The organism is Streptomyces sp. NPDC107498 (genome assembly GCF_055582805.1).
This window is the reverse complement of the sequence record NZ_JBVJPE010000022.1, coordinates 1-102,607: the sequence shown is the minus strand read 5'-3', so window position 1 is coordinate 102,607 and position 102,607 is coordinate 1. Positions and strand designations below refer to the sequence as shown.

Annotated in this window: 94 protein-coding genes and 2 pseudogenes; 29 read left to right on the top strand and 67 right to left on the bottom strand. The window is 72.9% G+C overall.

Annotation, left to right across the window (positions count from 1 at the left end):
* Positions 1 to 88: 88 nt before the first annotated feature.
* The 3 genes from ACZ66Z_RS30300 to ACZ66Z_RS30290 form a co-directional block, all read right to left on the bottom strand.
* The gene (locus ACZ66Z_RS30300) at positions 89 to 580 is read right to left on the bottom strand and encodes a GNAT family N-acetyltransferase (protein ID WP_469938584.1); all 492 of its coding nucleotides are present in this window, start codon (positions 578 to 580) and stop codon (positions 89 to 91) included.
* 36 nt (positions 581 to 616) lie between these two features.
* A complete protein-coding gene (locus ACZ66Z_RS30295; protein WP_469938582.1) occupies positions 617 to 1,282 on the bottom strand; it encodes a sigma-70 RNA polymerase sigma factor region 4 domain-containing protein in 666 nt (221 codons plus the stop codon).
* Positions 1,283 to 1,420: 138 nt separating this feature from the next.
* Complete coding sequence (locus tag ACZ66Z_RS30290; protein WP_469938580.1) at positions 1,421 to 2,587, bottom strand: glycerophosphodiester phosphodiesterase; 1,167 nt, start codon at positions 2,585 to 2,587, stop codon at positions 1,421 to 1,423.
* 241 nt (positions 2,588 to 2,828) lie between these two features.
* Between ACZ66Z_RS30290 and ACZ66Z_RS30285 the strand changes: the two genes are divergently transcribed.
* A complete protein-coding gene (locus ACZ66Z_RS30285) occupies positions 2,829 to 3,500 on the top strand; it encodes a lysophospholipid acyltransferase family protein (protein WP_469938579.1) in 672 nt (223 codons plus the stop codon).
* Between the two features lie 73 nt (positions 3,501 to 3,573).
* On the opposite strand, the gene ACZ66Z_RS30280 is transcribed toward ACZ66Z_RS30285, so the two are convergent.
* Complete coding sequence (locus ACZ66Z_RS30280; protein WP_469938595.1) at positions 3,574 to 5,115, bottom strand: MFS transporter; 1,542 nt, start codon at positions 5,113 to 5,115, stop codon at positions 3,574 to 3,576.
* Positions 5,115 to 5,666: a TetR/AcrR family transcriptional regulator gene (locus tag ACZ66Z_RS30275; RefSeq protein ID WP_469938578.1), complete on the bottom strand. Its 552-nt coding sequence runs from the start codon at positions 5,664 to 5,666 to the stop codon at positions 5,115 to 5,117. The genes ACZ66Z_RS30280 and ACZ66Z_RS30275 overlap by 1 nt, the downstream gene beginning before the upstream one ends.
* A gap of 81 nt (positions 5,667 to 5,747) precedes the next feature.
* On the opposite strand from ACZ66Z_RS30275, the gene ACZ66Z_RS30270 reads away from it, so the two are divergent.
* Entirely contained in the window at positions 5,748 to 6,122 is a 375-nt protein-coding gene (locus ACZ66Z_RS30270; RefSeq protein WP_469938577.1) for a hypothetical protein, read from the top strand.
* A gap of 11 nt (positions 6,123 to 6,133) precedes the next feature.
* Here ACZ66Z_RS30270 and argH read toward each other — a convergent pair whose 3' ends face one another.
* Positions 6,134 to 7,561 (bottom strand): argininosuccinate lyase, encoded by a 1,428-nt coding sequence (argH, locus tag ACZ66Z_RS30265; protein ID WP_469938575.1) that lies wholly within the window; start codon positions 7,559 to 7,561, stop codon positions 6,134 to 6,136.
* Between the two features lie 106 nt (positions 7,562 to 7,667).
* Between argH and ACZ66Z_RS30260 the strand changes: the two genes are divergently transcribed.
* Both ACZ66Z_RS30260 and ACZ66Z_RS30255 read left to right on the top strand, forming a co-directional pair.
* On the top strand, positions 7,668 to 9,050 hold the full coding sequence (locus tag ACZ66Z_RS30260; RefSeq protein ID WP_469938573.1) for a hypothetical protein: 1,383 nt from the start codon (positions 7,668 to 7,670) through the stop codon (positions 9,048 to 9,050).
* Between the two features lie 11 nt (positions 9,051 to 9,061).
* A pseudogene (locus tag ACZ66Z_RS30255) lies at positions 9,062 to 9,559 on the top strand (hypothetical protein); the annotation flags it as partial.
* A 13-nt stretch (positions 9,560 to 9,572) separates the two neighbouring features.
* On the opposite strand, the gene ACZ66Z_RS30250 reads toward ACZ66Z_RS30255, so the two are convergent.
* Genes ACZ66Z_RS30250 through argC form a run of 5 tightly spaced genes read right to left on the bottom strand, consistent with a single transcriptional unit; the run spans position 9,573 to position 14,400 of the window.
* Complete coding sequence (locus ACZ66Z_RS30250) at positions 9,573 to 10,103, bottom strand: arginine repressor (protein ID WP_073818527.1); 531 nt, start codon at positions 10,101 to 10,103, stop codon at positions 9,573 to 9,575.
* 7 nt (positions 10,104 to 10,110) lie between these two features.
* Positions 10,111 to 11,310 carry an acetylornithine transaminase gene (locus ACZ66Z_RS30245; RefSeq protein ID WP_469938572.1) on the bottom strand — a complete coding sequence of 400 codons (1,200 nt, stop codon included), beginning with the start codon at positions 11,308 to 11,310 and terminating at the stop codon, positions 10,111 to 10,113.
* Positions 11,307 to 12,212 (bottom strand): acetylglutamate kinase, encoded by a 906-nt coding sequence (argB, locus tag ACZ66Z_RS30240; protein ID WP_467122901.1) that lies wholly within the window; start codon positions 12,210 to 12,212, stop codon positions 11,307 to 11,309. Before argB ends, ACZ66Z_RS30245 begins: the two co-directional genes overlap by 4 nt.
* Entirely contained in the window at positions 12,209 to 13,375 is a 1,167-nt protein-coding gene (argJ, locus tag ACZ66Z_RS30235) for a bifunctional glutamate N-acetyltransferase/amino-acid acetyltransferase ArgJ (protein WP_469938571.1), read from the bottom strand. The genes argB and argJ overlap by 4 nt, the downstream gene beginning before the upstream one ends.
* Positions 13,372 to 14,400, bottom strand: a complete 1,029-nt coding sequence (gene argC, locus ACZ66Z_RS30230) for an N-acetyl-gamma-glutamyl-phosphate reductase (RefSeq protein ID WP_469938569.1) — start codon at positions 14,398 to 14,400, stop codon at positions 13,372 to 13,374. The genes argJ and argC overlap by 4 nt, the downstream gene beginning before the upstream one ends.
* A 238-nt stretch (positions 14,401 to 14,638) precedes the next feature.
* On the opposite strand from argC, the gene argG reads away from it, so the two are divergent.
* From argG to ACZ66Z_RS30205, 5 genes are all read left to right on the top strand, one after another.
* A complete protein-coding gene (gene argG / locus ACZ66Z_RS30225) occupies positions 14,639 to 16,093 on the top strand; it encodes an argininosuccinate synthase (RefSeq protein ID WP_469938568.1) in 1,455 nt (484 codons plus the stop codon).
* Between the two features lie 203 nt (positions 16,094 to 16,296).
* Positions 16,297 to 17,628 (top strand): M48 family metallopeptidase, encoded by a 1,332-nt coding sequence (locus ACZ66Z_RS30220; RefSeq protein ID WP_469938567.1) that lies wholly within the window; start codon positions 16,297 to 16,299, stop codon positions 17,626 to 17,628.
* Between the two features lie 87 nt (positions 17,629 to 17,715).
* A complete protein-coding gene (locus ACZ66Z_RS30215) occupies positions 17,716 to 18,633 on the top strand; it encodes a sigma factor-like helix-turn-helix DNA-binding protein (protein WP_469938566.1) in 918 nt (305 codons plus the stop codon).
* Between the two features lie 142 nt (positions 18,634 to 18,775).
* The gene (locus tag ACZ66Z_RS30210; protein ID WP_469938565.1) at positions 18,776 to 20,374 is read left to right on the top strand and encodes an ABC-F family ATP-binding cassette domain-containing protein; all 1,599 of its coding nucleotides are present in this window, start codon (positions 18,776 to 18,778) and stop codon (positions 20,372 to 20,374) included.
* Positions 20,375 to 20,556: 182 nt separating this feature from the next.
* Positions 20,557 to 20,961 carry a VOC family protein gene (locus ACZ66Z_RS30205; protein WP_469938563.1) on the top strand — a complete coding sequence of 135 codons (405 nt, stop codon included), beginning with the start codon at positions 20,557 to 20,559 and terminating at the stop codon, positions 20,959 to 20,961.
* 1 nt (position 20,962) lies between these two features.
* Here ACZ66Z_RS30205 and ACZ66Z_RS30200 read toward each other — a convergent pair whose 3' ends face one another.
* From ACZ66Z_RS30200 to ACZ66Z_RS30185, 4 genes and pseudogenes are all read right to left on the bottom strand, one after another.
* Positions 20,963 to 22,126, bottom strand: a complete 1,164-nt coding sequence (locus tag ACZ66Z_RS30200; RefSeq protein WP_469938562.1) for a methyltransferase — start codon at positions 22,124 to 22,126, stop codon at positions 20,963 to 20,965.
* A gap of 42 nt (positions 22,127 to 22,168) precedes the next feature.
* Positions 22,169 to 22,744, bottom strand: a complete 576-nt coding sequence (locus ACZ66Z_RS30195) for a histidine phosphatase family protein (RefSeq protein ID WP_469938593.1) — start codon at positions 22,742 to 22,744, stop codon at positions 22,169 to 22,171.
* Between the two features lie 129 nt (positions 22,745 to 22,873).
* Positions 22,874 to 23,233: pseudogene (locus ACZ66Z_RS30190) on the bottom strand (GNAT family N-acetyltransferase); the annotation flags it as partial.
* 137 nt (positions 23,234 to 23,370) lie between these two features.
* Positions 23,371 to 24,807, bottom strand: a complete 1,437-nt coding sequence (locus tag ACZ66Z_RS30185) for an aminotransferase-like domain-containing protein (protein ID WP_469938561.1) — start codon at positions 24,805 to 24,807, stop codon at positions 23,371 to 23,373.
* Here ACZ66Z_RS30185 and ACZ66Z_RS30180 point away from each other — a divergent pair.
* Together ACZ66Z_RS30180 and ACZ66Z_RS30175 are read left to right on the top strand one after the other, a co-directional pair.
* Positions 24,806 to 25,798 carry a DMT family transporter gene (locus ACZ66Z_RS30180; protein WP_469938559.1) on the top strand — a complete coding sequence of 331 codons (993 nt, stop codon included), beginning with the start codon at positions 24,806 to 24,808 and terminating at the stop codon, positions 25,796 to 25,798. The two genes, ACZ66Z_RS30185 and ACZ66Z_RS30180, sit on opposite strands and share 2 nt — an antisense overlap.
* A gap of 107 nt (positions 25,799 to 25,905) precedes the next feature.
* The gene (locus ACZ66Z_RS30175; protein WP_121829032.1) at positions 25,906 to 26,109 is read left to right on the top strand and encodes a DUF1918 domain-containing protein; all 204 of its coding nucleotides are present in this window, start codon (positions 25,906 to 25,908) and stop codon (positions 26,107 to 26,109) included.
* Positions 26,110 to 26,113: 4 nt separating this feature from the next.
* On the opposite strand, the gene ACZ66Z_RS30170 is transcribed toward ACZ66Z_RS30175, so the two are convergent.
* Positions 26,114 to 27,424: a glycoside hydrolase family 10-like protein gene (locus tag ACZ66Z_RS30170; RefSeq protein ID WP_469938558.1), complete on the bottom strand. Its 1,311-nt coding sequence runs from the start codon at positions 27,422 to 27,424 to the stop codon at positions 26,114 to 26,116.
* A 173-nt stretch (positions 27,425 to 27,597) separates the two neighbouring features.
* On the opposite strand from ACZ66Z_RS30170, the gene ACZ66Z_RS30165 reads away from it, so the two are divergent.
* Positions 27,598 to 28,458 carry a 3-hydroxybutyryl-CoA dehydrogenase gene (locus ACZ66Z_RS30165; RefSeq protein WP_469938556.1) on the top strand — a complete coding sequence of 287 codons (861 nt, stop codon included), beginning with the start codon at positions 27,598 to 27,600 and terminating at the stop codon, positions 28,456 to 28,458.
* 192 nt (positions 28,459 to 28,650) lie between these two features.
* Here ACZ66Z_RS30165 and ACZ66Z_RS30160 read toward each other — a convergent pair whose 3' ends face one another.
* The 9 genes from ACZ66Z_RS30160 to infC all read right to left on the bottom strand — a co-directional run bounded on the left by ACZ66Z_RS30160 (position 28,651) and on the right by infC (position 38,725).
* Positions 28,651 to 29,181, bottom strand: a complete 531-nt coding sequence (locus tag ACZ66Z_RS30160) for an NUDIX hydrolase (protein ID WP_469938555.1) — start codon at positions 29,179 to 29,181, stop codon at positions 28,651 to 28,653.
* A gap of 63 nt (positions 29,182 to 29,244) precedes the next feature.
* Complete coding sequence (locus ACZ66Z_RS30155; protein WP_469938553.1) at positions 29,245 to 30,585, bottom strand: transcriptional regulator; 1,341 nt, start codon at positions 30,583 to 30,585, stop codon at positions 29,245 to 29,247.
* Positions 30,586 to 31,134: 549 nt separating this feature from the next.
* On the bottom strand, positions 31,135 to 33,666 hold the full coding sequence (gene pheT, locus ACZ66Z_RS30150; RefSeq protein ID WP_469938552.1) for a phenylalanine--tRNA ligase subunit beta: 2,532 nt from the start codon (positions 33,664 to 33,666) through the stop codon (positions 31,135 to 31,137).
* Positions 33,666 to 34,805: a phenylalanine--tRNA ligase subunit alpha gene (gene pheS / locus ACZ66Z_RS30145; protein WP_469938551.1), complete on the bottom strand. Its 1,140-nt coding sequence runs from the start codon at positions 34,803 to 34,805 to the stop codon at positions 33,666 to 33,668. Before pheS ends, pheT begins: the two co-directional genes overlap by 1 nt.
* Before the next feature lie 156 nt (positions 34,806 to 34,961).
* The gene (locus ACZ66Z_RS30140; protein WP_469938550.1) at positions 34,962 to 36,128 is read right to left on the bottom strand and encodes a sensor histidine kinase; all 1,167 of its coding nucleotides are present in this window, start codon (positions 36,126 to 36,128) and stop codon (positions 34,962 to 34,964) included.
* 81 nt (positions 36,129 to 36,209) lie between these two features.
* Positions 36,210 to 37,049 (bottom strand): TrmH family RNA methyltransferase, encoded by an 840-nt coding sequence (locus tag ACZ66Z_RS30135; protein ID WP_469938548.1) that lies wholly within the window; start codon positions 37,047 to 37,049, stop codon positions 36,210 to 36,212.
* A 149-nt stretch (positions 37,050 to 37,198) separates the two neighbouring features.
* On the bottom strand, positions 37,199 to 37,585 hold the full coding sequence (rplT, locus tag ACZ66Z_RS30130; RefSeq protein ID WP_017241732.1) for a 50S ribosomal protein L20: 387 nt from the start codon (positions 37,583 to 37,585) through the stop codon (positions 37,199 to 37,201).
* Between the two features lie 106 nt (positions 37,586 to 37,691).
* Positions 37,692 to 37,886 (bottom strand): 50S ribosomal protein L35, encoded by a 195-nt coding sequence (rpmI, locus tag ACZ66Z_RS30125; protein WP_015032399.1) that lies wholly within the window; start codon positions 37,884 to 37,886, stop codon positions 37,692 to 37,694.
* Positions 37,887 to 38,011: 125 nt separating this feature from the next.
* Positions 38,012 to 38,725: a translation initiation factor IF-3 gene (gene infC, locus ACZ66Z_RS30120; protein WP_469938546.1), complete on the bottom strand. Its 714-nt coding sequence runs from the start codon at positions 38,723 to 38,725 to the stop codon at positions 38,012 to 38,014.
* Between the two features lie 303 nt (positions 38,726 to 39,028).
* On the opposite strand from infC, the gene ACZ66Z_RS30115 reads away from it, so the two are divergent.
* Positions 39,029 to 39,397 carry a DUF1844 domain-containing protein gene (locus tag ACZ66Z_RS30115; protein ID WP_469938544.1) on the top strand — a complete coding sequence of 123 codons (369 nt, stop codon included), beginning with the start codon at positions 39,029 to 39,031 and terminating at the stop codon, positions 39,395 to 39,397.
* A gap of 77 nt (positions 39,398 to 39,474) precedes the next feature.
* Here ACZ66Z_RS30115 and ACZ66Z_RS30110 read toward each other — a convergent pair whose 3' ends face one another.
* Genes ACZ66Z_RS30110 through ACZ66Z_RS30100 form a run of 3 tightly spaced genes read right to left on the bottom strand, consistent with a single transcriptional unit; the run spans position 39,475 to position 42,237 of the window.
* Positions 39,475 to 40,209 (bottom strand): SseB family protein, encoded by a 735-nt coding sequence (locus ACZ66Z_RS30110; protein ID WP_469938543.1) that lies wholly within the window; start codon positions 40,207 to 40,209, stop codon positions 39,475 to 39,477.
* A gap of 34 nt (positions 40,210 to 40,243) precedes the next feature.
* A complete protein-coding gene (gene mycP, locus ACZ66Z_RS30105; RefSeq protein ID WP_469938541.1) occupies positions 40,244 to 41,428 on the bottom strand; it encodes a type VII secretion-associated serine protease mycosin in 1,185 nt (394 codons plus the stop codon).
* Positions 41,425 to 42,237 carry a hypothetical protein gene (locus ACZ66Z_RS30100; protein WP_469938540.1) on the bottom strand — a complete coding sequence of 271 codons (813 nt, stop codon included), beginning with the start codon at positions 42,235 to 42,237 and terminating at the stop codon, positions 41,425 to 41,427. Before ACZ66Z_RS30100 ends, mycP begins: the two co-directional genes overlap by 4 nt.
* A gap of 915 nt (positions 42,238 to 43,152) precedes the next feature.
* Here ACZ66Z_RS30100 and ACZ66Z_RS30095 point away from each other — a divergent pair.
* A complete protein-coding gene (locus tag ACZ66Z_RS30095; RefSeq protein WP_469938539.1) occupies positions 43,153 to 44,355 on the top strand; it encodes an amino acid deaminase/aldolase in 1,203 nt (400 codons plus the stop codon).
* A 31-nt stretch (positions 44,356 to 44,386) separates the two neighbouring features.
* On the opposite strand, the gene ACZ66Z_RS30090 is transcribed toward ACZ66Z_RS30095, so the two are convergent.
* From ACZ66Z_RS30090 to ACZ66Z_RS30075, 4 genes are all read right to left on the bottom strand, one after another.
* Complete coding sequence (locus ACZ66Z_RS30090) at positions 44,387 to 45,637, bottom strand: haloacid dehalogenase-like hydrolase (protein ID WP_469938538.1); 1,251 nt, start codon at positions 45,635 to 45,637, stop codon at positions 44,387 to 44,389.
* 87 nt (positions 45,638 to 45,724) lie between these two features.
* A complete protein-coding gene (locus ACZ66Z_RS30085; protein ID WP_469938537.1) occupies positions 45,725 to 46,510 on the bottom strand; it encodes a 3-oxoacyl-ACP reductase in 786 nt (261 codons plus the stop codon).
* A complete protein-coding gene (locus ACZ66Z_RS30080) occupies positions 46,507 to 47,871 on the bottom strand; it encodes an aldehyde dehydrogenase family protein (RefSeq protein WP_469938535.1) in 1,365 nt (454 codons plus the stop codon). The genes ACZ66Z_RS30085 and ACZ66Z_RS30080 overlap by 4 nt, the downstream gene beginning before the upstream one ends.
* Before the next feature lie 48 nt (positions 47,872 to 47,919).
* Complete coding sequence (locus ACZ66Z_RS30075) at positions 47,920 to 49,284, bottom strand: glutamine synthetase family protein (RefSeq protein ID WP_469938534.1); 1,365 nt, start codon at positions 49,282 to 49,284, stop codon at positions 47,920 to 47,922.
* An 89-nt stretch (positions 49,285 to 49,373) separates the two neighbouring features.
* Between ACZ66Z_RS30075 and ACZ66Z_RS30070 the strand changes: the two genes are divergently transcribed.
* The 3 genes from ACZ66Z_RS30070 (at position 49,374) to ACZ66Z_RS30060 (ending at position 52,366) form a co-directional block, all read left to right on the top strand.
* On the top strand, positions 49,374 to 50,102 hold the full coding sequence (locus ACZ66Z_RS30070; RefSeq protein WP_469938532.1) for a FadR/GntR family transcriptional regulator: 729 nt from the start codon (positions 49,374 to 49,376) through the stop codon (positions 50,100 to 50,102).
* Between the two features lie 118 nt (positions 50,103 to 50,220).
* A complete protein-coding gene (gene eat / locus ACZ66Z_RS30065; RefSeq protein ID WP_469938530.1) occupies positions 50,221 to 51,654 on the top strand; it encodes an ethanolamine permease in 1,434 nt (477 codons plus the stop codon).
* A 28-nt stretch (positions 51,655 to 51,682) separates the two neighbouring features.
* Entirely contained in the window at positions 51,683 to 52,366 is a 684-nt protein-coding gene (locus tag ACZ66Z_RS30060; protein ID WP_469938529.1) for a gamma-glutamyl-gamma-aminobutyrate hydrolase family protein, read from the top strand.
* A gap of 93 nt (positions 52,367 to 52,459) precedes the next feature.
* Here ACZ66Z_RS30060 and ACZ66Z_RS30055 read toward each other — a convergent pair whose 3' ends face one another.
* Complete coding sequence (locus ACZ66Z_RS30055; protein ID WP_469938528.1) at positions 52,460 to 53,899, bottom strand: purine-cytosine permease family protein; 1,440 nt, start codon at positions 53,897 to 53,899, stop codon at positions 52,460 to 52,462.
* Between the two features lie 69 nt (positions 53,900 to 53,968).
* Between ACZ66Z_RS30055 and ACZ66Z_RS30050 the strand changes: the two genes are divergently transcribed.
* Together ACZ66Z_RS30050 and ACZ66Z_RS30045 are read left to right on the top strand one after the other, a co-directional pair.
* Entirely contained in the window at positions 53,969 to 54,628 is a 660-nt protein-coding gene (locus tag ACZ66Z_RS30050) for a TetR/AcrR family transcriptional regulator (RefSeq protein ID WP_469938527.1), read from the top strand.
* Positions 54,629 to 54,874: 246 nt separating this feature from the next.
* The gene (locus ACZ66Z_RS30045) at positions 54,875 to 56,503 is read left to right on the top strand and encodes an amidohydrolase (protein ID WP_469938525.1); all 1,629 of its coding nucleotides are present in this window, start codon (positions 54,875 to 54,877) and stop codon (positions 56,501 to 56,503) included.
* Positions 56,504 to 56,709: 206 nt separating this feature from the next.
* Here ACZ66Z_RS30045 and ACZ66Z_RS30040 read toward each other — a convergent pair whose 3' ends face one another.
* The 4 genes from ACZ66Z_RS30040 to ACZ66Z_RS30025 form a co-directional block, all read right to left on the bottom strand.
* Positions 56,710 to 58,179, bottom strand: a complete 1,470-nt coding sequence (locus tag ACZ66Z_RS30040) for a SulP family inorganic anion transporter (protein ID WP_469938524.1) — start codon at positions 58,177 to 58,179, stop codon at positions 56,710 to 56,712.
* Positions 58,180 to 58,189: 10 nt separating this feature from the next.
* On the bottom strand, positions 58,190 to 58,432 hold the full coding sequence (locus ACZ66Z_RS30035) for a hypothetical protein (RefSeq protein WP_469938523.1): 243 nt from the start codon (positions 58,430 to 58,432) through the stop codon (positions 58,190 to 58,192).
* An 82-nt stretch (positions 58,433 to 58,514) separates the two neighbouring features.
* Complete coding sequence (locus ACZ66Z_RS30030; protein WP_469938522.1) at positions 58,515 to 58,895, bottom strand: hypothetical protein; 381 nt, start codon at positions 58,893 to 58,895, stop codon at positions 58,515 to 58,517.
* 235 nt (positions 58,896 to 59,130) lie between these two features.
* The gene (locus tag ACZ66Z_RS30025; RefSeq protein ID WP_469938520.1) at positions 59,131 to 60,072 is read right to left on the bottom strand and encodes a LysR family transcriptional regulator; all 942 of its coding nucleotides are present in this window, start codon (positions 60,070 to 60,072) and stop codon (positions 59,131 to 59,133) included.
* Between the two features lie 70 nt (positions 60,073 to 60,142).
* On the opposite strand from ACZ66Z_RS30025, the gene ACZ66Z_RS30020 reads away from it, so the two are divergent.
* Positions 60,143 to 61,303 (top strand): TDT family transporter, encoded by a 1,161-nt coding sequence (locus tag ACZ66Z_RS30020; protein WP_469938518.1) that lies wholly within the window; start codon positions 60,143 to 60,145, stop codon positions 61,301 to 61,303.
* Here the strand turns inward: ACZ66Z_RS30020 and ACZ66Z_RS30015 are convergent.
* The 4 genes from ACZ66Z_RS30015 to ACZ66Z_RS30000 form a co-directional block, all read right to left on the bottom strand.
* Positions 61,230 to 61,943, bottom strand: coding sequence for a helical backbone metal receptor (locus ACZ66Z_RS30015; RefSeq protein WP_469938517.1), 714 nt, complete (start codon positions 61,941 to 61,943; stop codon positions 61,230 to 61,232). The two genes, ACZ66Z_RS30020 and ACZ66Z_RS30015, sit on opposite strands and share 74 nt — an antisense overlap.
* A 13-nt stretch (positions 61,944 to 61,956) precedes the next feature.
* A complete protein-coding gene (locus ACZ66Z_RS30010) occupies positions 61,957 to 62,508 on the bottom strand; it encodes a helix-turn-helix domain-containing protein (RefSeq protein ID WP_469938516.1) in 552 nt (183 codons plus the stop codon).
* Positions 62,509 to 62,648: 140 nt separating this feature from the next.
* Positions 62,649 to 64,457, bottom strand: coding sequence for an ABC transporter permease/substrate binding protein (locus ACZ66Z_RS30005; RefSeq protein ID WP_469938515.1), 1,809 nt, complete (start codon positions 64,455 to 64,457; stop codon positions 62,649 to 62,651).
* Entirely contained in the window at positions 64,450 to 65,523 is a 1,074-nt protein-coding gene (locus ACZ66Z_RS30000; protein WP_469938514.1) for a quaternary amine ABC transporter ATP-binding protein, read from the bottom strand. The genes ACZ66Z_RS30005 and ACZ66Z_RS30000 overlap by 8 nt, the downstream gene beginning before the upstream one ends.
* Positions 65,524 to 65,800: 277 nt before the next feature.
* Between ACZ66Z_RS30000 and ACZ66Z_RS29995 the strand changes: the two genes are divergently transcribed.
* Together ACZ66Z_RS29995 and ACZ66Z_RS29990 are read left to right on the top strand one after the other, a co-directional pair.
* Entirely contained in the window at positions 65,801 to 66,706 is a 906-nt protein-coding gene (locus ACZ66Z_RS29995; protein ID WP_469938592.1) for a 5'-3' exonuclease, read from the top strand.
* Between the two features lie 123 nt (positions 66,707 to 66,829).
* Positions 66,830 to 67,666, top strand: a complete 837-nt coding sequence (locus tag ACZ66Z_RS29990) for a siderophore-interacting protein (RefSeq protein ID WP_469938513.1) — start codon at positions 66,830 to 66,832, stop codon at positions 67,664 to 67,666.
* A 40-nt stretch (positions 67,667 to 67,706) separates the two neighbouring features.
* On the opposite strand, the gene ACZ66Z_RS29985 is transcribed toward ACZ66Z_RS29990, so the two are convergent.
* Entirely contained in the window at positions 67,707 to 68,429 is a 723-nt protein-coding gene (locus tag ACZ66Z_RS29985; RefSeq protein WP_469938512.1) for a MerR family transcriptional regulator, read from the bottom strand.
* Between the two features lie 196 nt (positions 68,430 to 68,625).
* Between ACZ66Z_RS29985 and ACZ66Z_RS29980 the strand changes: the two genes are divergently transcribed.
* The 3 genes from ACZ66Z_RS29980 to ACZ66Z_RS29970 are packed head-to-tail and all read left to right on the top strand — an operon-like array spanning position 68,626 to position 70,967.
* Positions 68,626 to 69,549 (top strand): hypothetical protein, encoded by a 924-nt coding sequence (locus tag ACZ66Z_RS29980; RefSeq protein ID WP_469938590.1) that lies wholly within the window; start codon positions 68,626 to 68,628, stop codon positions 69,547 to 69,549.
* Complete coding sequence (locus tag ACZ66Z_RS29975) at positions 69,546 to 69,995, top strand: ABA4-like family protein (RefSeq protein WP_469938510.1); 450 nt, start codon at positions 69,546 to 69,548, stop codon at positions 69,993 to 69,995. Before ACZ66Z_RS29980 ends, ACZ66Z_RS29975 begins: the two co-directional genes overlap by 4 nt.
* Positions 69,996 to 70,037: 42 nt before the next feature.
* Positions 70,038 to 70,967 (top strand): ADP-ribosylglycohydrolase family protein, encoded by a 930-nt coding sequence (locus ACZ66Z_RS29970; RefSeq protein WP_469938509.1) that lies wholly within the window; start codon positions 70,038 to 70,040, stop codon positions 70,965 to 70,967.
* A 104-nt stretch (positions 70,968 to 71,071) separates the two neighbouring features.
* Here ACZ66Z_RS29970 and ACZ66Z_RS29965 read toward each other — a convergent pair whose 3' ends face one another.
* From ACZ66Z_RS29965 to ACZ66Z_RS29905, 13 genes are all read right to left on the bottom strand, one after another.
* Positions 71,072 to 72,379, bottom strand: a complete 1,308-nt coding sequence (locus tag ACZ66Z_RS29965) for a cytochrome P450 (RefSeq protein ID WP_469938508.1) — start codon at positions 72,377 to 72,379, stop codon at positions 71,072 to 71,074.
* 350 nt (positions 72,380 to 72,729) lie between these two features.
* Positions 72,730 to 75,558, bottom strand: a complete 2,829-nt coding sequence (locus ACZ66Z_RS29960; RefSeq protein WP_469938507.1) for a DEAD/DEAH box helicase — start codon at positions 75,556 to 75,558, stop codon at positions 72,730 to 72,732.
* Positions 75,559 to 75,602: 44 nt separating this feature from the next.
* Positions 75,603 to 76,547, bottom strand: a complete 945-nt coding sequence (locus ACZ66Z_RS29955) for a diacylglycerol kinase (protein ID WP_469938505.1) — start codon at positions 76,545 to 76,547, stop codon at positions 75,603 to 75,605.
* A 41-nt stretch (positions 76,548 to 76,588) separates the two neighbouring features.
* The gene (tatC, locus tag ACZ66Z_RS29950; RefSeq protein ID WP_469938588.1) at positions 76,589 to 77,491 is read right to left on the bottom strand and encodes a twin-arginine translocase subunit TatC; all 903 of its coding nucleotides are present in this window, start codon (positions 77,489 to 77,491) and stop codon (positions 76,589 to 76,591) included.
* Between the two features lie 104 nt (positions 77,492 to 77,595).
* Entirely contained in the window at positions 77,596 to 77,877 is a 282-nt protein-coding gene (gene tatA / locus ACZ66Z_RS29945) for a Sec-independent protein translocase subunit TatA (RefSeq protein WP_469938504.1), read from the bottom strand.
* 184 nt (positions 77,878 to 78,061) lie between these two features.
* Complete coding sequence (locus ACZ66Z_RS29940; RefSeq protein ID WP_469938503.1) at positions 78,062 to 78,259, bottom strand: hypothetical protein; 198 nt, start codon at positions 78,257 to 78,259, stop codon at positions 78,062 to 78,064.
* Between the two features lie 35 nt (positions 78,260 to 78,294).
* Positions 78,295 to 78,549, bottom strand: a complete 255-nt coding sequence (locus ACZ66Z_RS29935; protein WP_469938501.1) for a hypothetical protein — start codon at positions 78,547 to 78,549, stop codon at positions 78,295 to 78,297.
* A gap of 82 nt (positions 78,550 to 78,631) precedes the next feature.
* The gene (locus tag ACZ66Z_RS29930) at positions 78,632 to 79,585 is read right to left on the bottom strand and encodes a helix-turn-helix transcriptional regulator (RefSeq protein ID WP_469938500.1); all 954 of its coding nucleotides are present in this window, start codon (positions 79,583 to 79,585) and stop codon (positions 78,632 to 78,634) included.
* A gap of 16 nt (positions 79,586 to 79,601) precedes the next feature.
* Complete coding sequence (locus ACZ66Z_RS29925) at positions 79,602 to 80,558, bottom strand: helix-turn-helix transcriptional regulator (RefSeq protein ID WP_469938498.1); 957 nt, start codon at positions 80,556 to 80,558, stop codon at positions 79,602 to 79,604.
* A gap of 125 nt (positions 80,559 to 80,683) precedes the next feature.
* Positions 80,684 to 81,061 (bottom strand): FKBP-type peptidyl-prolyl cis-trans isomerase, encoded by a 378-nt coding sequence (locus ACZ66Z_RS29920; RefSeq protein WP_469938496.1) that lies wholly within the window; start codon positions 81,059 to 81,061, stop codon positions 80,684 to 80,686.
* Positions 81,062 to 81,119: 58 nt separating this feature from the next.
* Positions 81,120 to 82,058 carry an FKBP-type peptidyl-prolyl cis-trans isomerase gene (locus tag ACZ66Z_RS29915; RefSeq protein WP_469938495.1) on the bottom strand — a complete coding sequence of 313 codons (939 nt, stop codon included), beginning with the start codon at positions 82,056 to 82,058 and terminating at the stop codon, positions 81,120 to 81,122.
* A gap of 117 nt (positions 82,059 to 82,175) precedes the next feature.
* Positions 82,176 to 83,537 carry a Pup--protein ligase gene (gene pafA / locus ACZ66Z_RS29910; RefSeq protein WP_469938494.1) on the bottom strand — a complete coding sequence of 454 codons (1,362 nt, stop codon included), beginning with the start codon at positions 83,535 to 83,537 and terminating at the stop codon, positions 82,176 to 82,178.
* A 69-nt stretch (positions 83,538 to 83,606) separates the two neighbouring features.
* Positions 83,607 to 84,887: an MFS transporter gene (locus ACZ66Z_RS29905; RefSeq protein ID WP_469938493.1), complete on the bottom strand. Its 1,281-nt coding sequence runs from the start codon at positions 84,885 to 84,887 to the stop codon at positions 83,607 to 83,609.
* A 157-nt stretch (positions 84,888 to 85,044) separates the two neighbouring features.
* Here ACZ66Z_RS29905 and ACZ66Z_RS29900 point away from each other — a divergent pair, with 157 nt between their 5' ends.
* Positions 85,045 to 86,064 carry a LacI family DNA-binding transcriptional regulator gene (locus ACZ66Z_RS29900; RefSeq protein ID WP_469938491.1) on the top strand — a complete coding sequence of 340 codons (1,020 nt, stop codon included), beginning with the start codon at positions 85,045 to 85,047 and terminating at the stop codon, positions 86,062 to 86,064.
* Positions 86,065 to 86,125: 61 nt separating this feature from the next.
* Here the strand turns inward: ACZ66Z_RS29900 and prcA are convergent, their stop codons facing one another.
* The 5 genes from prcA to arc all read right to left on the bottom strand — a co-directional run bounded on the left by prcA (position 86,126) and on the right by arc (position 91,762).
* Positions 86,126 to 86,878, bottom strand: a complete 753-nt coding sequence (gene prcA, locus ACZ66Z_RS29895) for a proteasome subunit alpha (protein ID WP_469938490.1) — start codon at positions 86,876 to 86,878, stop codon at positions 86,126 to 86,128.
* Positions 86,879 to 86,929: 51 nt separating this feature from the next.
* Positions 86,930 to 87,769: a proteasome subunit beta gene (gene prcB, locus ACZ66Z_RS29890; protein ID WP_352020559.1), complete on the bottom strand. Its 840-nt coding sequence runs from the start codon at positions 87,767 to 87,769 to the stop codon at positions 86,930 to 86,932.
* A 159-nt stretch (positions 87,770 to 87,928) separates the two neighbouring features.
* Entirely contained in the window at positions 87,929 to 88,141 is a 213-nt protein-coding gene (locus ACZ66Z_RS29885; protein ID WP_030315996.1) for a ubiquitin-like protein Pup, read from the bottom strand.
* A gap of 160 nt (positions 88,142 to 88,301) precedes the next feature.
* The gene (dop, locus tag ACZ66Z_RS29880) at positions 88,302 to 89,813 is read right to left on the bottom strand and encodes a depupylase/deamidase Dop (RefSeq protein ID WP_469938489.1); all 1,512 of its coding nucleotides are present in this window, start codon (positions 89,811 to 89,813) and stop codon (positions 88,302 to 88,304) included.
* Between the two features lie 182 nt (positions 89,814 to 89,995).
* On the bottom strand, positions 89,996 to 91,762 hold the full coding sequence (arc, locus tag ACZ66Z_RS29875; RefSeq protein WP_469938488.1) for a proteasome ATPase: 1,767 nt from the start codon (positions 91,760 to 91,762) through the stop codon (positions 89,996 to 89,998).
* 240 nt (positions 91,763 to 92,002) lie between these two features.
* On the opposite strand from arc, the gene ACZ66Z_RS29870 reads away from it, so the two are divergent.
* A complete protein-coding gene (locus ACZ66Z_RS29870; RefSeq protein ID WP_469938487.1) occupies positions 92,003 to 92,314 on the top strand; it encodes a ferredoxin in 312 nt (103 codons plus the stop codon).
* A 4-nt stretch (positions 92,315 to 92,318) separates the two neighbouring features.
* On the opposite strand, the gene ACZ66Z_RS29865 is transcribed toward ACZ66Z_RS29870, so the two are convergent.
* The 3 genes from ACZ66Z_RS29865 to ACZ66Z_RS29855 form a co-directional block, all read right to left on the bottom strand.
* Positions 92,319 to 92,897, bottom strand: coding sequence for a hypothetical protein (locus tag ACZ66Z_RS29865; RefSeq protein ID WP_469938485.1), 579 nt, complete (start codon positions 92,895 to 92,897; stop codon positions 92,319 to 92,321).
* A 225-nt stretch (positions 92,898 to 93,122) separates the two neighbouring features.
* Complete coding sequence (locus ACZ66Z_RS29860) at positions 93,123 to 94,010, bottom strand: tRNA (adenine-N1)-methyltransferase (protein WP_351193250.1); 888 nt, start codon at positions 94,008 to 94,010, stop codon at positions 93,123 to 93,125.
* Positions 94,011 to 94,066: 56 nt separating this feature from the next.
* On the bottom strand, positions 94,067 to 95,200 hold the full coding sequence (locus ACZ66Z_RS29855; protein WP_469938586.1) for a site-2 protease family protein: 1,134 nt from the start codon (positions 95,198 to 95,200) through the stop codon (positions 94,067 to 94,069).
* A gap of 179 nt (positions 95,201 to 95,379) precedes the next feature.
* On the opposite strand from ACZ66Z_RS29855, the gene ACZ66Z_RS29850 reads away from it, so the two are divergent.
* Together ACZ66Z_RS29850 and ACZ66Z_RS29845 are read left to right on the top strand one after the other, a co-directional pair.
* Positions 95,380 to 96,282, top strand: coding sequence for a RecB family exonuclease (locus tag ACZ66Z_RS29850; protein WP_469938484.1), 903 nt, complete (start codon positions 95,380 to 95,382; stop codon positions 96,280 to 96,282).
* 24 nt (positions 96,283 to 96,306) lie between these two features.
* The gene (locus ACZ66Z_RS29845; protein WP_469938483.1) at positions 96,307 to 96,984 is read left to right on the top strand and encodes a response regulator; all 678 of its coding nucleotides are present in this window, start codon (positions 96,307 to 96,309) and stop codon (positions 96,982 to 96,984) included.
* A gap of 63 nt (positions 96,985 to 97,047) precedes the next feature.
* On the opposite strand, the gene ACZ66Z_RS29840 is transcribed toward ACZ66Z_RS29845, so the two are convergent.
* The 4 genes from ACZ66Z_RS29840 to ACZ66Z_RS29825 all read right to left on the bottom strand — a co-directional run.
* The gene (locus ACZ66Z_RS29840) at positions 97,048 to 98,631 is read right to left on the bottom strand and encodes an ABC transporter substrate-binding protein (RefSeq protein ID WP_469938482.1); all 1,584 of its coding nucleotides are present in this window, start codon (positions 98,629 to 98,631) and stop codon (positions 97,048 to 97,050) included.
* A 67-nt stretch (positions 98,632 to 98,698) separates the two neighbouring features.
* On the bottom strand, positions 98,699 to 100,288 hold the full coding sequence (locus ACZ66Z_RS29835) for an ABC transporter substrate-binding protein (RefSeq protein ID WP_469938481.1): 1,590 nt from the start codon (positions 100,286 to 100,288) through the stop codon (positions 98,699 to 98,701).
* 454 nt (positions 100,289 to 100,742) lie between these two features.
* Entirely contained in the window at positions 100,743 to 101,441 is a 699-nt protein-coding gene (locus ACZ66Z_RS29830; RefSeq protein WP_469938480.1) for an HAD family hydrolase, read from the bottom strand.
* A 137-nt stretch (positions 101,442 to 101,578) separates the two neighbouring features.
* Positions 101,579 to 102,607: vitamin B12 dependent-methionine synthase activation domain-containing protein (locus ACZ66Z_RS29825; protein WP_469938479.1), on the bottom strand; the 1,029-nt coding region annotated here is incomplete at its 5' end.

The window sequence follows — 102,607 nt, the reverse complement described above, 5'->3', positions numbered from 1 at the left end:
GTCCGGCAGCAACGGCTCGATGCGTGCCCACTGGGCGTCAGTCAACGACACACATCAACCAACGATCAGATGATCCGAAGGAAACGGCCTAGGCGGCCTTCTCCAGGGTCACCAGGGTGAGCTTCGGGCCGAGCTCGCGGGTGGCGACCTGCTCGTACCCCTTGCTGCGGTAGAGGCGCAGATTGCCCTCGCTGCGGTGGCCGGTGAAGAGCCGGAAGCGCTTGGCGGACGCCGTCGCCTCGGCGGTGGCGGCCGCGAAGTGACGCTCGATGCCGTCGAGGAGGCGGCCGCCGAGGCCGTGCCGCCGCATGCGCGGGTGGACGATCAGCTTGGCGATCCGCACCGTGCCGTCCTCGTCGAGGCGGGCCCGCACGGAGGCGACGACCTCGTCGCCGAGCCGGGCCACGAGCCCGTGTCCCTCGGCCAGTTCGGTGCGCAGGGCGTCGAGCGACTGGGTGAGCGGTTCGATGGACCAGTCCCCGTACAGCTCCGCCTCGCTCTGGTAGCAGAGGTACTGCAGCTTCAGGATGTGCTCCGCGTCCTGCGCGTCAGCCGCTGAGATGGTCACACTCAGGCCCATGTGTGCACGCCTCCCGCTCATCTGTCGATCACCGGTTTACCGCACCCTTCCCCGTCGACCCGGGGCGGGAACCTCTGCAGCCAGCATTCTGCGCAGGCATCCCAGGCAACGGGAACGCATCGGCCCCAGACTGCCCTGTGAGATACCCAACTCTCCTGCGATTTCGCGGTAGGTGGGGTCTTCCGGGTCGAGCATCGCGGCGAGCACCTTGGGACAGCGGCCGGGCGTCCTGGTGACGGCGGCGCGCAGGGTGCGGCGGCCCTCGGCGACCAACAGGGAGTGCTCGGGGGAGCCGTGGGGCTCGGCGCCGCCGGGCTCGTGGACGGGTTCGTCCCGGTAGGGGCGTTCCCGGTCGTGGGTCCTGCGGGCGCGGCGCGCCTCCGCGCGGACGGCGCGGCGCAGCCATTCGGCGGGCCGTTCGGGGGCGGTGCCGGTCTGCCGGAGCTGCTCCAGGAGGCGGAGCCAGACGGCCTGTTCGAGGTCGCCCGGGTCGACGCCGGCGGCCGGCGCCTCGGCGTCGGACTCGGCGGAGAGGAGGGGGGCGAGGGCGGCGAGGAGGAGCCCGGGAGCGGGGGCCTGGGCGTCCGGGCGTTCCGGGGCTTCCGTGGCTTCCGGGCCTTCCCGGCGTTCCGGGGCCGGGGTGGTCTCGGGGTCCCGGGCGTCCGGGGTCTCCGGTGCGGGGGTGGTCTCGGGGGTCGTCATGACCGGCACGATGCCGGGGTGCGCGGCCGTGGTTGCGGTGCGGGGCGCAAACCACCCGGGAGGGGGGCGTACGGTCCCGCGACCGGCGTACGACCCTCTCGCCGGGCCGGCCGCGGTCGGCCGTGCGCCCCCGTCGGGTCAGTCGCGGGCGGCGAGGTCCGCGGCGGCGAGCAGGGCGGTGTCCGGGTTGTCGGAGAAGATCCCGTCGATCCCCGTCTCCAGGTACCGCTTGAGCGCTCCGAAGGCGTCCCCGTACGCCGTCGGGTCCGTGCCCCTGCGGAAGTCCGCGGGCAGGAAGGTGTTCTCGTTGCGGTGCGTGTACGGGTGGAGGATCAGCCCCTCGGCGTGCGCGTCGCGGACCAGGGTGGTCGGGGTGCCGAGCCGGCCGCTCGCGTCCTTCGGGATGACCAGGTCGAGCGTGGGGCCGATGCCCTGCGCGTACGAGGCGATCCAGCGCAGGCCCTCGGGCGTGACCAGGTCGGCGACCGTGCGCGGGTCCCCGGCCTCGACGAAGTCCCAGGGGCGGCTGCTCGCGCCGGAGAGCAGGACGACGCCCGGGGCGTCCACCAGCTTCGCCAGGCGCTGGATGCTGCTGGGCTCGAAGGACTGGAGGAAGACGGGGGAGTTCGCGCGGTGGCGGCCGTACCGGCGCAGCAGCTTCGCGAGCGGCTCCTCCAGGCCGAGGCCGAGGGAGCGGAAGTGGCTGGGGTGCTTGGTCTCGACGTGGAGCCAGATCTCGCGGCCCCGGCGGCGGCCCTCCTCCTCGGCCCAGCGCAGCACCTCCTCGAAGGTGGGGACCGTCCAGCGGCCGTCGTAGAGGGTGTTCTCCTGGCGGGTGCCGGGGATGCGCTCCTTGGCCCGCAGGGTCTTGAGCTCGGCGAGCGTGAAGTCCTCGGTGAACCAGCCGGTGAGCGGGACGCCGTCGACGGTCCTGGTGGTCTTCCGGGAGGCGAACTCGGGGTGGTCGGCGACGTCGGTGGTGCCGGTGATGTCGTTCTCGTGGCGGCAGACCAGGTGCCCGTCCCGGGTGGGGACGAGGTCCTGCTCGACGACGTGGGCGCCGAGGTCGAGGGCGTGCCGGTAGGAGCCGAGGGTGTGTTCGGGACGGTAGCCGCTGGCGCCCCGGTGGCCGATGACGGTGGGGACGGGCAGGGAGCGGTAGCCGTGGCCGCGGCCGGGCGCGCGGTCCCGGTCGGCGGCCTGCGCGGTGCCGGCCGCGAGGGCCGTGGAGGCGCCGAGGACGGTGGCGCCCGCCGCTCCGAGAACCGTCCGCCGCGCCGGGGTACGGCGTTCGCCCTGGGTCATGAGGGATCCTCCTGTGTGAGCCGCGGTGTGATGTCCCGCACCTGTCAACTGTTGTCCCCGACGCTAGGCAGTGGGGCCCTACGGGCGGCGGACCTGGGCGGAACATGGCGGAAACACGCGTCAACACTCCGTATCCGTCCGGTGAACCCGATGTGCGCACGAGGGTGACCCGCGAGTATCGTCGCCAGCTGCAACCCTCGTATCGACAACTCGACCGACCCGCTTCCCACCGGAGGAACCGTTGTCCCGTCTCGCGATCATCAAGGCAGTGCTCGGGCCGGTCATGCGCCTGATGTTCCGCCCCCGCGTGGAGGGCGCCGAGAACATCCCCGGGACGGGTCCCGTGATCCTCGCGGGCAACCACCTGACCTTCATCGACTCGATGATCATGCCGATCTGCCTGGACCGTCCGGTCTACTTCATCGGCAAGGACGAGTACGTGACGGGCAAGGGCCTCAAGGGCCGGGCGATGGCCTGGTTCTTCACCAGCGTCGGCATGATCCCGGTGGACCGGGACGGCGGCCGCGGCGGCGTGGCGGCGCTGATGACGGGCCGTCGGGTGCTCGAGGAGGGCAAGATCTTCTCGATCTACCCGGAGGGCACCCGCTCCCCCGACGGCCGGCTGTACCGGGGCCGTACGGGCATCGCGCGGCTGACCCTGATGACGGGGGCGCCGGTGGTGCCGTTCGCCATGATCGGCACCGACAAGATCCAGCCGGGCGGGTCGGGCTTCCCGCGCCCGGGCCGGGTGACGGTCCGCTTCGGCGAGGCGATGGAGTTCTCGCGGTACGACGGGATGGACCGCGACCGGTACGTCCTGCGGGCGGTGACGGACTCGGTGATGGCCGAGGTGATGCGGCTGTCCGGGCAGGAGTACGTCGACATGTACGCCACGAAGGCGAAGGCGGCGTAGCCCTCACGCGTGACGGTGCCCCCGTACGGCCGAACCGTACGGGGGCACCGCGCGTTTCCGGCGGCTGCGGGCGTCAGTGCTCGACGCCGTCCTCCAGCTTCTGGCCCCTGAGCAGGAACCAGGCCGCGACCGCCGTGGCGAGGAGGACCGCCGCGCCGACGCCTGCCGCGATCCGCAGGCCGTCGACGAAGGCGTCCTGGGCGGAGGCGACCAGGGCGGTCGCCGTCTCGGGGGCGAGGCCGCCGGAGGCCTCGACCGCGCCGCCGAGCGACTCGTGGGCGGCCGACGCGGTGTCCGAGGGGACGCCGGCCGGGGTGGCGAAGCCCCGGTAGACGCCGGTCACGATGGAGCCGAGGACGGCGATGCCGAGCGCGGCGCCCAGTTCGTACGCGGTCTCGGAGACGGCGGAGGCGGATCCGGCCTGCTCCTTCGGGACGCTGGAGAGGATCACGTCGGCGGTCACGGTGAAGGAGAAGCCCGCGCCCACGCCGACGACGAGGAGGCTCGCGCCGAGCAGCGGGTAGCCGGTGCCCCGGTCGAGCGTCGTCAGGACGGCGAGGGCGAGGCCGACCGCCGCGAGACCGCCGGCCACCACGGACCGTACGGAGTAGCGGCGGGCCACGACGCCGGCGATCAGACCGGTCGTCACGGCGCCGATCGCGGCCGGCAGTTCGGCGAGACCGGCCTCCAGGGGCTGGCGGCCCTGGACCAGCTGGAAGAACTGGGACAGGAAGAACACCAGGCCGGAGAGGCCCAGGACGGTCAGCAGGTCGGCGAGGACGGCGCCGGAGAAGCCGCGGTGGCGGAAGAGGCGCATGTCCAGGAGCGGCGCGGACAGGGTCAGCTGCCTGCGGACGAACCAGGTCAGGGCGGCGGCGCCGACGAGGGCGGCGGCTCCGGCGTCGAGGGAGAGGCCGTGGGAGGCCAGCTCCTTGACGGCGTAGACGACTCCGATGACTCCGACGAGGGAGAGGGCGACGCTGGGGAGGTCCCAGGGGCCGTGGTTCGGGCTCTTCGACTCGGGGATCAGCCTGGCGCCGACGAGGACGAGGATGGCCATGACGGGCAGGTTGATGAGGAAGACCGAGCCCCACCAGAAGTGCTCCAGGAGGAACCCGCCGACGACCGGTCCGACGGCGGCGCCGGCCGAGGCCATGGCGCCCCAGACGCCGATGGCGAGGCTGCGCTCGCGCGGGTCGTGGAAGAGGTTGCGGATGAGCGCGAGGGTCGACGGCATGAGGGTCGCCCCGGCGACGCCGAGGAGGGCGCGGGCGACGATCATCATCTCGGGGCTGGTGGCGTAGGCGTTCAGGACCGAGAGGGCGCCGAAGGCGGTGGCGCCGATCAGCAGCAGCTTCTTGCGGCCGATGCGGTCGCCGAGGCTGCCCATGGAGACCAGGAGTCCGGCGATGACGAAGGAGTAGACGTCGCCGATCCAGAGGAGCTGGGTGCCGGAGGGCTTGAGGTCCTCGGAGAGGAAGGGGGTGGCGAGGCCGAGCACCGTGGCGTCGACCGCCACGAGGAGGACGGCCAGGACGAGCACGGAGAGGGCGAGCCACCGGCCGGGGCGGTGCACGCCCTCGATATGGCTCTCGGCCCTGATGCTGCTGGTGATCACTTCTCCACGCTCCTGCGCGCTCCGCCGAGCAGCAGCTCGGCGATCATGTACTGGAAGTCCTTGGCGGCGACCCGGCCGTCCTGCACGGCCCAGGCGCCGGAACCGACGAGCCCGTAGAAGGCCTCGGTGAGCCAGGCGGGGGTCAGGTCGATGCGGAAGGCGCCTTGCTCCTGTCCGCGCCGGAAGAGCGCGGAGACGCGGGCGTCGAGGCGTTCCCAGCCCTCGTTCTGCTGGTCGCCCTCGAAGAGCTGGTTCTCGGTGACGAGGAACGACAGCAGGGGGGCGACGGGCTCGACCTCGGCGACGAGCCGCCGTACGGCCTCGTCGGCGGGCCCCTCCTCGATGCGGGCCCGGTCGTGGGCCGCCTCCAACTCCTGGAGCCCGAGCTCCTCCAGCGCCCGCACCAGGGCGTCCCGCCCGGCGAAGTGCCGGTGCAACGTGGCCCGCCCGATCCCGGCGGCCCGGGCGACCTCGTCCATGGTGGCGGTCGCCTTGCGGGTGAGGAGGGCGGCGGCGGCGCGGAGCACCTGGGTGCGATCGACTGACATGAGACAAGCGTACACCGCGTGAGACATGGACGTCTCATTCGATATGTCAAAGCCTCACCGGAGGGGGCGAAACCGCTGTGGGTGCGGCTCGATCCCGAGCACGGCGGCGAGCCGCTCGCGCCGGTGGAGGCGTACGAGCCGGTGTGGGCGACGGCCTGGAAGGGCGGGGCGAACGACTGGATCGGACCCCGGCTCGGGCTGCCGGAGCTGCCGTTCGTCGACCGGCCCCGGATGCACGGAAAGGCCCCTCGCGGGACCTTCCGGAAGACGCAGTACACCCTGGAGCACGCGGCGGGGCGGCCGTTCGCCCGGATCGACGACGACATCCCCCCGTACGACCACGCGTACGCGGAGCGGAACCACCTCGCCGCCGCCCCGTTGCTGCGCGTCGACGAACGGATCGGGCCGACCCGGCCGGACTTCGACGCGCTCGCGGAGCGGGCGGCGGCGCTGTGACGTGCCGAGGGCTACTTCTTGGCCTCGGCCCAGGCGTGCTGGATCACCAGGTCCGCCTTGACCTCGACCAGCTGGGTGGCGACCGCCGAGGGGGCGGTGCCGCCGCGGCCGTTGCGGGAGGCGAGGGCGCCGGGGACGTCGAGGACGGTGCGGACCTCGGGGGTGAGGTGTTCGGAGATCTTGGCGAACTGCTCGTCCGTGAGCTCGTCCAGCTCCTTGCCCTCGGACTCGGCGACCTTCACGCACTCGCCGGCCACCTCGTGCGCCACCCGGAACGGCACGCCCTGCTTGACCAGCCATTCGGCGATGTCGGTCGCGAGGGAGAAGCCGGCCGGGGCCAGTTCCTCCATCCGGGCGCGGTTGACCGTGAGCGTCGCCATCATGCCGGTGAAGGCCGGGAGCAGGACCTCCAGCTGGTCGCAGGAGTCGAAGACCGGCTCCTTGTCCTCCTGGAGGTCCCGGTTGTAGGCGAGCGGGAGGGCCTTGAGGGTGGCCATCAGGCCGGAGAGGTTGCCGATGAGGCGGCCGGACTTGCCGCGCGCCAGCTCGGCGATGTCCGGGTTCTTCTTCTGCGGCATGATCGACGAGCCGGTGGAGAAGGCGTCGTGCAGGGTCACGAAGGAGAACTCCTTCGTGTTCCAGAGGATGATCTCCTCGGCGATCCGCGAGAGGTTGACGCCGATCATCGCCGTGATGAAGGCGAACTCGGCGACGAAGTCCCGGGAGGCCGTGCCGTCGATCGAGTTGCCGACCGAACCCCGCTCGAAGCCGAGGTCCTTCGCCACCGCCTCCGGGTCGAGTCCGAGGGAGGAGCCCGCGAGGGCGCCGGAGCCGTACGGGGAGACCGCCGTCCGGGTGTCCCACTGCCGCAGCCGCTCGGCGTCCCGGGAGAGGGCCTGGGCGTGGGCGAGGACGTGGTGGGCGAAGAGCACCGGCTGGGCGTGCTGGAGGTGCGTACGACCGGGCATGGCGACGTCCGGGTGGGCCTCGGCGAGGCCGACGAGGGCGTCCTGGAGGTCGGCGACGAGACCGCCGATGATCCGGGCGTGGTCGCGCAGGTACATGCGGAAGAGGGTCGCGACCTGGTCGTTCCGGGACCGGCCGGCGCGCAGCTTGCCGCCGAGCTCGACGCCGAGGCGCTCCAGGAGGCCCCGCTCCAGGGCGGTGTGGACGTCCTCGTCGGCGAGGGTGCCGACGAAGGAGCCGTCGGCGACGTCCGCCTCCAGCCGGTCGAGTCCGGCGATCATGCGGGTCAGCTCGTCCTCGGTGAGCAGCCCGGCCTTGTGCAGCACGCGCGCGTGGGCACGGGAGCCGGCGATGTCGTACGGCGCGAGACGCCAGTCGAAGTGGACCGAAGCGGAGAGCTTCGCCAGGGCCTCGGCGGGGCCGTCGGCGAACCGTCCGCCCCAGAGCCGGACGTCACCGTTGTTGCTGCTCACTGCTGCTCCTCGATCGAACGTGGGCGGATGACGCGGGGTCGATACTGATGGGCATAACTATGCGGAGCGCCGTATGTTTTGTCAATCGTGGTCCGGGGGCGGCGAAATGCGGAGGCGTCCCGGTTCACCCTGCCCCTACGCTCCGCCCAGGGAGGACACCGACACCGCAGCAGCCGTCCGACCGGCCCGGGGCACACCGCTCACCTCGGCGATCGACACGTCGGACGCCTCCGCCTGGACGGGCCTCGACCTCGCCGTGCGGCGGCTCGCCCGCACCCGCCCGTCCGCGCTGCCGGACCACGCCTGGGCGACCCGCCGTCGCTTCCCCTGGCCGTGGGACGCGCCGCTGCCCACCCCGAACCCCTCCCGGCGCGAACCCGTCGGGCCCCGGCTCGCCCTCGCGCTCTGCCACCCCGACGGCCGGATGCGCGAGGCGGCCCTGCGCCGCGCGGCCCTCCTTCCGGCTCCGGTCCTGCGGCCGCTGCTGCCCCTCGTGGCGATCCGCTGCGCGGACTGGGCGCAGCCGGTGCGCGAGCCGGCCCGCGACCTGCTGCGGACCGCCCTCCCCGGCGCAGGACCCGACGTGATCGGCGTCCTGGCGCCCGTCGTCCTGCGCGTCTCCGCGCGCCGCCACGGGGAGGCCGCCCGCACGCTCCTCGAAACCGCGCTCCGGGAGGGCCCGGCACCGGTACTCGAAACCGTCCTCGTCCACGACGACCGGACGATCCGGCGTCTGGCGCACCGGATCGCGGTCGAGCGGCGGCACCTCTCCCCCGAGCGGTTCGCCGAGGCCGCCGCCACCGACCCGGACGCGGTGATCCAGGACGTCTGCGCGGACGGCGCGGTCGCCGGGGTGGGCCCGGAGACCGGGGACGGGATGCTGCTCCCGCTCCTCCGCTCCCCGCACCCGCGGGTGCGCGCCGCGGGCGTGACGGCGCTGCGCCGGGCCGGCCGCCCCGAGGACGCCGAGGCGTTCCTCGCGGACCGCTCGGCGTTGGTGCGGGCGTGCGCGCGGTACGTGCTGCGGCAGTACGGCGTCGAGGCCGCCCCGCTCCACCGGGCCCTGTGCGCCGGCGGGGCGGTGCCCCCGGCCGCGCCCCTCGGACTCGCCGAGTGCGGCGCGCGGGACGACGCCGCCCTGCTGCGGGACCTCACGGACCACCCGCACCCGGGCGTGCGCGCCGGCGCCGTGGCCGGGCTGCGCGTCCTCGAAGCGGTGGACGAGGAGCGCCTGATGCCGCTCCTCGACGACCCCGCGCCCGGGGTCGTACGGGAGACGGTGACCGCCCTCGTTCCGTTCGCGGACCGGCTTCCGGTGCCGGAGCTGCGGGCTCGGCTCGATGCGGATCGGCCCCGGCACGTGCGCGTGGGGGCGTTCCGGCTGCTGGTGGCGCATCACGGTCCGGACCTGCGGGAGATCGCCCGGACGCTGATCGACGATGCCGAGCCGAAGCTGCGGGCCGACTCCCGGGCGCTGCTGCGGAGCTGACACCGCGAGGGGCGGTCGCGCCCTTCCGCCGGAGGGGGCTCGCCGAGGGCGCCTCGCGCCGGCAGGGCACGAACACCACGCCCACCGGGCTCTACCGGCTGCCGTACGCCTTCGGGGTGCGGGCGAGGCCCGCCGGGACCCGTCTCCCGTACGCCCGGGTCGCCGAGCGGTCCTGGTGGTGCCAGGACAACGCGTCCCGCGCGTACGACCGCTGGGTCGAGGGGCTGCCCCGCGACTGCCGGGCCGCCGAGGCCGGGCATCTCGTCGCGTGCGGCACGCAGTACGCGTACGCGCTCGTCATCGACTACGACTACGACTACGACTACGAGCGTCCGGTGCGCGGGCGCGGGGCCGGGATCTTCCTGCACGTCGACGGGCGCGGGGCGACGGCCGGTCGCGCCTCCGTGCCGGCCGACGCGATGCGCGCGGTCCTCGCCTGGGCGGATCCCGCGCGCCGACCGCACATCGCCGTCGGAACGCGGGGCGGTCCGACGGCGATCACGCGGTACTGGGTTCCGAGGGCTACTTCTGCGCCAGCTTCAGCAGGTGGTCGGCGAGTGCCTGCCCGCCGACCGGGTCGCGGCTGATGAGCAGCAGGGTGTCGTCACCCGCGATCGTGCCGAGGATGGCGTGGAGTTCGGCCTGGTCGATGGCCGACGCGAGGAACTGGGCGGCGCCCGGCGGGGTCCGCAGCACCACCAGGTTGGCGGACGCCTCGGCGGAGATCAGCAGTTCGCCGGAGAGGCGGCGCATGCGCTCCTCCTTGGCGGACTCGCCGAGCGGCGCCTGCGGGGTGCGGAAACCGCCCTCGCTGGGCACCGCGTAGATCAGCTCGCCGCCGGTGTTGCGGATCTTCACCGCCCCGAGTTCGTCGAGGTCGCGGCTGAGCGTCGCCTGGGTGACGCTCAGGCCGTCGTCCGAGAGGAGCTTGGCGAGCTGGCTCTGCGAGCGCACCGGCTGCCGGTTGAGGATGTCGACGATCCTGCGGTGGCGTGCGGTGCGGGTCTGCGGAACGGACGGCCCTCCGTGCTCGTTCTCCTGCGCGTCGGTCATCGTCGTCTCATTCTCCGGTTCGTCCTTGCCCGTTCGCCTCGTCCAGGACCCCGGGCAGCGCCTGGAGGAAGGCGTCCGCCTCGGCGTCGGTGAGGACCAGCGGAGGCATGATCCGTACGACGTCGGGGGCGGGCGCGTTCACCAGGAGGCCGGCGTCCTGGGCCGCCTGCTGCACCTGGGGTGCGAGGGGCCCGGTGAGCACGATACCCAGCAGGAGGCCCGCACCACGGACGTGGGAGACCAGCGGATGCCCCAGACCCTCGATTCCCTGGCGCAGCCGCTCCCCGACCGACTTCACGTGGTCGAGGGCCGCGTCGGCGCCGAGGGTGTCCAGGACGGCGAGTCCGGCGGCGCAGGCGACCGGGTTGCCGCCGAAGGTGGTGCCGTGGTGGCCCGGCGCGAAGAGTTCCGCGGCCTCGCCGAAGGCGACCGTCGCGCCGAGGGGCAGGCCGCCGCCGAGGCCCTTGGCGAGGGTCACGACGTCGGGCTCGACGCCCTCGTGCGCCTGGTGCTCGAACCAGTGGCCGCACCGGCCGATGCCGGTCTGCACCTCGTCGAGGACGAGCAGGGTGCCGGTGGCGCGGGTGATCTCGCGGGCCGCCTTGAGATAACCGGCGGGCGGGACGACGACGCCGTTCTCGCCCTGGACGGGCTCGATGATGACGAAGGCGGTGTTCTCGGTGACCGCGGCCCGCAGCGCCTCCACGTCCCCGTACGGGACGTGGGTGACGTCACCGGGGAGCGGCAGGAACGGGGTCTGCTTGCCGGGCTGGCCGGTGAGCGCCAGGGAGCCCATGGTCCGGCCGTGGAAGCCGCCGTCGGTGGCGACCATGCGGGAGCGGCCGGTGAGCCGGCCGATCTTGAACGCGGCCTCGTTGGCCTCGGCGCCCGAGTTGCAGAAGAAGACCTTGCCGGGCCGGCCGAAGAGGCTCAGGAGCCGCTCGGCGAGGGCGACGGGCGGCTCGGCGACGAAGAGGTTGGAGACGTGGCCGAGGGACGCGATCTGCTGCGACACGGCCTCGACGACCGCCGGGTGGGCGTGGCCGAGGGCGTTGACGGCGATGCCGCCGACGAAGTCCAGGTACTCCTTGCCGTCGGCGTCCCAGACCTTGGCGCCCTCGCCGCGGACGAGCGGCAGCCGGGGGGTGCCGTAGTTGTCCATGAGCGAACCCTGCCACCGCCGGGTCAGCTCGGTGTTGCCGGTCATCGGTTCCCCTGTCCGTCCGGCACGACCATCGTGCCGATGCCCTCGTCGGTGAAGATCTCCAGCAGGATCGAGTGCTGGACCCGGCCGTCGATGACGCGGGCCGTGGTGACCCCGTTCCGTACGGCGTGCAGGCAGCCCTCCATCTTGGGGACCATGCCGCTGGAGAGGTCGGGCAGGAGCTTCTCCAGCTGCGTCGCGGTCAGCCTGCTGATGACCTCGTCGCTGTTCGGCCAGTCCTCGTAGAGGCCCTCGACGTCGGTCAGGACCATCAGGGTCTCGGCACCCAGCGCCGCAGCGAGTGCCGCAGCCGCCGTATCAGCATTGACGTTGTAGACATGTCCGTCGTCCTGGGAGCGGGCGATGGAGGAGATGACCGGGATCCGGCCGTCCTCCAGGAGCGCTTCGATGGCTCCGGTCTCTATGGCGGTGATCTCGCCGACGCGGCCGATGTCGACGCGCTCGCCCTCGATGACCGGCTGGTGCTTGGTGGCGGTGATGGTGTGGGCGTCCTCGCCGGTCATGCCGACGGCGAACGGCCCGTGCTGGTTGAGCAGCCCGACGAGCTCGCGCTGGACCTGGCCGGCGAGGACCATCCGTACGACGTCCATGGCCTCGGGCGTGGTGACCCGGAGGCCGGCCTTGAACTCGCTGACCAGGCCCGCCTGGTCGAGGGCGCGGTTGATCTGGGGGCCGCCGCCGTGCACGACGACCGGCTTGAGGCCGGCGTGCCTCAGGAAGACGACGTCCTGGGCGAAGGCGGCCTTGAGGTCGTCGTCGATCATGGCGTTGCCGCCGAACTTGATGACGACGGTCTTGCCGTGGTGGCGGGTGAGCCAGGGCAGGGCCTCGATCAAGGTCTGGGCCTTCGGGAGGGCGGTGTGTTTCCGCGCGGTGTTGCTCATGACGAGTACGCGCTGTTCTCGTGGACGTAGTCGGCGGTGAGGTCGTTCGCCCAGATGACGGCGGACTCCGCGCCGGCCGCGAGGTCGGCGGTGACGGTGACCTCCCGGTAGCGCATGTCGACCAGGTCGCGGTCCTCGCCGACGGAGCCGTTCTTGCAGACCCAGACGCCGTTGATGGCGACGTTCAGCTCGTCGGGCTCGAAGGCGGCGGAGGTGGTGCCGATGGCGGAGAGCACCCGGCCCCAGTTGGGGTCCTCGCCGTGGATGGCGCACTTGAGGAGGTTGTTGCGGGCGATGGAGCGGCCCACCTCGACGGCGTCGTCCTCGGTCGCGGCGTTGATCACCTCGATGCGGATGTCCTTGCTGGCGCCCTCGGCGTCGCCGATGAGCTGCCGGGCGAGGTCGGCGCACACCTCCTGGACGGCCCGGGCGAACTCGTCCTGGTCCGGGGTGACGCCGGCGGCTCCGGAGGCGAGCAGCAGCACCGTGTCGTTGGTGGACATGCAGCCGTCGGAGTCGACCCGGTCGAAGGTGAGCCGGGTGGAGTGGCGCAGCGCCGCGTCGAGGCCCTTGGCGTCCACGTCGGCGTCGGTGGTGAGGACGACGAGCATGGTGGCGAGGCCCGGGGCGAGCATGCCCGCGCCCTTGGCCATGCCGCCGACCGTCCAGCCGTCCTTGGTCACCACGGCCGTCTTGTGGACGGTGTCGGTGGTCTTGATGGCGATGGCGGCCTTCTCGCCGCCGTGCTCGGAGAGTTCGGCCGCGGCCTTCTCCACGCCGGGGAGCAGCTTGTCCATCGGGAGCAGGAGCCCGATGAGGCCGGTGGAGGCGACGGCGACCTCGCCGGCGCCGATGCCCGGACCCTTCTCGCTCAGGACGGCCGCGACCTTCTCGGCGGTGGCGTGGGTGTCCTGGAAGCCCTGGGGGCCGGTGCAGGCGTTGGCGCCGCCGGAGTTGAGGACGACGGCGGTCAGCTCGCCGTCGGCGAGGACCTGCTGGGACCAGAGGACCGGGGCGGCCTTGACGCGGTTGGAGGTGAAGACTCCCGCGGCGGCGCGGCGGGGCCCGGTGTTGACCACGAGGGCCAGGTCCGGGTTGCCGTTCTGCTTGATCCCGGCGGCGATGCCCGCCGCCGTGAATCCCTTCGCTGCGGTGACGCTCATGGAGCGACTCCAATCGTGGAAAGTCCGGTGTCCTCGGGAAGACCGAGGGCGATGTTCATGCTCTGCACCGCGCCACCGGCGGTGCCCTTGGTGAGGTTGTCGATGGCGCTGATGGCGATGATCCGGTTCGCGTTGGCGTCGTACGCGACCTGGATCTGAACGGCGTTGGAACCGTGGACGGACGACGTGGCGGGCCACTGCCCCTCGGGGAGCAGGTGGACGAAGGGCTCGTCCGCGTAGGCCTTCTCGTACGCGGCCCGTACGGACTCGGCGGTGACGCCGGGCTTCGCGGTGGCCGTGCAGGTGGCGAGGATGCCGCGGGGCATCGGGGCCAGGGTGGGCGTGAAGGAGACGGTGACCCGCTCCCCCGCCGGCCCGCTGAGGTTCTGGATCATCTCGGGCGTGTGGCGGTGGCCGCCTCCGACGCCGTACGGGGACATGTTGCCCATGACCTCGCTGCCGAGCAGGTGCGGCTTGAGCGCCTTGCCGGCGCCGGAGGTGCCGGAGGCGGCGACGATCACGGCCTCGGGCTCGGCGAGGCCGGCCCCGTACGCCGGGAAGAGCGCGAGCGAGACGGCGGTCGGGTAGCAGCCGGGGACCGCGACGCGCTTGGACCCCTCCAGGGCGGCGCGGGCGCCCGGCAGTTCGGGGAGGCCGTAGGGCCAGGTCCCCGCGTGCGGGGAGCCGTAGTACGTCTCCCAGTCGGCCGGGTCCCTGAGGCGGAAGTCGGCGCCCATGTCGACGACGAGCACGTCGGGTCCGAGCTGCTCGGCGACGGCGGCGGACTGGCCGTGCGGCAGCGCGAGGAAGACCACGTCGTGTCCGGCGAGCTCCTCGGCGGTGGTGGGCGCGAGGACGCGGTCGGCGAGCGGGAGCAGATGGGGCTGGAGGGCCCCGAGTCGCTGGCCGGCGTTGGAGTGGCCGGTCAGCGTCCCGATCTCCACGTGGGGGTGGGCGAGGAGGAGACGCAGGAGCTCTCCGCCCGCGTATCCGCTCGCACCCGCCACTGCTACTCGTACCGTCATCGAAACCCTCCTCATGGATGGCATGACTATACGTAGCGACGAACTTTTATGCAACGATCACCGGAGAGGCGGGCCACAGCGCCGCGCCGGGCCCCGTCCGGCGCCTCGGCGGGGCGGATCCCCGTCCGGCGGTCCGGGCGCGGCGCGCCCCCTCCGTCGCGACCCCTCCGCGAGGGGGCGCGAACCTCCCGCGGGCCACCCCTTTGCATGACCATGCGCGATGATGCATACTCTTCCCATGTCCAAGGTCCTCACCTCCCTGCCCGCCGGCGAGCGCGTCGGCATCGCCTTCTCCGGCGGCCTCGACACCTCCGTCGCCGTCGCATGGATGCGCGACAAGGGCGCCATCCCGTGCACCTACACCGCCGACATCGGCCAGTACGACGAGCCCGACATCGCCTCGGTGCCCGGCCGCGCGAAGACCTACGGTGCCGAGATCGCGCGCCTGGTCGACTGCCGCGCCGCGCTGGTCGAGGAAGGCCTTGCCGCGCTCACCTGCGGCGCGTTCCACATCCGCTCGGGCGGCCGCGCCTACTTCAACACCACCCCGCTCGGCCGCGCCGTCACCGGCACCCTGCTGGTCCGGGCGATGCTCGAGGACGACGTCCAGATCTGGGGCGACGGCTCGACCTTCAAGGGCAACGACATCGAGCGGTTCTACCGCTACGGCCTGCTCGCCAACCCGCACCTGCGGATCTACAAGCCCTGGCTGGACGCGGACTTCGTGACCGAGCTCGGCGGCCGCAAGGAGATGTCGGAGTGGCTGCTCGCCCATGACCTCCCCTACCGGGACAGCACCGAGAAGGCGTACTCCACCGACGCCAACATCTGGGGCGCCACCCACGAGGCCAAGACCCTGGAGCACCTGAACACGGGCGTCGAGACCGTCGACCCGATCATGGGCGTGAAGTTCTGGGACCCCTCGGTCGAGATCGCCACCGAGGACGTCACGATCGGCTTCGAGCAGGGCCGTCCGGTGTCGATCAACGGCAAGGAGTTCCCCTCCGCCGTCGACCTGGTGATGGAGGCGAACGCCATCGGCGGCCGCCACGGCATGGGCATGTCCGACCAGATCGAGAACCGGATCATCGAGGCCAAGAGCCGCGGCATCTACGAGGCCCCCGGCATGGCCCTGCTGCACGCCGCGTACGAGCGCCTGGTCAACGCGATCCACAACGAGGACACCCTCGCCCAGTACCACAACGAGGGCCGCCGCCTCGGCCGGCTCATGTACGAGGGCCGGTGGCTGGACCCGCAGGCCCTCATGGTCCGCGAGTCCCTCCAGCGCTGGGTCGGCGCGGCCGTCACCGGCGAGGTGACGCTGCGGCTGCGGCGCGGCGAGGACTACTCGATCCTCGACACCACGGGCCCGGCCTTCAGCTACCACCCGGACAAGCTGTCCATGGAGCGCACCGAGGACTCGGCCTTCGGCCCGGTGGACCGGATCGGTCAGCTCACCATGCGCAACCTCGACATCGCCGACTCCCGCGCCAAGCTGGAGCAGTACGCCGGCCTCGGCCTGATCGGCACCGGCAGCCCCGCCATCGGTGCCGCCCAGGCGGCCGCGACCGGGCTGATCGGCACCATGCCGCAGATGCCCGAGGGCGGCGCCGAGGCCATCGCCTCCCGCGGCGAGGTCTCCGAGGACGAGGAGATGCTGGACCGGGCCGCGATGGAGTTCGGCACGGACTGACCCGCTCCGGCGCCGCCACCGCCGCGCGGGAGCACGACCGCCGCGCGGCGCCACCGCCGCGGAAGGCCGGTTCGACACCTTTGTGTCGGACCGGCCTTTCCGCTGGTCGGGGCGGTGCACGGGGGTCCGCAGCGGCCCGCTACCGTCTGCGCGGAACGGAACGGGGCGTGCCGCGCGCGGCGCGCCGGGGTGGGGAGCACGGAATGACGGAGACGGCGGACGCGGTCCGGACGGCGGGAAGAGAGAGGGACTGCCCCGAGTGCGGGCAGCCCGTGGAGGCGGGCGGGCGGTACGTCACCTGGTGTGCCGCGTGCGACTGGAACGTGGACCCGGAAGTGCGGGACGAGGAGACGCCGGGGCGGATCGAGGCCCTCCGCCGCCGCCTCGCCCAGCGGTACGGGGAGCAGCTCCTCGCCGAGCTCTCGGATCCGGCCGCCGGAGGCACGCCCGGCCCGGCCGCCGACCGGGCCGGCCCGGAAACCCGGCGCGGGAGGGCCGGTGCCCTCGCCACGGCGCTCGCGGTGGCGGTCCACGGCGTGACCGTCGCGCTGCTCGGCGGCGGCGCCTGGCTGATCGTCACGGCCAGGGGCGCCCTGCCCGTGATCGGAGCCCTCCTGATCGGCCTCGCCGTCGTGCTCCGGCCCCGGTTCGGCCGGCTCCCGAAGGACGCCGACCACCGGACGCTTCTGCGCCGCGCGGACGCGCCCCGGCTCTTCGCCCTGCTCGACGACGTCGCCGGGGCCGTCGGCACGACGGGTGTGCGGGTCGTGGTGATCGACGCCGATGTGAACGCGTCGGTCACCACCTACGGCATCCGGCAGCACCGGCTGCTCCACCTCGGCCTCGGCCTCTGGGAGACCCTCTCCCCCCAGGAGCGCATCGCCCTCCTGGGCCATGAGTTCGGGCACTACGCCCACGGGGACACCCGCCGCTCCCTGCTCGTGAGCACCGCGTTCCAGTCGCTCGACACCTGGCGCTACACACTGGCCCCGGTGCCCGCCCAGGGCCTCGTCCAGGACTTCTCGAACCTGCTGACCGCCCCGCCCAGGCTGCTCGTCGACGGCGTCCTCGCCGTCCTGGAGCACCTGACCCTGCGCCAGTCGCAGCGCGCCGAGTACCTCGCCGACTCGACCGCCGCCCGCACCGCGGGCACGGAGGCGGCCGCCGGTCTGATGGACCGGCTCCTCATCAGCGACGGCGTCGCCGGCGAGCTGCGCCGCGAGTCCGTCGCGGCGCGGACCCGGATCGGTGGCGCGGCCCGTCGCGAGGATCCGTCCGAGGGCCTATGGGAGCGGCTGGCCGCGCACGCCGCGTCGGTTCCGGAGCGCGAGTACGAGCGGCTGCGCCGCGTCGCGGAGCGGCGCGGTCACCAGGTGGACTCGACGCACCCGCCCACCCATCTGCGGCACCGGCGGCTGATCCGGGGCGCCCAGGACGGGGGCGACCTCGTCCTGGACGCGGTGAGGGCGGCGGAGGTCGACGCCGAGCTGACCGCGGTCAGGCGGAGCGCTGCACGGGAGCTCGTACGGCGTTGAGCCCGCCGGCTCACCGGTCGGTCGTTGTCACATCCCGGCGGGTCCTCGCGTCAACGCGGTGACGGGACCGACGAGGAGTGAGGCGCCATGCACGACGACACGTTTCTGACCGCCCTGACCGGGCGGTTCGACGCCCACGAGGAGCAGCTGCGGGCCGTCGCCCTGCGGATCACCGGCTCACCGGCGAGGGCCGAGGCGGCGCTCGCGGCGGTGCGGGCGGACCTCGGGCGGAACGGCGGTGCGGCGGTGCGCTCCTGGCTGACGGTGGCCGTGGGCCAGGCGTGCGTGCGGGGGCTTCAGGAGCGGGTGGCGGAGCGGCGGCGGCACAGAGGGTCCGACGGGGGCGGGCGGATGCCGGGAGCCGGGGCCTCGGGCGTCGGGAGCGGCGGGGTCGCGGACGCCGGGAGGGGCGGGGAGGTGGGCGCCGGGAGGGGTGGGGTCGCGCGTCGCGATGTCGACTCGCTGTGGCTGGCGTTGCTCGTGATGCTGGAGAGGCTTGAGGGTGACGAGCGGCTCGCCTATGTCCTGCACGACGCGTTCGGCCTGTCCCCGTACGAGACCGCGCGGGTCACCGGCGGTTCCCCGGACGCGGCGGCGCGGTTGGCCCGGCGGGCGCGGGAGCGGCTCCGGGGCGGCGGGGCGGACCGTGCCGAGGACGAGCGGGGACGGCAGCGCGCGGTGGTGGACCGGTTCCTGGCGGCCGCACGCGCGCGTGACGTCCGCGCGCTGGTGGCCGTCCTCGACCCGGACGTCGTCGCGTACTCCGAGGGCGGCCCGGCGCACGGGGTCGCCGCGGTCGCCGAGGCGGCCGCCGCCTTCGCGCGGCGCGCGGACGTGTCCCGGCCCGCGCTGGTCGACGGAGCCGTCGGCGCGGTCGGGTTCGCCGCCGGCCGGCCGGTCTCGGCGGTCGGCGCCACCCTCCGCCGAGACCGCATCGTCGCCCTCTCCCTGACCAGTGGGGAGGACCGGGTGCGCGCCCTCGACCTGGTGTTTCCCGATCGGTGAGGCACGGGCCGGGAGAAACTCCGGTGCGCCCGAAGCGGCGGTTCCGTTAGCCTGGACGGCATGTCGACGCCCCGAATCTCCTAGCTGAGGACCCGCACCCACGCCACCCGTGTGTCCTCAACTTCCTTCGGAGCGTTACCCCGTGATCACCGTTCGTGGTGCCGACGTGCGCGTCGGCGCCCGGCTCCTGCTGTCCGACGTCTCCTTCCACGTCGCCCCCGGCGACCGGATCGGCCTCGTCGGCCGCAACGCCGCCGGCAAGACCACCCTCCTCGACACCCTGGCCGGACTGCGCGCCCCGGCCGCCGGCACCGTCACCCGTACCGGCTCCGTCGGCCGTCTCGCCCAGGATTCCCGGGCCGCCGACCCCGCCGTGACCGTCACCGACCGGATCCTCTCCGCGCGTGGCCTCGACCGGGCTGCCCGGCGGCTCGCGGAGGCCGCCCGCCGGCTCGGCGAGACGCCCGACGCGCGGGCGCTCGCCGCGTACGACGCCGCCGAGGCCGCCTTCGAGGCGGGCGGCGGGTACGCGGCGGAGGCGGAGGCCGCCCGGGTCGCCGCCGGTCTCGGCCTGCCCCACACGCTCATGGACCGGCCCGTCGGCCGGCTGTCCGGCGGTCAGAAGCGCCGGGTCGAACTGGCCAGGATCCTCTTCGCCGGTCACGGCCGGGACGGCACGCTGCTGCTCGACGAGCCGACCAACCACCTGGACGCCGACTCGATCGGCTGGCTGCGCGGCCACCTCGCCGCCCACCGGGGCGGGCTCGTGCTGATCAGCCATGACGTGCGGCTCCTCGCCGACACCGTCAACCGGGTCTTCCACCTCGACCCGCGGCGCGCCTCGCTGGACGTCCACAACACCGGGTGGGACGCGTACCTCGCCCAGCGGGACGCCGACGAGCGGCGCCGGGTGCGCGAGCGCGCCAACGCCGAGCGGAAGGCGGCCGCCCTGCACGCGCAGGCCGACCGCATGAAGTCCCGGGTGGCGACGGCGACGACCGCCCGCAGCATGGCGCGCCGGGCCGACCGGATGCTCGCCGGTCTCGACCCGGCACGGCAGGCCGAGCGGGTCGCCCGCATCCGGCTGCCCGAGCCCGCCCCCTGCGGCCGGACGCCGCTGGGCGCCGTGTCGCTCACCAAGGCGTACGGGGAGCGGCCGGTGCTCGACGGGGTGGACCTGGCCGTGGACCGGGGCAGCAGGCTGGTCGTCCTCGGGCTCAACGGGGCGGGCAAGACGACCCTGCTGCGCCTCCTCGCCGGGCAGGAGGCCCCGGACGCGGGGCGGGTGGTGCGCGGACACGGGCTGCGGCTCGGCTACTTCGCCCAGGAGCACGAGACGCTGGACCCGGAGCGCACGGTCCGGGAGAACCTCGCGGCGGCGGCTCCGCACCTGACGGATGGTGAGGTACGGGCGGTGCTCGGCGCGTTCCTGTTCCGGGGCGACGACGCCGACAAGCCGGCCGGGGTGCTCTCCGGCGGCGAGAGGACACGGCTCGCGCTGGCCGCCCTGGTGCACTCCGGCGCGAACGTGCTGCTCCTGGACGAGCCCACCAACAACCTGGACCCGGCGTCGCGCGACGAGGTCCTGGCGGCGGTGGGCACCTACCCGGGCGCGATCGTGATGGTCACGCACGACGAGGGCGCGATCGACGCGCTGCGCCCGGAGCGGGTCCTGCTGCTCCCGGACGCGGACGAGGACCTGTGGAGCACGGAGTACCGGGAGCTGGTCGCCCTGGCGTAGGGGCCGGGTGGAGGCGGGCCCGTCGGAGCGGGGCCGCCCGGCATCGGTGCGGGCGCTCCAGGAGGGGGGTCGGGCAGGTCGGTCGGGACCGTGGGCCCTGACCCTCGCGTCGGGGTCAAGTCCGGGGCGGGAAAGGGGGATCCCCCCGTGCCACCGCTGCGGGGGAGCCCTAGCCTGGAGGCATGGTCATCGATGCGCAGACACGGGTACGGATCGCCCGCCCCTCGCGGGACCTCGCCGCCGCCGAACGGTTCTACGTCGACGGGCTCGGCCTCGAAGTGCAGTGGCGGAGCACCGAACGGGTGCCCGGGAAGCACGACCTGCTCATGGTCGGCCCCCCGGACGGGAGCTGGCACTTCGAGCTGACCCGTGACCCCGAGCACCCGGTGGACCCCGTCCCGACCGTCGAGGACCTGTTCGTCGTCTACCTCGGCGCGCCCGTCGAGGAGGAGCAGGTGGAGCGGCTGCTCGCCGTCGGCGGGACGCGGGTGCCCGCGCACAACCCGTACTGGGACGAGCACGGCGTCACCGTCACCGACCCCGACGGATACCGGCTCGTCCTGTGCGCGCGGAACTGGACCAGATGAACTAGGAGCTGCGCACCGCGCGGAGGACCACGAACTTCCGGTCGCCGGCGACGAGTTCGCTGTTGCCGAAGATCCGGCGGAGCGTGACGTGGTAGCCGAGGTGCCGGTTGCCGATGACCCACAGTTCGCCGCCGGGCCGCAGCGCGCGCCGCGCGTCCGCGAACATCCGGCGGGCGGTGCGGTCGGTGGTGGCCTGGTGGCTGTGGAAGGGCGGGTTGTTGAGGACGAGGTCCACCGAGCCGGGGGGCAGGTCGGTGAGCCCGTCTCCGACGAGGAACTCGGCCTTGCGGTCGGCGCCCACGTGGGTGCGGAAGTTCTCCTCGGCCGAGGCGACGGCCTGGTACGACTCGTCGGCGAAGACCAGTTCCGCCTCGGGTTCGTGGAGCGCGACGGCGAGGCCGACCACGCCGTTGCCGCAGCCGAGGTCGGCGACCCGGGCCCGGCCGAGCCCGCCCGGCAGGTTCGCGAGGAAGAAGCGGGTGCCGACGTCGAGGCGGTCGGCGCAGAAGACCCCGGCGTGGTTGGCGACGGTCAGTCCGGGAAGACCGGGCGCGGGGGTGTCGGCGGGGAGGTCGTAGCGGTACGGCCAGGGGTTCGGCCCGGGCGCGGCGCTCGGGTCGGGGGTGGTGTGGATCAGTCGGGCCTTCTTCACCGCGAGCGAGGTGCGGGTGGGGCCGAGGATCCGCTCGAAGAGCTTGAGCGTGGAGGTGTGGATGTCCTTGACCATGCCCGTGCCGACGATCACGGTGTCCTCGTGCACGGCGGGCGCGAGCCGGTGCAGCTGGTCCTCCAGGAGCCCGAGGCTCTTGGGGACCCGGACGAGGAGCACGTCGATCCGCTCGGGCGGCGGGTCCTGGGTGGTGAGCAGCCGGACGGCGTCCGGGTCGGCTCCGGCGCGCGCGAGGTTGGCCCGGGTCGCCTGTCCGCCGAGGTACGAGTCGGAGATCTGGACGAGTTCGCGGGGTCCCGCGGCCTGCAGTGCGGTGACGAGGGCTCCCCAGCGGTCGCCGAGGACGGCGACGGTGCCGGAGAGGTCGGTCCCGGTCTCGGCGAGGTGCCCGAGGAGGTACTCGTCGGACGCGTCCCAGGCGCGCAGCTGGTCGCGTGGGTCCTCGGGGAAACGGGTCAGCGTGAAGGCGCCCCATGACGTGCTCAAACGGTTCATCGTGCTCTCAGGCTAGCCGGTCGGGGCCGCCGGTTCTCGCGGTCAGCACGGGGCGGTGGCGAGCTGGAGGTGCCAGAGGCCGGGGCGGCCGGTGAGCGTGACGGTGGAGAGGGGGCGGACGTCCACGTTCCAGTACGTGGCGGGCGGGGCCTTGAGGGCGTACACGAGGGCGGCCCGTACGACGGAGGGCTCGGCGACGGCGACGATGGAGCCGTCCTCGGCGGGGCGGGTGTCGAGCCAGTTCCCTATGCGGGTGATGAAGGCGAGGAGCGGTTCGCCGCCGTGCGGGGCCGTGCGGGCGTCGGTGAGCCAGGCGTCGATGGCGGCCGGTTCGAGGGCGGCGACCTCGGCGAGGGTCAGTCCGCGCCAGCGGCCCATGTCGCAGTCCCGGAGGGCGGGCTGGGCCAGGGGCGCGTAACCGAGGGCGGTGCCGGTGGCGCGGCTGCGCGGGGTCGGGGAGCAGTAGCGCAGTTCGGCCGCGCCGAGCGGGATGAGCGCGGGCGCGGCCTGCTGCACCTCGTACCAGCCGGCCTCGTCGAGCGGCCGGTCGTCGTCGAAGCGTTCGGCGAGCAGGGAGGAGCTGCGTGCCGCCGTGACGAGCGTCACCCGAAGACTCATGGCCGCGATCGTGAGGCCGGTGGCGCCGCTGGTCAAGGGGTCATCTGCGGGGTGGGGAGGGGGTCGGGCCCACCGCTGTCCGAGAGCCATCCACTTGTCCGGATTTCGCAGTGGCGTGAAACCCACCTTCTCGTGCACGCCGTGCGCGTCGGCGGTGGCGAGCAGGACGCGGCGCGGTCCGTGCGGGGCGGGGCGGTCGCGGACGGCGGTGACGAGCGCGGTGCCGGGACCGGTGCCGCGGGCCGGGCGGTCGACGTGGACGTCGCGGAGCCAGGCGAAGGTGGCGTAGTCGGTGACGACCCGGACGCAGGCGCTCGTCTCGCCGGTCTCCCGGTGGTGGGCGCCGAGGTTCGGCGAGCTCGCGATGGCGCTGTCCCGTTTCTCCCGAGGTCGGCCGAGCGCCCGGGAGGCGTCGGTGGACGGCCGGGGGTGGACGAGGACCGCGTCGATCCGGGCGGGGTCGGCTGAGATCTCGTACGCCCCGTGCATGACGGGGGCGGCGGTGGCGTGCTGTCGCTCAGGGGCGAAGGCTTTCGGGGGGCGTGGGGGCTTGCCAGGCGAATGTGCACCGGGCCAGGGACGGGGGGCGGGGGCGCGCCGGGGCCAGGCGCGGCCCGCCCCTGGGATCAGCCGGTGAGCTCGTCCACCGCCGTCCGCAGGCGGCGCACGCCCTCGACGATCTCCGTGGGGCCCGCGACACCCGCGAAACTCAGCCGGATGTGGCCGGCGGGGGGTTCGGCGCAGAAGTAGGGGCGGCCGGGGGCGGCGGTGACCCCGGCGCGCAGCCCGGCGGCGAGGAGGGAGGCTTCGGGGAGGGCGTCGGGGAGGCGCAGCCAGAGCTGGTAGCCGCCGGAGGGGAGGTGCGGGAGGGCGAGTTCGGGGAGGTGGAGGGCGAGGGCTCCGGTCATGACCTCCCGGCGGTTCCTGAGCTCCTGGGCGACGGCGCGGAGGTGGCGGGGCCAGGCCGGGGAGCCGACGAGTTCGAGCGCGGCCTCCTGGAGGGGCCGGGGGACGAAGAAGCTGTCGACGACCTGGATGGCGCGCAGCCGTTCGAGGACGGGTCCGCGGGCGGCGAGGGCGCCGACGCGGAGGCTGGCCGAGGTGATCTTGGTGAGGGAGCGGACGTGGACGACGACGCCGTCCGGGTCCTCCGCGGCGAGGGGCGCCGGCAGCGGCGCCGCGTCCTCGTGGACGAGGCGGCGGGCGAAGTCGTCCTCGACGACGAAGGCGCCGGCGGCGCGGGCGATGCGGACGACCTCCCGGCGGCGTTCGGGGCACAGCGTGGTCCCGGTCGGGTTCTGGAAGAGCGGCTGGCAGACGAAGACGCGGGCGCCGGTGGCGCGGAAGGCGGCTTCGAGGAGTTCGGGACGCACCCCGTCGACGTCGGTGGGCACGGGGACGGGGCGGAGTCCGGCCGCGCGGGCGACGGCGAGCATGCCCGGGTAGGTGGGCGACTCGACGAGGACGGGGGTGCCGGGCGGGGCGAGGGCGCGCAGCGCGGTGCTGATCGCGGACTGGCCTCCGGCGGTGATGAGGACCTCGGCCGCGGTGACGCTGCCGCCGATCTCGCGGGCGAACCATTCGCGCAGTTCGGGCAGGCCGTCGGTGGGTGGCCTGCCCCAGGCTCCGGGGCGGCGACCGGCCCGGGCGAGGGCGGCGGCGAGGGCGCTCTCGGGCTGGAGGGAGGGGTGGAGGTAACCGCCGTTGAACTCGATCACGCCGGGCGGGGGCGCCGAGAGGGTGACGAGGACGCCGGAGGCGTCGACGGCCCGGGGGACGAGTTCGGTGGCGCTGTCGGCGCTGAGGGCGACCTCCTGCCAGGAGGTGTCGCCGACGACGGGGGTGGGAGTGCGCGGCTGCGCGCGGAAGGCGCCGGCGCCGGGGCGGGTGACGACGAGTCCCTCGGCGGCGAGCTGGGCCAGGGCCCGGGTGACGGTGACGGGGGAGACGCGGTAGCGCTCGACGAGCGCCCGGCTCGATGGCAGTTTTCCCCCGGGTGAGTAGCGGTTCAGTTCCATTCTCAGGGATTTCGCCAGTTCCGCGACACTGCTACGCTCATGCATGAGGACACAGAATAGCGCTACCAGCCGGACCGCGATAGCGGTCACCGCCACCGGATCCCGCCGGACCGAGTCCCTCGGCGCCGCCTCTGGAACGTCCACCGGCATCGACTCCGGGGCCCGTCCCGCCGCCGACCCCCGGACCCGTGGCACGCTGCTCGCCGGGCTCGGCGTGGTCTCCTTCTCCCTCACCTTCCCGTCGACCGTGTGGGGCCTGGAGAGCTTCGGCCCCTGGTCGCTGGTGGCCGTGCGCTCCACCCTCGCCGCGCTCATCGCCGGCGTCTTCCTCCTCGCGGGCCGGGTGCCGCTGCCCGAGCGGCGCCACTGGGCCGGCCTCGCGGTGGTGGCCTGCGGTGTCGTCATCGGCTTCCCGCTCCTGACCACGCTGGCCCTGCAGACCTCCACCACCTCGCACGCCGCCGTGGTCGTGGGCCTCCTGCCGCTCACCACCGCGACCCTCGCCGCCGCGCGGACCGGGCGCCGACCGTCCCGCACCTTCTGGGTCGCGGCCGTCTCGGGTGCCGTGGTGGTGCTGGGCTTCACGCTCCAGCAGAGCGGCGGCTCGTTCTCCACGGGCGACCTGTACCTCTTCGGGGCGCTGCTCGTGTGCGCGGCCGGCTACACCGAGGGCGGCCGGCTCGCCGCGCTCATGCCGGGCTGGCAGGTCATCGGCTGGGCCCTGGTCCTCTGCCTGCCGCTGATGGCGGTCGCCTCGGCCGTCACGCTGTCGATCGAGCCGGTCCACCTGAACGCGCACGGCGTCATCGGCCTCGTCTGGGTCGCCGCCGGCTCCACCTTCTTCGGCCTGTACGTCTGGTACCGCGGCATGGCCACGATCGGCATCCCCAAGGCCAGCCAACTCCAGCTCGCCCAGCCGCTCCTCACCCTGTTCTGGTCGGTCTTCCTGCTCGGCGAGAGCCTGCCGCTGGCCGCTCCGGTCGCCGCGGTGGCGGTCCTGGTCTGCATCGCGGTCACCCAGCGGGCCAAGAGCTGACGCGGCGGGGCCGACGCGACGAACCCGGGCGGAGCGGGTCACAATGACAGTCAGAGGCCCTGCGCAGTCCGGGGCAGGACCGTCCCGGTCGCGAGGAGGTCAGCCCGATGCAGGCGAGCGTGGGCGACAAGCTGCTGGTACACGGCCGGACCGTCGGTCATCACGACCGCACGGCCGAGGTCCTTCAGGTACTGGGGGAGAACGGCACTCCCCCGTACCGCGTGAAGTTCGACGACGACGGCCACGAGGCCCTGATGTCGCCGGGCCCCGACACCGTCGTACGCCACCACCCCGAGGCGGGGACGGGCTGAGTCCCTACTTCGGCGGACGGGCCCCGGTCGGGTAGTGATCGGCCACCACGGTGGCCATCGCCCCGATCGGGTCCGCGGCGACCTCCTTCGCGGAGAAGTAGCAGTGACCGTCGACCGAGGGGTACCCGCCGGCCAGCTCCAGGTGGCGCGAGAGTTCCCCCGGATCCTGCCAGGCCGCGGGCTGGGCGGGGTCGCCCGCCTTGTGGAGCGCCTCGCCGATGTAGAGGCCGACGCCGGTGCCCCGGACCACCGCGTCCCACCAGGGCAGCAGCTTGGCGTAGTCGGCGGCGGGCAGCCCGATGTGCCAGTAGAGCTGCGGCAGCACGTAGTCGATCCAGCCCTCGCGGATCCACTTCCGGGTGTCGGCGTACAGGTCGTCGTACGTCTGGACGCCGGCGCGGGTGTCCGAGCCCTCCGGGTCGGTGGCGACGTTCCGCCAGACCCCGAAGGGGCTGATGCCGAAGGCCGTGTGCCGGTCGATCTCCTTGATCCGGGCGGACGTCTCCGAGACCAGCAGGTCGGTGTTGTTCCGCCGCCAGGACGCCTTGTCGGGGAAGTCCCCGCCGTACCGCGCGTACGTCTCGTCGTCGGCGAGGACCTGCCCGGTCACCGGGTACGGATAGAAGTAGTCGTCCCAGTGCACGGCGTCGATGTCGTAGCGGTGCAGCGCGTCCAGCATCGCGTCCTGGACGAAGCTCCGGACCTCGGGCAGCCCCGGGTCGTAGTAAAGCTCGCCGCCGTACGGCAGTACCCATTCCGGGTGGATCCGGGCCGGATGGCCGGCGACCAGCCGGTCCGGGTCCGTGTGGTTCGCCACGCGGTACGGGTTGAACCAGGCGTGCAGTTCGAGCCCCCGGGCGTGGGCCTCGTCGACGGCCGTGCCCAGGGGGTCCCAGCCGGGGTCCCGGCCCTGCGCGCCGGTCAGGCACTGCGCCCACGGTTCGTACGGCGAGGGCCACAGCGCGTCGGCGGTCGGCCGGACCTGGAGGACCACCGTGTTGAGCCGGCGCTCGACCGCCGTGTCCAGGTGACGGAGGAGCTCGGTCCGCTGCCGCCCCGCGGTCAGCCCGGGGCGGGAGGGCCAGTCACGGTTGGCGACCGTCGCCAGCCACATGCCGCGGAACTCCCGCCTGCGGTGCGGTTTCCCGCGCGCCGCGGGAGCGGAAGCGGCATCGGCCGCCGTCGTCGCCCCCGTCACCGGACGCGCGGACCCCCTCCCGCTCGGCTCCGGGAGGACCGCTCCTGTCGTTCCGGTCACGGCGAGCACCGATCCGGTGGCACCGGTCACGAACCCTCTTCTACCGAAAGGCCCCACTTGTCCCCCGCCGCTGTCGGATACGTCACACCCACCGGGACAGCATGCCCACCCGGGACGATCGATCATCGGTTAATGAGCGGTAACGTCGTGGGGGTAGAGGCGGACGCACCCGGAATCACACGGACCCCCCGCCGCCGGAGAAGAGCGAAAGGCACGAGGTGACGGACTCCATGGCCGACATTGAGCGCGTCGGAGTGGTGGGCTGCGGCCAGATGGGCGCGGGCATCGCGGAGGTGTGTGCCCGGAGCGGGCTCGAGGTGAAGGTCGCCGAGACCACCGGCGAGGCGCTGGAGATCGGCCGCACGCGGCTCTACAACTCGCTGAACAAGGCCGCCGAGCGCGGCAAGATCAGCGAGGAGGAGCGGGACGCGACGCTCGCCCGCCTCAGCTTCACCACCGACCTGGGCGAGTTCGCCGACCGCGACCTCGTCATCGAGGCGGTCGTGGAGAACGAGCAGGTCAAGACCGAGATCTTCCAGGTCCTCGACCAGGTGATGACCCGGCCGGACGCCATCCTGGCCTCGAACACCTCCTCCATCCCGCTGGTGAAGCTGGCCGTGGCGACCTCCCGCCCCGACCAGGTCATCGGCATCCACTTCTTCAACCCGGCCCCGGTGCAGAAGCTCGTCGAGCTGATCCCGGCCCTCACCACCTCCGAGGGCACGATCAGCCGGGCCCAGGCCTTCGCGGAGAAGGTGCTCGGCAAGCACGCCATCCGCGCCCAGGACCGCTCCGGCTTCGTGGTGAACGCGCTGCTCGTGCCGTACCTGCTCTCGGCGATCCGGATGTTCGAGTCGGGCATCGCGAGCCGCGAGGACATCGACAACGGCATGGAGTTCGGCTGCGCCCACCCGATGGGCCCGCTGAAGCTCTCCGACCTGATCGGCCTGGACACGATCGCGTCGATCGCCGACTCGATGTACTCCGAGTTCAAGGAGCCGCTGTACGCCGCTCCCCCGCTGCTGCAGCGCATGGTGGACGCCGGCCGGCTGGGCCGGAAGACGGGTTCGGGCTTCTACCCGTACGCCTGAAACCCGCGCTCCCGGAACTCCTGCCCCCGGAACGCGCACTCCCGGAACCCGTACTCCTGGAGTCCGTACGCCTGGAAGAGGAGTACCGCAGACCCGGAGCGACGGCGTCCGACCCCTGACGCCGTCGCTCCGGCCGGACGGCCCGTGTCCCCGCACAGGTACGGGCCGTCCGGCACATCTCGCTCCGCCGCCTCAGCCGAGGCGCAGATGGTGGAGCATCAGCAGTCCGGCCGCCGTGTTGGCGGCCGGGACCTCGCCCCGGACGATCATCCCGGGGATCTCCTTCAGCGGTATCCAGGCCCTGCGTGAGGACTCGAAGGCGTCCTCGGGGGGTCCGGTCCAGGTGGCCCGCTCCGCCCAGTAGAGGTGGTGGCGGGCGTCGGTGAGGCCGTTCGAGGGTTCGACGGTGAGCAGGTGGCGCAGCGGCCCCGGCCGCCAGCCGGTCTCCTCCTCCATCTCGCGGGCGGCGGCGGACTCGAGGTCCTCGCCGTCCTCGACGACACCGGCGGCCAGTTCCCAGCCCCAGCTGTCGGTGATGAAGCGGTGGCGCCAGAGCATCAGGACTTCGTCGGCCTCGTTGACGGCCGTCGCGGCGGCGACCGGGCGGAGCCGGATCAGATAGTGGTCGAGGTGGCGGCCGTCGGGGAGTTCGACGTCCGCGAGGTTCACCCGGAACCAGCGGTTCTCATAGACCGAGCGTTCGCTGAGTTTCGTCCATTGCACGTTTCTTGCCACCTTCCGATCGGTCGGTGCTTGTTTGGTGGCAACATCGCAGCAGTTGACGACTCAGAGGGGAACGCGCAGCGCCCCCTCGATGAGAGCGGCGGCCTCCCGGGCGTCCCCGCAGCCGCTCGCGAGGAGGTGCTCCCGCACCTGTGTCAGCCGGTCCCGCAGCCGCCGCGACTCCATCCCCCGCGCCCGCTCCGTCATCTCCACCGCCGTGCGCGCCGCCTCCTCGGCCTCCCCCTGCCGCAGCTCGATCCGGCACAGCATGGCGAGCCGGTGCACCCGGCCCCGGTCGTGCGAGGGCATGCCGACCGCCGCCGACGCGTGCTCACGGGCGGCCCCGAAGTCGCCCAGGCCGAACAGGGCCTCCGCCACCTGGACGTTGACGAACCCCGGCTGGACGTAGCCCGTCTCCACCGGCTCCTCCCCCGGACTGATCCGCTCCGCCGCCGCCTCGGCCCGCCGGATGCAGGCCAACGCCGCGGACCCGTCGCCCAGACGCGCGTACGCCTTCGCCTGCATCGCCGTCAGATCGGCGGCCAGCGCCGGGGTGATCTGCCGCCCCGCCGCCCGCAGCGCCGCCTCCGCGAACGCCACGGCCTGCCGGTACTCCCCCGTGAACAACGACTGGTTGACGAGGAGCGCGATCACGTACGCGCCGAGCCCCCGGTCCCCGCTCGCCTTCGCGAGCCGCAGCGCCTGGTGGAAGTAGCGCTGGGCGAGACCGTGCGCGTCCGCGTCGTATGCGCAGATTCCGGCCACCGCGACGAGCCCGCCGGCGGCCCGGTGCAGGCGCCGCCCCAGCGCGTCGCCGTAGGCACCCCGGAGCAGCGGGGCGGTCCCGGTGTTGAGGAAGCCGACGATCCGCGCCCGGGTCGCGATGCCGCCGGCCCTGCGGTACATCTGCTCGTAGTGCGACCGGGCGGCGCTCAGGACGGCGATGTCGGCCGCCGAGACCGTCGTCCGGCCCGTACGCGAGACGTCCACGTCCTCCGGCGGGTTCTCCCACTCCCACACCGGCATCACCGCCTGGGTGCCGGTCACCGCCGGGGCGGCCACGATGTGCGGCCGCTGCTGCTCGTCGGAGCGCCACAGCGCGGTCGCCCGCTCCACGAAGCCGGACAGCGGCGACCCGGCGGCCGGCGGCGGCCCGCCCGGCACCCCCAGGCCGATGTCGTCCAGGGTCACCTGCCGGTGCAGTCGGGCGGCGAGCACCTCGCAGATCAGGTCCGGCACCTGGCCGCGCGGCCGCTGCCCCTTCAACCAACGGGCCACGGCGGTGTGTTCGTACCGCAGGGCGAGGCCCCGGGCCCGGCCCGCCCGGTTCACGTGGGCGGCCAGGCCGGCGTTCGAGACGCCCGCTTCGTCGAGCAGGGCGTCGAGCAAGGTGTTGGGCTGCATGGCCGCTCCGGTCACTCGCAGGGCCGCTCCGCTCGGTGAACTCAGCGTAGCGGTGGCCGAATCCATGCGGGTCGAACCGAACGGAAGCCCCTCGTACCGGTGATTTCGCACGGGGTGTGAACGAAGTACCCGTTCTCCCGGTCCGCGCACTCTGCCACGTCCGCCCCGGCCCCGGTTGACTGTGCTTCTCGCCGCAAGGCGACGACCGGGCCGCCGGCTCCCCCCTCGTACAGTGCGGCCGCCCGGTCCGCGTCGCCCGCCCCGCCGATCTGCCCGACACTCCGTGGCGGGGCGGGCGACGCCGGCCCCGCCCCCTCCGCCCAGCGGTGGGAGGAGGAGGCGGGCCGGGGTCGGCGCAGCCCGGGTTCGGCGGGCTGCGCCGGCACCCGGACAAGGAGTGAGCCCCCCGTCACGACGCCCTTCGCCAGGACTTCGCCCCGCGCACGGACGGCCGGGTCCGGGGCGGGCGTGCGGTTCCCGGGTCCCGTGAACGGCGGAGGGCCGCCCCGGGGGTTCCCGGGGCGGCCCTCCTGGTGGGGCTGCGGGGCGTCAGGCGCCGCGCAGGACGGCGCCCGTGCGCTCGGCGGCCAGGGCCACCGCCGCGTCGCGGGCCGCGCTGGCCTCGTCGACCGTCAGCGTGCGGTCCGGGGCGCGGAACTTCAGCGCGTACGCCAGGGACTTGCTGCCCTCGCCGAGCTGGTCACCGGTGTAGACGTCGAACAGCCGGATGGACTCCAGGAGTTCGCCCGCGCCCTCGGTGAGGGCGGCCTCGACCTCGACGGCCGGGACGTCCGCGGCGACGACCAGGGCGACGTCCTGGGTGGCGACCGGGAAGGAGGAGATCCGGGGGGCCTTCACGGGGCCCTCGTTCGCCTTCTCCAGGAGGTCCAGGTCGATCTCCATCGCGCAGGCGCGGGCCGGGAGGCCGAACGCCTTCACCACGCGCGGGTGGAGCTCGCCGGCGTGGCCGACGAGGACCTTCTCGCCGTCCACCTCGACGTGGAACGCGGCGCAGCGGCCCGGGTGCCAGGGCGCGTGCCGGTCGGCGCTGATGATCAGCTCGACGCCCGCCTCGGCGGCCACGGTCCGGCCGGCCTCGACGGCGTCCGCCCAGTCGGACGGACGGCCCTTGCCCCACCAGCCGGCCTGCTCGCGCGCGCCGGCGAGGACGACGGCGGCGCGGCGCGGCTGCGCGGGCAGCGCGGCGTTGACGCGGGCGACCTCCTCGTCGGTGGGCCGGCGGTCGACGCCCAGCCGGACGGCGACGCCCGGCTGGTCCCCGGTCGGCCGGAAGACCAGACCGGTCTCGAAGAGCGCCAGGTCGTGGCTGCCCCGGCTGTCGTTGCGGCGGAGCGCGCCGAGCAGACCCGGGAGCAGCGTCGTGCGGAGCGCGGGCTCCTCGTCCGAGAGCGGGTTGACCAGTTCCACGAGGCGGCGACGGTCGTCGTCCGCGTCGAGACCGAGGTGGTCGAGGGCCTGCTCGCCGATGAACGGGTAGTTCAGCGCCTCGACGTAGCCGGCACCGGCCAGGGCGCGGCCCACCCTGCGGTGGACGCGCTGGCGGTCGGTGAGCCCGCGGCCGGCCGGGGGCTTCGGCAGCGTGGAGGGCAGGTTCTCGTAGCCCTCCAGGCGGATGACCTCTTCGGCGAGGTCGTTCGGCTCGTTGAGGTCGGGACGCCACGAGGGCACCGTGACGACGAGCTCGTCCTGGCCGTAGACGTCGCAGCCGACCTCCTGGAGGCGGCGGACGACGGTCTCGCGGCCGTAGTCGACGCCCGCGACCCTGTCCGGGTGGTTCGCCGGCACGGCGATGGTCCGGGGCGCGGACGGGGCCGCGACCTCGGTGACGCCGGCCTCGGCCGTGCCGCCCGCGAGCAGCACGAGCAGGTCGACGCAGCGCTGCGCGGCAGCGGCGGCGGCCTGCGGGTCGACCCCTCGCTCGAAGCGCTTGGACGCCTCGGAGGCCAGCTTGTGGCGGCGGGCCGTGCGGGCGATCGAGATCGCGTCGAAGTGCGCGGCCTCGATGACGACCTCGGAGCTGCCGGTGACGATCCCGGTCTCCGGGTCGGTCACCGGGTCGGCGATCTCCGTGTTGGCGCCGCCCATGACGCCCGCGATGCCGATCGGGCCGCGGTTGTCGGTGATGACGAGGTCCGCGGCGTCCAGGACGCGCACGGTGCCGTCGAGGGTGGTGATCTTCTCGCCGGCCTCGGCGCGGCGGACCCCGATGGGGCCGTCGAGCCGGGTGCGGTCGTAGGCGTGGATCGGCTGACCGAGCTCCAGCATCACGTAGTTGGTGATGTCGACGGCCAGCGAGATCGAGCGCATGCCGGCCTTCTGGAGGCGGCGCTGCAGCCAGATCGGGGAGCGGGCCTCGGGATCGAGACCGACGACCGTGCGGGCCGTGAAGCGGTCGCAGCCGATCGGGTCGGTGATCTGGACCGGGTAGCCGTACGAGTTCGGCGCGGGCACGTCGAGGAGCGCCGGGTCGCGCAGCGGCAGGCCGTAGGCGGTGGCCGTCTCGCGGGCGACGCCGCGCAGCGAGAGGCAGTAGCCGCGGTCCGGGGTGACGGCGATGTCGAGGACCTCGTCGAACAGCTCCAGGAGGACCGTGGCGTCGGTGCCGACCTCGTGCTCCGGCGGCAGCACGATGATGCCGTGCGTGCCGTCGTCGCCCATGCCGAGCTCGTCGCCGGAGCAGATCATGCCCCGGGAGACGCGGCCGTACGTCTTGCGCTCGGCGATCCGGAAGTCACCGGGGAGCACGGCGCCGGGCAGCGCCACGACGACCTTGTCGCCCTCGGCGAAGTTCCGGGCGCCGCAGATGATCTCCTGGGGCTCGCCGGTGCCGTTGGCCTGGCCGACGTCGACGGTGCAGAAGCGGATGGGCTTCTTGAACTCCGTCAGCTCCTCGATGGTGAGGACCCTGCCGACCACCAGCGGACCGGTCAGGCCGGCGCCGAGCTGCTCGACGGTCTCGACCTCGAGGCCTGCCGAAATGAGCTTGGCCTGGACGTCGCGGCCGGTCTCCGTCGCCGGCAGGTCGACGTACTCCCGCAGCCAAGAAAGCGGGACCCGCATCAGATCTCCATCCCGAACGGCCGGGTGAACCGGACGTCACCCTCGACCATGTCTCGCATGTCGTCGACGTTGTGGCGGAACATCAGCATCCGCTCGATGCCGAACCCGAAGGCGAATCCGCTGTACTTCTCGGGGTCCACACCGCAGGCGACGAGCACCTTCGGGTTGACCATGCCGCAGCCGCCGAGCTCGATCCAGCCCTCGCTGCCGCAGGTGCGGCAGGGACGGTCCGGGTTGCCGACGGACTCGCCGCGGCAGACGTAGCAGAGCATGTCCATCTCTGCGGACGGCTCGGTGAAGGGGAAGAAGTTCGGCCGCAGCCGGGTCTTCATGTCCGGGCCGAAGAGCGCCTGGACCATGTGGTCGAGGGTGCCCTTGAGGTCGGCCATGGTCAGGCCCTCGTCGACGGCGAGCAGCTCGATCTGGTGGAAGACCGGGGTGTGCGTGGCGTCGAGCTCGTCGGTGCGGTAGACGCGGCCGGGGCACACCACGTAGACCGGGGGCTCCCGGTCGATGAGGGTGCGGGCCTGCACCGGCGAGGTGTGCGTACGGAGCACGACGCCGGACTCGTCGCCCGTGGTCGCCTTCCCGTCGGGGGAGGTTCCCCGGACGAAGAAGGTGTCCTGCATCTGCCGGGCCGGGTGGTCCGGGACGAAGTTGAGGGCGTCGAAGTTGAACCACTCCGCCTCGACCTCGGGGCCCTCGGCGACCTCGTAGCCCATGGAGACGAAGACGTCGGAGACGCGCTCCATGAGCGTGGTCAGCGGGTGCCGGGCGCCGGCCGGGACGCGGTCGTACGGCAGGGTGACGTCGACGGCCTCCTCGACGAGGACGCGGGCGTCGCGCTCGGCCTCCAGCTCGGCCTGGCGGGCGGCGAGCGCCTTGGAGACGACGCCGCGGGCCTGGCCCACGAGCTTTCCGGCGGCGGCCTTGGCCTGCGGCGGCAGGGCGCCGATCTCCCGGTTGGCGAGCGCCAGCGGCGAGGTGCCACCGGTGTGCGCGGTCTTCGCATGCGCGAGCGCGTCGAGGTCGCCCGCGGCGGCGAAGGCGGCGAGCGCCTCGTCCCGCATGCGCTCGATCTCTTCCGGTTTCAGTGCCTCGACCTCAACCGGGTCGTACGACTTATTGGGTGCGGACATCTCTTCCCGTGCTTCCGTTGGCTGGCTGGGCGGCCCCGCTCGACGTCAAGGGCGCAAACGTGCCAAAGGACGAGTCTAACGGGGCGCGGGGACGCGAATGAGCCCGTGGGCAGGCCGGGCGGCTCCTGACCTCGTGCGGTCTCGGCTGCTGAGACGTCAGAGGAGGTGGGCCGGGGTGCCGACGGGCAGGATAAATCGGAACTCGGCCCCGCCACGGGGGCCCCGTCCGACGGTGATGGTGCCGCCGTGGGCCTCGACGACGCCCTTGACGATGTAGAGGCCGAGGCCGGTGCCGCCGCGTTTGCTGCCCCGCCAGAAGCGGGTGAAGACGCGGCTCATCGACGCTTCGGGGATGCCGGGTCCCTCGTCGCTCACGGTGACCTCCGTCCCCTCTTCCCCGTCGTCGCCCAGCGTGGTGGGTGCCACCTCGATGGTGACGGTTCCCTCGCCGTGGCGCACCGCATTTTCGAGGAGGTTCCCGAGGATCTGGTCGATCTTGTCGGGGTCGGCCCAGAGCGCGGGCAGCTGCGGCCTGATCCGTACGAAGAAGCGGTCGGGGGACTGGCCCGCGGTGGTGTGCACCTGGATGTGCCGGCCGACGGCGGCGGCGATGTCGACGGGCTGGCGGCGGACTTCGAGGCGTCCGGAGTCGATCCGGGAGATGTCGAGGAGTTCGGCGATGAGCCGCTTGATGCGGCCCGCGTCGGCGTCGACCGTCTCCAGCATGAGCCGCTTCTGCTCGTCGTTGAACCGCTCCCACTTGTCGAGGAGGGTGGCGGTGAAGCCCTTCACGGAGGTCAGCGGCGAGCGCAGTTCGTGGGCGACGGTGGCGATGAGCTCGGCGTGGCTGCGCTCGGTGCGGCGGCGCGCCTCGGTGCCGCGCAGGGAGACGACGACGCGGCGGACGGGCCCGGTGGGGTGCTCGCGGACGTACCGGGCGGAGACGAGGACCTCGCGGCCGCCGGGGAGCAGCAGGTTGCGCTCGGGCTGGCCGCGGCGGGTGGAGAGCCCGCCGTACGGATCGGTCAGCGCCCACCAGCGGCGGCCCTTGAGGTCCTCCAGGGGCAGCGCCTCGTCGAGGGGGAGGCCGAGGGCCCGGTCGCCGGGGACGGCGGTGATGCGGCCGGCGGCGGCGTTGAAGCAGACGACGCGACCGGTCTCGTCGGCGATGACGAGACCGTCGGGCAGGTCGTCGGGGTCGGTCCCGGCGAAACCGGCCGCCGCGGCGGGGTCCGGCGGAGCGGCGGGCCCCGGTGGCGCGGCGCCGGGCTCGGACGGCTCGGTGCTCCGTGCCTGTGCGGGACTGTCCGTGCCGACCGTCATTCCCGTACCCCACCCCTCCGTGTAGCGCAGTGGGCCCCCGAGTGGGTCACTCTACTGGGCGGAGGGGGCGGAATGGACCCCTCAGGCGGAGGTTCGGGGGCGCTGGGCACGGGCGGAGGCGTACAGGCAGACCGCGGCGGCGGTGGCGAGGTTGAGGCTCTCGGCCTTGCCGTGGATCGGGACGCGGACGACGGCGTCGGCGAGCGCCCGGGTCTCCTCGGGCAGTCCCCAGGCCTCGTTGCCGAAGATCCAGGCGGTGGGTCCGCCCATGGTGCCGGCGTCGAGCTCGTCGTCGAGGTCGTCCTGTCCGGCCCCGTCGGCGGCGAGGATCCGCACGCCCGCGCTCTTGAGCCCGGCGACGGCCTGCTCGACGGGGACGCCGACGGCCACCGGCAGGTGGAAGAGGGAGCCGACGGAGGCGCGGACGGACTTGGGGTTGTAGAGGTCGACGGAGGCGTCGGTGAGGACGACGGCGTCGGCGCCGGCCGCGTCGGCGCAGCGCAGCACGGTGCCGGCGTTCCCGGGGTCGCGGACGTGCGCGAGGACGGCAACCAGCTTGGGCCGGGCCGCGACGATCTCCTCGAACGGCGAGTCGAGGAACCGGCAGACGCCGACGAGGCCCTGCGGGGTGACGGTCTGGGAGACCTCGGCGAGGACGCCGTCGGAGGCGAAGTGGACGCGGGCGCCGGCGGCGCGGGCGGCGTCGACGATCGCGGCGTAGCGCTCGGCGGCCTCGACGGTGGTGAAGAGCTCGACGAGGGTGGGCTCGCCGCCGGGGCCGCGGTGCTCGACGGCCTCGCGGACGGCCTGCGGGCCCTCGGCGATGAAGAGGCGGTCCTTGCCCCGGAAGTTGCGCTTGGCGAGCCGCCGGGCGGCGACGACGCGCGGGGAACGCGGGGAGATCAGCTCGGGGGTGACCATGGGGTGCGGCGGTTCTCTCTTCGGGGCCGGGGCGCTGCGGGGCCGATGGCCCTGGGGCCGGGACTACGGGTTCTCGGGGGCCTACGCACCCGGACCCGCAGGCGCGAGCGCACCTGCGGGTCCGGGCGGAAGTACTGCGGCCTGGAAGATCAGGCGGCGGCCTTCGGGGCGTTGACGTCGGCCGGGAGGGCCTTCTGCGCGACCTCGACCAGCGCGGCGAACGCGTTGATGTCGTTGACGGCCAGCTCGGCGAGGATCTTGCGGTCCACCTCGATGTTGGCGGCCTTCAGACCCTGGATGAGGCGGTTGTAGGTCATGCCGTTCTGGCGGGCAGCGGCGTTGATGCGCTGGATCCACAGCTGACGGAAGTCGCCCTTGCGCTTCTTGCGGTCGTTGTAGTTGTAGACCAGCGAGTGGGTGACCTGCTCCTTGGCCTTGCGGTACAGGCGCGAACGCTGACCGCGGTAGCCGGAGGCCGCCTCGAGGATCGCCCGGCGCTTCTTGTGGGCGTTGACTGCCCGCTTGACGCGTGCCACTTCTTAACTCCTTGTAGCGGGGTCGCGGTGGTCCTCACACGACCCGAAAAACGGATGGGTCCCGGTCTGTGCCGGATGCCCTCGTCGCCGAGGGCGGGAGATCAGGTCAGATGCCCAGCATCTTCTTGATCTTGGCGGCGTCACCCGGGGCCATCTCGGCGTTGCCGGTGAGGCGACGCGTCAGCTTGGACGACTTGTGCTCGAGCAGGTGGCGCTTACCGGCGCGCTCGCGCAGGATCTTGCCGGAGCCGGTGACCTTGAAGCGCTTCTTGGCACCGGAGTGCGTCTTGTTCTTCGGCATAGCGCCGTTCTCTCCTCGTCAGTGGCGCTCCCCCCGGTGCGGGCACCGGACGACCGGGAGCGTCATTCTTCGATTGGGTGGGACCGGGCGGAATCCGGGGGCTGCCGGGAGGCAGCCCCCGTGGATCACGCCTCGGCGTTCTCGGACGGGGTCTCCGTCGAGGTCTCCTCGGCAGCGGCCTCGGCAGCGGCCTCGGCGGGGGCCTCGGACGAACCGCCCTGGCGCTCGGCCTTGCGCGCGGCCTGGGCCTCGCGAGCCTCGGCCATGGCCTCGGTCTTCTTCTTGTGCGGACCGAGAACCATGATCATGTTCCGGCCGTCCTGCTTCGGGTTGGACTCGATGAACCCAAGCTCCTGGACGTCCTCGGCGAGGCGCTGCAGAAGTCGGTAACCGAGCTCCGGGCGGGACTGCTCACGACCACGGAACATGATCGTGATCTTGACCTTGTCGCCCTGCTTGAGGAACCGGACGACGTGACCCTTCTTGGTGTCATAGTCGTGCGGGTCGATCTTCGGCCGGAGCTTCATCTCCTTGATGACCGTGTGCGCCTGGTTCTTGCGCGCCTCACGGGCCTTCATGGCCGACTCGTACTTGAACTTCCCGTAGTCCATGAGCTTGCACACGGGCGGGCGGGCGTTCGCCGCGACCTCGACCAGGTCGAGGTCGTACTCCTGAGCGAGCTCCAGGGCCTTGGCAAGGGGGACGATGCCCACCTGCTCGCCGCTGGGGCCGACAAGACGCACCTCGGGAACGCGAATCCGCTCGTTGATGCGGGGCTCGGCGCTGATGGATCCTCCTCGGTAGCACCACGCGACCGCCTTGGCGGACGGACACGTCACGTGAAACAGTTGAGACCAACCGGGCCGGTACATGAAAAATGCCCCGGACGGTACACAGGCGGGGCTCCACGGAAAACCGGAGCACCACCACGGTGAACCGCGGGGCGCGCATCGGGCGGCTCCATCGTCCGTACGGAACGATGGGCGCCACCTGACCGGTGACCCGCCACCCGCGAGGGTGGTCAGGTGGGAGTACGGAGCCTCCACTTGTGGGCCGGACACAGAGATGTCCAGCCGGTCGTTACACAAGGTTAGCAGGACCCGGCGGTCGGCGCGAACCGTACGTCCGCTTATCGTGTGGGCATGAGCGAGACGCCCCAGAACGAGTCCACGGACGCCCCCGACTTCGAAAGCATGACCCGCGACATCGCGGAGGTCCCGGCGGTCGAGGTGATCGTGACCGTCGCCGTCAACCTGATGAGCGCCGCCGCCGTGAAGCTCGGGCTCACCGAGGAGGGCGACGAGCACAAGGACCTCGACGAGGCGCGCAAGCTGATCCACGCGCTCGCGGGCCTCATGGACGCCGGCGCGACGGAGGTCTCCTCCTTCCACGCGGCCCCCCTGCGGGACGGCCTGAAGTCCCTCCAGCTCGCCTTCCGCGAGGCCTCCCTGATCCCGGACGAGCCGGGCCAGGGACCGGGCGAGAAGTACACGGGGCCGGTGTACGGCTAGGACCTGATCGCTTCCCGGGGGTACGGGGGTCGCCCCCCGGGAGACGGCGGTCACGGGGCCGGTGTACGGCTAGGACCCTACCGCTTCACGTAGAAGGGCTCGCCGGGAGGCGTGGCCGAGGCCGGCAGGAGTGCCAGGTCGAGGCCCCGCACCAGGCGGGCCCTCAGTGTTTCGTCGGCGGCCAGGGCGCGGGCCACCCGCTGGGCCGCCTCCGCCGGGGAGGCGTCCTCGGCGAGGACCAGGGCGACCGTGCCGTCGGCGGTGCCGGGGCCCAGGTGGGCGCGGAGCACCGCGGGCTCGGCGGCCACGGCGGCGCGCACGGCCTCCCGCACGGACGGGTCGTCGAGCGGGTCGGCGCTGGAGCGGCCCTCGGCGAGGGCGAGCAGTGCGGAGCCGGCCACCTGGTACGGCACGGGGCCGGCCAGGTCCAGGACCAGGGTGTCGGCCTTCTCGTGGGCGAGGGCCGCGAGCGCCTGGTGGACGGGGACGGCGACGGGCCGGGCCTGCGGGTCCCAGAGGGCGAGCGAGGCGAGCGAGGTGAAGGCCGGCAGGGCCCGCCGGTCGCCGGCCGTCAGGGTGGGGACGGCCATGTCGCTCGTCTTCTCCTGCTTCAGCCCCGTCTCGGGGTCGATCTCGACCTCGCCGAGGACGGCGACCACGGGGACGAGCAGCCGCGCCCCCTTCAGGGCTTCGAGGACGGGGCCGTGGGCGGTCCTGTCCTCCGCCCAGGCCGCGAGGGCCGCGGCGAGCCGCGGGTCGGCGGTGCCGTCGTCTTCGGAGAAACCGGGGTCCGGGATGTTCTTGAGCGCCACGCACCGAGCCTAACCGTCGGGTCCGGGGCCCCGGCTAGCAGGTCCGGTGGGCGCGCCGGAGCATCACGGCGACGAGGAGGAGCAGGGCGCCGAGACCGCCGGCGGCGGGGGCGAGCAGGCCGAAGGGGCGGCTCTCCTCCGCGGCGGGGAGGGGGCCGGGTCCGAAGTAGCGGCCCCGGTACCCGGTGGCGGCGCTCTTGGGGTCGCCGGCCTCGATCCGGCGGCCGGCGGCGATCGCGGCGGCCGGGTCGACCGTCCCGTACCCCTTGGCGTCGCTGCGTCCGCCCTTCGGCCGGTTGCGGGCGGTGTCGACGAGCAGCCGCTTGATCTGGGCGGGGGTGAGGTCGGGGTGCGCGGAGCGGACGAGGGCGACGGCTCCGGAGACGAACGCGGCGGCGGCGCTGGTGCCCCAGCCCTCGTAGTAGCGGCGGTCGGGGTCGGCGATGACGATGTCGTCGCCGGGGGCGCTGACGGTGGCGTACCAGCGGCGGGTGGAGAAGGAGGCGTGGGTGCCGTAGCGGTCCACGGCGGCGACGGCGATGACGCCGGGGTAGGCCGCGGGGTAGGAGATGTGGTCGCCCTTCTCGCCGCCGTTGCCGGCGGAGGCGACGACGGAGACGCCCTTGGCGAGGGCGTACTGGACGGCGGCGTCCTCGCCGGCGTCGGGGTGGGCGGACTTGGAGTCGTCGCCGAGGGACAGGTTGATGACGTCGGCGCCGTGGTCGGCGGCCCAGCGGATGCCTTCGGCGAGGGCCGTGCCCCGGGTCCTGCGGGCCTTGTCGCGGGCGCCGTCGGTGGACTCCAGGATGACCCGCACGGGCAGGATCCGGACGTCGGGGGCGACGCCGAGGACGCCGTCCTGTCCGCCGGGGCCGTGGCCGTGCCCGGCGATGATGCCGGCCATCGCGGTGCCGTGCCGGGCCCAGGCGCGGTCGCCCCTCGACGCGCCGAAGCCGATGAGGTCGCGTCCGGCGAGGACCGAACCCGCGAGGTCCGGGTGGCCGGCGTCGACGCCGGTGTCGAGGACGGCGACGGTGACGCCGTGGCCCTTGGTGGTGCGCCAGGCCTCCGTGGTGTGGAGGGCTTCGAGGCCCCACTGGCGGGCCCGGATGGTGTCGGCGTGCGCGGGGGCGGTGGTGGCGGGCAGGACGGAGAACGCGGCGGCGAGCAGGGCGACCGCGCCGCCGCGGGCCCGGCGGCGGTGGGCGGGTCGGATCACCGGGCGTTCTCCTTGGCGGCCTTGGTGGCGGCCGTGCGCAGCAGTCGTACGAGGCGTTCGGTGATGCCCTTGACCTCGTGGCCGAGACCGGACTGGGTGGTGGCGTCGGTGCGGTTCGCGGTCATGGCCCGGTCGGCGGGGACGGGGCCGCCCTCGACGGTCCGGCCGTCGGCGAAGCCGGAGACGGCGGTGACGACGACGGGGAGGTCGGCGGGGGCGTTCAGCCACCAGGCGGCGCGCTGCGGGGCGCCGAAGCGGGCGGCGACGGTGCCGGGGCCGGCGAGGGCCGGGGGGACGTCCGCGCCGAGCCGGGCGGTGAGGTCCTTGCCGAGGGTGCGCTGGGCGGCGGCGTCGGCGCGGGTGAAGACGAGGCCGACGGTGATCACGCTGCTGGCGGTGGCGTCGGTGTACGTGGCGCGCAGGACGCGCTCGCAGCCGAGCGGTTCGACGGTGGCGCGGAGGGCCTTGGCGAGGACGGCGGGGGTGCAGGCGGAGTCCGGGGCGACGACGATCCGGGTCCAGGTGCGGTCGGAGCGGCCGGGGCCGGCGCCGGGGCCCGCGAGGGTGCGGGGGAAGAGGGTGTCGACGGGGGCGTTGTGCCAGAGGTCCTCGGCCTCGGCGTACCCGACGGGTTCGACGGGCTCGCCGGGCTCGGACGCGGCCAGCCACACGCCGGCGAGGGCGCCGCCGATGAGCCCGAACCCGAGCACGGCGCAGGCGGCGACGGCGAGGGTCCGCCCGGTGCGCCGTTCCCGCACGGGCCGCAGCCGCGTGGTGGTCTCGACGGGCGCCTCGGGCGGGAGCGGCATGCCGGGCCCGCGGTACGGAGGACGGGGCGCGGGGGCGGTGTCCGCGGCCACCGGACGCCAGGCCGTGCCGCCCGCGGGCGCCGTCGCGGACGGGGCACCACCGGCGGCCGACCGGGCGGGGGCGCCCGTGGGCGGTCCGGGACGCCCGTCGACGCCTGCCGCGCCGACGGGCGCTCTCGTGGGACGGGGCGGCGCGGCCGGGGGCCCGGCGGAGGCACCGCCGGGGCGGGGGCCGGTCGGAGGCTGGGCCGAGGCACCGCCGGGGCGGGGACCGGTCGGCGGTTGCGTGGAGGCGTCCGTGGGGGCGGCCGGGGCCGTGGAGGGCCAGGGCGGGGCGGCCGCCGGGGCCGCGGGGCGACCGGGGTCCGCCGCCGGCCGGGCGGGGGCGGTCGTGGGGCGGGGCGGGGCGGACGGAGCGGCGGCCGGCTCCGGGATCGCCCGAGCGGGCGTCACGGGGTGGACAGGGGCCGCCGGGCGGGCCGCAGCCGGGGGCGCCGGGCGGGCGGGAGCCGAGTGGGCCGGGGACGGCGTGGCCGGGGCAGCCGGAGGGGCCTCAACCGGGGTCGTCCGGCGGGCCTGGGCCGGGGGCGCCGAGTGGGCCTGGGCCGGGGGCGCCGGGCGGGTCGGCCTCGCCGTCGGTTCTCCGGTGGGAGCGGGCGGAGCGGTCCGCGGGCCGGAGGGCCGGCCCGTCGCGGGGACCGGGCGGAGGCGGGTCGTGGTCTCGACCGCCGGGAGGTCCGTCGCGTCCGGTGCCGGGAGCAGGGCGTCCGTGATGCGGGAGGCCGTGGGGCGGTGCTCGCCGGTCATCCCCGTCCCCCTGCTCGTGTCGACAATGCCCGTCACTCTACGGGCTGTTCCCCCTCGCACGGGAACCAGGGGCTACCCACCCGTAAACCTGTCTGGCAAGCTCGGGCCATGACTCCCCGTGCCGCCGACCGGGCCCGTTACGACCGGGCCACCGCTCACCTCGACGCGCCCGTGGCGATCGTCGACCTGGAGGCCTTCGACGCCAACGCGGCGGACCTCGTGCGCCGCGCCGGGGGCAAGCCGGTCCGGGTGGCGAGCAAGTCGGTCCGGTGCCGGGCGCTCCTCGAGCGGGTGCTGTCGCGGGACGGGTTCGCCGGGATCATGTCGTTCACGCTCGACGAGTCGTTGTGGCTCGCCCGCGCCGGTTTCGAGGACGTGCTGCTCGCGTATCCGTCGGCGGACCGGTCCGGGTTCGGGGAGCTCGCGCGGGACCCGAAGCTCGCCGCCGCCGTGACCGTGATGGTGGACGACGTGGCACAGCTCGACCTGATCGACGCGGCCCGCGCGGGCGGGACGGAGGAGGTGCGGGTCTGTCTGGAACTGGACACGGCGCTGCACCTGTTCGGCGGGCGGATACGGGTCGGAGCCCGGCGTTCGCCGCTGCGGGAGCCGGCCCAGCTCGCCGAGCTGGCCCGCTCGGTGGCGCGGCGGCCGGGGTTCCGGCTGGTCGGGATCATGGCGTACGAGGGGCACGTCGCCGGTGTCGGGGACGCGGTCGCGGGCCGGCCGCTGCGCTCGCGGGCGATCCGGCTGATGCAGTCCGCGGCCCGCGGGGAGCTGGCGGAGCGCAGGGCGGCCGTGGTGCGGGCCGTCCGGGCGGTGGCGCCGGACCTGGAGTTCGTGAACGGCGGCGGCACCGGGAGCGTGCAGCACACGGCAGCCGAGGAGGCGGTGACGGAGATCGCCGCGGGCTCGGGGCTGTTCGTGCCGCGTCTCTTCGACAACTACACGTCCTTCAGCGGCCGTCCGGCCGCGCTCTTCGCCCAGCCGGTGGTCCGCCGCCCGGGTGTGGGCGTGGTGACGGTGCTCGGTGGCGGCTACCCGGCGTCGGGTGTCGCCGGCCCGGACCGGCTGCCCGTCCCGTACCTGCCCGAGGGGCTCCGGTACGACCCGCAGGAGGGCCCCGGCGAGGTGCAGACCCCGCTGCTCGGCTCCCCCGCCGACGATCTGCGGATCGGCGACAAGGTCTGGTTCCGGCACGCGAAGGCCGGGGAGCTGTGCGAGCGGTTCGAGAGCCTGCACCTGGTGGAGGGCGATCGCGTCACGGCGACCGTGCCCACGTACCGGGGCGAGGGGATGACCTTCCTCTAGGGCCTCCAGACACCCCTAGACCCCTAGACCCCTAGAACACGGTGTCCGGCTGGTCCGGGACGATGCTGCCGTCGGGGCGCCGGACCGGCCGGGCCGTGCCGTCGCTCGTCGTGTAGCCGGTGGTGGCGCAGGGGTACGGGGTCGCCTTCCGCTTCTTCGGTTCGATGAACATGGGGTTGACCAGCCAGCGGCCGTCGCCGTTCTCGTACGCCCGGCACATGAGCTCGTCCTTGTTGCGGTTGAGGACCAGGCGCAGCTCGGTGGCGTCCCGCAGGAAGGAGACGTCGGTGTCGGAGTCGCCGGCGGCGAAGACCTGGCGGCGGTCGGCGGGCTGGACGCGCTCGGCGGCGGGGCCGCGGACGCCGAAGACCTCCTGGTTGATCCAGCAGCGCTTGCCGTCGATGTAGGTGATCATCGTGTCCTCGCCGTCCCGGACGGTGCCGCAGCCCTTGAGGTGGGTGGTGAGGCGGCCGTGTTCGGTGGTGCTGCGGATGCCGAGGGCGTGGTCGGGGTCGATGCCGACGCCCTTCGCCCAGACGTCGACGACGGGTTCGGGCGAGGCGGAGACGATCCAGACGTCGAAGCCGCCGTCCCGGAGGGCCCGGACGAGGTCGCGCTGCTGGTCGTAGGAGCGGACCCAGCCGGTGACCCGTGCGGTGCCGACCTGCTGGGTGGCGCCCTGCGGGGCGGCGAGGTTCTCGGCGCGGGCGGCGGCCGCGAAGGAGGCGGCCTGGCGGGTGGTCCAGCCGTGCAGGAGCTGGGCGAGCCAGGCGTACCGGGGCTCCGTGCGGCGGTGGTCGTGGCCGGCGAAGGCCGTCCTGCCGGCGGTCGTGGTGCCGTTCGCGTACACGGAGAGGAGTTCGTCGGCGCAGCGGGTGTCGGTGGCCGTGGGGAGGGTGCGCGCGCCGGTGGGGCAGGCCTCGCCGAGGGCGGTCGCGGCCTCGGGGGTGAGGTGGCGGCTGGTGGTGGACCAGTCGCCGTCCTTCGGGGGCCGGATGCGGTCGTGGCGCAGGAGCCAGGAGAAGGTGGCGTCGCCGACGTCGTTCTTGACGACGGTGTTGTCCCAGTCGAAGACCGCGACCGGCTTCCGGCCGCCCCTGTCCTCGCAGTGGTCGGCCAACAGGGACTCGATGCGGGCCTCGTTGTCGCCGTACCAGCCGTCGGAGACCTTCAGGACGGGGCATCCGGCGGGCCCGGCCCCGGCCTGTGCCGCGGGGAGGAGGCCGGTGGCGGCGAGGGCGAGGGCGGCCGCCGCGGCGGCGGTGCGGAGCTTCTCGTTCATGAACGCTCTCCCGGGTGTACGCGGACAGCCGGGCGCCTCGCGACGCCCGGCTGTCGGGTGGGGGAAGGGGACGGCGGCGGCGAGGGTCTAGAGGGGGGTCACGTACGCGCCCGAGATGCCGCCGTCGACGAGGAAGTCGCTGGCGTTGACGAAGGAGGAGTCGTCGCTCGCGAGGAAGGCGACGGCGGCGGCGATCTCCTCGGCCTCGGCGAAACGGCCGACGGGGATGTGCACGAGGCGGCGCGCGGCCCGCTCGGGGTCCTTGGCGAAGAGCTCCTGGAGGAGCGGGGTGTTGACCGGCCCGGGGCACAGGGCGTTGACGCGGATGCCCTCGCGGGCGAACTGGACGCCCAGCTCGCGGGACATGGCGAGCACGCCGCCCTTGGAGGCCGTGTAGGAGATCTGGCTGGTGGCGGCGCCCATGACGGCGACGAAGGAGGCGGTGTTGATGATGGAGCCCTTGCCCTGGCGGCGCATGTAGGGCAGGGCGGCCTTGCAGCAGAGGTAGACGGAGGTGAGGTTGACGTCCTGGACGCGCTTCCAGGCCTCCAGGCCCGTCTCCAGGATGGAGTCGTCGTCGGGGGGCGAGATGCCGGCGTTGTTGAAGGCGATGTCGACGGAGCCGTAGGTGTCGAAGGCCGTCCTGAAGAGGGCTTCGACCTGCTCGGGGTCGGTGACGTCGACCTGCACGAAGGTGCCGCCGACCTCCTCCGCGGCGGCCTTGCCGGCGGTCTCGTCGATGTCGGCGCAGACGACGTTCGCGCCCTCGGAGGCGAGGCGGCGGGCGGTGGCGAGGCCGATGCCGCTGCCGGCTCCGGTGATGACGGCGGTGCGGCCGACCAGGCGGCGGCAGACGATCTCTTCGGTGCTCACAGTGCGGGGCCCTCCGTGCTGATGAAGACGTTCTTGGTTTCGGTGAAGGCGGTCAGGGCGTCGGGGCCGAGTTCGCGGCCGAGGCCGGACTGCTGGTAGCCCCCGAACGGGGTCCAGTAGCGGACGCTGGAGTGGGAGTTGACGGAGAGGTTGCCGGCCCGGACGGCGCGGGAGGCGCGCAGGGCGCGGCCGACGTCCCGGGTCCAGATCGAGCCGGAGAGGCCGTACTCGGTGGCGTTGGCGAGGCGGATCGCGTCGGCCTCGTCCTCGAAGGGGAGGACGACGGCGACGGGTCCGAAGATCTCCTCGACGGCGCAGGGGGCGTCCTCGGGGACGCCGGTGAGGACGGTCGGCGGGAACCAGAAGCCGGGGCCCTCGGGGGCCTTGCCCCGGATTCCCGCGAGGTCGTCGGTGACGTAGGAGCGGACGCGGTCGAGCTGGGCGCGGGAGATGAGCGGGCCCATCTGGGTGCGCTCGTCGGCGGGGTCGCCGACGACGATCTCCTCGACGGCGGGGGTGAGGAGCTCCAGGAAGCGGTCGTACGCGCTCCGCTGGACGAGGATGCGGGTGCGGGCGCAGCAGTCCTGGCCGCTGTTGTCGAGGAAGGACATCGGGGCCGCCGCCGCGGCGGCCTCCAGGTCCGCGTCGGCGAAGACGATGTTGGGGCTCTTGCCGCCGAGTTCGAGGGTGACCCGCTTCACCTGGTCGGCGCACTTCGCCATGATCGACTTGCCGACCCGGGTGGAGCCGGTGAAGACGATCTTGGCGATGCCGGGGTGCTCGACGAGGGCGTTCCCGGCGACGGGGCCGGTGCCGGGCAGGACCTGGAAGAGGCCGTCGGGGAGGCCCGCTTCGAGGGCGAGTTCGGCGAGGCGGAGCGCGGTGAGGGGGGTGGTCTCGGCCGGCTTGAGGAGGACCGCGTTGCCGGCGGCGAGGGCGGGCGCGGCGGCCCAGGCGGCGATCGGCATGGGGAAGTTCCAGGGGGCGATGACGCCGACGACCCCGAGCGGTTCGAGGATCGTGATGTCGAGGCCGCCGGCCACCGGGATCTGGCGGCCGTTGAGGCGCTCCACTCCCCCGGCGGCGAAGTCGAGGAGGTCGCGGACGTTGCCGGCCTCCCAGCGGGCGTTGCCGATGGTGTGGCCCGCCTCGGTGACCTCCAGGCGGGCCAGTTCCTCGATGTGGTCGTCGACGACGGCGGCGAAGCGGCGGAGCAACCGGGCCCGGTCGGCGGGCGCGGCGGCGGCCCAGCCGCGCTGGGCGGCGACGGCGCGGGTGACGGCGGCGTCGACGTCGGCGGGGGTGGCGGCGGGGACGGTGGCGACGACGTCCTCGGTCGCCGGGTTCAGTACCTGGAGCAACGCGGTCCTCTCAGTGGCGGCGAAGGAGCTCGGTGGCGGTGAGGGGGCTCAGTGGCGTTCGAAGGAGCGGCGCAGCTCCCAGTCGGTCACCGCGGCGTCGAAGGCGTCGAGTTCGACGCGGGCCATGTTGCGGTAGTGGGCGACGACCTCGGCGCCGAAGGCGGCCTTGGCGATCTCGCTGGTCTCCCAGAGTTCGGCGGCCTCGCGCAGGGTGGTGGGGACGTGCGCGTACTCGGCGGCGTACGCGTTCCCGGTGCAGGGCGGGGGCAGTTCGAGGCGCTGCTCGATGCCGTACAGGCCGGCGGCGACCAGGCCGGCGACGGCGAGGTAGGGGTTGACGTCGCCGCCGGGGAGGCGGTTCTCGAAGCGGGTGGAGCGGCCGTGGCCGACGACCCGGAGCGAGCAGGTGCGGTTGTCGTGGCCCCAGGCGACGGCGGTGGGCGCGAAGGAGCCGGGCTGGAACCGCTTGTAGGAGTTGACGTTCGGGGCGTAGAGGAGGGAGAAGTCGCGGAGGGCGGCGAGCTGTCCGGCGAGGAAGTGCCGCATGGTCCCGGACATGTGGTGCTCGTCGTCCCCGGCCATCACGTTCTCTCCGTCGGCGTTCTGGAGGGAGAGGTGGATGTGGCAGGAGTTGCCCTCGCGCTCGTTGTACTTCGCCATGAAGGTGAGCGAGAAGCCCTCCTGGGCGGCGATCTCCTTGGCGCCCGTCTTGTAGACGGCGTGCTGGTCGCAGGTGACGAGGGCCTCGTCGTACTTGAAGGCGATCTCGTGCTGGCCGGGGTTGCACTCGCCCTTGGCGGACTCGACGGTGAGTCCGGCGCCGGTCATCTCGTTGCGGATGCGGCGCAGGAGCGGTTCGATGCGTCCGGTGCCGAGGACGGAGTAGTCGATGTTGTACTGGTTGGCGGGGGTGAGGCCGCGGTAGTTCGCGTCCCAGGCCTGCTCGTAGCTGTCCTTGAAGACGATGAACTCGAGCTCGGTGCCGACGTGGGCGGTGAGGCCGAGCTCCGCGAGGCGCTCCAGCTGGCGCCGGAGGATCTGGCGGGGCGCGGCGACGACGGGGGTGCCGTCGGCCCAGGCGAGGTCGGCCGTCACCATGGCGGTGGCGTCGTTCCAGGGGAGGCGGCGGAGGGTGGTGAGGTCGGGGTGCATGGCGAAGTCGCCGTAGCCGCGGTCCCAGGAGGACATCTCGTAGCCGTCGACGGTGTTCATCTCGGTGTCGACGGCGAGGAGGTAGTTGCAGCCCTCGGTGCCGTGACCGAGGACCTCGTCCAGGAAGAACGGTGCGGCGAACCGCTTGCCCTGGAGTCTTCCCTGCATGTCGGGGAAGGCCAGGACGACGGTGTCGATCTCACCGCTCGCGACGAGGGCGCGCAGCTCCTCGACGGTGAGCGGGGGTGTGCGGTCTGCCACGGGATTGCTCCTCCTTCGGCCTGCCGGGAGCCATAAGGTATTGCGGAAGACCATTGCTTGGGAAGTGCTGGAGAAGGGAAAACGAGAACGTGTCCGGTACGAGTGGATCGGCGGACCGGCTGACGCCCGTGCTGCGGCCGGTGCGGGCGGGCAACGGGTTCGAGGAGGCCCTGGAGCAGATCCTCCAGGTGGTGCGGCTCGGCCTGGTGCCCGGCGGGGAGCGGCTGCCCGCCGAGCGGGAGCTGGCCGACCGGATGGGGATCAGCCGGGTCACCCTGCGCGAGGTCCTGAAGGTCCTCCAGGAGCAGGGGCTCGTGGAGAGCCGGCGCGGCCGGTACGGCGGCACGTTCGTGCTGCCCCGGGTCCAGACGGCCGACGAGGACGAGCTGCGCCGCCGGATCGCCACGGTCGACATGGAGGACACCCTGCGCTTCCGTGAGGTCCTGGAGGTGGGGGCCGCCGGCCTGTGCGCGGTCCACGGCCTCGACGCGGCGGGCACCGAGCGGCTGCGGTCGGCCCTCGCGGCGACCCATGACGCCCCGCTGGCCGACTACCGTCGCCAGGACACCCTGCTCCACCTCACGCTCGCGGAGCTCTCCGGCTCGCCGACGCTGACGGCCCGGTACGCCGCCGTCCGGGCGACGGTGAACGACCTCCTGGACTGCATCCCCCTGCTCGTGCGGAATCTGGAGCACTCCCAGCACCAGCACACCGCCCTGGTGGAGGCGGTCCTCGACGGGGACGCGGACGCGGCGCGCGAGGTGATGCGGGAGCACTGCGCGGGCACGGCGGCGCTGCTGCGGGGCTTCCTGACGTGACCGGGGAGCGGACGGCGGCGTGACCCGAAAGTAACGCACGGGGGTTGCGCTTCCCCGTCGGCCACCGCAAAGGTATGGCTCCGATCCATTGGGCCCGTTGCGGGGAGCTGACGCTGCCATGACGCTGGAAGACACCACGCCGACGAAGGACGACTACCTGGAGCGCCGCGCGCTGCGCCGCGGCAGCGCCGGCTGGCTGCTGCTGACCGGCCTCGGCGTGGCGTACGTCGTGTCCGGGGACTTCTCCGGCTGGAACATCGGCCTGTCGAAGGGCGGCTTCGGCGGACTCGCCGTCGCCACCGTCCTGATGGGCGCGATGTACGCCTGTCTGGTCTTCGCGCTCGCCGAGCTCTCCGCCATCCTGCCCACCGCGGGCGGCGGCTACGGCTTCGCCCGCCGGGCGCTCGGCACCTGGGGCGGCTTCCTCACCGGCACCGCGATCCTCATCGAGTACGTCCTCGCCCCGGCCGCGATCTCGATCTTCATCGGCGACTACGTGGAGTCCCTCGGACTCTTCGGCCTGGAGTCGGGCTGGCCGGTCTACCTGGTCTGCTTCGCGCTCTTCATCGGCATCCACCTGTGGGGCGTGGGCGAGGCGCTGCGCTTCAGCCTGATCGTGACGGCGATCGCGGTCGCGGCCCTGGTCGTCTTCGCGCTCGGCGCGTTCACGGACTTCCACGTGGACGGCCTGAACGACATCCCGGTCGACGGGAAGGCCTTCGGGTCGAACTCGTGGCTGCCCTTCGGACTGCTCGGGATCTGGGCCGCGTTCCCCTTCGGCATGTGGTTCTTCCTCGGCGTCGAGGGCGTGCCGCTCGCCGCCGAGGAGGCCAAGGACCCGGTGCGGTCGATGCCGAGGGCGCTCGCGATCTCGATGGGGATCCTGGTGCTGCTCGCCGTCCTGACCTTCTTCGCCACCACCGGGGCGCGCGGCGCGGCCGCCGTCCAGGAGGCGGGCAATCCGCTGGTCGTGGCGCTCCAGGGCGACGGGGAGCCGACGGCGCTCAGCCGCTTCGTGAACTACGCGGGCCTCGCGGGCCTGGTCGCCTCCTTCTTCTCCCTCATCTACGCCGGTTCGCGCCAGCTGTTCGCCCTCTCCCGGGCGGGCTACCTGCCCCGGTTCCTCTCCCTGACCAGCCGCCGCAAGTCGCCGTACCTGGGGCTCCTCATCCCGGGCGCCCTCGGCTTCGCGCTCGCCGCCGGGACCGGGAACGGCGCGCGGATGCTGAACATCGCGGTCTTCGGCGCCACCATCTCGTACGCCCTTATGGCGCTCTCCCACATCGTGCTGCGCCGCCGCGAGCCGGGGCTGCACCGGCCGTACCGCACGCCCGGCGGGATCGTGACCTCGTCGGTGGCCTTCGTCCTGGCCCTGTCGGCGCTGGTCGCGACCTTCCTGGTGGACCGGACGGCGGCCTTCATGGCGCTCGGGGCGTACGTGATCGCCCTCGCCTACTTCGCGTTCTACAGTCGGCACCGTCTGGTGGCCAGGGCGCCCGAGGAGGAGTTCGCGGCGCTCGCCGCGGCCGAGGCCGAACTCGAACGCGACTGATGCCCCTTCCCTTCCTGGAGGACGTTCCGTGACCAAGCCGCTCATCGGCGTGACCACCTACCTGGACCAGGCGCGCTGGGGCGTGTGGGACATGACCGCCGCACTGCTTCCGGCCCGGTACCCGCGTCTCGTGCGGGAGTGCGGCGGGCTCGCGGTCATGCTGCCGCCGGGCGGCCCCGAGGACGCGGCGGCGGTCGTGGCCCGGCTCGACGGGCTCGTCGTCGCGGGCGGCGCGGACGTCGAGCCCGTACGGTACGGGGCCGAGCCCGACCCCCGCACCGGCCCGCCGGCCCGCGCCCGGGACACCTGGGAGCTGGCCCTGATCGACGCGGCCCTGGCCTCCGGCACTCCCCTGCTCGGCATCTGCCGGGGCATGCAGCTCCTGAACGTGGCGCTCGGCGGCACGCTGGTCCAGCACCTGGACGGGCACGTGGAGGCGGTCGGCGTGATCGGCCGGCACGCGGTGAAGCCGGTGCCGGGCACGCGGTACGCCTCGCTGGTGCCCGAGCTCGCCGAGGTCCCGACCTACCACCACCAGGCCGTCGACCGGCTCGGCACGGGGCTCACGGCCTCGGCGTACGCGGAGGACGGCACGGTGGAGGCGGTGGAACTGGCCGCGCCGGCCTGGGCGCTCGGGGTGCAGTGGCACCCGGAGATGGGCGAGGACCTGAGGGTGATGCGGGGACTGGTGGTGGAGGCGGCGGCCCGGTAGCGGGCCGGCGGGTCCGTCGGAAGGGGGGCGGGGCGGCCGGGGCGGGCTCCGGTCGCCGCGCGGCTCAGGGGGCCGGGGTGGTCGCCGCGCGACTCAGGGGGCCGGGGTGGTCGCCGCGATCGCGCGGCGCCCCAGCACCGCGTACAGCACGGCGGAGACCGCCATGCCGACCGGCAGGGAGAGGTCCATGCCGCCGAGGGCGGCGGCGACCGGTCCGGTGTAGAGGGTGTTCACGCAGAGGGCGGCGGCGGCCACGCCCGTCAGCAGGGAGACGGCTCCCGCCGGGTTGACCCCGCCGGTGAACCAGAAGGGGCTGCCGGGGGTCTCGTCCGAGAGCGCGACGCCGTCGTACCGGTTGCGGCGCAGGACGACGTCCGTCGCGTACACGGCCATGAGCGGCCCGATCAGGACGGTGATCACCTGGAGGGCGTTGCTGACGGTGTCGAGGAAGTGGGAGACGAGCAGCCCGTAGAGGGTGAGGCCCACCGCGACGGCGCCGTCGAAGAGGACGCTGACGGTGCGGCGGATGCGCAGGCCGACGGCCTGGAGGGCGAGGCCCGCGCTGTAGGCGGTGAGGGCGTTGACGGAGATCGTGCCCAGGACCAGGGACAGCAGGAAGACCGGCGTGAACCAGCCGGGCAGGATCTCCTGGAGCGCGTTCTGGGGGTCCGTCATGTCGACGGCCGTCGCGGCGAACGCGCCCAGCGTGCAGACGACGACGCTCGGCACGAAGGAACCGAGCGCGGTCCAGCCCGCGACGGCCCTCGGCGAGGCCGTACGGGGCAGGTAGCGGGAGAAGTCGGCGCTCGTGGTGTACGAGAGCGGGCCCGAGGCGACCATCGCCGTGCCCGCGACGAGGACCGCCCACAGGTCCGTGCCGGTCAGCGACTCGGCGGGGACGTACGAGAAGTCGGCGTGCTCGAAGACCGCCAGCCCGACGACGGCGAAGGAGCCGGCCAGGGCCAGGGTGATCGGCAGGTACAGCCTGACGATCAGGCCGTGCCCGTACACGCTGATGCCGAGGGTGAACGCGGCGATGACGACGATGACGACGACCTTCACCGGGGTGTTCGCCGTGACGCCGGCCTTCTCGACCAGGGCGAAGGCGGCGGTCGCGGCGGCGGCCAGGTTGAGGGCGAAGTAGCAGACGGAGACGAGCCAGCCGCCGATCGCGTTGTTCACGCGGTTGCCGAGGACGCCGTAGAGGGCACGGGTGATGACCTCGCTGGGCGCACCCGCGGCGGGGCCCGGGGCGGCGACCAGGCCGGTGAGCACGCTGAAGAGGTTGCCGACGACGATCACGGCGAGCGACTGCCAGAGGGTCAGCCCCATCAGGACCAGGGCGCCGCCGACGACGAGGCTGAGGTAGTTGACGCTGGCGGCGGCCCAGACGGCGAACAGCTCGCGCGGGTGGCCGTGGCGCTCCGCGTCGGAGATGTGGTCGATGCCGTGGGCCTCGATGCGGCCGGGCCGGTCGGCCGGCGGAGCGACCTCGGCGCGGGCGGCGCCGGGGTCGGGGAGCGTGGAAGCCATGCGGCCCTCCGGATGCGTGTGGTGCCCACCTGGTTGCTTATTGGTCGCACACTCAATAGCATCGCCGGTATGCCGTCAAGCGTCCAGCGCAAGAGAATTCGGAAAACTCCCGAGGCCCGTAGGGCGGAGATCGTGGAGACCGCGGCCCGCGTCGCCCTGACCGAGGGCCTGGAGTGCGTCACGCTCCGGCGCATCGCCGACGAGCTCGCCGTGCGACCCGGTCTGATCAGCCACTACTTCCCCTCGGCGGAGGAGCTGGTGGCCGAGGCCTTCAGCGTCGCCTCCACCGGCGAGCTCGACGCCCTGCTGCCCGCCGACCGTCCCGACGGGACCCCCGCGCAGTACCTCGCGCGCTACTTCGCCCTCTCGGCCGGAGAGGCGTACGACGACATCAGCCGCCTGTGGATCAACGCCCGGCACCTCAGCCGCTACCGGCCCGTGCTCCGCGACCGGGTCGCCGAACAGGAGCTCGCCTCCGACGACCGCCTCGAAGGACTCATCCGGGAGGGCGTCGAGCGCGGTGAGTTCCGCACGGACGACCCGCGCGCGGCGGCCATCCAGATCCTGGTGGTCCTCGACGGCCTCGGCGCCCACGCCAACACCGACCGCAGCAACCGCCCGGAGGCGGTGACCCGGCTGCCGGTGACGACGGCGGAACGGGAACTCGGGCTGCCGTACGGCGCCCTGACCGACGTACGACTGCCGGGGGAACCGGCCGGACCGCACTGACGGGCGGAGACCGCCGCGCCGACCGCCGCACCCCCGAAGGCCCCGCCGACGAGCGGTGCCGGGGCCGGCGCCGGACCGCTCCCGCCGGGCCGCGCTTCCGCCCGCGGCCTCCCCCCGGCCGCGCCGCCACCCGCAACCCGCCACCCGCCACCCGCCACCCGCCCACCGACCTCACCCCCCGCCCCCCGCCCTCCGCCTTCCGCCCCCCGCCACCCCGACCGCCTCCGCACTCTTCCTGGAGCCACCGTGCGCACCCGACTCGTCCTGCACTCCGCCCGTCTGCTCGACCCCGGCACGGGGGCGTTCCTGACGGAGACCGCGCTCGCCGCCTCCGACGACGGCTGGATCTCCGCCCTGGGCGACGACCGCGAGGTCCGGGCGCTGGCCGGTCCGGCGACGACCGTCGTCGACCTCAAGGGGGCGGTCGTCACCCCCGGCTTCGTCGACGGCCACCTGCACCCCGTCTCCGGCGCCGAACTCACCCACGGACTCGACCTGTCGTACTGCGCCGACCTCGACGACGTGCGGGAGGCGCTGGCGCGCGAGGTGCGGTCCCTCGACCGCGGCCGGTGGCTCTTCGGCTGGGGTCTGGACCCGAACGTCTTCGGCGACCGGCCCGTCGGCACCGCCCCCTTCGACGCGGTGCTCGACGGGGTGCCGGCCTTCCTGCTGCTCTTCGACGCGCACTCGGCCCTGGCCAGCCGCCGGGCGCTCGAACTCGCCGGGGTCGACGGCCCCCGCACCTTCGACCAGGCCTCGGCCGAGGTCGTCTGCGACGCCGACGGACGCCCGACGGGTCTGCTCCAGGAGGACGCCGCCTGCGAGCTGGTCGAGCGGGTCGCCCCCCGGCCGACGCGCGAGGAGAGCCGGCAGCGGCTCGCGGCGGCGCTGCGCTCCATGGCGGCGGCGGGCCTCACCGGCGGTCACGCCATGGACGCCAACGGCGACAGCCTCGCCCTGTACGGGGAGCTCGACGCGGCCGGCGAGCTGCCGCTGCGGCTCCGGGTCGCGCCCTGGTGCCAGCCGGGCACCGACGCCGACGGCGTGCGCGCGCTGATCGATCAGCAGGGCACGGGCGGGGAGCTGTGGCGGGTCGCCGGCGTGAAGCTCTTCATGGACGGGACGATCGACAACGGCACGGCGTGGCTGGAGCGGCCGGACTGCCACGGCGAGTCCACCCACGCGTTCTGGCCCGATCCCGAGGCGTACACCCGGATCGTCGGGGAGCTGCACCGGGCGGGCGTGGCCACCGCGACGCACGCCATCGGCGACGCGGCCGTACGGCACGTCCTGGACTCCGTCGAGAAGGCGCGGGCGGAGGGGGGCGGCGGGGTACGGCACCGGGTCGAGCACATCGAGACGGTGCCGGACGACACGCTGCGCCGCTTCGCGGAGCTGGGCGTCCTGGCGTCGATGCAGCCCACGCACTGCTGCGACTTCACGCGCGCCGACCACACCGACAACTGGTCGCGGCGCCTGGGCGAGGAGCGCGCCGCGCGCGCGTGGCGCTGCCGCGACCTGTCGGACTCGGGCGCGACCGTGGTCCTCGGCTCGGACTGGCCGATCGCGCCGTTCCCGCCGCTGGGCGTGATGGCGGGGGCACGGCACCGGCGCCCGAGCCGCGACCTCGACCGGGCGCCGCACGGGCCGGAGCAGGCGCTCACGCCGCTGGAGGCGCTGCGGGGCATGACGACGGCGCCGGCGTACGCGGCGGGCGAGGAGCACGAGGCGGGCCGTCTGGCGGTCGGCCACCGCGCGGACCTGACGGCCCTGGGGGCCGACCCGCTGACGACCCCGGCGACGGAACTCCCGGACGTCCCGGTCCGCCTGACGACGGTGGCGGGACGGGTGACGTTCCGCGCGACGAACCTCTGACGCCCCCGGGTGGGCCCGCGCCCGGCTGGGCGGTGCCCTTCCGCCCCCGCCCGTGTGGGCAATCGTCCCGCAGGGCGAGGGGGTCCCCCCTGCTCGAGCGGAACGATTGCCCACAACGGGGGTGGGCGGGCGCAGCCCGCAATGGGGTGCGGGGGCGCCGCCCCGGGGTTGCTCGTCGCGGGGCGGCAGGGGGTGGTCGGGGCCGATCAGGGGGCGGTCTTCGCCGGCTCGGTGACCCTCACGGGTTCCGTACCGGCCGCACTGTGCCGTTCGGCCCACGCCTCCAGGGCCGTACGGCAGGCGTGGTCGAGGTGGTGCAGGCCGGAGACGTCGACCACGATCGGCCGGTCCTGGGGCAGCGCCTCCAGGCTGTCGAGTATCTTCGGCAGCCGCAGGAAGGTCGCGTTGCCCGACAGGTGCGCCTGGAGCGGGCCCGCGCCCTTGTCGACGACCTCCAGTCTGACGTGCGACGTCTCCCAGGCGGTCTTGGCCACGGACAGGGCCAGTCCGATCAGCACGCCTTCGAACATGTTCACGGTGACGATCGCAACGGCCGTCGCCACCAGGATCAGCGCCTCGCCCCGGTGTCCCCGCCACAGCGCCGCGACCCCGCGGAACGGGATCAGCTTCCAGCCCGCGTGGACCAGGATGCCGGCGAGCGCGGGCAGCGGGATCAGCGCCAGCGCCCCCGGCAGCAGCGCCGCGAACAGCAGCAGCCACACGCCGTGCAGGACCCGGGACGCCCTGGTCTTCGCGCCCGCCGCCACGTTGGCGGAACTGCGGACGATGACCGCGGTCATCGGCAGGGCCCCGAGCACACCGCAGACCGCGTTGCCCGCGCCCTGCGCCATGAGCTCCTTGTCGTACTGGGTGCGCGGACCGTCGTGCAGCCGGTCCACCGCGGCGGCGCTGAACAGGCTCTCGGCGGAGGCGATCAGGGTGAAGGCGAGGACCGTGCCCAGGACGGCCGGGTCGGCCAGCTCGCCGAGGGCGCCGGCGCCGGGCAGCCGGACGGAACCGATCAGGCCGTTCACCTCGACGGTGGCCACCGGCAGGCCGAACGCCCGGGTGACCGCCGTCGCGAGGAACACCGCGGCGAGCGCGCCCGGCACGCTCCGCACCCGCTTCGGCAGGTGCTTCCACCCCACCATCACGACCACGGTGCCCGCGCCGACCGCGAGCGAGGTCGGCGCCGCGGTGCCGCCGAAGGCGCCGAGGACGGCCCCGGGCAACTCCAGGATCTTGTCGACGCCGGAGGCGGGGGCCTTCAGGCCGGCCGCCGCGTACAGCTGACCGGCGATGATCACCAGACCGATGCCGGCCAGCATGCCCTCGACGACGGCGACGGAGATCGCCCGGAACCAGCGACCCAGCCTCAGGGCGCCCATGGCCAGTTGGAGCACCCCGGCGGCGAGGACGATCACACCGAGCGTGGCGAGCCCGAACTCGGTGACGGCCTCGAGGACCAGCACGGTCAGCCCCGCCGCCGGTCCGGACACCTGCAGGCTGCTGCCCCGCAGGAGCCCGGTGACGATGCCGCCCACGACGCCGGTGACGAGTCCGAGCTCGGCCGGGACGCCCGAGGCGACGGCGACGCCGACGCACAGGGGGAGGGCGACGAGGAACACGACGAGCGAGGCGGCGAAGTCCTGGCGTAAGTAAGGGAAGTTGGTCATGTCGGCCCCCTCACGGCGTTTCGGGGGCGTCGGTGTCCGCACGGTGCTCGCGTGCGGCTCCGGTGGGGACCTCGTGATACCGGCCGTGCAGGCCGAGCCGCCCGGCCGCGAGGCCCTCGCGGCCACGGGGGTGGGAGCGCAGCCGCAGCGGCTGCGTCGGGACGTGGTGCTCGGGTGACCGGTCTTCGGCCGGCCGGGCGAACTCCTCGGGCCGCCGTCCGGACGTACGCGCGTGGTCGGTGAGGGGGTGCATGGCGTGGTGGCTCCTCCTGGCGCGTCGTGGTGACGCGTCGGGTGTGCGGGGCAGGTGTGTGCGTGTGCGGGGGCAGGACTGCTCAGCAGCGGAACACCTGGAGCGCGGCCGTGGAGCGGAGGCCCGGTGATCGCGTCGGGGAGGGGCCCGCGGCGCCGCGCGTGGCCGGCCGGGGCGTGATCGAGGCGGAGCGCGGCGGCGACGGGCGTGCGGACGCGGCCGGTCCGTCGGCGGTGCGGTGGCGGTCGCGCGTGCGCGGAGGACCGATCGGGTCTCCCGGCGGCTCGGCGTCCCGACGGGTGACCACCTCGTCGTGCGGGGTCGTCCCGGAGGGCTTCGTTCCGAACGGCGCCTCGGCCACGACGTGCCGGGGCGTGTGTGCGGCCGCGAAGGAGGCGGTGGTGAGCAGCTGGAGGACGACGAGGACGACGGCGAGAGTCGAAAGCCCCGCCCGGGCCGTCATTGCTCGGTGCATATGCCTCCCCCAGGACGACGTACCGGGTCTAGGGATCACCAAGGGTTGGTCAACGATCAGTCAAGGAGACGATAACGCAGCGAAGTCGTGCGCAGGGCCGACCGAACGCCACGGGCGGAAGCGAGCCCGAAAACCGGAGAATATTTGACGCGCACCGGCCCTTGAACACCGCACGTCGTTCGTGTATGGGCAAAGCCTCCCGGAGTGCCGGTCGTCGAGACCCCTACCCCCGCGTCAACGACAGCAGGTCCCGGGCCGGGCCCGTCGGGCGGTGGCCCGTCGGCCACACGGCCCGCAGGTCGCGGCGGAGCAGCACCCCCTCCACCGGGATCGCCACCAACCGCCGCGACGCCAGTTCCTCCGTGATCGCGAGCTCGCTCAGGACCGCTGGCCCCGCCCCGCTCACCGCCGCCGCCTTCACCGCGGTCGTGGAGGCGAGTTCGAGGAGCGGCTGCGCGAGGCCGCCGTGCGCGGAGAGCGCCGCGTCGAGGACCTGTCGGGTGCCCGAGCCGCGTTCCCGCAGGACCAGCGGGGTCGCGGCCAGCTCCGCCGGGTCGAGCGGGCTCCGGCGCCGGGCCCACGGGTGGGAGGGCGCGGCGACGACCGCGAGCCGGTCGTGCGAGACGACGACGCCGTCGAGGCCGTCCGGCACCGCGAGCCCCTCGACGAAGCCGACGTCCGCCTCGCCCGAGAGGAGGCGCTCCGCGACGGCCGCCGAGTTCCCGGCCTGGAGCGACACGGCGGTGTCGGGGCGCTCGGCGCGCAGCGCGATCAGCCAGCCCGGCAGCAGGTATTCGGCGATCGTCATGGACGCGGCCACCCGCAGCCGCGAGTCCCGCCGCCCGCGCAGCGCCTGCGCCCCCGCGTCGAAGGCCTCGGCGGCCTCCACGACGCGCCGCGCCCAGTCGGTGACGAGGGCGCCGGCGTCGGTGAGCCGGGAGCCGCGCGGCGAGCGGTCGAGCAGGGCCACGCCGAGCTGCCGTTCCATCGAGCGGACGCGGCTGCTGGCGGCGGGCTGGGTGATGCCGACCTCGCGGGCGGCCGCGCCGAGGCTCCCGTGCCGGGCGACGGCGAGGAGGAGTTCGAGCGCGCCGAGGTCCGGGACCCGGTGGGAGAGGCCCCGGTGGAAGAAGGGGGTCGGCGTCCGGCCCGGCTCGCTGGTCATAAGGTCAGGTTATGGCCTCATAGCCACAGCGTCCCTGGTGGGGGCCGTTCCGGCGCGAAACGATCGGGACATGGCAAGCCTCGCACCTTCCCGCCCCACCCTTCGCGCCACCACCCCCGGCGCCCGGGCGACCCGTTCCGTCCGTCACCTCGGACCCCACTGGTACGCCTCCGTGATGGGGACGGCCATCGTCGCCAACGCGGGCGCCGCCCTCCCGCTGGACGTCCCCGGCCTCCGTACGGCCTGCGCCGCGGTCTGGGCGCTGTCCCTCGCGATGCTGCTCGTCCTGGTCGCCGCCCGCGCCGCCCACTGGGCCCGGCACCGGGACCGGGCCCGCGCCCACCTGATGGACCCGGCGATGGCGCCGTTCTACGGCTGCGCGGCGATGGCGCTGCTCGCGGTCGGCGGCGGGGCGTTGATCGTGGGCCGGGACTGGATCGGGCTCCCCGCGGCCGTCGCCCTCGACGCCGTCCTGTTCACCGTCGGCACGGTGGTCGGCCTGGTGGCCGCGGTGGGCGTCCCGTACCTCATGGTGGTGCACCACCGGATCGAGAGCGCGTCGCCGGTGTGGCTGCTGCCGGTGGTCGCCCCCATGGTGTCCGCAGCGCTCGGCCCGCTGCTCGTGCCCCGTCTGCCCGCCGGGCAGGCGCAACAGACCCTGCTCATCGGCTGCTACGCGCTGTTCGGCGTCAGCCTGCTCGCCACCCTGGTCATGCTGCCGCTGGTCTTCGGACGGCTCGTCACCGGCGGCCCGCTGCCGCTCGCGCTCACCCCCACCCTCTTCCTGGTGCTCGGCCCGCTGGGCCAGTCGACGACCGCCGCGAACAAGTTCGCCGACACGGCCGCGGGCGTGCTGCCCGCCCCGTACGCCCACGGCTTCGCCGCCTTCGCCGTCCTCTACGGGGTCCCCGTGATGGGCTTCGCGCTGCTGTGGCTGGCGCTCGCCGGGGCGATGGTGCTGCGGGCGCGGCGGCGGGGCATGGGCTTCGCGATGACCTTCTGGGCGTTCACCTTCCCGGTCGGGACCTGTGTGACCGGTGCCGAGGGCCTGGCCGGGCACACCGGGCTGGCCGCGTTCCGGTGGCTGGCGATCGCCCTGTACGCGTTCCTCGTGGCGGCCTGGCTGGTGGCCGGTCTCCACACCCTGCGCGGGCTGTTCAGCGGTGCGCTGCTCGCAGGGCCCGGGTCAACGCCCGCGGAGCCTCGGCCAGTGACGGCCCGTACCAGGTGAGCATGCGCCCGTCGACGAGGGCGGCGGCGGTCCCGGGGAAGGCCTCGGGGCCGTCCTCGCGCGTGAAGCGGTAGGGCTCGTCCGGCAGGACGACGAGATCGGGGCCGGCGGCACGCAGTTCGTCGAGCGGGACGCGCGGATAGCGCTCGGGGTGGTCGGCGTACAGGTTCCGGACGCCGAGGCGGGCGAGCAGGTCGCCCGCGAAGGTGTCACGGCCGACGACCATCCAGGGCCGACGCCAGATCGGCACGACGGCGGTGGCCGGTTCGAGGGCCTCGACGGCCTCCCAGGCGGTCTCCGCCTCGTCGAGCCAGCGCGGCCGGGGCGCGCCGCAGGCGGCGAGGACCCGTTCCAGTTCCCGCAGCGCCTGGTCGAGGGTGCGGATCTCGGTGACCAGGACGTCGAGTCCGGCGGCCCGCAGGGCGGCGAGGTCGGGGGCGCGGTTCTCCTCCTCGTTGGCGATGACGAGGTCGGGCCGGAGCGCGGCGATCGCCGCGACGTCGGGGTTCTTCGTGCCGCCGATGCGGACGGCGTCGAGTCCGGCGGGGTGGCTGCACCAGTCGGTCGCGCCGACGAGGACGCCGGGGGCGGTGACGGCGACGGCCTCGGTGAGGGAGGGCACCAGGGAGACGACTCTCATCGGGACGCGACCCTCACTCCACCTCGGCCTCGACGTGGTCGCCGACGGCGACGACGAGGAGGCGGGTGCCGGGCTCGGTGGCGCGCCAGCGGTGTCGTACGCCGCCGGAGAGGTAGAGCGTGTCGCCGCGGCCGAGCCGGTGTGCGCGCCCTTCGGCCTCGACCTCGGCGGCGCCGTCGGCCACGTAGAGGAGTTCGTCGTTCCGGTGCTGGAACTCGCGGCCCGCGTCCTGCTCGCCGGTGAACTCCAGGGCGTGCAGCTGGTGGCGGCCGCGGACCAGCGCCCGGACGCCCGGGGGCAGGCCGGGCGAGCGGTCCCCGGACCGTACGACGTCGACGGTGCGGGAGGCCTCGGCGGCGGCGAGGAGTTCGCCGGCCGTGGTCTCCAGGGCCTCGGCGACGAGGTCGAGGGAGCGGCGGCTGGGGCGGGCGCGATCGTTCTCGACCTGGCTGAGGAAGGGCACGGAGAGGCCGCTGCGGGAGGCGACGACGGCCAGGGTCAGCTGGAGTGCTCTGCGGCGCCTCTTGACGGCCGCGCCCACGCGGGGGGCTTCCTTCTCGTCCACGTCGGCTCCCTCCCTCTGCTCGTACCGGTCGGTTACCTGAACCTTACGCAGCTTTGGGGCGGGGTTTCGCGTCGTGCCGAAAAGGGGTGGTCGCCGAACACGTTCGGCGACCACCCCTTTTCGGACGGCGAGCGGAGGGCCTACTGCGGGGTGAGCTTCTCCGCGAGGCCCGGGTTCCGGTCCAGCCAGGTGCGGACGGCCTGCTGCTCCTTGCCCTTGCCGGTCTCCTGGATGACGGCCTCCAGACCCGTGAGCTGCTTCTCGGTCAGCGAGAAGTCCTTCAGCCAGGCGCCGACCTCGGGGTTCTCGGCGGCGAACCCCTTGCGGGCGAGGGTGTGGACGCCGTCGCCCTTGCCCCAGGAGCCCTTGGGGTCGTCGAGCTTCTTCAGGTCGTGGGCGGAGTAGGCCCAGTGCGGCGACCAGAGGGTGACGACGACCGGTTCCTTGCGGTCGTACGCGCGCTTCAGCTCGGCGAGCATGCCGGGCGTGGAGCCGTCGACGACCTTGTACTCGCCCTCCAGGCCGTAGTCCTTGAGGACCTTGTCCTTGAGGATGCCCATCATTCCGGCGCTGGGCTCGATGCCCACGATCCGGCCCTTGAACCGTCCTGCCTTGCCCTTGAGGTCGGCGAGGGAGTCGACGCCCTTCACGTACGAGGGGACGGAGAGCTCCAGGGAGGTGGGGCCGTACCAGGAGCCGAGGTCCTCCAGCTTGTTCTGGTACTTCTTCCAGTACTGGGCGTGGGTGACGGGGAGCCAGGAGTCGGTCTGGAAGTCGAGCTGCCCGCCCGCGAGGCCGGTGTAGAGGGCGCCGGCCTCCAGCTGCTTGGTCTCGACCTCGTAGCCGCGGCGCTCCAGGAGCTCCTTCCAGAGGTACGTGGAGGCGATGCCCTCGTCCCAGGGGATGTAGCCGATGCTGACCTTCTTGCCGTGGCCGCCGTTCGGGCCCGAGGCGGAGGCCTCGTCGCCGGAGCCGCCGAGGAAGCCCATGCCGCCGGCGGCGAGGGCGAGGACGACGACGCCGACGAGGGCGGTGACGGGCTGCGGGCGGTGGGCCCAGATCTTGGCGCCGTACCGCTTGGCGCTCAGCGCGGCGCGGGTCTTGGCGACGGCGCGGCGACCCAGCGGGGAGACCTGGCGGCCGAGCGCGCCGGTCATCCGGTCCAGGTACATGGCGAGGACGACGATGGAGACGCCGGCCTCGAAGCCGAGGCCGATGTCGACGTTGCCGATGGCGCGGTAGACGGCGCCGCCGAGCCCGCCGCCGCCGACCATGCCGGCGATGACGACCATGGAGAGGCCGAGCATGATGACCTGGTTGACGCCGGCCATGATGGTCGGCAGGGCGAGCGGCAGCTGCACGCGCAGCAGCGTGTTGCGCGGGGTGGTGCCGAACGCCTCGGCGGCCTCGACGAGTTCGCCGTCGACCTGGCGGATGCCGAGTTCGGTCATGCGCACGCCCGGGGGCAGTGCGAAGACGATGGTGGCGATGATGCCGGGGACCACGCCGACGCCGAAGAAGATGATGCCGGGGATGAGGTAGACCATCGCCGGCATGGTCTGCATGAAGTCGAGGACGGGCTGCAGGACGGCGCTGACGTTCTTCGAGCGGGCCGCCCAGATGCCGAGCGGTACGGCGATCACCAGGGTGACGAGGGTGGCGACGAGGACGAGGGAGAGCGTCGCCATGGCCTCGTCCCACAGCTGGACCGAGTCGACGAGCGCGAAACCTGCGAAGGCGAGCACTCCGGCGGCGAGGCCGCGCAGCCACCAGGCGACGACGGCGAGGAGGCCGGCGAAGAGCAGCGGCTGGGGGGCGGACAGGACGGCGTCGATGCCGTCGTAGAGGCCGGTGACGCCGGTGGTGACGGCGTCGAAGAGCCAGGAGAACTGGGCCTGGAGCCAGTCGACGGAGCTGTCGACCCACTGGCCGAGGGGGAGCCTAGGCACCGGCGGTCACCTCCCGGGGCTCGGCGTGCGGGACGTTCGTCGCGGCGACACCGCCCATGACGGCGAGGAGGCGTTCCGTCGGTACGACTCCGAGGACGGAGCCGTCGGCGTCCTCGACGGTCACCGGGTGCGGGGCCAGGGCGGCGACGGCGCACAGGTCGGCGACGAGGGTGTCGGGGCCGACGGCCCGGCAGGAGCAGTCGTCGGAGCAGTCGGCGGGCGCGGCGTCGGTCATGACGGCGCCGGCGGTGAGCACCCGGGAGCGGTCGACGTCCTGGATGAAGGAGGCGACGTAGTCGTCGGCGGGGCGGACGAGGATGTCCTCGGCCGTGCCGAGCTGGACGATCCTGCCGTCGCGCATGACGGCGATCCGGTCGCCGAGGCGCATGGCCTCGTTGAGGTCGTGGGTGATGAAGACGATGGTCTTCTTCAGCCGCTGCTGGAGCACGAGGAGCTGGTCCTGCATGTCGCGGCGGATCAGCGGGTCGAGCGCGCTGAAGGACTCGTCCATCAGGAGCAGGTCGGCGTCGGTGGCGAGCGCGCGGGCCAGGCCGACGCGCTGCTGCATGCCGCCGGAGAGCTCGTCGGGCCAGGACTTCTCCCAGCCGGCGAGGCCGCACAGTTCGAGGGCCTCGGCGGCGCGGGTCTCGCGCTCGGCACGGGGCACGCCCTGGACCTCCAGGCCGTATGCGGCGTTCTCCAGGACGTTTCGGTGCGGGAACAGAGCGAAGTGCTGGAAGACCATGCTGATCTTGGTGGAGCGGACCGCGCGCAGCTCACGGGGGGAGAGCGCGGTGAGGTCGTGGCCGTCGTAGAGGACGCGCCCCGCGGTGGGTTCGAGCAGGCCGTTCAGCATGCGGAGGAGGGTGGACTTCCCGGAGCCGGACAGGCCCATCACGACGAAGATCTGACCGGGTTCGACGGTGAATCCCGCGTCGACGACGGCTGCGGTCGTTCCTTCGGCGCGCAGCTCCTCGCGGTCGGCGCCGGCGGCGAGCCTGCGGACGGCTTCGTCGGGTCGTCTGCCGAACACCTTGAACAGGTGGTCGGCCTGGAGCCTGGACACATACACCTCACGGGTAGCAATGAAGAACGGCCCCCACCACCCCCGCGTGGCTGGGCCGTGGAGCGGGCGGGATCGGCCCGCGGACCCGTCGCGTACGGGGATCCTTTTCGTTGAATCCCGTACCGGGCTCCGCTCCGGGCTCGCGCATGCCCCGCTTCACCGGGTGCAAACGCAAAGGTGACGGGGGTCACGCACACACCGGCGACCTCACCCCGCGCGCGGGCCGGGGAGCCCTGTCGGTGGGGTGCGGCATGATCGGGGGGTGACGCGACGCCTGATGCTCCTCGACACCGCCAGCCTCTACTTCCGCGCGTACTTCGGCGTGCCCGACTCCGTCCGGGCACCGGACGGCACCCCGGTGAACGCCGTGCGCGGGCTGCTCGACTTCATCACCCGGCTCGTCCAGGACCACCGCCCCGACGATCTGGTCGCCTGCTGGGACGAGGACTGGCGGCCGCAGTGGCGGGTGGACCTGATCCCCTCGTACAAGGCGCACCGGGTGGCCGTGGAGACGGAGACGGGCCCGGACGCGGAGGAGATCCCGGACACGCTGTCCCCGCAGGTGCCGGTGATCGAGGAGGTCCTGGCCGCGCTCGGCATCGCGCGGGTCGGGGCGGCGGGGTACGAGGCGGACGACGTGATCGGGACGCTGACGGGCCGCGCCGGCGGCCCCGTGGACATCGTCACCGGGGACCGCGACCTGTTCCAGCTGGTGGACGACGCCCGGAGCGTCCGCGTGCTGTACCCGCGCAAGGGCGTCGGCGACTGCGACCTGGTGGACGCGGAGCTGATCCGCACGAAGTACGGGGTGCGGCCCGATCAGTACGCGGACTTCGCGGCGCTGCGCGGGGACACGAGCGACGGGCTGCCCGGCGTGAAGGGCATCGGCGAGAAGACGGCGGCGCAGCTGATCACGGAGTACGGGGACCTGGCGGGCGTCCGGGCGGCGGCGGAGGACCCGGCGTCGAGGCTGACGCCGGCGAAGCGGCGCGGGATCGTCGAGGCGGCCGCGTACCTGGACGTGGCGCCGACGGTGGTGCGGGTCGCCGCCGACGTGGCGCTCCCGGAGTTCGACCCGGCCCTGCCGACCGCTCCCCGCGATCCGGAGGCCCTCGACGCACTGGTGAAGCGCTGGGGCCTGGGCGGCGCGGTGGGGCGTCTGCTCCCGGTCCTGGAGCGCTGACGGGAGGGCCCGGCTGCTTTCCGGGCCCTCGGGAGGCGGGGCCGTTCGGTCCGCGTAGGGCTTCTCCTGCCGGAAAGTGCTAGCTTAGGCATACCTAAGTACGCAGAGTCAGGAGAGCCCGTCGTGGCAGAGCAGCCGGCCCGCAAGGCACCGAAGGCCACCGAAGCGCGCGTGGTGCACACCGAGCGGATCACTCCGCACATGGTGCGGGTCGTGCTGGGCGGGCCCGGGCTCGACGGCTTCGCGGCGGACACCTACACCGACCACTACGTGAAGCTGCTGTTCGCCCCGGAGGGCGTCGCCTATCCGGAGCCGTTCGACATGGAGCGGATCCGGGCGGAGTTCCCCCGGGAGCAGTGGCCGACGACGCGGACGTACACCGTACGGGCGTGGGACCCGGTCCACCGCGAGCTGACCATCGACTTCGTGGTCCACGGCGACGAGGGCCTGGCGGGCCCCTGGGCGGCGCGCGCCCGGGCGGGCGAGACGGTGCGCTTCCTCGGACCCGGCGGCGGCTACGCGCCGGACCCGGCGGCGGACTGGCACCTGCTCGTGGGCGACGAGAGCGCGCTCCCGGCGATCGCCGCGGCCCTGGAGGGGCTGCCCGAGGGAGCGAGGGCGCACGTCCTGATCGAGGTCGCGGACGCGGCCGAGGAGCAGAAGCTCGCGGCGGGGACGGGCGTCGACGTCACGTGGCTGCACCGGGGCGACCGCCCGACGGGCGAGGCGCTGGTCGAGGCGGTCACGGCCCTGGACTTCCCGGCGGGCGACGTGCACGCCTTCGTCCACGGCGAGGCGGGCTCCGTGAAGGAGCTGCGCCGCCACCTGCGGCTCGACCGGGGCGTGGCGCGGGAGCGCCTGTCGATCTCGGGCTACTGGCGCCTGGGCAAGTCGGACGAGGCCTGGCGCGCGATCAAGCGCGAGTGGAACGACCAGGTGGAGCGCGAGCAGGAGAGCTGAGCGGAGGGGCCCGGGGCGACGAAAGCCCCGGGCCCCTTCGTCACTCCGCTCCCCCGCTCCTCGCTTCCCCGCTCTCCGCTCCCCCGCTCCCCACTCCTCCGCCCTCCGCTCCCCCGCTCTCCGTCGCCCGGCCGAACGTGCGGCCGAACATGCGGTCCGAGGCGTTCATCTGGGCCAGGCGCCGCAGCGCGGAGAAGACCGCGTCGCCGAGGACGGTGCCGACGACCGCGCTCTCCACGAGCTCCTCCCGCGCCACATGGCGCGCCACGTAGTCCAGGTCGGCCCGCGCCACCCCCTCCGCCGCGTCCGCGTACGCGTCCAGGACTTCGACGAACCGGCCGTGCCCGAGTTCCTCGAGCGCCACGAGGGCCGTCGCGAGGGCGTCCGACGCCGGGCTCGAAGGGTCGGCGTGCCAGCCCCGCGCCTCGATCAGCCCGGCGACCGCCTTTCGCGCCTCCTCGACGCCGTCTCCGGGTTCGCGCGCGTAGCGCGGCACCAGAGGGTCGGTCGCCGCGCCCAACACGTCGTGCACCGGCCGCTCAGGGTCGTCGACCGCCGTGACCACCCCGCGGATCGCCGCCACCGACAGGCCGCCCACGTCGAGCAGCGCCCGGATCAGGCGGAGCCGCTGCACGTGCGCCTCTCCGTACGACGCCTGGTTCGGGCTCGTCAGCTCCCCGGCCGGCAGCAGCCCCTCCCGTACGTAGAACTTGATCGTCGGCACCGACACCCCGGTCCTGCGACTCAACTCTCCGATGCGCACAGCGCGTTCACCTTCCAGATCCCTCTCCGGCCTTGCCGACCGACACCTTCATCATAGATAGTGGCGCTATCAGATAGTGGCGAGTGCCACTATCCATACTTTCCCACGGGGGATCCGTATGTCTTCGTCGAACCCACGCGCCCACGTCACCCCGCCTCCCCCACTCCACCGCCCCCTGGTCTGGTTCACCGCCTCGATGGTCGTCCTCGCCCTCGTCTCCGCCGTCGGCATCGTCGTCGACGACCGGATGCTGGTCGGCGTCCCCATCTGGACCAAACCGTTCAAGTTCTCGGTCTCGTTCATCGCCTACGCCCTCTCACTGGCCTGGATGCTCTCGCTGCTCCCCCACGGCCGACGGGCCGGCTGGTGGGCCGGGACGGTGGTCGCCGTCACCGGCGCCGTCGAAATGGTGCTCATCACCCTCCAGGTGGTCCGCGGCACCCAGAGCCACTTCAACCGGGCGACCCCCTTCGACAGCACCGTCTTCCAACTCATGGGCGGCACCGTCGCCGTGCTGTGGTTGAGCGCCCTGGTCATCGCGGTGCTGCTGCTCCGCGCCCGGATCCTCGACCGGGCGACGGCCTGGGCCGTCCGGCTGTCCTCCCTGATCGCCCTGGCGGGCGCGGCCGTCGGCTTCCTGATGGTCCGTCCGACACCGGAGCAACTGGCCGTCGACGACGCGCCGATCATCGGCGCCCACGGCGTCGGCGTCCCGGACGGCGGCCCGTCGATGCCGCTCACGGGTTGGGCGACCACCGGCGGCGACCTGCGCATCGCCCACTTCTTCGGCATGCACGCGCTCCAGCTGCTCCCGCTGCTGCTGATCGCCCTCACCGCCCTCGCCGCGCGCTCCGCCCGTTTCCCCGGCCTCGCCCGCCTGGTCGACGAGCGGGTCCGGCTGCGCCTCACGCTCACCGCCTCGGCGGCGTACGCGGCGACCTTCGCCCTGCTGACCCGGCAGGCACTGCGCGGTCAGGCGCTCCTGTCACCGGACGCCACGACGCTCACCGGCGCGGGAGCCATCGCCCTGCTCGGCGCAACGGCCACGGCACTCTCCCTCCGCACCACCGCCTCCCCCGTCCCCACGAAGAGGGTCCCGGCGGAGAGGGTCCCGGCGTGACCGGCTTCCTCTTCGAGCTGACGTTCCTCCTCGCGGCGCCCGTCTGGCTGCTCATGATCTTCGCGCCGCGTTGGCGGGGCACGGAACGACTGGCTGCCTCGCCACTGACCGTCCTGCCGATCCTGGTTGTCTGGGCGGTGCTCGCCGCCCCCGTCCTGCCCGAACTGTGGGCCGCGGTCGGCACCCCCGACCTCGACTCCTTCCGCGACCTCACCGCCCTCGCGAACGGTGCCGGCGCCCTCTGGGCCCAGGTCATCGCCTGGGACCTCCTCCTCGGCCAGTGGATGTACCGCGAGGCCCGCCGCCTCTCGGTCCCCCCGCTCCTGATGGCCCCCCTGCTCCTCCTGACCGTCCTTCTCTCCCCCCTCGGCCTCCCCCTGTTCCTGGCCGTCCGCGCGATCTGGACGACCAGGAGCGGGCGGCGGACGGTACTCGCTCCGGCGTGACGGCCCGGGCCCCCCGAAGCCGTCACGCCCTACCCTGGCGGGATGCCGGACATCGACCGCGCCGTGGGCGCCGTACTGGGTTCCGCCGTCGGCGACGCACTGGGCGCTCCCTTCGAGTTCGGCCTGCCCGGCGTCTTCCGGGAGCGCTTCCCGGACGGCGTCGGGGAGCTGTGCGGGGGCGGCGGCTGGGATCCGGGCGAGGCGACGGACGACACGCAGATGGCGGTCCTCCTCGGGGAGTCCCTCCTCGAACGGGGCGGCCTCGACCTGCCGGACGTCTTCGAGCGCTTCCGGCGCTGGGCGGCGGCCGACCCCAAGGACATCGGCCTCCAGACCGAGCAGGTGCTGCTGGGCGGCGACGCCTGGGACGTCGCGGCCGCGCTGCACTTCCAGGTCAACGGCCGTGCCGCCGGCAACGGTTCCCTCATGCGCGCCTCGACCTCGGCCGTGTACTTCGCGGCACGGGGGCGGACCGCGACGATGGACGCCGCCCGCCGGATCGCCGCGCTGACGCACGGCGACGGCGCCGCCTGGGAGGGCACGGCGATCCTCCACGAACTGGTCCGGGTCGCCCTCCACGACGAGGACCCGATCGCCGCCCTGCCGGCCACGCTGGCCGAGGTGGCCCCCGCGCACCGGGAGCGGTGGGCGAAGGTGCTCGCCCCCGGCTGGCACCCGGACGACGCGACCGAGTTCAACGGGGCGGTCTGGCCCTGTCTCGGCTCGGCGGTCTGGGCGCTGCGCACCACCGGTTCCTTCGAGGAGGCCCTCGCCGCAGCCGTCGACCTGGGCGGCGACACCGACACGGTGGCGGCCGTGACGGGCATGCTCGCGGGCGCGGTGTACGGCCCCGCCGCCGTTCCCACCCGCTGGACCGCTCTCCTCCACGTCCCCCTCCCCGGTTTCGGCGGCCGGACCCTGCGCACCGAGGACCTGCGAGACCTGGCCGAGTCCCTCTCCTCCGCACCCTGACACCCTCCCGGGACCGACGGCCCGTCAGGGGCCGCCCTCCCCGGTCCGACCTTCCCCGGTCCGCCCCTTCCACGTCCGACCCGCCCGGATCCGGCCCACCGGCCTCAGCCCCTGGCGTGGACCGTGGCCAGGACGTCGCGGTCCGGCTGGAGGGTGAGGCTCGGGACCGGGAGGATCTCGTCCGCGGTGACCTCCAGGTGGTAGCGGCGTGCCAGGACCGCGAGGACGAGGACCGCTTCGACGAGGGCGAAGCGGGTGCCGAGGCAGACGCGGGGACCTCCGCCGAAGGGGAACCAGGCGTACTCGGGTATCTCCTCGGCGGGTTCGCCGTCCCGCCCGGTCCACCGCTCGGGGCGGAAGGCCTCGGCGTCGCCGTACCACCGGGGGTCGCGGTGGGTCGCCCACTGGCTGGACCAGACGCGGGTGCCGACGGGCACCGGCATGCCGCCGAGGGTGGCGCCCTCCTTGGCCAGGCCGGTGATCAGCCAGATCGTGGGGTACAGCCGGAGGGTCTCCTTGATGACCGCCTGGGTGTACGTCAGGGAGGCGTAGTCGTCGTAGCCGGGCTCGTGGTCGGCGAGGACCCGGTCGAGTTCCTCCGTGAGGGCCTCGCGGACCCGGGGGTTGCGGGAGAGCAGGTACCAGGCCCAGACGAGGGTGGAACTCGTGGTCTCGTGGCCGCCGATGTAGAGGGTGACGGTCTCGTCCCGGACCTCCTGGTCGGAGAGGGACGCGCCGGTCTCGTCCCGGGCGGCGAGCAGACGGCTGAGCAGGTCGGGACGCTCGGTCCCGCCGTCGCGGTGCTGGGACACGACGCGGGAGACCTCCGCGTCGATGACGGCGGTGGCGCGCTTGATCCGGGCGCGCCCGGGGGTGGGGACCCAGTCGGGCAGCACCGCTCCGATGCCGCTGAACTCGGCGCCGATCTCCTTCTGCGCGATGTCCATGGCCCGGCCGATGACCTCGGCGTCGGCCGCCGTGTCGACACCGAAGATGGTGCGGACGGCGACGAGTTGGGTGAGGGCGGCCATCTCCTTCTTGACGTCGACCCGCTGCCCGTCGCTCCAGCGGTCGGCGAGGGCGACGGCGCACTCGCTCATCGTCGCCGCGTAGGAACGGACCTGCTTCGGGCGGACGGAGGGCTGCACCAGGGAGCGCTTGCGCCGCCAGTCCGTCCCCTTGGAGACGATGACGCCGTCACCGAGGAGCGTACGGAAGGCGATGCCGAGGTCGGGCTGGTCGAAGGTGCGCTCGACCTCGGTGAGGAGCTCGCCGACCGCGTCGGGGTGCGCGATGAAGAGCGAGGGCTTGCCTCCGAAGCGCCAGCGGACGAAGTCGCCGCGCCCCCGGAGCTCTTCGAAGAAGGCGAGGGGGTTCTTGCCGAAGGCGGGCAGGTTCCCCAGGAAGGGCACGCCCCGCGGCCCCTCGACGACAACCGGAGCCGCTGCCGGGTCTGCCGGAGCCGCACCCCCCGTCTCTTCCCCTTCCCCCGTCGACCGCCCCTCGTCCCGTGTCCCGGCATGCGGATGACCGGCTCGCGTGGTCATGTGCGTCCCCTCCCCAACGTGCCTTCCCTGCTTGCGAGTCCATGCAAGCGGAACGTCCCGGCACGCGCCACCCCTGTGGACAGCCGCCTGTGGACAACCCCGACCGGGCGTCCGGGAACGAGCGGGTGCCCGTGGCGCGATCGCCACGGGCACCCGCTCCGAAACCGGCACTCGCCCCGAAAGGAGGGAACCCCGGGGAGGAGGAAGGAGAACCGTCAGCCCACCGAGCTGTAGGCGACGACCCCGCGCAGCAGCCCGTCCACGGCCTTGCGGGCGTTCTTGGCGACCGTGCTGTTCTCCTTGGGCGCCGCCGCGGCGATCTGCCCGAGGACGTCGATCACCTGCTTGCACCAGCGGACGAAGTCGCCCGCGGGCATCTCCGCCTCGCGGAGCACCTCGTCGAGGCTCTTCTCGGAGGCCCACTGGTAGGCGGCCCAGGCGAAGCCGAGGTCGGGCTCGCGCTGGCCGACCCCCTCCGCCTGGTTGATCTTGAACTCCTCTTCGAGGGCGTCGAGCCGGCCCCAGATCCGGACCATCTCGCCGAGCGCCGCCTTCGCGTTGCCCGTGGGCAGCTTGGGCGCGACGGCGTCGTCGGCCTGCCGCGCCTCGAACACCAGCGCCGAGACGCAGGCGGCGAGCTCGGCCGGATTGAGGCCCTCCCAGACGCGCTCCCGGAGGCATTCGCTCGCCAGCAGGTCGAGCTCGCCGTAGAGCCGGGCGAGCCTCTTGCCGTTGTCCGTGACCTCGTTGGCGCGCAGGTAGTCGAGCTCGGTGAGGAGCGCGACGATCCGGTCGAAGGTGCGGGCGATGGTGTTGGTGCGCCCCTCGATGCGCCGCTCCAGCTGTTGGGTGTCGCGCTGGAGGCGGTGGTAGCGCTCGGCCCAGCGCGCGTGGTCCTCGCGCTCGTCGCAGCCGTGGCAGGGGTGGGCGCGGAGGGCGGTGCGCAGCCGGGCGATCTCGCGGTCGTCGGCGGCGGCGGAGCGCTGCCGGTGGTGGCGCTCGGGGTTGATGTGCCCGGCCTTGCTCCGCAGCGCGGAGGCGAGGTCGCGGCGGGACTGCGGGGAGCGCGGGTTGAAGGACTTGGGGATCCTCATGCGCTCCAGCGCCTCGACCGGGACCGGGAAGTCGATGGAGGCGAGCCTCTTGACCTGCCGCTCGGCGGTGAGGACGAGGGGGCGCGGCCCGTCGTGGTGCTCGAAGCCGCGGTGGCCGTTGGTGCGGCCGGCCGGGATGCCCGGGTCGAGGACGAGGGCGAGGCCCGCGAACTTGCCGGTGGGGACGTGGATGACGTCGCCGGGCTTCAGCTTCTCCAGGGAGCCGGCGGCCTGGGCGCGGCGCTGGGCGGCGCCCTGCCGGGCCAGCTCGGTCTCGCGGTCCTTGAGGTCGCGGCGGAGCCGCGCGTACTCCTCGAAGTCCCCGAGGTGGCAGGTCATGCCCTCGCGGTAGCCCTGGAGCCCCTCCTCGTTCCGCTGGACCTGGCGCGAGATGCCCACGACGGAGCGGTCGGCCTGGAACTGGGCGAAGGACGTCTCCAGGAGCTCGCGCGAGCGGTGCCGGCCGAACTGGTCGACGAGGTTGACCGCCATGTTGTACGAGGGCTTGAAGCTGGAGCGCAGGGGGTACGTGCGCGTGCCGGCGAGTCCGGCGAGGTGGTCGGGGTCGAGCCCGCGCTGCCAGAGCACGACGGCGTGGCCCTCGACGTCGATGCCGCGACGGCCGGCGCGGCCGGTGAGCTGGGTGTACTCGCCGGGGGTGATGTCCGCGTGCTGCTCGCCGTTCCACTTGACGAGCTTCTCGAGGATGACGGAACGCGCGGGCATGTTGATGCCGAGGGCGAGGGTCTCGGTGGCGAAGACGGCCTTGACGAGGCCGCGGACGAAGAGCTCCTCGACGACCTCCTTGAAGGTCGGGAGCATGCCGGCGTGGTGGGCGGCGATGCCCCGCTCCAGGGCTTCGAGCCACTCGTAGTACCCGAGGACGTGCAGGTCCTCGGTGGGGATGGCGGCCGTGCGCGCCTCGACGATCTCGCGGACGCGCTGCCGTCCCTCGTCGTCGTTGAGCCGGAGTCCGGCGTAGAGGCACTGCTGGACGGCGGCCTCGCAGCCGGCGCGGCTGAAGATGAAGGTGATCGCGGGCAGGAGCCCCTCGGCGTCGAGGCGCTCGATGACCTCGGGCCGGCCGGGCGTCCAGATCCGGGAGCGCTGGCGGCGCTCGCGCTCGCGGTCGGCCTCGCGGACCATCTTGCCGCGCCGCCGGTCGCGCGGGTTGTACGTGCGCGTGTTCTCGGTGCGGGCGAGGCGGAGGAGGTCGGGGTTGACCTCGCGCCGGGACGCGCCGCGGCCGCCGTGGTCGGTCTCCTCCTCGAAGAGGTCGTACATCCGGCGTCCGGCGAGGACGTGCTGCCAGAGGGGGACGGGGCGGCTCTCCGAGACGATGACCTCGGTGTCGCCGCGGACGGTGTCGAGCCAGTCGCCGAACTCCTCGGCGTTGGACACGGTCGCGGAGAGCGAGACGAGGGTGACGGACTCGGGGAGGTGGATGATCACTTCCTCCCAGACGGCGCCGCGGAAGCGGTCGGAGAGGTAGTGGACCTCGTCCATCACGACGTATCCGAGGCCGGAGAGGGCCTGGGACCCCGCGTAGAGCATGTTGCGGAGGACTTCGGTGGTCATCACGACGATCGGGGCGTCGCCGTTCACGCTGTTGTCGCCGGTGAGCAGGCCGACCTTGTCGGCGCCGTACCGCTTGACCAGGTCGGCGTACTTCTGGTTCGACAGCGCCTTGATGGGGGTCGTGTAGAAGCACTTGCGGCCCTGGGTGAGGGCGAGGTGGACGGCGAACTCGCCCACGATGGTCTTGCCGGAGCCCGTGGGAGCGGCGACGAGCACGCCCTTCCCCGCTTCGAGGGCCTGGCACGCCTCGATCTGGAAGGGGTCCAGACCGAAGTCGTACAGCTCGCGGAAGGGTGCCAGTGCGGTGCGCTGCTCGGCGTTGCGGGCGCGGGCGGCCGCGTACGCCTCGGCTGGTGTGAGGTCCTCTGTCATCTTGTCGTCGAGCCTACCCGCCACCTGTGACAGTGACGCGATCTTTATCGAGGGGATGCGGAGGGGTCGGTTCCAGGGGGCGCCGGGGCGGGGGCGAGGACGCGCAGGGCGGCCGGGACGCACTCCGCGGTGAGCGGCAGCGGGCCGAGCGGCTCGCCGTCGGCGTAGCCCGTGGTGTCGGGGGCGTCGAGGGTCAGGGAGCGGACCCGATGGGTGGTGACCTCGGGGTGGTCGAGGTGGGTGCCCTTGTAGACCCGGGGGAAGACCTTGATCAGGGTGGTGCGGTCGCAGTCCCCGACGACGGTGACGTCGAGGAGTCCGTCGTCGGTGCGGGCGTCGGCACAGATCCGCATGCCGCCGCCGTAGGAGGAGCCGTTGCCGACGGCGACGAGGGTGGCGTCGGTCTCCAGGACGCGCCCGTCGTCGAAGGCGAGGCGGTACGGGACGGGCCGGAAGGCGGCGAGCTCGGCGAGGATCGCGAGGTCGTACTTGAAGCGCCCGGCGGGGACGCGCATGCGGTTGCCGCGGTCGTTGACGCGGGAGTCGAAGCCGGAGGCGAGGACGGTGCCGTACCAGCGGCTGCGGGTGTCGCTCGTCACCCGCCCGAGGTCCATGGCGCGGGCCCCCTCGCCCTTCAGGAGCGCGGCGGTGAGGCGGGCCGCGGCGGCCGGGTCGCGGACGGGCAGGCCGAGGGTGCGGGCGAAGTCGTTGCCGGTGCCGGCGGCGATGACCCCGAGGGGGGTGCCGGTGCCCGCGACGGCCTGGAGGGCGAGGGAGATCATGCCGTCGCCGCCGACGGCGACGAGGGCGCCGGTGCCCTCGGCGACGGCCTCACGCGCGCGCGTGAGGGCGTCGCCGGCGTCGAGCCCGAGGACGGTGCGGACGGAGAATCCGGCGTCTCTGAGGACCCGCGCGGCGGGCTGGGCGGCGTGGGCGCCGCGGCCGCGGCCGGCGGTGGGGTTGACGAAGAGGGTGAGGTCGCTGGTCATCGGTGGTCCCCCCGGACGGAGTCTGGGGGGACCCTACAAGATCAGGTGATGTCGTCGTAACCGTTGAGCCGGTGCGTCCCCGCGCCGCCGTGCTCCCCGGTGGCCTGCTCGGGCAGGACGCGGGGCGCGCCCACGGGCTCGACGGCCCCGACGGCCTGGGGGGTGAGGTCGAGCGGGGAGGCCTCGTCGTCGTCGAGCTCGGCGTCCGGGTCGTTGCGCCGGCGCCGGCGGTCGTTGAGGAGGGAGAACCCGACGGCCCCGAAGTACAGCACGGTGATGGGCCCGGCGAGGGCGAGCATGCCGACGGGGTCGGTGGTGGGGGTGATGACGGCGCCGAAGACGAAGACGCCCATGATCACGCCGCGCCACCAGCCGGCCATCCGCCGGCCCGTGAGGACGCCGGTGAGGTTGAGCATCACCAGGACGAGCGGGAGCTCGAAGGCGAGGCCGAAGACGAGCACCATCCGCAGGGTGAAGTCGAGGACGTCGTTGAGCGCCAGGAAGTTGGCGGAGCCCGCGGGCGTGAGGCTGATGAGGACCTTCACGCTGACCGGCAGGATGAGGTACGCCAGGTAGGCGCCGGCGGCGAACAGCGGCACGGCCGCGCCGACGAAGGCGTACGTGTACTTCTTCTCGTTCCTGTGCAGCCCGGGCGCGATGAAGGCCCACAGCTGGTAGAGCCAGACCGGGCTGGCCAGGACGAGGCCGGCCGTCAGGGAGACCTGGATCGTCGTGCTGAAGGGGGCCAACAGCGTGTTGAAGGTGACGACCGCGCAGTTGCCGCCGTCGCTGCTGACGCCCTTGGGGCACTTGGGCACCGGCTGCGACAGGAACTGCAGCAGCTCCTCGCTGTACATCAGGGCGACGATCGTCACCGCCGTGATGGCGAGGAGACCCTTCGCCAGGCGGTTGCGGAGTTCACGCAGGTGCTCCACGAGGGGCATCCGGCCCTCGGGATCCTTCTCCTGCTTGCGGGCAGACTTGGGCAACCCACGTCCTCATCTCGTGCGGCAGCCGCCGCACGGTGCGGCGGCCGCGGCGGACCGGGTCAGCGCTTGGTGGTGTCCGAGGGCTCGGTCACCGGACGCGCGCTGGTGACGTCGCCGGGAGCGGCCTGGATGGTGCGCGGGGCGGGCTCCTGCGTGCCGGCGTGCGGGGGGTCGGCGGGGGCGCTGGGCTGGTCGTCCGCCTTCATCGCCTTGGCCTCGCTCTTGAGGATGCGGGCCGACTTGCCCAGCGAGCGCGCCATGTCCGGGAGCTTCTTGGCGCCGAACAGGAGGATGACGACGACGAGGATGAGAATGATCTCGGTGGGGCCGAGCCTACCCATAGCTGTTTACCTTCTTCACCGAGGCGACAGGGAGTACGTGCCCGGCGGGTCGGACGGGCGTCCGACCACCGCGCTGCCTGCGATCGTAACCCGCAGGAGTAAACGGGGGGCAATGCCCCTGCGTACTCCCGATTGCGTCCCGCCGACTCCGGCCGGAGCCGTTCCCGCAGCGTACGGCACGGAATCAGCGGAGCGTCTCGCCGCTCCGGGCGAGGCCGACGGCGGCGGTCTCGAGCTCTTCGGCGGCCTGCTGGATCCGCTCTGTGGTACGGGCCACTTGACGGCCGAGGCGCTGGACCTCCAGGAACACCTTGACGGCGAGGACGCCGAGGACGGCGATGCCGAGGAAGCCGAGGGCGATGGCGAGCATGGGCCAGAACATGTGCTGAGCCTAGACCTTGGGCGGGTGCGGGTCGTTCAGACGGTGGTGTGGAGGCGCAGGGTGCGGACGCCGCCGCCGGTGAGGAGTTCGACGATGCGCTCGCCGGCGGGCTTGCGGACGGAGCTGCCGCACTCGGGGCAGGTGAAGGAGTAGAAGGTGGTGCGGCGGCTCGCCCCGATGGCGAGGCGCAGGGCGCTCGCGGAGAGTTCGAAGCGCGAGCGGCAGTCGGGGCAGGCGGCCTTGAAGAGGACCGGGGCCATGGACGCCGCAAAACCGTGCATCACGGACATCTCCCTCACATCTCTCGACCCGCTCGGCTCTGGTATCACGTCGGTGACCACGTCAGTAACAGCGTCCCCGGGGCGGGGAACGTCACACGCCCTCGTACGCGGCGAGCGCGGCGGCCGCCGCCGTCCTCGCGCTGTCGGCCAGCTCCGCCGGCGCGACGATCCGCCCGTCGCTGCCGAGCCGCAGCGCCAGCCGGCGCAGCGAGGCCGGGTCCGGCGTCCGCAGCGTGATCCGCAGCCCGCCGTCCGGCAGCTCGTCGGCCCGGTCGTGCGGGTAGTACTCGGCGACCCAGCGTCCGCCGGGCCCCACCTCGACCACGACCTCCGGGTCGTCGGCGGAGGGGTGCACCAGGCCCTCGGAGAGGTCGCGCAGCTCCAGCTCCGGCGGCGCCGCGTGCTCGTCGAGGATCCGGATCTCCGCGACCCGGTCGAGCCGGAAGGTGCGGCGCGCCTCGGAGAGCCGGCACCACGCCTCCATGTAGGTGTGGCCGACGGCGAAGAGCCGGATCGGGTCGACCTCGCGCTCGGTGAGCTCGTCGCGCGCGGGCGAGTAGTACCGCACCCACAGTCGCCTGCGCTCCGAGATGGCCCGGTCGACCTCGGCGAAGACCCCGCCCTCGGACTCGAAGGTCACCGAGAGCCGGGCGCTGGCGCCGGCGGCCTCGCCGGCCGCCGCCTCCAGCTTGGCGGTGGCGCGCAGGAGGGCGTCCCGGTCGCTCTCCCGGAGCCCCGGCAGGGTGGCGACGGCCCGGGCGGCGACGAGCAGCGCGGTGGCCTCGTCGGCGGCGAGCCGCAGCGGCTCCGCGACGTCGTCGGGGTTGTGCCACCAGATCCGGTCGCCGTCGGTGTCGATGTCCAGGAGGTCGCCGCCCCGGAAGCTGGTGCCGCACATGGGCAGCACGTCCAGGTCGGAGATCAACTCGTCCTCGGTGATCCCGAAGGCGCGCGCCACGTCGGCGACGTGGGCGCCGGGGCGCTCGCGGAGGTAGGTGACGAGCGAGAGCATCCGCCTCGTCTGGTCGATCGCGTTGGCAGCCATGCGGTACGTCTCCCCCTCAGCCCTTGGCGACGGCGCGCAGCCGCTCCACCACATCGGCCCGCAGATCGGCGGGTTCCAGTACGACGACGTCCGGGCCGAACTCGACGAGCCAGGCGTCGAGCCCGTGCCCGTACGGGATCTCCAGCTCGTCCCAGCCGTCGGCGCCCTCGGTCACCGCCCGGGCGCGGGCCCGCAGCGGGTAGCCGCAGCCGGTCCGGAGCCGGATCCGGGCGGAGCGGGTGGCGGTCTCGCCGGCCCAGCTCTCGACGGTCTCCCGGACGGTCACGACGTCGGGGACGGGCGCGGTGAAGGCGCCGGCGCGGGAGCGGACCTTGCCGGTGATGCGGGAGAGCCGGAAGACGCGCTCGGCGCCGCGGTCGCGGTCCCAGCCGGCCAGGTACCAGTGGCCGCGCCAGCACTCCAGGGTCCAGGGCTCGACGTGGCGGGTCTCGGGGCGGGCCGCGTTGGCCTTGCGGTAGTCGAAGACGACGGGCCGGCGGTCGCGGCAGGCCAGCATGAGCGGCTCGAAGGCGGCCTCGTGGACCGGGATGCGCGGTTCCAGGGCGCTGGGCTGGATCTCGTACGAGTCCTCGGCCTCGGGCATGCCGGCGGCGCGGAGCTTCTGGAGGGCGCCGCTGGCGGCTCCGGCGAGGCGGGCCTGCTGCCACACCTTGGCGGCGAGGCCGAGGGCGGCGGCCTCCTCGGCGTCGAGGGTGATCGGCGGCAGCCGGTTGGAGTCGCGGCGGGCGAGGTAACCGGTCTCGCCGTCGAGGTTCTCGACGGTCTCGATGACCAGGCCGAGCTCGCGGAGGTCGTCCTTGTCCCGCTCGAACATGCGGTTGAAGGCCTCGTCGCTGCTGGCTTCGAGGTACGCCTCGATGGAGCCGCGGAGCTCCCGCTTGCTCAGCGGGCGGCGCGTCCCGAGCAGACACAGCGCGAGATTCATCAACCGCTCGGACTTGGCAATCGCCATCGACGCCCTGCACCCTTCCGCCGGTTCCACTTCTCGGACGTCCGACCGTACCGCCCCGGGGTGTCGGGACAAAAGCCGAGGGCCCCCGCCGCGGACGGCGGGGGCCCCGAGCGACCTGAACCGGGTCAGCCCTGCACGGCCACGAGGTCGCAGACGAAGATCAGCGTCTCGCCCGGGGCGATCGCGCTGCCGGCGCCGCGGTCGCCGTAGGCCAGGTGCGCGGGGATGACCAGCTGGCGGCGGCCGCCGACCTTCATGCCCTGGACGCCCTGGTCCCAGCCGGAGATGACCTGGCCGACGCCGAGCTTGAACCCGAGCGGGGCACCGCGGTTCCAGGAGGCGTCGAACTCCTCGCCGGTGGAGAAGGCCACGCCCACGTAGTGGACCTGCACGAACTGGCCGGCCTTGGCGACCTCGCCGTCACCCTCCCAGAGGTCCTTGATCTCCAGGTCCTTCGGCGGCTCGCCACCCGGGAAGTCGATCTCGGGCTTCTCGATGCTCACTGAACTGCTCCTCAAACCGATGAACTGCGCGATGACGATCCGCGCGAACGGGACAGTCTTACATCTTCGTCAGGATGTCCACGGCGAAGACCAGCGTGGAGTTCTTCGGGATGCCCTGCTTCTCCTGGTCGCCGAACGCCTCCGACGGCGGGGCGACGATCAGGACGCGGCTGCCGATCTTCTTGCCGACGAGACCGTCCTTGAGGCCCTTCAGCGTCAGGTTCGCGAGCGGGAAGTTCGCGGGCTTGCCCGTGGTGTAGGTCGAGTCGAAGACCTTGCCGTCCTTCCACAGGGCGGCGACGTAGTTCACGACGACCGTGTCGGTGGCCTTGACGGCCTCGCCCTTGGACTCGAGCACGTAGTTCGAGACGAGCTTGGTCGGCGGGTCGGTCTTCGGAACGGTCAGCGAGGGGGCCTTGCCGTCGGTGTTCGTACCGACCTTCGGCAGGTCTTTGTCGTCCTGGGCGACCTCGGTGCCCGTGGCGGACTTCGGGATCGTCACGGCCTTCAGGATGTCCACGACGAAGACGAGGGTGGCGTTGGGCTTGATGTCGCCCTGGCCCTGCGCGCCGTAACCGAGCTCCGGCGGGATGCCGATCTCGATGCGGCTGCCGACCTTCTGGCCCTCCAGGCCCTGGTCCCAACCCTTGATGACCTGGCCGGCGCCCAGCGTGAGGTCGAAGGGCTGGCCGCGGTCGAAGCTGTTGTCGAAGGGCTTGTCGGAGTCCCAGGCCTGACCCAGGTAGTTCACCTGGAGGGCGTCGCCCTTCTTCGTCACCGGGCCCTTGCCCTCGCTGATGACGTTGACCTTCAGTTCCTTGGGCGGGTCGCCCTCGCCCTTGGCGAGGGTCGGCTTCTCCCCGAACTTCTCCCCCGCGGTGATGGCGGGCAGCCCGTTCTTCATCGAAGCGGAATCGGAGCCCTTGTCGTCGCTGCCGCAGGCCGCTGTGGAGAGCAGCAGCAGCGGGACGACGAGAAGGCCGGCAAGTCGGCGCACGTGTTCCTCAGATCTCAGACGGCACAGTAGTGGTGCCGACACTCTAGGCGTTCCTCCTGTCACGTCGAGGGCCCCGCACGCCGAACGTGCGGGGCCCCACCGGTCGATACGACCTGCCTACATTCCGGCGATCAGCTTTTCCACCCGGTCGTCGACGGAGCGGAACGGGTCCTTGCACAACACCGTTCGCTGCGCCTGGTCGTTGAGCTTGAGGTGGACCCAGTCGACGGTGAAGTCCCGCCGCTGCTCCTGCGCACGGCGGATGAAGTCGCCGCGCAGCCGGGCCCGAGTGGTCTGCGGGGGCACCGACTTGCCCTCGAAGATCTTCAGGTCGTTGCAGATGCGGGCCGCCTGGCCGTTCTTCTGGAGCAGGTAGTACAGCCCGCGACGACGGTGGATGTCGTGGTAGGCGAGGTCTATCTGCGCGACCCTCGGGTTCGACATGGTCATGTTGTGCTTGGCCCGGTACCGCTCGATGAGCCTGTGCTTCATGACCCAGTCGATCTCGGTCTCGATCCGGTCGAGCTGCTCGCTCTCGATCGCGTCGAGCGTACGGCCCCACAGCTCCAGGACCTGGGCGACCGTGCCGGCGCGGATGCCCCGGCGGTCGACGAAGTCCACGGCCTTCTCGTAGTACTCGCGCTGGACCTCCAGGGCGGAGGCCTCCCGGCCGCTGGCGAGGCGGACCTTGCGCTGTCCGGTGATGTCGTGGCTGACCTCGCGGATGGCCCGGATGGGGTTCTCCAGGGTCAGGTCGCGCATGACCGTGCCCGCCTCGATCATGCGGAGCACCAGGTCGGTGGCGCCGACCTTGAGCAGCATGGTCGTCTCGGACATGTTGGAGTCGCCGACGATGACGTGCAGTCGGCGGTAGCGCTCGGCGTCGGCGTGCGGCTCGTCCCGGGTGTTGATGATGGGGCGCGAGCGGGTGGTGGCGGAGCTGACGCCCTCCCAGATGTGCTCGGCCCGCTGGGAGACGCAGTAGACCGCGCCGCGGGGGGTCTGGAGGACCTTTCCCGCGCCGCAGATGAGCTGCCGCGTCACGAGGAAGGGAATGAGGATGTCCGCGAGCCGGGAGAACTCTCCGTGCCGGGCGACGAGATAGTTCTCGTGGCAGCCGTAGGAGTTTCCGGCCGAGTCGGTGTTGTTCTTGAAGAGGTAGACGTCGCCCGCGATTCCCTCCTCGTGCAGGCGGCGTTCGGCGTCGACGAGCAGGCCCTCGAGAATGCGCTCGCCCGCCTTGTCGTGGGTGACCAGTTCGGTCACGTTGTCACATTCCGGTGTGGCGTATTCCGGATGCGATCCCACGTCCAGGTACAGGCGGGCGCCGTTCCGCAGGAAGACATTGCTGCTGCGGCCCCATGACACGACACGGCGGAAGAGGTAGCGCGCCACTTCGTCAGGAGACAGTCGGCGCTGTCCCCTGAACGTGCACGTGACGCCGTACTCGTTCTCCAGCCCGAAAATGCGGCGGTCCATGTCTGAACATTACGCCTGACGGCGTGCGCTGAAACCGGGTTGGACGTCCCCGTTTCGATCATTTTCCGATCAGTGCGCGTTCTTTTCGGCGTGCACGGCGGCGGAGGCCGCCTCTCCGTCGGCGTGTCGCACGTCGACACCGGCGCCGCCGGGCGTGTCGGGGACGGCGAGGACGCGGCCGGTGGCGAGCAGGACGAGCAGCGCGACGAGGCCGCCCGCGCCGGCCACGGCGAACCCGGCCGCCGTTCCGGCCAGTTCGACCACCGGTCCCGCGACCGCGGAGCCCAGGGCCGCGCCGACGCCGAAGGTGGTGACGAGCCAGGAGAAGGCCTCGGTGACGGTGCCGCGGGGGGCGTGCCGGTCGACCACGATGAAGGCGCAGGCGAGGACGGGGGCGAGGAAGACCCCGGAGAGCGCCGCGAGGCCGGTCATGGCGACCGGGCCGGGGACGAGCACGAGGGGCAGGTAGCAGAGCGCCAGGAGGCCCACGAGGGCCCGCAGCCGCCGCTCGGGCGCCCCGACCCACCGCCGGGCGCCGTAGACGACGCCGCCGACCAGCGCGCCGAGGCCGAGGGCGGCCATCAGCCAGCCGTACACGGACGGCGCGCCCCGGTCGTCGGCGTAGGCCACGGCGGCGACCGTGATGGAGCCGAGGGCGAGGCCGACGAAGAAGAACGAGCCGAGGAGGGCGAGGAGCCCGGGCGAGCGCAGGGCCCCCAGCCAGTGGGCCTCGCGGGCGGCGGAGCGCCAGGCGCGGGAGGGCTCGGAGAGGACGACGGCGAGGGCGCCGAGGACGCCCAGGACGTTGATGACGAGGAGGGCGGCGGCGGGCGACCACAGGGCGACCAGGAGCGTCACCAGGAGCGGGCCCACGGTGAACATGACCTCCTGGGCGACGGCGTCCAGGGCGTACGCCCGGTGGACCCGGTCCTCCCGGCCGAGGACGCTCGGCCAGAGGGCGCGCAGGCCGCCCTCGAGGGGCGGGGTGAAGAGCCCGGCGACCACGACGGCGGCGTAGGCGAGGGCGAGGTGGCCGATGCCGGTGAGGGCGAACAGGGCCGTGCCGAGGGCCGAGAGGACGGCGGCGGGCAGTTGGACGCGGGGCTGGCCCCTGAGGTCGACGGCGCGGCCGAGGAGCGGCTGCCCGATGGCGTTGGAGACGCCGTAGGCCGCGATCAGGCCGCCGGCCAGGGTGTAGCTGCCGCCCTGGTCCCGGACGAACAGGGTCATGGCGATGGGGCCGGTGCCGTTGGGCAGGCGCCCCACGAGGGTTCCGGCGAGGAGCCGGGCGGCGTGCGGCGCCCGGAGTATGTCGAGGTAGCCGCCGTGCGCGGGGGCCTCGGTGGCCATGTCACTCTCCCGTCACCCCGGAACCACACCGAGGTTTTACGTATAACTTCCGAAGTCATACGTACCATGTCGGCGTGACGCGGTCCACCCCGCGCCCTCCGTGACGCGGGTCCTCCCGCGCCCCGCCCCCGACCACCGTCCCATGCGGAGGCCACCCGTGCAGTCCCCCGAGTCCTCCGGCGGCGCCCGCCCGACCAGCAGGGACGTGGCCCGGGCCGCGGGCGTCTCCCAGGCCACGGTCTCCCTGGTCCTCGGCGAGAAGTGGCGCGGCCGGGTCTCCGAGCGCACCGCGGAGTCGGTCCGCCTCGCCGCCCGCGGGCTGGGCTACCGGCCCAACCTCGCCGCCCGCAACCTGCGCCTCGGCCGGACCCGCACCGCCATGCTCGTCGTCCCCGCCCTCACGAACGAGTTCTTCGCCCACGTCCACACGGGCGCGGCCCTCGCCGCGGCGCGACACGGCTTCGGCGTCGTCCTCTACCCCTCCCCCGACGGCGTCGGCCCCGCCCGCGACCCCTTCGCCTCGGCCCAGGCCGCCCTGGACGGCGTCATCGCCTCCTCCATGGCCGCCGACGCGCTCAAGGCCCTCCGGGGCACCGACCTGCCCCTCGTCATGCTCGACAGCGACCCGTCCGACCCGGGCGCCTCCGCGCACCTCAACCTCGACGTCGCCGACGGCATGCGGCGGGTCACCGGCCACCTGCTGGAGCTGGGCCACCGCCGCTTCCTGCACCTGGCGTCCGCGGTCCCCTCCTGGACCTTCGACGTCCGCGCCGCCGCCCTCGCCGAGGCCCTGCGCGGCGCGGAGCTGCGCACCGCGCGGTCACCGCTCGACGTCGCCGCCGCGCGGGAGGCCGCCCACCTCGCGTTCGGCGCCCCCGGCCCCCGGCCCACCGCGGTGATCTGCGACGACGACATCCTGGCGGTCGGCGTCCTCAAGGTCGCCCGCCGGCTGGGGCTGCGCGTCCCCGAGGACCTGTCGATCACCGGCTTCGACGACCTGGCCCTCGCCACCGCCGTGGATCCCGAGCTCACCACGGTCCGGCTCCCCGCCGAGGAGTTCGGCCGGCGGGGCATGGAGGCGCTCCTCGCCGTCCTCGCGGGCGAACCTGCCCCGTCGGTCACCTTGCCCGTGGCCCTGGTCCGGCGCGGCTCCACCGGCCCCGCGCCGGCCGTCTGAGCCCGGAAACGCCGGAGGGGCCCCGGTCCGCGCGGACCGGGGCCCCTCCGGGCAGGGCCGACTACTCCTCGGGCGCCTCGTCCGAGGGCTCGTCCGTCTTCGCCGCCGCCGCGTTGTCCGCCTCCATGAGGCGCGACAGCTGGCGGCCGACGATCCGCTTGAACTTGCGCTGCTGCGGACGCGTCCGGTCCAGCACCGCCACCTCCAGGCGCTCCGCGGGGATCTCCCGCTCGGTGCCGTTGGTGTCCCGCGACAGGGCCTGCACGGCCAGCTTCAGGGCCTCGGCCAGCGTCATGCCGTCCCGGTGCCGCTGGTCCAGGAAGGAGCTGATCTGCTCCGCGTTCCCGCCGACCGCGACCGAGCCGTGCTCGTCCACGATCGAGCCGTCGTGCGGCAGCCGGTAGATCTGGTCGCCCTCCGGCTCGGAGCCGACCTCGGCGACGACCAGCTCCACCTCGTACGGCTTCTCCCCCGCGCTGGAGAAGATCGTGCCCAGGGTCTGGGCGTAGACGTTGGCCAGGCCGCGCGCGGTGACGTCGTCCCGGTCGTAGGTGTAGCCCCGCAGGTCGGCGTAGCGCACGCCGCCGATGCGGAGGTTCTCGTACTCGTTGTACTTGCCGGCGGCCGCGAAGCCGATCCGGTCGTAGATCTCGCTGAACTTGTGCAGGGCACGGGACGGGTTCTCGCCGACGAAGACGATGCCGTCGGTGTACTGGAGGACGACCAGGCTGCGGCCGCGGGCGATGCCCTTGCGGGCGTACTCGGCCCGGTCGGCCATGGCCTGCTGGGGTGAGACATAGAACGGCGTGGACACCGGCTACCGTCCCTTTCTTCCGGTCTGAAGGGCTTCTGGGGCGAGGAACGGTCAGAGCAGGGCGGCGCGCGGCCCGTCGGGCTGCTCGAGACGCCGCTCGGTGACCGACCGGGCCAGCTCGGAGGACTCCGCCTCGCTGAGCCTGCGGAAACCCTCGTCGGTGATGACGGTGACGATCGGGAAGATCCGGCGGGCCATGTCGGGACCACCGGTCGCCGAGTCGTCGTCCGCCGCGTCGTACAGCGCCTGCACCACCAGCGTGGTGGCCTGCTCCTCGGTCAGGTCGGCGCGGTACAGCTTCTTCATCGAACCGCGCGCGAAGATCGAGCCGGAGCCGGTGGCGGCGAAGCCGTGCTCCTCGGAGCGGCCGCCGGTCACGTCGTACGAGAAGATCCGGCCCTTCTCCTTGCCCTCGTCCCAGCCCGCGAAGAGCGGCACGACGGCGAGCCCCTGCATGGCCATGCCCAGGTTCCCCCGGATCATGGTGGAGAGACGGTTCGCCTTGCCCTCCAGGGAGAGCGTCGCGCCCTCCACCTTCTCGAAGTGCTCCAGCTCCAGCTGGAACAGCTTGACCATCTCCACGGCGAGACCGGCGGTCCCGGCGATGCCGACGGCCGAGTACTCGTCGGCCGGGAACACCTTCTCGATGTCCCGCTGCGCGATCATGTTCCCCATGGTGGCCCGGCGGTCGCCGGCGAGCACGACGCCCCCCGGGAACGTCGCGGCCACGATGGTGGTGCCGTGCGGGGCCTCGACGATCCCCTCGGGCAGCTTCCGGTTCCCCGGGAGCAGCTCCGGCGAGTGATCGGCCAGGAAGTCCATGAACGAGGACGAGCCCGGCGTCAGGAAGGCCGCCGGCAGACGCCCGGTGCTTCGAGGGTTGGCTTCCACGCGATTCCTTCCGGTGGGACAGTCGGCCGGTCGTGGGAGGCACCGGCTGATCTTGGATGCTGTGCACGGACCTTACCCGTGCCACCGCTTGTCATCCGTCCCCGGACCCGCGGCTTTCACCGGGCTCCGGGGACGGAGGACGACAGGCGCGCGAGGCGGCTACTCGCCGCCCTTTTGCACGAAGGACCGCACGAAGTCCTCGGCGTTCTCCTCCAGGACGTCGTCGATCTCGTCCAGGACGGAGTCCACGTCGTCGCTCAGCTTCTCCTGACGTTCCTGGAGGTCGGAGCTCGCCTCGGTGGTGGTCTCCTCGACCTCCTCCGTGGATCGCGTCGCCTTCTGCTGTCCGCCGCCGGTGTCCTTGGTCGCCATATCCCTCACCCCGCTCGAATCGGCCCGCTCGGTTGAGTCCGTACAAGATCAGACCCTATAGGTCGGGTCTGACTTCGGCCCCGCAGTTTCCACAACGCCCGGGCACTGTTTCCATGATTCCCAGCGCCGGGGCATTTCAGGCCCGTGCCGGGCCCCCGGTTCAGCTGCCGGACAGGACGCGGACGAGTTCCTCCGCGGTCCGGCAGCGGTCCAGCAGTGATTTCACGTGGGCCTTGGTGCCGCGCAGCGGCTCCAGGGTCGGGACGCGCTGGAGGGAGTCCCGGCCGGGCAGGTCGAAGATCACCGAGTCCCAGGAGGCCGCGGCGACGTCGTCGGCGTACTGCTCCAGACAGCGGCCCCGGAAGTAGGCCCTGGTGTCCTCCGGGGGCGCCGTCTCGGCCCGCTCCACGTCCGTCTCGTCGAGCAGCCGCTTCATGCGCCCACGGGCCACCAGACGGTTGTAGAGGCCCTTGTCGGGGCGTACGTCCGCGTACTGGAGGTCCACCAGGTGCAGCCGGGCCGCGTCCCAGTCCAGGCCGTCGCGGCGCCGGTAGCCCTCCATGAGCTCCCGCTTGGCGACCCAGTCCAGCTCGCCGGCGAGGCTCATCGGGTCGGCCTCCAGGCGCCCCAGGACGTCCTCCCAGCGCGCGAGGACGTCCATGGTCTGCTCGTCGGCGTCGGAGCCGTAGCGCTCCTCCACGTACTTCCTGGCCAGCTCGAAGTACTCCATCTGGAGCTGGACCGCGGTCAGTGTCCGGCCGCTGCGGAGCGTGACCAGGTACTGGAGCGTCGGGTCGTGCGAGACCTGGTGCAGCGTGCGGACCGGCTGGTCGACGGCGAGGTCGACCGTGATGAAGCCGTCCTCGATCATCGAGAGGACGAGGGAGGTGGTGCCGAGCTTGAGGTAGGTGGAGATCTCCGAGAGGTTCGCGTCGCCGATGATCACGTGCAGGCGGCGGTACTTCTCGGCGTCGGCGTGCGGCTCGTCCCGGGTGTTGATGATGGGCCGCTTGAGGGTGGTCTCCAGGCCCACCTCGACCTCGAAGTAGTCGGCGCGCTGGCTGAGCTGGAAGCCGTTCTCCCGCCCGTCCTGGCCGATGCCGACCCGCCCCGCGCCGGTGACGACCTGGCGGGAGACGAAGAAGGGGGTGAGGTGGCGCACGATGTCCGAGAAGGGGGTCTCCCGCTTCATCAGGTAGTTCTCGTGCGTGCCGTAGGACGCGCCCTTGTTGTCGGTGTTGTTCTTGTAGAGGTGGATGGGCTGGGCGCCGGGGAGCTGGGCGGCGCGCTCGGCCGCCTCGGCCATGATCCGCTCGCCGGCCTTGTCCCAGAGGACGGCGTCGCGCGGGTTGGTGACCTCGGGCGCGCTGTACTCGGGGTGGGCGTGGTCCACGTAGAGACGGGCCCCGTTGGTGAGGATCACGTTGGCCAGGCCGATGTCCTCGTCGGTGAGCTGGCTGGAGTCGGCGACCTCGCGGGCGAGGTCGAAGCCGCGGGCGTCCCGCAGCGGGTTCTCCTCCTCGAAGTCCCAGCGGGCGCGGCGCGCCCGGTGCATCGCCGCCGCGTAGGCGTTGACGATCTGGGACGAGGTGAGCATGGCATTGGCGTTCGGGTGTCCCGGGACGGAGATCCCGTACTCCGTCTCGATGCCCATTACTCGCCGTACGGTCATGCGGCCCTCCTTGCCCGGCGGCGCTCACGGTGCGCGACTCGGCGGTACCGATGAGCCTAGAACGGCTCCGCGCTGGTGGGGAGATCGATTGCGGTATTTCCCTGCGGTGCCGGGGGAAAAACCAGATGGAATGCGTCGGCTGCGGATGCCCGGTTTCCGGACATCCGCAGCCGGTGGGCGTTTTACAGGTACTGGCCGGTATTGGCCACCGTGTCGATGGAGCGTCCGGTGTCCGCGCCCTGCTTTCCGGTGACGAGCGTGCGGATGAACACGATCCGCTCGCCCTTCTTTCCGGAGATCCGGGCCCAGTCGTCGGGGTTGGTGGTGTTGGGCAGGTCCTCGTTCTCCTTGAACTCGTCCACGCACGCCTGGAGGAGGTGGGAGACCCTGATGCCCTTCTGGTTGTGGTCGAGGAAGGCCTTGATGGCCATCTTCTTGGCCCGGTCGACGATGTTCTGGATCATCGCGCCGGAGTTGAAGTCCTTGAAGTACAGGACTTCCTTGTCGCCGTTGGCGTACGTGACTTCGAGGAAGCGGTTCTCCTCGGATTCCGCGTACATCTGCTCGACGACGGACTGGATCATTCCGTGGGCGGCGGCGGCCTTCGAACCGCTGTGCTCGGAGATGTCGTCCGAGTGGAGCGGCAGATTGGCCGTGAGGTACTTCGCGAAGATGTCCTTCGCGGCCTCCGCGTCCGGACGCTCGATCTTGATCTTGACGTCGAGCCGGCCGGGCCGCAGGATCGCGGGGTCGATCATGTCCTCGCGGTTGGAGGCGCCGATGACGATGACGTTCTCCAGGCCCTCCACGCCGTCGATCTCGGCGAGCAGCTGCGGGACGATGGTGTTCTCCACGTCCGAGCTGACACCGGAGCCGCGGGTGCGGAAGAGGGATTCCATCTCGTCGAAGAAGACGATGACGGGGGTGCCCTCGCTCGCCTTCTCCCGGGCACGCTGGAAGACGAGGCGGATGTGCCGCTCGGTCTCTCCGACGTACTTGTTGAGGAGCTCGGGGCCCTTGATGTTGAGGAAGTAGGACTTCCCCGCGGGCTGGCCGGTCACCTCGGCGACCTTCTTGGCCAGGGAGTTGGCCACGGCCTTCGCGATCAGCGTCTTGCCGCAGCCGGGCGGGCCGTAGAGCAGGATGCCCTTGGGCGGCCGCAGTTCGTGCTCCTTGAAGAGGTCCGGGTAGAGGTACGGGAGCTCGACCGCGTCGCGGATCAGCTCGATCTGGTTGCCCAGACCGCCGATCTTGTCGTAGTCGACGTCCGGGACCTCTTCCAGAACGAGCTCTTCGACCTCGCTCTTGGGGACCACCTCGTAGACGTAGCCGGACCTGGGGTCGAGCAGCAGGGCGTCGCCGGCGCGGATGGTGACGTCCAGCAGAGGCTCGGCGAGCCTCACCACCCGCTCCTCGTCGGTGTGCCCCACCACCAGGGCGCGCTCGCCGTCCTCGAGGATCTCCTTGAGGGTGACGATGTCCCCGGCCCGCTCGAACTCCATGGCCTCGACCACGTTGAGCGCTTCGTTGAGCATGACTTCCTGGCCGCGCCTGAGCTCTTCGAGCTCGACGCTCGGGCTGACGTTCACCCGGAGCTTGCGGCCCCCGGTGAAGATGTCGCACGTGCCGTCCTCATTGGCCTGCAGGAAGACACCGAAGCCGGCCGGCGGCTGCGCGAGCCGGTCGACCTCCTCCTTGAGGGCCACGATCTGGTCGCGGGCCTCACGGAGCGTGTTCGCCAGACGTTCGTTCTGCGCGGACACGCCGGCCAGGTTGCTCTGCAGCTCGACGATCCGCTCTTCGAGAATCCTCGTGTGGCGCGGAGAGTCGGCGAGCTTGCGGCGCAGGACGGCGATTTCCTGCTCGAGATAGGCAACCTGACCGGCGGGGTCTTCAGACCCCCGCCCCGGCCGGATGCCGCGGTTGATGTCGTCGTCGTGGGCTGCCACGGTCCTCACCTCCTCCAAGGGGAGCTGGACGCTTCCTGACCCTACCTGCGTGGGTGGCGATTGAAACCCCTAGATCAAAAAGACTCCGGGGTGTGTCCGATCTTCACCCTTGCGCTTCCCCTCTCGCCAGGGGAATACCCACCCTTCACCGTCTGAAAGCGGGCGGTTGTATCGTCGTCATTGGTCAACACCCGTCAGGGGTGGCCCGACTTATCGCGCGAAGCAGAAACGGCAGGAGATATGACCGTGCAGCACGAGGCCCCGGCGACGGGTGCCGAAGAGGCGCTGGAGGTCTGGATCGACCAGGACCTGTGCACCGGCGACGGGATCTGCGCGCAGTACGCTCCCGAGGTCTTCGAGCTCGACATCGACGGGCTCGCTTATGTGAAGAGCTCCGACGACGAGCTGCTCCAGGACGCGGGGGCCACCACGCCGGTGCCGCTGCCGCTGCTCCAGGACGTGGTGGACTCCGCGAAGGAGTGCCCGGGCGACTGCATCCACGTGCGCCGGGTCGCGGACAAGGTGGAGGTGTACGGCCCCGACGCCGAGTGACGGCTCAGACGCCGAGCGCGTCGGCCCGGTCCCCGCGGACGAAGGCCCCGCCCTGCCAGCGCCAGCTGACCTGCTCCTTCTCGTCGGGGCAGCAGCTGGGCACGTCGAGGGACGAGTAGCCGAGCAGGGTGGCGCGCACGGCTCCGTCGCGCACGGCGAGCTCGGTGACGTTCCGGCGCTGCTCGGGTGCGACGAGGGTGGCGACCACGCGCGCGGGGGCGCCGTTCCCCTTGCCGCGGGTGAGGACGTAGACGCCGCTCGGCGGGGTGCCGGAGCCGGCTTCGCAGTGCACGACCGCAACGGTCTCGGGGTTCCCGTCGCCGTCGAGGTCTCCGGAGACCCGCTTCGCGACCGTACGGGGGCCTCCCCCGCATTCCAGGGGGTAGGAGGCTCCGGCGGCGTCGGGGGCGGGCGCCGGGCGCGGGGCGGCGGCCGGGACGGTGCCGGCTCCGGCGGGGCCGGGCTGGAGCAGTCCGGCGAGGGCGACGACCGCGGCGGTCGCGGTGGCGGTGGCCAGCCAGTGGGCCGGCCGGGCCTGGGTGTGGGCGAGGTCCGCGAGGTCCGGGGCGGCGGAGTGCTGCACGCGAGACGTCTCCTGTGGGGTGGTGCGGCGGGGTTCCCGGCATCGTGCCACACGTCACACGGGGACGGAACAGGTGGGGTGGCCGTCGGTCGGCCGGCCCCCGGCGGCGGCGAACATGAGGACGCCGCCGTCGAGTTCTCCCGCGTGGGCGGGAACTCGACGGCGGCGCGGTCTGAATGTCGGAACGTCAGTCCTCCGTACCGGGATTCGGCCCGGTTCCGGGACTCAGCTCTTGTTGGGGCCCTCGTAGTCCTCGCCGTAGGCGCCCTTGGCGGGGCGGCGGCGGCGCATCGGGGGCTCGACCCCGTCCGCGAGGCGACGGGCGGTGACGAGGAAGCCGGTGTGGCCGATCATGCGGTGATCGGGGCGGACGGCGAGGCCCTCGACGTGCCAGTTGCGGATCATGGACTCCCAGGGCTGCGGCTCGGCGTAGCAGCCGAACTCGCGGATGGACTCCACGGTGCGGGCGAGCTGGGTGGTGGTCGCCACGTAGCAGCAGAGGATGCCACCGGGGACGAGGGCCTTGGAGACGGCCTCCAGGCACTCCCAGGGGGCGAGCATGTCCAGGATCACGCGGTCGACGTCGGTGTCGGACAGGTTGTCCTGGAGGTCGCCGACGGTCAGCTGCCACGCCGGGTGCGGGCCGCCGAAGTAGCGCTCGACGTTGCCCTTGGCGATCTCGGCGAAGTCCTCGCGGCGCTCGTAGGAGTGCAGCATGCCGCTGTCCCCGATGGCGCGCAGGAGGAAGCTGCTCAGCGATCCCGAGCCCACTCCGGCTTCCACGACGCGGGCGCCGGGGAAGATGTCGGCGAAGGCCAGGATCTGCCCCGCGTCCTTGGGGTAGACCACGGCTGCGCCGCGGGGCATGGACAGGACGTAGTCGGGGAGCAGGGGGCGCAGCGCGAGGTAGGCGACGTTTCCGGTGGTACGGACAACGCTTCCCTCGGGGGCGCCGATCAGTTCGTCGTGCGGGAAAGAACCCTTGTGGGTGTGGAAGTTCTTTCCCTCTTCGAGCGTGAACGTGTAGTGACGGCCCTTGGGGTCGGTCAGCTGAACCTGGTCCCCGACCTTGAAGGGCCCGCGTCGGCGGGCGGCACCGGTCGGTTCGGACATGTGAGCACCCTATCAAGGGGTTCCTCGCCTCCGGTCCGCTCGAGCCGGCTCCGGGGTCACGCGGACGGTCGCGCCATGGCCTGGACGAAGGCCCGCTCGACGTCGGTGGTGGCGAGGACGCCGTAGATCTCGCCGGTGTCCTCCACCACGAGGTACTCGGTGGCGGGGCTGGCGCGGAGGTGGTCGAGGAGGGGCTGGCCGGTGAGCTCGGCGGGGACCCGCATGCCGTCGGTGAGGTCCTGGGCGAGGGTGCTGACGGCGACCCAGGGGCGGCGGTGCTGGGGCACGGCGGCGATGGCGGTCTCGCGGACGATGCCGGTGGGTTCGCCGGTCCCGTCGACGACGACGAGGGCGCGGGCGCCGGCCTCGTTGGCGCGGCGGAGGGCCTCGGAGAGGGGTGTGGCGGGTTCGACGGGGATGGCGCGGCGGGTGAGGGCGCGGGCGCGGAGCTCGGGGAGGTGCTCGCGGAGGCGGGCCATGCGGAGGCTGTTGCCGGCACCGGTCCAGATGATCGCGGCGAGGATCGCGGCGAGGAGGGCGTCGGTGACGGTCTCGAAGCCGCTGATGTCGTCGGTGGAGTTGCCGAGGAGGCCGGTGCGGGTGAGCAGGGGCAGGCCGACGAGGACGAGGACGGCGAGGGCCCGGCCGACCCAGGCGGCGGCGACGGTGCCGCTCATGGGCTTGCCGGTGATCTTCCAGACGACGGCGCGGAGCATGCGGCCGCCGTCGAGGGGGAGGCCGGGGAGCAGGTTGAAGGCGGCGACGATCAGGTTGGAGATCATCAGGCCGCCGAGGAGGACGCCGGGGACGGTGCCGGGCTCGACGGCGTACAGCGAGAGGTAGAACAGGCCGGCGAGGACGAGGGAGAGCAGGGGGCCGACGAAGGCGAGGACGAATTCGCGGCCGGGGGTCTCGGTCTCCTTCTCGATCTCGGAGACGCCGCCGAAGAACTGGAGCTGGATGCGGCGCACCGGGAGCTTGAAGCGGAGCGCGGCGAGGGTGTGGGCGAGCTCGTGGACGAGCACGGAGGCGTAGAAGGCGACGGCGAAGAAGAGGGAGACGAGGTAACGGGCGGCGCCGAGCTCGGGCAGGACCCGGTCGATCTGGTCGCCGAAGACCCAGGTGATGAGGGCGGCGACGACGAACCAGCTGGGGGCGACGTAGACGGGCACGCCGAAGGGCCGTCCCATGAGGATCCCGCCGCCGGGCTCCTCGGTCCGCTGCGGCTTGGGCTCGTCCTGGTTCACGGGTTCCTTTCGTCGCGTGGTGTGACCCGCGTCGGTGCGTCACGGTTCGATCATGCAGTGCGACGGGGTCCCAGGTCGATGGTATTCGGCGCGCTGTCGGCGGCGGGTCGTAGGGTCGTGTCATGAGTACGAGCGAGCAGGTGCCCGCGGAGCCACGGGCGCCCATGTCGTTGTCGCCCTCGCGGGCGAGCGATTTCATGCAGTGTCCCCTGCTGTACCGGTTCCGGGTGATCGACCGGCTGCCGGAGAAGCCGAGCCCGGCGGCGACGCGGGGCACGCTGGTGCACGCGGTGCTGGAGCGGCTCTTCGACGATCCGGCGGCGGAGCGGACGGCGTCGCGGGCGAAGTCGATGGTGCCGGGGCAGTGGGAGCGGCTCCTCGAGTCGAGGCCGGAGCTGGCCGAGCTGTTCGCGGAGGATCCGGACGGGGAGCGGCTCGCGGGTTGGCTGGAGGAGGCGGAGGGGCTGGTCGAGCGGTGGTTCACGCTGGAGGACCCGACGCGTCTGGAGCCGGCCGAGCGCGAGCTGTTCGTGGAGACGGAGCTGGATTCGGGGCTGCGGCTGCGCGGGGTGATCGACCGGGTCGACGTGGCACCCTCGGGCGAGGTGCGGATCGTCGACTACAAGACGGGGAAGGCGCCGCGGCCCGAGTACCGGGACGGCGCGCTGTTCCAGATGACCTTCTACGCGCTGGTGGTGTGGCGGCTGAAGAAGGTGATCCCGCGGCGGCTGCAGCTGGTGTACCTGGGCAGCGGGGAGGTGCTGACGTACGACCCGGTGGAGGCGGATCTGCTGCGGGTGGAGCGGAAGCTGCTGGCGCTGTGGGACGCGATCCGGCTGGCCACGGAGTCGGGCGACTGGCGGCCGCGGCCGACGAAGCTGTGCGGCTGGTGCGATCACCAGGCGGTCTGCCCCGAGTTCGGGGGGACTCCCCCGGCCTATCCCCTGAAGATCGTTTCCGCGCGCCCGCCGGAGTCCGGTGAATCGGGGCAAGGCAGAATGGACCCGGCCCAGCCGTCTTCCTGAGCACAGCCCCGTGAAGGAGCCCTTGTGACGATCCGCGTCCTGTTGGTCGACGATCAGCCGCTGCTGCGGACCGGCTTCCGGATGATCCTGGAGGCGGAGCAGGACATCGCGGTGGTGGGTGAGGCCGGGGACGGTCTGCAGGCGCAGGAGCAGGTGCGCGCGCTGCAGCCGGACGTGGTCCTGATGGACATCCGGATGCCGCGGATGGACGGGGTGGAGGCGACCCGGCAGATCACGGGTCCGGGGCGGGACGGTCCGGCGAAGGTGCTGGTCCTGACGACCTTCGATCTGGACGAGTACGTGGTGGAGGCGCTGCGGGCGGGGGCGAGCGGCTTCCTCCTGAAGGACGCTCCGGCGAACGAGCTGGTGCAGGCGATCCGCGTGGTGGCGGCGGGCGAGGCGATGCTGGCGCCGTCGATCACGCGCCGGCTGCTCGACAAGTACTCGGCGCACCTGCCGACGGGCGAGGAGCAGGTGCCGGACACGCTGAACACCTTGACCGACCGCGAGGTGGAGGTGCTGAAGCTGGTGGCGCGGGGCCTGTCGAACGCGGAGATCGCGGCGGACCTGTTCGTCAGCGAGACGACGGTGAAGACGCACGTGGGCCATGTGCTGACGAAGCTGGGGCTGCGGGACCGGGTCCAGGCCGCGGTGTACGCGTACGAGAGCGGTCTGGTGCGGCCGGGGGCCGGCGGCCGGTAGGCGCGGGAACGACGGGGGCCCGGTGCGCGTGGTGCGTACCGGGCCCCCGTGCGTGGAGGGGCGTCAGCCCTTGCGGATCTCCCAGAAGCGGAAGACGGTCGAGGTGTCGAGGGTCCATTCGAGGCCGGTGACGTCCTCGCGGGCGACGGCGTACTGCTTGCCCTGCCAGAGCGGCAGGATGGGGAGTTCCTCGGCGACGAGGTCCTGGAGGCGTCCGTACTCGTCGGCGGTGGCGGCGCGGTCGGCGATGGCGGCGGTCTCCGGGAGGAGGGTGCCGGTGATGGTGCTGTTCTCGTAGTGGTTGCCGAGCACGTTGCCCTCGCCGAAGAAGGGGCTGGTGAAGTTGTCGGCGTCGGGGTAGTCGGGGACCCAGCCCTTGACGTAGACGCCGTACTTGCCGGCGGCGATGTCCTTCTCGTACTGGTCGAAGGCGACGGACTTCACGTCGGCGTCGAAGAGGCCGCTCTCGTTGAGCTGTTCGGCGATGGCCTTGAGCTCCTGGTCGGTGGCCGGGCCGTAGCGGCTGGGCGTGGACCAGAGGGTGAGCTTTACCTTGCCGGTGATGCCGGCGGAGCGGAGGGCCTTCTTCGCCTTGGCCTTGTCGGGGGTGCCGTAGGTGTCGAAGAAGGCGGTGTTGTGTCCGGCGATGCCGGCCGGGACGATCGAGTAGAGCGGGGTGGCCGTCGACTGGTAGACGTGCTCGACGAGGGCTTCGCGGTCGACGAGGTGGGCGATCGCCTTGCGGACGGCGAGCTTGCCGACGACCGGGTCCTTCGTGTTGAAGACGAGGTGCTGGACCTCGGCGCTGCTGCCGGTGATGACCTCGATGCCCTTGTCGGCCGTGGTGGCGGAGTTCTCCAGGGCGGCGACGTCGTCGGCGGAGAGCCCTCGGTAGGCGACGTCTATGTCGCCGTCGGTGAAGGCCTTGGCCAGGGCCGTGCGGTCGCCGCGGTAGAGCTTGAGGGTGATCGCGCCGTTCTTGGGCCTGGCGTTGCCCTTGTAGCCGGGGTTGGCGGAGAAGACGGCCTCGGTGTCGCTGAAGGAGTCCAGCTTGTACGGGCCGGAACCGGTGGCCTTGCCGTCGGTGCGGAGCGCGTCGGCGGGGTAGTCGCGGTGGTCGACGATGGAGCCGGCGCCGGAGGCGATCTTGCTGGGGAAGGTGGCGTCCGGGACCTTGAGGCGGAAGACGACGGTCCGCTCGTCGGGGGTCTCGATGGTGTCGATGGTGGCGAGCAGCGGCGCCGGGCCGGACGGGTCGGCGATCTCGAGGGCCCGCTCGAAGGAGAACTTGACGTCCTCCGAGGTGAGCTTGTTGCCGTTGGAGAAGGTGAGGCCGTCGCGCAGGGTGCAGGTGTAGACCTTGCTGCCCCCGGAGAACTCGCACTTGTCGGCGGCCTCGGGCTCCGGCTCGGAGCCGCCCTTCGGGAAGGCCAGGAGGGACTGGAAGACGTTGTTGAACAGCAGCCAGGAGCCGGGGTCGTAGCCGGCGGCGGGGTCGGTGGCGAGGATCTCGTCGGACATGCCGACGCGTATGCCGCCTCCGGAACCGCCGGAGCCGCTCCCCTGCTCGGTGCCGCAGCCGCCGAGGAGGGCGGCGGACAGGCCGGCGGCGAGGGGGGCCGTCAGCCACTTGTTTCGTGCCTTCACAGAACTTGCCTCTTGATCTCTTGTCAGGCCGGCCGCGCAGGGGCGCGCGGCCGGGACAACGAAGGGGTCAGGCGGTGCCGCGGCCCAGTTCCCACAGCAGCAGGTCGGAGGAGGTGTTGAGGGCGTACTCGACTCCGTTGAGGTCGTCGCGGGCGGCGACGTACTGCTTGCCCTGCCACAGGGGCAGGACGGGGACGTCCTTGGCGACGATCTTCTGGATCTGCGCGTAGACGGGGCTCGCGGCGTTGCGGTCGGCCTGGCGGCGCGAGCGCGGGATGAGCTTCTCGCGGACGGTCTTGTTCACGTAGGGGGTGTTGAGGAAGTTGTCGCTGTCGAGGAACGGCGCGACGTAGTTGTCCGGGTCCGGGTAGTCCGGGAACCAGCCGAGGCCGTAGACGGCGTAGTCGCCGCGCTTCTGGGCCGTGCGGAAGGTGGACCACTCGGCGCCCTGGACCTTGGCGTCGAAGAGGTCGCTGGCGACGAGCTGGTTCTTGAGTGCCTCGAACTCCTTGGCGGTCTCGGCGCCGTAGTGGTCGGTGGTGTAGTTGAGGGTCACCTTGACCGGGGTCTTGACGCCCGCGTCCTTGAGGATCTTGGCGGCGCGGGCGGCGTCGGGCTCGCCGTACTCGTCGAAGAAGGGGGTGGCGTGGCCGGTGATGCTGGAGGGGATCAGCGAGTAGAGCGGCTCGGCGGTGGGGCCGTAGACGAGGTTGACGAGGGCGCCCCGGTCGACGACGGCGGCCATGGCCTGGCGGACGGCCTTCTGCTCGACGGAGGGGGCCTCGGTGTTGAAGCCGAGGTAGCGGATCTCGAGGCCGGGGACCTCGGTCACGCGGATGCCGTCCTTGGGCGTCTCGGTGAGGTCCTTGATCTGCTTCTGCGACAGGGAGCGGGCCATCATGTCGATGTCGTCGCGCTCCAGGGCCGCGCCCATGGCGCCGGCGTCGGCGTAGGGGCGCAGTTCGACCTTGTCGTTGCGCAGGGTGATGTCGCCCTTGTAGGCGGGGTTCTTGGAGAAGACGAAGCGGGTGGCCTTGTCGCCCTCGCGCTCGACCTTCAGGGTGTACGGGCCCGAGCCGTCGACGTCGAAGCCGTCACGGAGCTTGTCGGCGGCGTACTTGTCCTTGCTGAGGATGCCGGCGACGGGCGTGGAGAGCTTGTACGGGAAGGTGGCGTCGGGGGTCTTGAGGTGGAAGACGATCCCGTCGGTGCCCTGGGTCTCGACGGTGTCGATGTTCGCGAGGAGGGCGGCCGTGCCGTTGTCCGACTTGATCTTCAGGACGCGCTCGATGGAGTACTTGACGTCCTCGGCCGTGATGGGGGTGCCGTCGGCGAAGGTGAGGCCGGAGCGGAGCGTGCAGCGGTAGCTCTCGCTGGCCTTGTCGGAGAAGCCGCAGCTCTGGGCGGCCTCGGGGACGGGCTCGCCGCCGCCGCGGGGCACGTGCAGCAGGGTCTGGACGGTCTGGCGGAGGATGTTCCAGGCGCCGGTGTCGTAGGCGTAGGCCGGGTCGAGCGGAGCGGGGGCGTCCTCGGTGGCGATGAACTGGTCCGTGGTGCCTACGGCGATCGCTCTGTCCTCCTCCGCTCCGCCGCAGGCGGCGAGCAGGGGGACGAGCAGTCCGGCCACGGCCGGCAGCACCAGGGTCTTGCGGTTCATCAGGGACGATCTCCTCATCCGGCACTGGGTACAGCGGTCAGTGGAACTCCGCCGCCGGCCGCCCGGTCGGGGCGGGAGCGATCGGGCCGGGTGTTTCGATCGGTCCTGTGTTCACGGCGACTTGGGTGTGCGCCGGTGCACGCGGTTATGCGGCGAAGTACTCGCGAAAGATTAGTGGGCGGCGCCGGTATCACTTGACCGGGGCCGTACAGGGGCGTAATCGCAGAGTGATCATGGATGCGTCGGTCTCGATAACCATGCGCCGGACGTTGGGGACGACGGTTACCCAATCAGGACACAGGGGGCACCCAAACATCCGGTTTTGAGACGGGGGACGAGAACGGGCCACCCGCCGTCCGGCACTCTGAGTGACCAAGGTCACGTAGGTGCTTTTCGGCGAATGGCCCGCCCGCTTTCACCGGATCACTTCCCGGATCGCTTCCTCAAGGAAAGCTCACATTCGCGTGATCAAGGTCCGCAGGAATGGCACGTCGACCTCTTCCAGCGAGCGCACGACGACCCGGCCCGGGGAGGCCGCGATCGGGGCGACGGAGGGCACCGCGACGACCCGGCAGCCCGCCGCCTCGGCGGCCGCCACACCGGTCGCGGTGTCCTCGATGACGGCGCAGAGCGCGGGGTCGGCCCCGACGCCCTGGGCGGCCGTCAGGTACGGCTCGGGGTGCGGCTTGGTGCGGACGACCTCGTCGCCGGCGACGGACAGCGCGAAACGGTCGCGGCCGAGCGAGGCGAGGACCCGGTCGATGATCCGCCGGTGCGAGGCGGAGACCAGGGCGGTCGGGATGGAGTGCCGCGCCAGCTCGGCGAGCAGCCGGTCCGCCCCCGGCATGAGGGGGACGCCCCGCTCGATGCGCTGCTCGAACTTCTCGTTGAGCAGGACGGTCAGCTCTTCGAGGGTGACGTCGGCGCCGGTGGACTCGATGAGGTAGCCCGCGCTGCGGGTCATCGGGCCGCCGACCACGACCTCCCGCCAGGCCTCGTCCAGCCGGTGCCCCAGGTCGGCGAAGACCTCGACCTCGGCGTCCCACCAGAACCCCTCCGTGTCGACGAGGGTCCCGTCCATGTCGAGGAAGACCGCCTGCAGGGCGGAGCTGCCGTTCGTACGGAACGGGGACGCGGGGACCGTACTGGTCATCCGGCACACCTCCATGAGGGACGAGAAGGCCGGCCCCCTCCCCGGTACGGGGAGGAGGACCGGCCTGCACTGGACGGACAAGTGTACGTCGCGATCACCGCGAAAGCGCGGATTTGTTCCGCGCCGTCACGGCGGGGTCACCGCGCGTTGAAGTACTTCGCCTCCGGGTGGTGGATGACGATGGCGTCGGTGGACTGCTCGGGGTGGAGCTGGAACTCCTCGGAGAGGTGGACGCCGATCCGCTCCGGGCGCAGCAGTTCCGCGATCTTCGCGCGGTCCTCCAGGTCGGGGCAGGCGCCGTAGCCCAGCGAGAAGCGCGCGCCGCGGTACTTGAGGTCGAACATGTCCTCGACGTTCGCGGGGTCCTCCCCGCCGAAGCCGAGCTCGGCGCGCACCCGGGCGTGCCAGTACTCGGCGAGGGCCTCGGCGAGCTGGACGGAGAGGCCGTGCAGCTCCAGGTAGTCGCGGTAGGAGTCGGACTCGAAGAGCTTGGCCGTGGCCTCGCCGATCTTCGAGCCGACGGTGACGACCTGGAGGCCGACGACGTCGGTCTCGCCGGACTCCTCCGGGCGGAAGAAGTCCGCGAGGCAGAGGCGGCGGCCCCGGCGCTGGCGCGGGAAGGAGAACCGGGTCCGCTCGTTGCCCGCCTCGTCCAGGACGATCAGGTCGTCGCCCTTGGAGACGCAGGGGAAGTAGCCGTGGACGACGGCCGCCTCGAGGAGGTTCTCGGTGTGGAGGCGCTCCAGCCAGCCGCGCAGCCGGGGCCGGCCCTCGGTCTCGACGAGCTCCTCGTACGCCGGTCCGTCGCCGGCCCTGTTCTGCTTGAGGCCCCACTGCCCCTTGAAGAGGGCGCCCTCGTCGAGCCAGGAGGCGTAGTCCTTCAGCGGGATGCCCTTGACGACGCGGGTGCCCCAGAAGGGCGGGGTCGGCACCGGGTTGTCGGTGGCCACGTCGGAACGGCCGCCGGGCTCCGGCTCGTCGACCTGGAGGGCGGCGGCGCCGGCGCCCTTGGCCACCCGGCGCTGCTTCAGCTCGGGGAGCACGGCGCCGGGGACACCGCGCTTGACGCCGATGAGGGCGTCCATGAGGCGCAGGCCCTCGAAGGCGTCGCGGGCGTAGCGGACCTCGCCCTGGTAGATCTCGTGGAGGTCCTGTTCGACGTACGC

What these genes read in the sequence shown, in the direction of transcription:
- ACZ66Z_RS29995 (WP_469938592.1), top strand. Translation starts at nt 65,801, where the DNA reads ATGCTCCTCGACACCGCCAGCCTCTACTTCCGCGCGTACTTCGGCGTG.
- ACZ66Z_RS29930 (WP_469938500.1), bottom strand. Translation starts at nt 79,585, where the DNA reads ATGGCTGCCAACGCGATCGACCAGACGAGGCGGATGCTCTCGCTCGTC.
- ACZ66Z_RS30050 (WP_469938527.1), top strand. Translation starts at nt 53,969, where the DNA reads ATGCCGTCAAGCGTCCAGCGCAAGAGAATTCGGAAAACTCCCGAGGCC.
- ACZ66Z_RS30155 (WP_469938553.1), bottom strand. Translation starts at nt 30,585, where the DNA reads ATGCAGCCCAACACCTTGCTCGACGCCCTGCTCGACGAAGCGGGCGTC.
- ACZ66Z_RS29870 (WP_469938487.1), top strand. Translation starts at nt 92,003, where the DNA reads ATGACCGTGCAGCACGAGGCCCCGGCGACGGGTGCCGAAGAGGCGCTG.
- rpmI (WP_015032399.1), bottom strand. Translation starts at nt 37,886, where the DNA reads ATGCCGAAGAACAAGACGCACTCCGGTGCCAAGAAGCGCTTCAAGGTC.
- pheS (WP_469938551.1), bottom strand. Translation starts at nt 34,805, where the DNA reads ATGTCCGCACCCAATAAGTCGTACGACCCGGTTGAGGTCGAGGCACTG.
- ACZ66Z_RS29960 (WP_469938507.1), bottom strand. Translation starts at nt 75,558, where the DNA reads ATGACAGAGGACCTCACACCAGCCGAGGCGTACGCGGCCGCCCGCGCC.
- ACZ66Z_RS30030 (WP_469938522.1), bottom strand. Translation starts at nt 58,895, where the DNA reads ATGACGGCCCGGGCGGGGCTTTCGACTCTCGCCGTCGTCCTCGTCGTC.
- ACZ66Z_RS30215 (WP_469938566.1), top strand. Translation starts at nt 17,716, where the DNA reads ATGCACGACGACACGTTTCTGACCGCCCTGACCGGGCGGTTCGACGCC.
- tatC (WP_469938588.1), bottom strand. Translation starts at nt 77,491, where the DNA reads ATGCCCCTCGTGGAGCACCTGCGTGAACTCCGCAACCGCCTGGCGAAG.
- ACZ66Z_RS30250 (WP_073818527.1), bottom strand. Translation starts at nt 10,103, where the DNA reads ATGACCGACGCGCAGGAGAACGAGCACGGAGGGCCGTCCGTTCCGCAG.
- ACZ66Z_RS30205 (WP_469938563.1), top strand. Translation starts at nt 20,557, where the DNA reads ATGGTCATCGATGCGCAGACACGGGTACGGATCGCCCGCCCCTCGCGG.
- ACZ66Z_RS30245 (WP_469938572.1), bottom strand. Translation starts at nt 11,310, where the DNA reads ATGACCGGCAACACCGAGCTGACCCGGCGGTGGCAGGGTTCGCTCATG.
- argG (WP_469938568.1), top strand. Translation starts at nt 14,639, where the DNA reads ATGTCCAAGGTCCTCACCTCCCTGCCCGCCGGCGAGCGCGTCGGCATC.
- ACZ66Z_RS30095 (WP_469938539.1), top strand. Translation starts at nt 43,153, where the DNA reads ATGACTCCCCGTGCCGCCGACCGGGCCCGTTACGACCGGGCCACCGCT.
- ACZ66Z_RS29835 (WP_469938481.1), bottom strand. Translation starts at nt 100,288, where the DNA reads ATGAACCGCAAGACCCTGGTGCTGCCGGCCGTGGCCGGACTGCTCGTC.
- ACZ66Z_RS30115 (WP_469938544.1), top strand. Translation starts at nt 39,029, where the DNA reads ATGAGCGAGACGCCCCAGAACGAGTCCACGGACGCCCCCGACTTCGAA.
- ACZ66Z_RS30020 (WP_469938518.1), top strand. Translation starts at nt 60,143, where the DNA reads ATGGCAAGCCTCGCACCTTCCCGCCCCACCCTTCGCGCCACCACCCCC.
- dop (WP_469938489.1), bottom strand. Translation starts at nt 89,813, where the DNA reads ATGACCGTACGGCGAGTAATGGGCATCGAGACGGAGTACGGGATCTCC.
- ACZ66Z_RS30175 (WP_121829032.1), top strand. Translation starts at nt 25,906, where the DNA reads ATGCAGGCGAGCGTGGGCGACAAGCTGCTGGTACACGGCCGGACCGTC.
- ACZ66Z_RS29935 (WP_469938501.1), bottom strand. Translation starts at nt 78,549, where the DNA reads ATGTCCGTGATGCACGGTTTTGCGGCGTCCATGGCCCCGGTCCTCTTC.
- ACZ66Z_RS30165 (WP_469938556.1), top strand. Translation starts at nt 27,598, where the DNA reads ATGGCCGACATTGAGCGCGTCGGAGTGGTGGGCTGCGGCCAGATGGGC.
- ACZ66Z_RS29940 (WP_469938503.1), bottom strand. Translation starts at nt 78,259, where the DNA reads ATGTTCTGGCCCATGCTCGCCATCGCCCTCGGCTTCCTCGGCATCGCC.
- ACZ66Z_RS29970 (WP_469938509.1), top strand. Translation starts at nt 70,038, where the DNA reads ATGCCGGACATCGACCGCGCCGTGGGCGCCGTACTGGGTTCCGCCGTC.
- argC (WP_469938569.1), bottom strand. Translation starts at nt 14,400, where the DNA reads ATGACGGTACGAGTAGCAGTGGCGGGTGCGAGCGGATACGCGGGCGGA.
- ACZ66Z_RS30180 (WP_469938559.1), top strand. Translation starts at nt 24,806, where the DNA reads ATGAGGACACAGAATAGCGCTACCAGCCGGACCGCGATAGCGGTCACC.
- ACZ66Z_RS30025 (WP_469938520.1), bottom strand. Translation starts at nt 60,072, where the DNA reads ATGACCAGCGAGCCGGGCCGGACGCCGACCCCCTTCTTCCACCGGGGC.
- ACZ66Z_RS30090 (WP_469938538.1), bottom strand. Translation starts at nt 45,637, where the DNA reads ATGAACGAGAAGCTCCGCACCGCCGCCGCGGCGGCCGCCCTCGCCCTC.
- ACZ66Z_RS29830 (WP_469938480.1), bottom strand. Translation starts at nt 101,441, where the DNA reads ATGACCAGTACGGTCCCCGCGTCCCCGTTCCGTACGAACGGCAGCTCC.
- argJ (WP_469938571.1), bottom strand. Translation starts at nt 13,375, where the DNA reads ATGAGCGTCACCGCAGCGAAGGGATTCACGGCGGCGGGCATCGCCGCC.
- ACZ66Z_RS30135 (WP_469938548.1), bottom strand. Translation starts at nt 37,049, where the DNA reads ATGGTCACCCCCGAGCTGATCTCCCCGCGTTCCCCGCGCGTCGTCGCC.
- ACZ66Z_RS30035 (WP_469938523.1), bottom strand. Translation starts at nt 58,432, where the DNA reads ATGCACCCCCTCACCGACCACGCGCGTACGTCCGGACGGCGGCCCGAG.
- ACZ66Z_RS30100 (WP_469938540.1), bottom strand. Translation starts at nt 42,237, where the DNA reads ATGCCGCTCCCGCCCGAGGCGCCCGTCGAGACCACCACGCGGCTGCGG.
- ACZ66Z_RS29855 (WP_469938586.1), bottom strand. Translation starts at nt 95,200, where the DNA reads ATGGGACGGCCCTTCGGCGTGCCCGTCTACGTCGCCCCCAGCTGGTTC.
- ACZ66Z_RS30140 (WP_469938550.1), bottom strand. Translation starts at nt 36,128, where the DNA reads ATGACGGTCGGCACGGACAGTCCCGCACAGGCACGGAGCACCGAGCCG.
- ACZ66Z_RS30195 (WP_469938593.1), bottom strand. Translation starts at nt 22,744, where the DNA reads ATGAGTCTTCGGGTGACGCTCGTCACGGCGGCACGCAGCTCCTCCCTG.
- pafA (WP_469938494.1), bottom strand. Translation starts at nt 83,537, where the DNA reads ATGGACCGCCGCATTTTCGGGCTGGAGAACGAGTACGGCGTCACGTGC.
- ACZ66Z_RS29980 (WP_469938590.1), top strand. Translation starts at nt 68,626, where the DNA reads ATGGTCGTCCTCGCCCTCGTCTCCGCCGTCGGCATCGTCGTCGACGAC.
- ACZ66Z_RS29955 (WP_469938505.1), bottom strand. Translation starts at nt 76,547, where the DNA reads ATGACCAGCGACCTCACCCTCTTCGTCAACCCCACCGCCGGCCGCGGC.
- ACZ66Z_RS29925 (WP_469938498.1), bottom strand. Translation starts at nt 80,558, where the DNA reads ATGGCGATTGCCAAGTCCGAGCGGTTGATGAATCTCGCGCTGTGTCTG.
- ACZ66Z_RS30300 (WP_469938584.1), bottom strand. Translation starts at nt 580, where the DNA reads ATGGGCCTGAGTGTGACCATCTCAGCGGCTGACGCGCAGGACGCGGAG.
- tatA (WP_469938504.1), bottom strand. Translation starts at nt 77,877, where the DNA reads ATGGGTAGGCTCGGCCCCACCGAGATCATTCTCATCCTCGTCGTCGTC.
- ACZ66Z_RS29860 (WP_351193250.1), bottom strand. Translation starts at nt 94,010, where the DNA reads ATGTCCGAACCGACCGGTGCCGCCCGCCGACGCGGGCCCTTCAAGGTC.
- ACZ66Z_RS29850 (WP_469938484.1), top strand. Translation starts at nt 95,380, where the DNA reads ATGAGTACGAGCGAGCAGGTGCCCGCGGAGCCACGGGCGCCCATGTCG.
- ACZ66Z_RS30275 (WP_469938578.1), bottom strand. Translation starts at nt 5,666, where the DNA reads ATGTCAGTCGATCGCACCCAGGTGCTCCGCGCCGCCGCCGCCCTCCTC.
- ACZ66Z_RS30055 (WP_469938528.1), bottom strand. Translation starts at nt 53,899, where the DNA reads ATGGCTTCCACGCTCCCCGACCCCGGCGCCGCCCGCGCCGAGGTCGCT.
- ACZ66Z_RS30015 (WP_469938517.1), bottom strand. Translation starts at nt 61,943, where the DNA reads ATGAGAGTCGTCTCCCTGGTGCCCTCCCTCACCGAGGCCGTCGCCGTC.
- ACZ66Z_RS29905 (WP_469938493.1), bottom strand. Translation starts at nt 84,887, where the DNA reads ATGGCCACCGAGGCCCCCGCGCACGGCGGCTACCTCGACATACTCCGG.
- ACZ66Z_RS29885 (WP_030315996.1), bottom strand. Translation starts at nt 88,141, where the DNA reads ATGGCGACCAAGGACACCGGCGGCGGACAGCAGAAGGCGACGCGATCC.
- ACZ66Z_RS30200 (WP_469938562.1), bottom strand. Translation starts at nt 22,126, where the DNA reads ATGAACCGTTTGAGCACGTCATGGGGCGCCTTCACGCTGACCCGTTTC.
- ACZ66Z_RS30290 (WP_469938580.1), bottom strand. Translation starts at nt 2,587, where the DNA reads ATGACCCAGGGCGAACGCCGTACCCCGGCGCGGCGGACGGTTCTCGGA.
- eat (WP_469938530.1), top strand. Translation starts at nt 50,221, where the DNA reads ATGACGCTGGAAGACACCACGCCGACGAAGGACGACTACCTGGAGCGC.
- argB (WP_467122901.1), bottom strand. Translation starts at nt 12,212, where the DNA reads ATGAGCAACACCGCGCGGAAACACACCGCCCTCCCGAAGGCCCAGACC.
- ACZ66Z_RS30220 (WP_469938567.1), top strand. Translation starts at nt 16,297, where the DNA reads ATGACGGAGACGGCGGACGCGGTCCGGACGGCGGGAAGAGAGAGGGAC.
- ACZ66Z_RS30260 (WP_469938573.1), top strand. Translation starts at nt 7,668, where the DNA reads ATGCGGAGGCGTCCCGGTTCACCCTGCCCCTACGCTCCGCCCAGGGAG.
- pheT (WP_469938552.1), bottom strand. Translation starts at nt 33,666, where the DNA reads ATGCGGGTCCCGCTTTCTTGGCTGCGGGAGTACGTCGACCTGCCGGCG.
- ACZ66Z_RS30185 (WP_469938561.1), bottom strand. Translation starts at nt 24,807, where the DNA reads ATGCATGAGCGTAGCAGTGTCGCGGAACTGGCGAAATCCCTGAGAATG.
- ACZ66Z_RS30040 (WP_469938524.1), bottom strand. Translation starts at nt 58,179, where the DNA reads ATGACCAACTTCCCTTACTTACGCCAGGACTTCGCCGCCTCGCTCGTC.
- ACZ66Z_RS30295 (WP_469938582.1), bottom strand. Translation starts at nt 1,282, where the DNA reads ATGACGACCCCCGAGACCACCCCCGCACCGGAGACCCCGGACGCCCGG.